Below are 96,742 nucleotides of genomic sequence, written 5' to 3' on the forward strand. Positions count from 1 at the left end.
TAGGCTCAACCGAGGCTCAACCAGCGCAGGGGGTACCGTCGGTTGATCCGGGCTCGGGGAGCGGTGGGGTGCGGTCGCGAAGGCTCGTTGCCTGGTTGGGTTCTTCGGCTCACCAGACCCCTCGTTACACCGAAGCTCGTGCCTCGCTTCGGCACTCGGGGAGCGGTGGGTGCGGTTACACCGAAGCTCGTGCCTCGCTTCGGCACTCGGGGAGCGGTGTGCGGTTACACCGAAGCTCGTTCCTCGCTTCGGCACTCGGGGAGCGGTGGGGTGATTCGGCTGTCAGAACGGTGCGTCCTGCACCTCCTCGACCTTGGGTCGGCGCGTGTTCCGGCTGCCGAGGGCGGCGTCGACCGCCTCGGCGAGATGGCTCACTCGGCGGATCGAGATCCCTTTGGGCACTTCGTCGTTCGGCGTCCCAGCGGGGATGACCGCGTGGTGGAAGCCCAGGCGCTTCGCCTCGGCCAGCCGTTTGCCGATTCCGGCGACCCGACGTACCTCGGCGGCGAGGCCCAGCTCGCCGATGATGACGGTGTGCGGGGAGATCATTCGCTTGCTGTGGTCGGATACGACGGCGAGGGCGATCGCCAGATCCGCCGCCGGCTCGGTGACTCGCATGCCGCCGACGGTCGACGTGTAGACCTCGTGCTGGCTCAGCTCCTTGACTTGCAGCCGCGCTTGGATGACCGCCAAAACCATCGCGACCCTTGATGAATCGAGACCCGACACCGCGCGGCGCGGGTTGTGCATATCGGTCTTGTTGACCAGCGCCTGCACCTCGCCGACGAGCGCGCGCTTGCCGTCCATCGTCACCAGGGTCGCCGATCCCTCGGCCGAACGGTCGCGGTGCTGCACGAAGATCCCCGACGGGTCGGCGACCTCGTGGATGCCGTCCTCGCGCTGCTCGAAACAGCCCACCTCGTCGGCAGCGCCGAATCGGTTCTTGATGCCGCGCACCATCCGCAGGCTCGAATGCTTATCACCCTCGAACGACAGCACGACGTCGACGAGATGCTCCAGCGACCGCGGCCCGGCGACGTTGCCGTCCTTGGTGACGTGTCCGACGAGGATCACCGCGATGCCGTTGTTCTTCGCGAGGGACACCAATGCCGTTGTGACGGCGCGGATCTGGGTCACGCCGCCGGTGACGCCGTCCACGTCGGCGGCGACCATCGTCTGCACGGAGTCGACGATGAGCAGCGTCGGCGACACTTCCAGGACGTGTCCGAGGACGGTGGACAGGTCGGATTCGGCTGCGAGAAAGACGTTTTCGTGTACCGCACCGGTACGCTCAGCGCGCAGCCGGACCTGCCCGGCAGACTCCTCACCGGTCACATATAGGGCCGTCTTGCCTTGCCGCGCCCACTGTTTGACCGCTTCGAGGAGCAGCGTCGACTTTCCGACGCCGGGCTCGCCCGCGAGCAGAATCACCGAACCGGGTACGACGCCGCGGCCGAGCACGCGGTCGAGTTCGCCGATTCCGGTCGGGAAGGCCGCCGAGGTCTGCGGATCGATCTCGGTGAGCCGTTTGGCCGGGCTCGACGGTGCGACGACGCCGGTCGAGCGGCCCTTGACCGCTGCGGTCGAGGCGACGACGCTCACCTCGTCGACGGTGCCCCATTCGCCGCACTCGGTGCAGCGGCCCACCCATTTGGGCGGTTGGTTGCCGCAGGCGGTGCAGCGAAAGGTCGTCCGGGGTTTGGCCATGTCCGACAGCGTAAGACGCCCCACCGACAAGACGTGTCGATGGGGCGTGACGACGCGGTGCGTCGGTTGCGCTAGTGGGTGTCCTCGGGCGCCTCGGCCTCTCGCGGAACGTCCTGACGTTCCAGGTAGGGACCGGCGTCGACGGGCGTGTCCACCGTGACGGTGTCGGTCAGCACACCGGCCACCTCGGCCTTGAAGGGGCCGAAGTCGTCCTTGTGGACCACCGAGGCCACCGAGAAGGTGAAGTGGAGCTTGGTCGTCAGGCCCGCGGCAACGGTCTTGCCCGCGTTGTCGAGGGTGACGACGAGGCGTTTGGGTGTGTTGGTGTCCTTGGTGCCGGTGGCCGTCTTGGCTTCGTCGGTGAGCAGTCCGACCGGAGAACCGGCCCGCAGCACGCCGTTCGGTGCGACGATGCGGTCACCGATCGGGTTCACGATCGTGACGTCACCTTTGGGCGCGGTGATCTTGTCGAGGCGGTAGTAATTGTCCGGGCTGTTATTGCTGATCACGAAGACGATCGTGAACGGACCGCCGTTGCCGAAGACCTCACCGGCCTTCTTCTCGGGGTAGAGGATCTGCACGTCGCGCAGAGCGAGCGCGCCGAAGTTCATCGCGGCGCCGTTGACGGCGGCGGCCTGGTTCGCGCTCTGAGAAACCTGCCCGGCGCCGCATCCGGTGCTGCTCAGCGCAACTCCGATACCAACGGCCGCGATCGCGAACGCCGACGTGAGCCGACGCTTGGAGTGAGTATGCACGGACACCGTTCCTCCCAGTGTGCGAAAAAAGTCTTGATGACAACCTGCACTACGCAGCGTAGTGGGCGGTCCGGGCGTATGTCTGCCCGGGTCGCAAGATTGGTGATGCCAGCGGTGCGGACATGGCGGCCGTGGTGGCCTGCGCCACAGACTACTACGATCCGTAGCAGTGCCCTGGCCAGCGGCGAAGCCCCCAACTAGTCCTGTGACCTGCACCGTTGGTTCAGGGGAGTCAGACGCCCGTGTTAGACTGGGTTTACTCGAAAGGGGCACGGAACATTGAATTTCAAAGTTGGCGACACCGTTGTCTACCCGCATCACGGTGCTGCTCGGGTTGAGGACATCGTCACCCGGACCATCAAGGGTGAAGCTGTCGAATACCTCGTCCTGAAGGTTCAGGACGGTGACATGACTGTTCAGATCCCTTCGTCGAAGCTTGAATACGTCGGTGTTCGCGACGTCGTGGGCGAAGAAGGACTCGACCAGGTCTTCCAGGTTCTGCGGGCTCCGCATACCGAAGAGCCGACCAACTGGGCGCGCCGGTTCAAGGCCAACCAGGAGAAGTTGATGTCCGGCGACATCATCAAGGTTGCCGAGATCGTTCGCGACCTTTGGCGCCGTGACCAGGACCGCGGCCTGTCCGCGGGCGAGAAGCGCATGCTGACCCACGCGCGTCGGGTGCTCGTGGACGAGCTGTCACTTGCTCAGAACACCGACGACGAGAAGGCGACCATCATTCTCGACGAGGTGCTCGCCGCGGCGTCCTGACGTCGGCGACAAACTTCACACGGCTTGCGGGCCTAGGGCTCTGGCCATCCCGCCCGGCGAAATAGGCGCATGCGCTCCTCGCCGGGCGGTCTGATGCAACGGGGGTTTTGCGCCGCGTGAACGTCCACTATCTGCCCGGTGTGCGGCGAGCTGATAACTCGGGCTCGACGGGAGCTCGTCCGTCGGGGGCTTTGAAGCCGACGGGACGTCCGTCGGGCCCCACCGCGGTCATCGTCGTCGCCGCGGGTTCCGGTCAACGACTCGGCGAGTCGGTGCCTAAGGCCTTCGTCAAGCTCGACGATCGCACAATTCTTCAACACGCTGTCGCGCGGACCGCGAAATTACCTGCTGTCGACGTCGTGGTGGTCGTGGTTCCCGCCGATCTGGTGGCGCGGGCGCGGCTGGATCTGATGTTCGCGCGGCCCCGCGTCTCGGTGACCGCGGGCGGCGCCGAGCGCACCGACTCGGTCCGGGCCGGCATCGACCACGTGCTCGCACTCGCCCCCGATGCCAAGGCCATACTCGTCCACGACGCCGCACGCCCACTCACTCCGGCGTCGGTATTCGATCGGATCATCGTGGCCGTATCCGGCGGCTGCGACGCCGTGGTGCCGGCGCTGCCGGTGGTCGACACCCTCAAGCGGGTCGCCACGGATGCCGGACAGACGACCGTCGAGGCGACCGTCGATCGAGAAACGCTGCGGGCAATCCAGACACCGCAGGGTTTCAGCGTCGACGCACTGACACGCGCCTATCACGCCGCGTCGGGCCTCGCCACCGACGATGCCGGGCTGGTCGAACGATGCGGCATCCCGGTGCACGTCGTCGACGGTGACGCTCTCGCATTCAAGATCACGACACCGTGGGATCTGCGGATCGCGCGCGGCGTCGTCGCCGAATCAGGACCCGAGGAGCTGCCGTGAGAGTCGGAATCGGAACCGATGCGCACCCGGTCGAAGCGGGTGCCGACTGCTGGATGGTCGGGCTCTACTTCCCCGACGACGACGGTTGTGCGGGCCACTCGGACGGCGACGTCGGGGCGCATGCGCTGTGCGACGCCGTGCTCTCGGCCGCCGGACTCGGCGACGTCGGGGCAGTGTTCGGCACGGGACGTCCGGAATGGGCGGGCGTATCCGGCGTGGCGATGCTTCAACACGTCGCAGCGCTGGTGGCCGCGAAGGGGCTGACGGTGGCCAACGGCGCGGTGCAGGTCATCGGCAACCGACCGAAGATCGGGCCGCGTCGTATCGAAGCCCAGGAGGCGTTGTCGAAGGCGCTGGGTGCTCCGGTGTCGGTGTCGGCGACGACTACCGACGGACTCGGCATGACCGGTCGGGGCGAGGGGATCGCGGCGGTCGCGACCGCGCTCGTCGTCGACGGCTGACTACCCGAATCGGTTCGACGCAAACGCGCCCAGTCGCCTGATCGGCGACCTCTGCCGGGTAACATGGCACGTCGTGACCCTTCGCCTGTATGACACCGCAGCCCGTGAGGTGCGTGACTTCTCCCCGTTGCGCCCCGGCCACGTCTCGGTGTACCTATGCGGCGCAACGGTTCAGGGTGTTCCGCATATCGGTCACGTCCGCAGCGGCATCGCCTTCGACGTGCTTCGACGCTGGCTGGCCTACCTCGGCAATGATGTGCTCTTCGTGCGCAACGTCACCGACATCGACGACAAGATCCTGCGCAAGGCGGCCGACGCCGGACGCCCCTGGTGGGAATGGGCGGCAACGCACGAGCGTGCGTTCAACTCCGCCTACGACGCGCTCGGCGTGCTGCCGCCGTCGGCGGAGCCCCGGGCCACCGGATTCGTCACGCAGATGGTCACCTACATGCAGCGGCTCATCGACCGTGGGCACGCCTACGCCGCCGACGGCAACGTCTACTTCGATGTGCTGAGCTTCCCCGACTACGGTCAACTGTCCGGGCACAAACTCGACGACGTCCACCAGGGCGAGAGCGCGGGTACCGGCAAGCGGGATCCGCGTGACTTCACCCTGTGGAAGGCGGCCAAACAAGGCGAGCCGTCCTGGCCGACGCCGTGGGGCGACGGTCGGCCCGGCTGGCATCTCGAATGCTCGGCGATGGCCACCGGCTTACTCGGTCCGGAGTTCGACATCCATTGCGGCGGAATGGATCTGGTGTTTCCGCACCATGAGAACGAGATCGCGCAGAGTGAAGCCGCCGGGGACCCGTTCGCGCGGTACTGGCTGCACAACGGCTGGGTCACCATGAGCGGCGAGAAGATGAGCAAATCGCTCGGCAACGTCGTGGCGATTCCGGAGATGCTCAAGCGGGTGCGGCCGGTCGAACTGCGGTACTACCTCGGCAGTGCGCACTACCGGTCGATGCTGGAGTATTCCGAAGCCGCCCTGCATGAAGCGGCCGCCGGCTATCGCCGCGTGGAATCCTTTGTGCAGCGAGTGAATTCGCGGGCCGGGGCGGTGATCGCCGGTGAGGTAACCGATGAGTTCGCCGCCGCCCTGAACGACGACCTCGGCGTGCCTGCCGCGCTCGCCGTCATCCATAACGTTGTGCGGCAAGGGAATTCGGCGCTGGAATCCGGGCAGGCCACCGAGGCCGTGCGCGCGGCGTCGGCGGTGCGGGCGATGATGGGAATCCTCGGCGTCGACCCCCTCGATCCACACTGGGGCGGCCACACCGCCCACGATGAAGCCGCGACGCATGCGCTCGACGTCCTCGTCGGCGCGGAACTCGACCGTCGGACGCGTGCGCGTGCCGACAAAGACTGGCCCACCGCGGACGCCGTGCGAGATCGCTTGGCGAACGCGGGTATTGAGGTCACCGATACCCCCGACGGCGCCCAATGGGCGCTGAAGGGCAAGGAGTAGACATGGCCGGAAATTCTCGGCGCAAGGGTGCGATCCGCAAGACGGGTACCAAGAAGGGACAGGTCGCCGGGTCCGGCGGCCAGCGTCGTCGCGGCCTCGAAGCACGCGGCGCGACACCGAAAGCCGTCGACCGCCCGTACCACGCCGCCCACAAGAAGGCGCGGGCGGCGGCGAAGTCCGCTGCCGGACGCCCGCAGCGGAACCGGCGCGACGACGACGCCTTCGAGTATGTGCTCGGACGCAACCCCGTCGTCGAGTGTCTGAGGGCGAAAGTGCCTGCGACAGCACTGTATCTGGTGACGACCATCGAGCCCGACGAGCGCGTCACCGAGGCGGTGAAGATCGCGGGTGACCGCGGCATCGCCATTCTCGAGGTGTCCAAACCCGAGCTGGACCGGCAGTCGACGAATGGAATGCACCAGGGCATCGCGCTGCAGGTGCCGCCGTACCAGTACGCACATCCCGAGGACGTGATGCGCGATGCCGTGGCGAGTGGCGAACCGCCGTTGCTCGTCGCGCTCGACAACATCACCGACCCCCGCAACCTGGGCGCGGTCATTCGCTCGGTCGCAGCGTTCGGCGGTCACGGCGTGCTGATCCCGCAGCGTCGAAGCGCGAGCGTCAGCGCCGTCGCTTGGCGGACCAGCGCGGGTGCCGCGGCCCGGCTGCCCGTCGCGCAGGCGCCGAATCTCACTCGGACACTGAAGGATTGGGCGGCCAACGGCACCCAGATCGTCGGTCTCGACGCCGGCGGCGACGTGACCCTCGACGACTACGACGGCACCGGTGGCACCGTGATCGTGGTCGGCTCGGAAGGTAAGGGACTATCGCGATTGGTCCGCGAGACCTGCGACTCGATCCTGTCGATTCCGATGGCGGGCGACTTCGAAAGCCTCAACGCATCGGTGGCCGCGGGTGTGGTGCTGGCGGAGTTCGCGCGGCAGCGGCGAGGCTGGGGAGCCTGAGAGGTGGCTGACCCGGAGACCGAATTCTGGGTGTGGTGGACGCAGCGCGGACAGGCGGCGTCGCAAACAGCCCTGGCGACAGGGGATTTCGATGATCTGCTGCCGGAGCTCACCGCGCGGATCGAGCGGATCGATCGCGACTTGGCATGGGAGTTCGGGCCGGGCGACGATGCTGAGCACCGGCTGACGGTCACCGGTGGCGGACGGCCGCGGCCGCGAGCCGCCGCGCAGCGCTGGTTCGATTGTGCGCCGGAGTCATCGGCTTTCGAGTTCGCCCCGGCCAAGAGTGCCGACCCGTCGGCATTCGGGCACGAGTTGGCGATCGACGGTATAGCGGTGTCGTTGTCGCAGAGTCGTTTTCGTATCTTCGTCGACGAGGAGCACTGGCTGATCCAGGTCGGCGTCTACCATCCCGCGTTCAGGCGGCTCGACGGTGAACACGTGAACTCGGTGACATTCTTGATGCTCGACTGGCTCCTCGGTGAGGACGGCGTCGAACGGTGGGTCGCGGGGGTGGAATCGTTGACCGACAACCCCACTGACGGCGTCGACGCCGCGTCGGTGGTCGAGATCGTGAACTCGCTGGCGGCTCGTGCCCCGGTGAATGAGTGGGTGCTGTTATCGGCTCAGACGCCGGACGGCCCGCTCGTGGTGAACGTGCGTCGACCGTTTTCGTGGTTGGACGACCCGTTGGCGACGCAGGCGGTCGTCGCCGTGCGTGACTACCCCGCGCGCGAGGACGGTCTGCCGGGCGACGGGGTATTCGAGCAGTTGGTCTCGGCTGAGGACGCATTGCAGGCACAGGTGCCGGATGACGCGTTTGTGGCATCGGTGACCGGGATGGCGCAACGGCGTCTGCACCTCTTTCTGCGGCCGGACGCCGACCTGTCGGCGATCGAGGCCTGGGCGCGTGCTTGCGGAGCACAGTTAGACATATTCGACGACCCCGGTTGGACGTGCGTGCGCGATTTCCGGTAGGAGACCGGGCACACTTCGATCGGCGGGGCCTTCGACACCGGAGACGAGGACTATCTGGAGATTGATCGGTGTTCAGCGATCATTTCTGCCGTGGCAACCGTCGCTGCGCTGGTGCCCGGTGGACCGCCGGTCGATGAGTCGTACGGGCCGCAGACGTTGGGCGACGGGAACCGAATGGTCGGATCTCTGGGACGAGGTCGACGGGCGCGTCGAGGCACTGACGACGTTGAAGCCGTTGATGCCAGCGCTGTCGGCGGAGTAGTCGCAGCTCGGCTGCTGCGGCCTGCGGTGATGAATCGCACCCTGCGGCCGATTTGTCGCACTGTGAACTCGGTATGCGGTCTAGTGGCCAGTCGGGTAACGCGTCCGCCGCGCGGTCGAAGTAGGAATGATGGCGTATATTACTGTGCGCGGGGGCGAGCGCCTTCGTGCTATATCTCGGGGAGGAACGAAGTTGACGGATCAATTACCGCAGACCGGAGTACCGCAGGGGAAAACGCAGCAGGCTCCCAGCGGCGAGCAGGGCAATCCCTTCGCCGGATTCTCTATCGGTGCCGTTATCGCGCTCGTGGGTGCGATTCTTGCGCTGGCATCGTATCCGCTGGTATGGTATATAGCCAAAGACGACAACGACGCAACGATCAACGGGTTCGGATCGACGCATAGCACGGCCAGTACTGAGGTGACATTCGAGTCGTCGAAGATTCACTGGGCGGTATTGGCCGCGGGCATCGGGATGCTGATCGTAGTTGTCGCACGATTTATTGGTAGATACAGCGCCGAGTGGGTACGTCCGACATTCATCATCCCGGTAATCGGTGTCGCAGGTGCAATTGTGAGTGCAGTGTTCGTTGACGGTGCTTTCAAGCTTGGTATTGGAGTGTATCTCGCAATCGTCGGCTCTCTTCTGATGCTGGCTGGCGGCGTCATTATCGCATCGTTGAAGAAGTGACGGTCGCATCATGAACTCATATCGTGCGAGGTCGTTGATCGCAGCGGGCGCCGTCGTTGCTTGTGCGCTGGGACTATCGGGCTGTGGGGGCGGTGGAGACTCGGCCAAGACATCGACCGCGGCAGCCGGACTCACCGGCTCCGACTGTGCAATTGCACTGGGCTCAGGGATGGAGATCGCCGAACGTCTCGGCAACTATGCTGCCACCGGAAACGAATCTGACTTGAAGATCCCTGCGGAAGATCTTGCAATGACAGTGACTCCGCATTACGGGAGTGCCGCCCTCGGGAAACTCGCCGCTGACTCCGAAACAGCAAATAAGGCCTGGAATTCGGCGATCGATTCGAAGAATTCTGCCGAGGAAAAGCGCTTGTTGGCGTCCCAGAAGACGACCTTCAAGTCGATGATCGACCTGTGCCGCGGTGTGGACAGCGGCACGCCGATAAGCACCTACGAATCCTACCTCTCGACGTTTGACAACGGCATAGTCAAACCCCAGAACCCGCTGGTCACTTCGTCGACCACACCCAAGGCGATTGTCCTGACACCGGTCGGCACAGTTCTGAAGGTCGGCGACGCCGCGACTCTGGAGTTCGCCAACGGTGGTGAGACGGGTAAATTCAAATATACGGTCACGGCAATCGATCAAGCGAGTGCTTCCGACTTGACGGAATTCAACTCGGACGACCTGAAAAAGATCGGTCGGGTATTCCTGGTGCGCGCCGAAGTTCAGCCGGAATACACGGACATCACCACCGACATCGACAAGTATCCGGCAGTCGACTACATCGATCCTCAATACTTGGCGACGTCATCCGACGGAAGTGCGGCGAGCCAACTGATCACCTTCGGCTCAGTCAAGGCCTGCGGCAATGAGCCTGGCGCTGCCGACAAGCCGCGGAAGCTGTGTGCGCTCATCGGAACGACCAGCAAGACGGCCGCGATTACCGAAGTCGGACTGCGTTCGCTCACCCCGGAGGGAACGCTCCCCGATACCGCGCTCTACTCCTGGAAGAAGTAGCGCCCCAGTAGGCCTGCGGCGCTGGGGTAGACGACCCCAGACACGACGCCCGCCCCGCGGTCACCCAACTCTGTGGCCGCGGGTGGCGTCGGTTGATCGTCGCCGTCGGATGTTTGTTCGCGGCGGACGGCTGCAGTCAAGGGTGTCGGCAACGACGGCGATCACCGTCGCAGTCTCGGTGGATATGGTGCGGGCACTCGGGCGTCAGGCCTGGGCCGGCGCGCGAACTTCGACACCCGCGTCAGCGAGCGCGCGCCGCACCGCGTGTGCGTGCGCGACGGCGCCCGGTGTGTCGCCGTGCAGGCAGATCGATTGTGCCGCAACGTCTATCGTCGATCCGTCGACGGCGACGACGGTGCCGGTGGTGACCATCTGCACCACTCGTGCGGCGACGTCGGTGCTGTCGGTGACCAAGGCTCCCGGTTCGGTGCGCGCAACCAGCGTGCCGTCCGGGCGGTACCCGCGATCGGCGAACGCCTCGGTGATCGTCGGCAGGCCGGCGGCGGCGGCGTCGTGCAGGACCTGCGAGCCCGGCAGCCCCATGACCGCCAACCCGGCGTCGACGCTGCGCACCGCCTCGACGACGGCGGCTGCCTGTCGCTCGTGGTGGACCACGGTGTTGTAGAGGGCACCGTGCGGTTTGACGTAGGTCACCGCAGACCCGGCGGCGTGAGCGAGCGCAGACAGCGCACCGATCTGGTAGACGACGTCGGCGACGAGGTCGTCGAAGGCCATGTCGATGAAGCGTCGGCCGAAACCGGAACGGTCGGGATAGGAGACCTGGGCGCCGATGCGCACGCCGTTGGCGGCCGCGGCCCGGCACGTGGCGGCCAACACAGTCGGGTTGCCGGCGTGGAAGCCGCAAGCAATGTTCGCGCTGGTCACGACGGCCAACATCGCCGCGTCGTCGCCGATCTCCTCACCGAGGTCGGCATTGAGATCGATTACAGACATGCCGTTCATCATAGTTCTGGGCACTACCGGTGAGTTATGTTGGTCGATATGACAGCCAACGATGTAAATGTCGTCACCAGCCAGGGCGTGGTGGCCGGCGTGCGCGGCAAACGGACCCGCGCGGGAAGCGTCAGCTGGAGGGGAATTCCGTTCGCCGCGCCGCCGGTGGCGCAGCGTCGATTCGGGGCTCCCGAGCCGGCCGCCAACTGGCCCGGAGTCCGGGCCGCCGACCGATACGGCAAAGCCGAGATTCAGCGCCGTGAGTTCACCGCCGTCGCGCCGGGAAAGTTCTGGCCGATGGGGGAAGACTGCCTGACTCTCAATGTGTTTGCGCCGCAACGCAGATCGTCGTCGCCACGACCGGTGATGCTGTTCATCCACGGTGGTGCCTATCTTCTCGGTACCGCTGCCACCCCGCTCTACGACGGTTCGCTGCTCGCCCGCGACGGCGACGTCATCGTCGTCACGGCGCAATACCGATTCGGGGCGTTCGGGTACCTCGATTTCAGCGCCTACTCGACGCCGGAACGCACGTTCACCAGCAACAACGGCCTCCGCGACCAGGTGGCCGCACTCGAATGGGTGCGCGACAACATCGCCGCCTTCGGTGGTGACCCGACGAATGTGACGGTGTTCGGCGAGAGCGCGGGCGGATCGGCGGTCACCGCGCTGCTGACGGCCCCGGCCGCCGAGGGACTGTTCGCAAGGGCGATCAGCGAGAGCCCGGCACTGGGGCTCGTCGTCGACGCCGAGGAAGCGGCGGTGTTCGCCGACGAATTCCTTCGTCTGTTGGCCGACCCCGACCGTAAGTCGCGGACCATGGAACGTACCGAGGACCCGATCAGCCCGGAAAAGGCGCAGCAGTTGCTCACGCAGGCGTCGGGCCGGGAGATCCACGAGGCCAGCGAACGACTCTCGCGGTTCGCGGTGCGGGCGGGCGCCGATGCGTTCATCCCGTTCGGTCCGGTCATCGACGGCGACTACCTGCCCAAGCGGCCGGTTCACGCGGCCCTCGCCGGGCAGACGCACCGGGTGCCCCTGATCATCGGCACGAACAAGGACGAGGCGAACTTGTTCGCCAAGATGATGAGTGTGCTGCCGGGCGCCGACGAGGCGCTGCTCGGCGTCAAGGATCCCGAGCAGCGGGCCGCACTGATCGCGGTCTACAACGACGGTCACCCGCGGGCGAACATCCGGATGGCAGGCGACGCGATCTTCTGGGGTGCGATGATGCCGTTCGCGGAGGGGCACATGCAGCACTCGCCGACATTCGTCTACCGCTACGACTACGACCCCAAGGTGCTGCGCTGGGTGGGCCTGGGCGCCACCCACGCGACCGAGCTCTTCGCGGTGTTCGGCGCGTTCCGGATGGCGCTCGGCGTCGGGCTGGCCGCCGGTGAGTGGCGCAACACCGCCCGCATCACGCGGCAGGTGCAGCGGCATTGGTCGGTCTTCGCGCGGACCGGTACCCCGGAGAAGCAGTGGCCGCAGTACGACGACGCGTCGCGCAGCGTGATGGTGCTCGACGTGCCACCGCACGTCGAGCGGAATCCGCAGTCGGTGCGTCGCGAAGCGTGGCACAAGTTGCATCAGCTCGTCGGGTAGGACGGTGCGCCGGACAGCTCCCCACGGCTCAACCTGGATCCGCCGGCCGAAGCGCCGCTCTGCTGGTTGAGCCGGTCCGAGCGCTGTGCTGAGCGAGGCGCTAGCCGAGTCGAAGTAGCGCTAGCCGAGTCCGTGTCGAAACCTCTCAGCCACAACGACTTTCGATGATGCGCGCCAATATCGGCGATGACACCCGGCAAGTGAGGCGTGTGCCCCCTACGGGTGCACGCGCCTCGATGTTTGATACCATCACAGTTCGACACGTGCGCCACCATCAAATGCATTGTGGTACAGAGGTTTCGACACGCTCGTCACTTCGACTCGGCTAGCGCCTCGCTCAGTACGGCGCGCTTACGCTCCTCGCTGCTCAACCAGCAGATGCAGTGCCCGGACCGGTGAAACCAGGCTCAACCGAGGCTCAACCAGCGGAGGTGCCCGCCGTCGATCGATCGAGGCTCAATGGGCGGGGCCTTCCTCGGCCCCGCCGGGATTGCACCGCGCGGCGATCATCTGATCGCTGGTGACCACCGGGCGTGACGGCTCCAGATTCCAACTCGCCTTCGTCGGGTCGACGAGGCGGGCGAAAGTCCAGTGGCAGTCGAACTGGGCCTTCATCGTCGGCGTGTTCGCGGTCGGGGCCAGGACGAGCACTTCATGCCACGCCTGCGCCATCGCGGTCTCCGCGCTCGCCTGGCGGCCCGCCGGGGTGGGATAGACCTGCAGGCTCGCGCCGACGTCGGTCTGGGCCCACTGCACATGGTCGATGTACGGCGGCGGCGGGTCCGGAGTGGTGGTCTCGGACGTCTCGGATGCCGGCGGCGTCTCGGGCGTCGGTGTGTCGGGGGACGTCGTCGAAGCCTGGCTGCCGGTCGTCGTGGGTGGCGACGTCGGGGACGTCGGCCCGGGGGAACCGCACGCGACTACCACGACGATCGTCGCGGCCAGGGCGAATGCGGCGCACGCGCGAGATGTTGTCTTTTCGAGTCGCAATCGTTCCCCTCAACCCGGTCGTCATTTGCGAGACTTGAGAACAGTATGGACGCGAACACTGAAGAGACCGTCGACGGCGGTACCTACCTGACCCTGGGACACCGCCGGATCTGGCACTACGACGGAGGTGATCCCGCGGGCAATCCGGTTGTTCTGCTTCACGGCGCGTTCGCCTCGGCGGCGACGTGGGGTGCACAATTCGCCGACTTCGGGGCTGCCGGACTGCGAGTGCTGGCGCCCGAGCGCAGCGGTCACGGCCACAGCCCCGACCACGTCGAACCCTTCAGCTACCTCGACATGGCAGCCGAGACCATCGACTACCTCGAAGCGGTATTGGACCGCCCCGCGCACCTCGTCGGCTGGAGCGACGGAGCCGTCGTCGGGCTGCTGGTCGCGATGACACGGCCGGAACTCGTCGGGCGGATGGTGCTCGTCGGGCAGTATTTCAACCGTTCCGGCGCCAAGGCGGACACGTGGTTCGACGCCGTGCTAGCCCGGGATCCGGCGACGATCAAGATGCTCCGCACCTACTACGACGTCGCGTCGCCCGACGGCCCGGAACATTTCGACACCGTTCTCGACAAGACGATGGCGTTGATCACCGCCGAGCCCGATCTGCCGCTCGACCAGCTCGCGCAGGTGCATAACCCGACGCTGGTGATCCAGGCGGACAACGACGTCGTCGAGCTTGCGCACACGATCGACGTCGTGAACGCGCTGCCGAACGGCCGGTTGGCGGTGCTGCCGGGAACACATATTCTGCCGCTGGAGGCGCCAGAGGTGTTCAATCCGCTGATATTGTCCTATCTTGCTGCGGAGCCGCCGGCGAAGTGGCCGTAGGGTTGTCGCAATGTGGCAGGCATCGACCGCCTATTCCGCAGACTTCTGGAAAGAACGCTGAGTTCGGGTGCGGGCGCGATTGCCGAAGCGGCACACCAGGTAGATCACGAATGAAATGGTCGTCACGAACACCGACACCGGAAGTCCCGGCGCCAACGACAACACCAACCCGCCGACGGCCGCGACTTCGGCGAAGACGATCGAAAGTCCGGTCACCACAGCCGGATTGGAGCTCAACCGGCCGGCCGCGGCGCCCGGCGTGATCATCAACGACATCACCAGCAGCGCCCCGATGATCTGCACGCCCTGAGCGCAGGCCAAACCCATCAGCACCGCGAAGATCATCGACAGCGTCCGCATCGGCACGCCCGCGGCCTGAGCCACCCGCGGGTCGGAACTGGCGAAGAGCAGGGGACGGTAGATGATCGCCATGCCGACCAGCACGACGGCGGCGGTGATGGCGATGGCGGTCAGTCCGCCGGTCCCGACGCTGACGACCTGACCGGTCAACAGTGCGAACCCCGTACCGGTGCGCCCGTATAGCGACATGAACAGCACCGCGAGGCCCAGCCCGAAGGCCATCACCACACCGATCACCGAATCACGTTCGCGCGCACGGTTTCCCAGGAATCCGAACACGACGGCGGCGATCACCGCACCGATCACGCCCCCGACGTTGACGCTCACCCCGACGAACAGCGCGGCCGCAGCACCGGTGATCGACAGTTCGCTGACGCCGTGCACCGCGAACGACATCTGCCGCGCGACGATGATCGGTCCCAGAATGCCGCCGAGCAGCCCGAGCAGCGCGAGCGCCAACATCGATTGCAGCACGAAATCCCGGGAGAGAAGATACGACGTCGCGTCGAGGTTGCCGAACTGACTGAAGTCGGCGGTTGCCAGAGTGGTCATCCGCGGCCGGCCCGATGTACGGCGCGCAGCAGCGTCGCCTGATTGTGCCCCGTCAACGGTTCGCCGGTCAGATCATCGCAGTGGTGCGAGTCTTCGCCGCCGATCACCAACAATCGGTCGCGCACTCGAACCACCTCGATCTCGCGCCCGTACAGCGCCGACAACGTCGCGCTCGTCATGACTTCGTCGGGCGGCCCGACGAGGAATCGCCCCGCCCCAGCGGCGGTGCCGCCGACGAGGTAGAGCACCCGATCGACGTAGGGGAGGATCGGATTGATCTCGTGTGTCACGAACACCACCGCGGTGTCGGCGGTCCGGCGTCGAGCATCGATCAACTCGACCACCAACTGCTGATTGGCGGGGTCCAGACTCGACAGCGGCTCGTCGCAGAGCAGAACTCGCGGATCGCGGGTCAACGCCTGCGCGACGCGCAGCCGCTGCTGCTCGCCGCCGGAGAGCAGGCCGAGCGGCGAGTCGGCGAAGTGTGCGGCCCCGACTTCGGCGAGTGCGGCGTCGACCAGTGTTCGACGCCGGGACCGTCCGCGCCAGCCGATACCCCAGGCGCCGCCGTCGACGCCGAAGCCGACGAGGTCGCGGCCGCGGATGGCCATCGGATCGGCGTCGTCGGCGTGTTGCTGCGGGATGTAGCCGACCGGCCCGACGATGTCGAGGTCACCCGCGGTGAGCGGAATCTGGCGCAGCAGCGCGCGCAGGAACGACGTCTTGCCGGACCCGTTGGGGCCGAGGACGGCGATGAACTCGCCCGGCGCGATGTCGAGGTCGAGCTGGTTCCAGAGCGTTCGGGCTCCGAAGGCCAACCGGCCGTTGCGAATTCTAACGGCTGGAGCGCCGGTCACGCTCCAACCGCTTTGGCGATGGCGTCGATCTGCGCACTCTGCCACGCGACATAGTCGGTGACTCCGTCGGGCAGGGTCTCGGTGAGTCTCACCACTGGCACATTAGCCTTCCCGGCGACGGCGAGGATCGCTTCGGTCACCGAATCGACGGCCTGGGTGTTGTAGAGCAGCGCATGTACGGTGTGGCTGGTCAGCAAGTCCTCGAAAGTCGCGCGGTCGGCGGCCGACGGCGACTGCCCCTCCTCGACGGCCGAGGTGAAGCCGGTGGGCGCGGCGTCGATCAGCCCGGCGTCGGTGAGCAGGTACAGGGCCAGCGGTTCGGTCTGTGCGACTTTGGTTCCGTTGTGGCTCTTCTTGATTCCGGCGAGCCTGCTGCTCAGCCCGTCCAGGGCGGTGGTGAACTTCTGCGCGTTGGCGTGGTAGGCGGCGGCGTTGGCGGCGTCCTTGGCGGCCAGTGCGTCGGCGAGTTTGTCCGCGACGGTCCGCACCACGGTCAAGTTGTAGAAGACGTGCTCGTTGGCGCCTTTGGCGGTACGCACCGCTGCCGGCAACTGTTCGAAGGCGTTGATGACGGTGGCGCCGTTGCCGGTCGGGGCCGTCTCCAGATATTGGTCGTAATGCCCGCCGTTGAGCAGCACGATGCCGGCGTCGGCCACCTTGGCGGTATCGGTCGGCGACGGCTCGAACTCATGCGGGTCCGCGCCCGCGCCGGTGAACAGGGCGGTGACCGTCGCATGGTCGCCCGCCACGGCATGCGCCACCGACCCCCACACATTCGTCGAGGTGACGACGGAGACCTTGCCGTCGTTCGACGCTGATTCGCCGCTGCAAGCGGTGAGGGCGACTGTCGTCGCAGCCAGCAGCCCGGTGATCGCCAAGAGTGTGCGCCGCACAAGTGCCTCCGTCGGTTGATGCTAATGATAATCGTTACCGACAACTCTAGAGGAACTCCGGGACGGCACAAATCGTCGCGGACTTATATGACCGGCAGCACGAATCTGCGCAGCAGCTGCTCCTCCACCTGTGGCGACTCCGCGGGTCGCGCGAGCAGTGACACGATCACCCGGACGAGCCATTGCGCGCGCAATGCGGCGGAGTCGTCGGGCGAGCTCGACGATCCACGCAGAAACTGCACGACGATCCGTTCGATCGTCGGCGACAACAACGCGAGGTCGGTGGCAGTGCCCGCGACGTCCGGGGTGAACCACGCCGACAGCGCGGGGTTGGCACGTACCCCGGCCAGGGCCGTGGTGATGCCGACCAGGATGGGATCGTCGGCGTCGCCGACGGCCGCGATCACCGCCCGCGCGACCTGTCCCGACGCACGCTCCACATACGCGGCGTGCAGCGCTTCGCGGCTCGGGAAATAGCGATACAGCGTCGCGCGCGAGCAGCCCGCCACGCCGGCGACCTGCCGCATCGTCACTGCGCCGACGCCGTCGCTGACGAAGAGTTGTTCGGCGACGTCGAGGATCCGGTTGGCGGCGAGTTCGGCACGCCCGCCGATCCAGTCGGGTGCGGTCATCGCGGATCGGGGACGGGGTAGAACGGGACGTGGGCGGGGCGTCGAACGTAGTTCCCGTCGGCCCACTCGATGCCGGCGGCGTCGACGGCGAAGTCGGGGTAGCGGGAGAGCAATTCGGTCAGCGCGACCCGCGCCTGCATGCGGGCGGCCGCGGCGCCGAGGCAGTGATGGTTGCCGTGGCTGAAGGTCATGATGTTGCGTGGACGCCGGGTGACGTCGAGGTGCGCGGCGTCGTCGCCGAACCACGCTTCGTCGCGGTTGGCCGAGCCGTAACAGAGCAATACTCTGCTGCCGGCGGGGATCGTCACGGTCCCGGCCGGGGTGTTGCGGTACTCGACGTCGCGGGTGGTGGTGCGCGCGAGGCCCTGAACGGGGGACGTCAGGCGCAGGAGTTCGTCGACGGCGTCGGGGATGAGGTCCGGGTCGTCGACCAATGCCCGACGCTGCTCGGGATGGGCGTGCAGCAATTCGACGCTGCCGCCGAGCATGCCGGTGGTGGTGTCGTTGCCGCCCGCGACCATGGTGAACGTGAACGCCAGGATCGACAGCAGTCCCGACGGGTCGGCGGGATCGTCGGCGAGGCCGGCGGAGACGAGCTGGGAGACGGTGTCGTCGCCGGGCTCGGTTTTGCGGAGACTGATGAGTTCGGTGAAGTAGGTCAGCAGCTGCATCGTCGCATCGCCGGCCGACGTGATGGCCGCGGCCATGCCACCGGTGCCCGACGTCGCGCCGACGATGGACTGCGTCCAGGCATCGAAGCGACCCCAATCTTGTTCTGGCACACCGAGGTAGTGTGCGACGACCATCGACGGCAGTGGCTTGAACAGTTCTCCGACGATGTCGACGGGGCCGTCGTGCGGCAGGGCGTCGAGGTGTTCGACGACGAAGGCTCGGACTTTCGGTTCGATCTCACCGACCTGCCGCGGGGTGAAGCCGCGGGCGACGAGTTTGCGGAACTGAGTGTGTCGGGGCGGGTCGAGCATCACCATCGGCGGGTTGTCGGCCATGCCGATCGCCTCGATCTCGCCGCGGGTGACGGTCAGACCCTGCGCGGAGGAGAAGGTCGCCGGGTCGTCAGCGGCGGCGAGGACGTCGGCGTGGCGGGTGAGGACCCAGAAATCGTCTTGCTCGGGGGTTGCTGCCACGTGATGTACCGGGTCGTGAGCTCGCAGTGCGGCGTACATCGGGTAGGGATCGCGCCACGTCTGCGCGGATCGGAGGGTGTATCCGACGTCGTGCAACAGATCAGAGGTCATGTATGGATAATGAGACACTTCTGTTGAAGTGTCAATGCTCGGTCGGATGCGGTCACCACGATGATCCGTTGCTGACTAATCTGGACTCATGTCCTTTCCCGCTCGGCCGCGTCGCGTCGCACTGATCTCGGTGCATACCTCTCCGCTGGCGCAGCCGGGCATCGGCGACGCGGGCGGGATGAACGTCTACGTGGCGCAGACCGCGCAACGTCTGGCGCGGCGCGGCATCGAAGTGGAGATCTTCACCCGCGCGACGTCGTCGGCCCAGCCGCAGATCGAACGTCCGCTGCCCGGGGTGACTGTGCGCAACATCGCGGCCGGCCCGTACGAGGGGCTGGACAAGCGTGATCTGCCCGCTCAATTGTGTGCGTTCACCGCGGGGGTGCAACGCGCCGAGGCCACGCAGCGCCCCGGCTACTACGACCTGGTGCATTCGCACTACTGGCTGTCGGGTCAGGTGGGGTGGCTGGTCAGCGACCGCTGGGGCGTTCCCCTGGTGCACACCGCGCACACTCTCGCGGCGGTGAAGAATGCGTCGCTCGCCGAAGGTGACACCGCGGAACCGATGCTGCGGGTGATCGGCGAGCAGCAGGTCATCGACGAGGCCGACCGGCTCGTCGCCAACACCGATACCGAAGCGGCGCAACTGGTTTCGATGTACAACGCCGACCCGGCCCGCATCGACGTGGTGACCCCCGGGGCCGACCTCGACTGCTATTCACCAGGATCGCGCGCGGCGGCCCGCGCCGAGCTGGGCGTCGCCGACGATGAGACGGTGGTGACCTTCGTCGGGCGCATTCAGCCGTTGAAGGCGCCCGACGTGCTGATCGCAGCCGCCGCGCCGATCATCGCCGCCGCCGACCGCGGCGAACGCTCCAAGGTACGCGTCCTCGTCGTCGGCGGACCGTCGGGCAGCGGCCTCGACCGACCGACCGCGCTGATAGATCTCGCGGCGCAGCTGGGTATCTCCGACGCCGTGACCTTCCTGCCGCCGCAGCCGCCGTCGAAGCTGACGCAGGTCTACCGGGCGTCGGACATCGTCGCCGTCCCGAGCTACTCGGAGAGTTTCGGGCTCGTCGCCATCGAGGCGCAGGCCTGCGGCATCCCGGTGATCGCCGCCGACGTCGGGGGGCTGGGGGTGGCCGTCGACAACGGGCGGACCGGTCTGTTGGTGGCGGGCCATGCGATCGGAGACTGGACCAACGCACTGGAGAAGCTGATCGATCAGCCCGCGGAGCGTGCGGGGATGGGTCGCGCGGCCAGCGCGCACGCCCAACAGTTCTCCTGGGAGCACACCGCGGACCAACTGCTGGAGAGTTACTCGCGGGCCCTGCGCAGCTTCACCGCGTCGGTAGGCTCGGGCGAGCGCGGGCATCGCAGGTGGCGACGACGTCGGCTCAGCCGGGCCGGCGTGTGACCATGGTCGACGAATCTGATTGGGAGACAAGGTGATATGACGTCGACGATTGAGACCGTGATCGCGATACTCGATGAGCGGGAGATCGAGTACACGCGCAAAGGATCGGGCGGCGGCAAGGCCGAGCACGTGGTGCTCGAATTGCCGGGCGAACGAAAACTGTCCACGACCGTGCTGCTGACCGGCGGCGCGCACGGGGTGCGCGTCGAGGCGTTCGTCTGCCGTCATCCCGACGAGAACTTCGAAGGCGTCTTCCGCTACCTGCTCAAACGCAACCGGCGGCTGTACGGGGTGGCCTACACCGTCGACAACATCGGCGACATCTACCTCGTCGGGCAGATCTCCGACGATACCCTGAGCGGCAACGAGCTCGACCGGGTGCTCGGACAGGTCCTCGAAGCCGCCGACGGCGACTTCAATCCGCTGCTGGAGTTGGGTTTTCACACCTCCATCCAACGCGAATGGGCGTGGCGCTCGTCGCGCGGCGAGCCGCTGCACAATCTGCTTGCCTTCGAGCACCTCATCGACAAGGAGTCGATGCCCGCTGAAGGTGAGCCGGTGCCCGAGCGGTACCGATCGTGACCGCTGGATGTGCCGGCCGTGGGGGCCGCGCCTCAGCGGAAATCTGCAGAATAGTGGGTTTTGAGAGCGGGCTGCTTTAACTGCAGACTTCTGCGAAACCGTGGATCACGGTGCCTGCTCGTATTCGACGACGGCGATCGGACTGTTCGCGCGCCGCTGCATCGCCCGCGCAACCGAACTGATCCACCGAGTTCGACTGTGCCGCAGTCGTGGCCGGGTCACCACCTGCAACGACGCGTCGGGCACGGCGTCGGCCAGTGTGCGATGCGGTTCGCCGGGGATGAGTTGCAGGGTGGTCGGGCAATCTGGATATCGCCTGCGCCACGGGGTGAGCAGGGCATCGGCGCGGGCATAGGTGGATTCGACGTCGGCGAGCGACAGGTCATCGGGTATCGCGCAGACCACCGCGACGGCGCGGTGGGTGAGTTCGGCGCGATCGAATGCCACCTCGAAGGCCCGCTGCGACGGCGCGTCGACGTCGATCGCCAATGCGATGGGACCGTGCGGTGTTACATGTCCGAACGGTACGGTCACCACTGGGCAGTGTGAGAGCCCCGACAGTGTGCAGCTGATCGAAGTGCTGGTCAGCCGCTCCGCCCAGCCGGGGCGGTGGTGGCCGAGGATCAGTGCATCGACTTCGGTGGAGACTTTGACGAGGAGCGGCACCGCGGGGTCTGACGAGAGCAGTGTCGAAAGATGCAGATCGGGGAAGGTGAGGCGCAAATCGTCGGCGAGCGATTCGACGCGGCGGCGGGCGACGTCGTGCGCGACGTCGAGACGGTAGCCGGGCAGGGAACCGACGAACAGCGGCGGCGCAAAACCGTGGACCAGGATCATCGGCCAGCCGTGGTGCTCGGCCATCGTCGCCGCCCAGCGTGCAGCCGCGGCGGATTCGTCGGAATAGTCGATTCCGACGGCGATAGTCAAAGGGCCAGAACGCATTTGATGTCCCCTTCGAGGTGGGGCGGGTCTCTTGTCGATTGTAAGCCGATATGTTGCGTTGTGCAACTAATGCGTGTATGGGCGAGTGCTGCTCGACGTCGGGGCCGATGGCAATGTGGCGAAGCTTCGTGGTGGGAGGGGGATGACTCGGTCCGATTGTGAAAGCCGCACGCCTGCAGGGTGTCTCGGGTCGAGTCCTGCAGGGTGTCTCGGGTTGAGTAGGGTTCTTCGTCTCGCCTAACCCCTCGTTACACCGAAGCTCGTGCCTCGCTTCGGCACTCGGGGAGCGGGGTGGAGTTCGTGCCTCGCTTTGGTATGTCGGGGAGCGGATGGTTACGTCGAGTCGCCTACACCTCGTCCGCGGCGAGTTTCTGGAGCAAGCGGGTCAGTGTTCGGATTTCGTCGGGATCCCATCGGGTCAGTCGATCGCGCCACTCGGCCAGCGCCGACGTCGCCACGGTCGCCATCCGTTCGTGGCCGTGGTCGGTCAGCGTGACCAGCCGCACCCGACCGTCGTCGGGGGCGATCTGCCGTTCGACCAGGCCGAGTCGGACCACGGCGTCGATCTGTCGGGTCAGCGTGGACTTCTCGATGTCGAGCTTGGCGACCATCTCCGACATCGACAGTTTGTCGTGGGTGGTCAGCACGATTAGGAGCGGGTAGCAGGCCGGATCGAGCTTGGGATCGATCGCGTGGGCACGATTGCGCATACGTGCGCGGCCGCGGCGCCAGATGTCGGCGAGTTCGGCTTCGAGTTCGGCGATCGGATCGTCCATGGATCCATTGTGGCCAAGCCCGGTGTCCGGGCGCGATGAGACCCGCCGTGTGAGAAACTCGTCCCCATGACCAACGGCACTTTGATCCTCATGCGGCACGGCGAAAGCGAATGGAATGCGTCGAATCAGTTCACCGGCTGGGTGGATGTCGCGCTGACCGACAAAGGTAAGGCCGAAGCGGTCCGGGCGGGCGAGTTGCTCGTCGAGCACGATCTGCTGCCCGACGTCCTCTACACCTCGCTGCTGCGGCGCGCGATCTCGACGGCTCAGATCGCGCTCGACACCGCTGACCGACACTGGATCCCGGTCGTCCGCGACTGGCGGCTCAACGAGCGTCACTACGGCGCGCTGCAGGGACTCAACAAGGCCGAGACCAAGCAGAAGTACGGCAACGAGCAGTTCATGTTGTGGCGCCGCAGCTACGACACTCCGCCGCCCCCAATCGATCCCGCCGGTGAGTACAGCCAGACCGACGACCCGCGCTATGCGGATCTGCCCGAGGTTCCGTTGACGGAATGTCTCAAAGACGTTGTGACGCGGCTCATTCCGTACTTCGAATCCGACATCGCCGCAGATCTGCGCGCTGGCAAGACGGTTCTCGTTGCGGCACATGGTAATTCGCTGCGTGCGTTAGTGAAGTACCTGGACGGGATCTCCGACGCCGACATCGCCGAACTCAATATCCCCACCGGAAACCCGTTGCGCTACGACCTCGACGACGATCTCAAGCCGCTCAATCCCGGCGGCACCTACCTCGACCCGGAAGCGGCGGCCGAGGGTGCGGCCGCGGTGGCAGCGCAGGGCGGGAAATAGTCTCGCCCGTTCTCGCCGGTACTTTTCGTGTGACGCGCGCTACTCTGAATACATGGCAGAGATCGGGACTTTGCACGTCAAGCATTCACCTGGGCAAGAGCGGTACGAGGCTTACTTCGTCGATGAAGACGGCCTGCCGACCGATGAGCGGGTCGGCTATGTCGACTATGTCGCCGAGGTCGAACAGGTGGTGTTGACCCACACTGTCGTTCCGGAGCGATACGCCGGTCGCGGCATTGCGGGGCAGCTCGTGAAATTCGTCCTCGACGACGTTCGGGCTTCCGGCAAGAAGGTTGTTCCGGTGTGTTCTTACGTACGTAACTACATCGCGCGGCATCCGGAGTACGCCGACCTCGCGGCGCCCGTTCCGCAGTGAAGCGGCTCGTCGTAGCTCGGTGACCTGGGGAAATGCTTACCAGGAATTCGCCGGGTCGACGTCGACGCCGGCGGAACAGTTTGTGAACACTCGCCGAACAACGCTGCGAGCGGCGCTTGCCGCGGTGAACGGGCCGTAAGCTGCACTAGTGACCGTTGCTTGGGTGATTGCGGCGATCGCACCGGCTTTGTTGTTTGGTGTGCTCATCGGGTGGATGTTGTTCGGCCGCTCGCGTGGTGTTTCGGAGGTTGGCGTCGACACGGTGTCCGTGGCGACGAGTCCAGAGTCCGAGGCCGGTTCGGAATCGCCGACCTCGGTTCGTCAGTCCGCTGACACGATCGTCACCGAAACGGCCGACGGCCGCATGACTCGCGCCGCGATGCTGAATCTGATCGTCGCCGAGTCCGAGACGGCCGTCGCCGTCGTCGACGAATTCCGCGACGTCGTATTGCACAACGACCGTGCCGGCGACCTGGGGCTCGTGACCGACCATCTGCTCGCCGACGCGGTGTGGGAGTACGCCGAGCAAGTGGTGCGCACCGGTGAGGACGCGCGGTTCGAGTTCACGCCGCCACTGCTCAGCGGTGGTTTCGTCGCGACCGGCCGCGCACCCGGACGTCCGGTGGAAGCCGTGCGCTGCCTGATTCGGCTCGTCGAACAGAACACCGAACGCTACGCGGTGGTCTACGGCGCCGACGACTCGGAGAATCTGCGGGTGGAGGCGACCCGACGGGATTTCGTCGCGAATGTGTCCCATGAACTCAAAACGCCGGTCGGTGCCATCGGGCTGCTGACCGAGGCGCTGTTGGAGTCGGCCGACGACCCCGAGACCGTCGTGCACTTCGGTCGGCGGGTGGGAGCCGAGGCCACGCGCCTGGGCAATATGGTCACCGAGCTCATCGCATTGTCGCGGCTGCAGGGCGGCGAGACGTCGGCGTTCGAGTCGGTCGACGTCGACACGCTCGTCTCCGACGCCCTGGCCAGCGCGCAGATCAGCGCCGAAGCCGTCGGCATCACCCTGAGCACCGACGGGCCGTCGGAGCTGAGTGTGATCGGCGACCGGATGCTGCTGTTGACCGCGCTGAACAATCTGATCGCCAATGCGATCGCCTACTCGTCGCCGAACACCACGGTGTCCGTCAGCAGGCGGGTGACCTCGACGAATGACCGTCCGATGGTGGCGATCGCGGTCACCGACCGCGGCATCGGCATCGCGCCGGCAGACCAGCAGCGAGTCTTCGAGCGGTTCTTCCGCGTCGACAAGGCCCGCTCCCGGGTTACCGGCGGCACCGGCCTGGGCCTGGCGATCGTCAAACATGTCGCGGCCAACCACAACGGATCCATCGCTCTGTGGAGCAAACCGGGCACAGGTTCGACATTCACCTTGTCGGTGCCCCAAGACCTCGCCGGAACCACCGGCGGCCCGGACCCCTCCGGTGCGGAGGTCGGCGTCGAACGCCGATACGTTTCGGGATCCTCGCACGCACAAACAAAGGAACTCACTCGGTGACCCACGTTCTGATCGTCGAAGATGAGGAATCACTGGCCGATCCGCTGGCCTTCCTGCTGCGCAAGGAAGGTTTCGAGGCGAGCATCGTCAACGACGGTGGCCAGGCGCTGACGGCTTTCGACCGCATCAACCCCGACATCGTGTTGCTCGACCTGATGCTGCCCGGGATGTCGGGCACCGAGGTGTGCAAAGCGCTGCGGCAGCGGTCGTCGGTACCGGTCATCATGGTGACCGCCCGCGACACCGAGATAGACAAGGTGGTCGGGCTCGAACTCGGCGCCGACGACTACGTCACCAAACCGTATTCGGCCCGCGAGCTGATCGCCCGCATCCGCGCGGTACTGCGTCGCGGGGCCGACGCCGGGTTCGACGAAGACCTGTCGATCGGCGTGCTCGACGCCGGGCCGGTGCGGATGGATGTGGAGCGGCATACCGTGGTCGTCAACGGTGAGTCGATCACGTTGCCGCTCAAGGAATTCGACCTGCTCGAGTACCTCATGCGCAATGCGGGACGAGTCCTCACGCGCGGCCAGTTGATCGACCGCGTGTGGGGTGCCGACTACGTCGGCGACACCAAGACGCTCGACGTGCACGTCAAACGGCTGCGGTCGAAGATCGAGCCCGACCCGGGCAATCCGAAGCACCTCGTCACGGTGCGCGGGCTGGGGTACAAGCTGGAGGGGTAGTCGGGTTGGGGCGAGTCGCACTCCATCTGCTGGTTGAGCCGTGAGGAGCGCTAGCGCGCGCTAGCGCGCCGTGCTGAGCGAGGCGCTAGCCGAGTCGAAGTGACGAGCGAGTCGAAACCCCTGTACCACAATGCATTTGATGGTAGCGCACTTGTCGAACTGTGATGCAATCGAACATCGAGGCGCGTGCATCCGAAGGGGCACACGCGTCACTTGCCGGGTGTCATCGTCGATGTTGGCGCGGACCGTCGAAAGTCGTTGTGGCTGAGAGGTTTCGACACGGACTCGGCTAGCGCTACTTCGACTCGGCTAGCGTCTCGCTCAGCACGGCGCTCGTCCGGCTCAACCAGCAGAGCGGCGCTTCGGCCGGTGGATCCAGGCGCAATCGACGCTCAATCAGCGGTCTGGGTTGCGAGCCCCTCGTTACACCGACGCTCGTGCCTCACGTCGGCACTCGGGGAGCGGGGTGGGGCGGTCAGTTCCGGCGTAATCAGCGCGGGGTGGGGCGCTTGGTCCGGCTCGATCAGCGGGGTGCGTGCCCCTCGTTGCACCGACGCTCGTGCCTCGCGTCGGCACTCGGGGAGCGGGGTGGGGCGGTGAGTTCCGGCGTAATCAGCGCGGGGTGGGGCGCTGAGTTCCAGCTCAACCAGCGGGTTGCGTGGCCCCTCGTTACACCGGCGCTCGTGCCTCGCGTCGGCACTCGGGGAGCGGGGTGGGGCGCTTGGTCCGGCTCGATCGGCGGGGTGGGCGCTGAGTTCCGGCGTAATCAGCGGTATGGGGTGCGTGGCCCCTCGTTACACCGACGCTCGTGCCTCGCGTCGGCACTCGGGGAGCGGGGTGGGGCGCTCGGTCCGGCGTAATCAGCGCGGGGTGGGCGCTGAGTTCCGGCGTAATCAGCGGTATGGGTTGCGTGCCCCTCGTTACACCGACGCTCGTGCCTCGCGTCGGCACTCGGGGAGCGGGGTGGGGCGCTGAGTTCCGGCTCGATCAGCGCGGGGTGGGGCGCTCGGTCCGGCGCAATCGGCGGTCTGGGTTGCGTGGCCCCTCGTTACACCGACGCTCGTGCCTCGCGTCGGCATTCGGGGAGCGGGGCCGGGATGGGGTTCTCGCGCCAGCACTCGGGGAGCGGGGTGGTCGCTGCGTCCTGACTCCTACAATGTTTTGCGAAACCACAACTCCGCGTAGGGGTTGTCGTTGTACGGCGTCGTCTCGGCGTATCCGCACGAGCGGTACAGGGCGATCGCCTCGACGAGGCTCGCGTGAGTGTCGAGCACCACCGCCGTTCGGCCCGACGTCGCGATGAAATCTTCTGCGACACCGAGCAATCGGCGGGCCAGGCCGAGACCGCGAGCGGTCGGGTCGACCCACATCCGTTTGATTTCGGCGGTGCCGGCGTCGAGGAACCGGACCCCGACGATCCCGCGGGCCACCGCGTCGACGTAGGCGACGAACAGTTGTCCGTGCGGCGGCGTCAGGTCGGTCGGTGACACATTGGTGTCGAATCCGCCTGGAAAGCGTTGGCGCAGTTCGGCGATATACGACGCCAGGCAGACGCGGGCGTCGGCGTCGTCGACACTGCGGACGTCGACGACGATCTGCGCGGCCATCAGTTGCCGTCCTCGGTGATCAACTCGTATTTGCCGTCGACGCTCGCGTGGCTGCCCGCGGCGGCGGTAGCCGGATGAACGGCGATGAGTCCCAAGCCGTTTCGGCGTCGGCATGCCTTCGCCAGGACGTCGTAGGCCTTCTTGCCGATCAGCTCGGTCAACTCGGGGCCGTAAGACTCCCACACCTGCTTCGCGCCGACGTGCGCGTCCGGCGAACCGGAGCAGTACCAGGTGAGGTCATGGCCGCCCTCACCCCAGCCGCGGCGGTCGTATTCGGTGATGGTGGTCTGCAATACCTCGGTGCCGTCGGGGCGTTCGATCCACGCCTGCTCGCGGCGGACCGGAAGTTGCCAGCACACATCGGGTTTCACCGTCAGCGGTTCGAGACCCTTCCGCAGCGCCATCGAATGCAATGAGCAGCCCGGGCCGCCGGCGAAACCGGGTCGGTTGAGAAAGATGCAGGCGCCCTTGTGTTTTCGCGTCTTCAGCGCGGGCTCGTCGTCGAGGGCATCCTCGGTGAGGTAACCGCGCTTGCCGACCGGGTCTGCGCCGCTGCCCTTTTCGAAGAACTGCCAGTCGTCGGGCGTCAGCTGCGCGACGGCCGCGGCGAGCCGTTCGCGGTCCTCGGCGTCGGAGAGATAGGCGCCGTGGCTGCAGCAGCCGTCGTCGGGGCGGTCGCCGAGAATGCCCTGGCATGCCGGCGTGCCGAACACGCATGTCCAATGCGATAGCAGCCACGTGAGATCGGCGCGGATGATGTGTTCGTCGTTCGTCGGATCGGTGAACTCATACCACTCGCGCGGAAAGTCGAGGGGCACTTCGGCGCTGGGGGCGGAGCGGGGCACATCGACAACGGTAGACCGGGCATGCTGGATCGGTGAATCGGCAGCCAATTTCCGATACCGCGTAACGTGAGATTGCCATCACGCACTAAGTTTGTATTCGTGCGAATTGGAGTGCTCGACGTGGGCAGCAACACCGTTCATCTGTTGGTCGTCGACGCTCATCGCGGCGGACACCCCACCCCGATGTCGTCGACCAAGTCGGTGCTCCGGCTGGCCGAACACATCGACGCCGACGGTCGGCTGTCCGACGCCGCGGCCGCGCGGCTCGTCGAATCGGTGGGGGAGTTCACCCACATCGCGCGTACGTCGGGCTGCGAAGAGGTGACCGCGTTCGCGACCTCGGCGGTGCGCGATGCGACCAATAGCGATGCGGTGCTGGCCGCCGTGGCCGCCGAGACCGGCGTCGACATCGAGGTCCTCACCGGAACCGACGAGGCACGACTGACCTCGCTGGCCGTGCGCCGGTGGTACGGGTGGAGCGCCGGGCGGATCCTCGCCCTCGACATCGGCGGCGGCTCGCTGGAGATGTCCAACGGCGTCGACGAAGAGCCCGACGTCGCGCTGAGCCTGCCGCTCGGCGCCGGTCGGTTGACCCGTGAATGGCTGCCCGGCGATCCGCCGGATCGTCGTCGGATCGCGGTCTTGCGCGACTGGCTCGACGCCGAGCTCAAACCCGCGGCCAAACAACTCTCCGACCCGGGCGTGCCGGACCTGGCCGTCGGGTCGTCGAAGACCTTCCGCAGCCTGGCCCGGCTGACCGGAGCGGCGCCGTCGAACGCCGGGCCGCGAGTCAAGCGCAAGCTGACCGCGAGCGGTCTGCGTCAGCTGATCGCGTTCATCTCCCGAATGACCCGGGCCGACCGCGCCGACCTCGAAGGCGTCAGCTCCGACCGCGCCGGGCAACTCGTGGCGGGCGCGCTGGTTGCGGAGGCGGCCATGCGGGCCCTCGATGTCGATACACTGGAGGTCTGCCCATGGGCGCTTCGGGAGGGCGTCATCCTCCGTCGACTCGACCAGCAGCCGGTACTCGCGAATGGAGACACAGCTTAATGGCCCAGGATCCAGAATCACGACCGATCTCCGTGTCCGAACTCTTGGCGCGCAGCCGCCAGGAATCGGGTGAGGACACCTCGACGGCGCCGGAGTCGAGTTCGTTCGCAGCGCAGGGGCGACGCCGCAGCGGCCGCGACGGATCCATGTCGGTGGCCGAGCTGACCGGCGAGATCCCCAAGGTGACCGGGGCGGAGCCGTCCCCCGCCGCGGCCACGTCGACGGACGGCACCACCGGCGGCGCGCCGCGTTCGTCGAATCCGAGCGTCACCCGCAGCGAGTCGGCGTTCCCGCGGTCGTCGTCGCCCGCTCCGTCGTCGAGCGGCTCGGGACGCACCGCGAGCGGCATGCCCGGGATGGTCTCGCGAGCGGAACCCGCACTGGTGTCCCGGGAGCCCGCCGACGTCGCCGACGCGCAGACCGAGACGACGCTGCCGACCGTCGATGCCCCGGCGACCGCCGACTTCAACTCCACCGCCATCACCGGCATCATCCCCGTCGTCGAAGACGCGCCCGACGACGATGACCTCGACTTCGAGGCGTACCGCAACTTCGCCGACTACGAGACCGATGAACCCGGCGCGGGCACGGCGAAGAAAGACAAGCCCCGCAAGGAGCGGCGCGGACTGTTCGGTCGTAAGAAGGCCGATCGCAGTCGTGCATCCGTGGGCAAGGGACTCGACGCCGCACCTGTACCGAACGAGATCACCGCGCCGGAACCCGTCGTCGACGATGCGCCGAGCGATCCGCCGCCCGCGATCGCGCCCAGCGTCGTCGCGACCGACCCGACTCCGGCGATCGTGCCGAGCGTGCGTCGATCGGCGATTCCGGCGTCGCCGCAGGCAGATGACGCGGACACCGGCCCGGCGATAACCCCGCACGTCGTCGCACGTACTCCCGACGTCGCGCCGCACCGCCCGGAATCGTCGATCGAGGACACCGCGGAGATCAGCGTCGTGACGTCGGAACCGATGGTCCGGCCCGCCGTCACGCCGTCGGCGCCGGTGGAGCCCGCGGTGCCCGAACACGTCGTCGAACACGACAACGACGATTTCCAGGTCATCGACGACGCGCCCGCTGCGCCCGAACCGTCGCACGGCGTTCGTACGACGCTGCGCAAGGCGATCGTCGACGACACCGAAGCAGGCGACGTCCCCGACGAAGCGCCGCTGGCCGCGAAGCACTCACCGGTGATGCAATGGCTGCTGCTGATCGGTCAGACGATCGTCGGGCTGGCGGTCGGAGCCGCGCTGTTCTGGGGCTTCACCGAGCTGTGGAAATGGAATGTGATCTTCGCGCTGGTGCTCGCCGCGGTTGTGATCTTCGGCATCGTGACGCTCGTTCACGTGGTCCGACGCAGGCACGATCTGATCAGCACGCTGCTGGCGCTGGGCGTCGGACTGATCGTGACGATCGGTCCGCTGGTCTTACTGGCATCATCTTCTTCGTGACGCCGCGCGCAGAGATCCCCATCGGGCTGTCCACGGCTTCGGTGTACCCGCAGAACACCGAAGCGGCCTTCGCTTATGCAGCCGAACTCGGCTACGACGGCGTCGAACTGATGGTCTGGGGAGAAGCCGTCAGTCAGGACATCGCCCACGTCGAATACTTGTCGCAGCGCTATCAGGTACCGGTCCTCTCGGTGCATGCGCCGTGTCTGCTGATCTCCCAGCGAGTGTGGGGCCGCGACCCGGTGGTCAAACTGGCGCGTGCGGTGGCCGCGGCGGAAGATCTCGGCGCGCCGACCGTCGTCGTGCATCCGCCGTTTCGTTGGCAGCGCAATTACGTCGCGGCGTTCGACGACCTGGTACGCGAGCTCGAATCCGACAGCGGCATCGCCGTCGCCGTCGAGAACATGTTCCCGATGCGCGCCGACCGGCTCTTCGGCGCAGGCGCCCAGTCGGTGAAACGGCTCAACGCGCGCGGCGGGGGGCCGGGTGCGAGTGCTTCGGCGTTCGGTAAGTCGATCGACCCGACCGACGAAGGCTACGACAACTACACGCTGGATCTGTCGCACACGGCGACCGCGGGCGCCGACGCACTCGCGATGCTCGGCCGGATGGGCAGCGGTATGCAGCACCTTCATCTCACCGACGGGCACGGCGCCGCCACCGACGAACATCTCATCCCCGGCGACGGCAGTCAGCCGGTCGCCGAGGTCTGCCGCCGTCTCGCCGAGAGCGATTTCGACGGTGCCGTGGTGCTCGAAGTGACCACCAGCTCGGCGCGAACCAAACCAGAACGCGCCGAAATGCTCGCCCGGGCACTCGACTATGCGCGCACCCACCTGCGCCGCGAGCCGGCCGCGCAAATTCTCTGAACTGATCCGAACCCCGAAAAGGCAGGACCCGATGGCAACGCTGTTGTCCGCAATGCTCGATCTGGCTCGAGTCGACGCCCCCGACGGCGACGACACGACCGTGTACCGCACGACCGTCGACCCCACCTTCACCATCGGTCCCAAGGTGCACGGCGGCACGTTGCAGATGATCTCCGGGCGGGCCGCCTACCAGGCGTTCGTCGACGGCGGCGGTGACGCCGAGGTGCATCCGCTCGCGATCACCAGCGACTACCTCTACGCACCGGATCCCGCCGACGTCGAGCTGGTCACCCGTATCCGCAAGCGCGGTCGTACGGTGTCGGTCGTCGACGTCGAAGTTCGGCAGAACGACCGGATCGTCGTCACCAACTCGGTGGTGCTCGGACGCCTCGACCACGGTGAACCACGCTATTCGACGCCGACCCTGCCGCTGCGTGATCTGCCCGTCGAACCACCGTCGACCGGGGTCGTCGTGGGGCAATCGCCGATGGCCGACATCGTGCACGTGGCGAATGCCATCGAGTTCGTCATCGATCCGTCGACCTTCGGTCCGGCCGGCGGCGACACCTCGCGCCCGGTGATCTCCGGGTGGGTCCGCCCGCTCGACGGCGACCCCGACCTCGACTTCCTCACCCTCGTCTGCGACGTGTCGCCGCCCGTCGTGTTCAACCTCGGGCTCTTCGGCTGGGCGCCGACGGTCCAGTTGAGTACCTACCTGCGACGTCGACCGGCGCCCGGCTGGGTTCGCTTCCAGTCGTCGTCGACCGAGGTGGGGCAGGGCATGTTCGAGGAGGATCACCTCGTCATCGACTCGACCGGGGTCGTCGTGGCGCAGTCGCGGCAACTGGCACTGATCCCCAACGGCTGAACCACAACACTCGAAGCACCTCACCGACCAACGAAAGGCCTACTGACATGACCGAACGCGTAGCGATCATCGGCGGAGGAAAGATCGGCGAGGCCCTGCTGGCCGGGCTGGTGTCCTCCGGCAAGCCGGTGAAAGATCTCGTCGTTTCCGAGCGCAACGCCAAACGCGGTGACGAGATCGCGCAGGAATACGGTGTGCTGGTCACCGATGTGCGCGCGGCCGCCGAGTCGGCCACCGTCGTCGTGATCGCGGTGAAGCCAGATGCCGTCGACGGCGTTCTGCGCGAGATCAGCCGCGCGAGCGACGACGGCGACAGCGAGCGAGTGACGGTGACCTTGGTCGCGGGTCTGCCGACCGCGGTGTACGAGGCCGCGCTGCCCGCGGGTTCACCGGTCATCCGGGTGATGCCGAACACCGCGATGCTGGTGAACGAGTCGATGTCGGTGCTGTCGCCGGGACGCTATGTCACCGACGAACAGGTCGAGAAGGTGAGTGACCTGCTGGGTGCCGTCGGCAAGGTGTCGGTGCTGCCGGAGAAGTTGATGGACGCCGTCACCGCGATCTCCGGTTCGGGGCCGGCATACGTGTTCTTGATGGCCGAGGCGATGATCGACGCCGGCGTCGGGCTGGGGCTGACTCGCGTACAGGCCGCCGAACTCGCCGTACAGACGATCCGTGGCGCGGGCATGCTGCTGTCGGAGTCCGGACTGTCGCCGGTCGACCTGCGAGCAGCGGTGACGTCGCCCGGTGGTACAACCGCCGAGGCGATCCGGGAATTCGAGGCGAACGGATTCCGGCATGCCTTCTACCAGGCAACTCGCGCGTGCGCGGCCGCCAGCGCCGTCCATAGCCGTCGAGTAGACCTTGAGGGTTCCTCACAACCGAACAATTAGACGTTGACAAGTTGACGGTCCGCGGCCCCTCGCTATCGTCGCAGGTAGGCGGGTAGATATCGGGCGAATCCCGCCACTTGCGGCAACGCCGCATCACAACTCACGTCGCTTTATTCACAACTGCCACGCTAAGCTCCAGGAAGCACGTGCGTGTCTAATGTTCGTAGGAGGGGAAGCCTACGGCCACGATGCGTGCTCGAAAGAGGTATCGATTTCATGGCTGCAGAGAAGTCTGGTGAGAGAAGCAGCACAGTGGGCAACGCGGCCAACGGCACGCAGTTCCTCACCGTCGCTGAAGTCGCATCGCTCATGCGTGTGTCGAAAATGACCGTGTACCGACTGGTGCACAGCGGCGAACTGCCCGCGGTGCGCGTCGGACGGTCGTTCCGCGTACACGCTAAGGCCGTGCACGACTACCTGGAGACGTCGTACTTCGACGTCGGGTAGTGATGACGTAGTCGTGCCCGACGGTGAGCATCACCGTCGGGCACTGAGACCGTTCTAACGCCGGTCAGTCGAGTACGGCCAGCGCGTCGATCTCGACGAGCATGACCTCATGCGGAAGGTCGGCGAAAATCGTGGTGCGGCAGGGGAGGGCGGCACCGTCGGCGACATTGGCTGCGATGAACTCGCCGTACACCTCGTTCATCGGGGCGAAGTCCTCCCGTTTGGTGAGGTAGACGCGGAACATCAGCACATCGCCCACGCCGGCGCCGCCGGCCTCCAGAATTGCTTTGACATTCTCCAACGTGCGTCGCGTCTGCTCTTTCACGTCTCCCGCGGCGATGTATTGGTTGGTGTAGGGGTCCATCGGACCTTGACCGGACACCTGCAGCAGGTTGCCGCGGCGCACGCCCTGGCTGAAGAAATGCGCGGGCGCGGGGGCGTCGGGGGTGGAAACGGCGGTAGCCGACATGAATTTTCTCTCCTCTATGTGGGGTGGGTTCTATGTGGGGTTTGGGTATGCGCGGGGTATGGGTCAGCGCGGCTCGTAGCCGCAGTCCGCGGAGATCGCCGCGCACACCGTGCGCAGCGGATCGAGCAGTTCGAGTAGTTGGTCGTAGGGCAATACGAACTCCGGCACCGAGACCGACACCGCTGCGATCACGTCGCCGCCTGCGGCGCGTACCGGTGCGCCGATGCAGTTGATCGACGGTTCGTTCTCCTCGCGGTCGGCCGCCCAATCCTGCTCGCGGATCTTTGCCAGCTCAGCCAGGTACGTCTTCGCGTCGGTGATGGTGTTGTCGGTTCGTCGGCTGAAGTCCATCTCGGCGACGATCGGTCGAAGTTCGACGTCGGGCAGGCTCGCGAGCAGCAGTTTTCCGACGGCCGACGAGTTCAGGTTGGCCTGCATGCCGACCCGCGAATACATCCGGATCAGATCGCGTGACTCGAGTTTGTCGATGTAGACCACCGCGTCGCCCTCGCGGGCCGCGAGATGCGTGGTGCGTCCGTATTCGCGATTGAACGCGATCAGATGTGGCGAGGCGATGTCTCGGATGCCGCGCTGCTCAGCGGCCCGGGCGGCGAGGTCGAACACGCGTGAGCCCAGATGGTAGCGGTGCTGCGGGTCCCGGTAGGCGTATCGCGCGTCGACCAGCGGGCGCAGCAGCCGCAACACCGTGGTCTTATGGACGGTCAACTCGTCGGCGAGGTCGTCGAGGGACGCGGGTCCCTCACCGAGCCGGGCCAGGATCTCCAGGGCGCGCGACAGGGACTGGCTCATGCGCCCTCCCGGATCTCCACTTCAACCGCTGCGGGGTAGTCGATGCCACCGACTCGGACGCCGTCGGGGCTGATCCGGGCCGCTGACCAGGTCTCATCGTCGGCGTCGAGCAACGCGGCGACGGCGTCGTCGGGCATGCGGGCGAGATCGCCGCGCACGGTGAGTGTCGCGGCGGCGCCGATGTGACCGCGCCGAAGGCAGGTGCGCACCGGTTCGCCGAGCGCGAGGCCGTGCAGGAATCCTGCCGCGAACGAATCGCCCGCACCGACCGGCTCGACGACGACTACCGATAGCGCATCGGCGCTGACCCGACTGCCGTCACGGCTGACCGCAATCGCTTTGACGGCTCCGTCTTTGATGATCAGCAACTCGGGGTCGGGGAGCAGTGCGCGCAGCTCGGCCGGGTCGTCGGTGCCGAAAACCCGCTCGGCTTCGTCGGCTCCGACGAGGGTGACGTCGGCGGCGTCGGCCAGCGGCAGCAGTGGCGCGGGGTCGGCGTCGGGCCACAGTTGCTCGCGCCAGTTCACGTCGAACGTCACCCGCCCGACGACGCCGGTGCGTCGGATCATCAACTCCGACAACAGGTCCGCGCAGGTCGTCGACAGTGGCGGGGTGATCCCCGACAGATGCACGATCCGAGCCCCGGCCAGCGCGGCGGCCACCGCCGGATCGCGCAGCATGTCCGTACCCATCGCCGACGCCGCGGATCCGGCCCGACGGTAGGTGCTGGAGGTGACCGGCTCGCCGCCATCGTCGACGCCCTCGGTCTTCGCATACCGACCGGTCGGCAGGTGTGCATCCACCTCGACCGCCCCGACGTCGACGCCGTAGGAGCGCAGATGGTTCAGCACGGCGGTGCCCTGCGGGTCGGCGCCGACACGGCTGATGTATCCGGTGGGGACGTCGAGCGCGGCCAGCGCGGTTGCGACATTGGCCTCCGCGCCGCCGACCTTCATCGCGGCGTCGGGGACGTCGAGGTCGTCGGCGGCGACGAGGGCAAGGGGTTCACCCAGGCAAACGACCAGCGGTCCGCTCAACTTTCGTGCCTCCGTTCTCCAGGTGGCGGCCCCGACGTCGGGTGTGGGAATTCGTTGCCGCAGTTGCGTATCGAATGTTAGCCTCTGTGAGACAAATCACGCAACGTGAATTGCATTATACGCAACCTTGCAGATAGAGGTGCCAATTGATCGACCGGATCGACGGCCGACCGGCTCTGCTGAGTGTGACCGATAAATCCGTTCCACCGTGGGCGAATCAGCTTTCGTCCACCGAATTCCTCGCGCGCGAACCTCGGCTGGCTGATCTGGGGACCCCGCTGCTGGTGCTCGACGAAGAGATCGTGGCCGCCAACCTCGCCGAATTCGCCCGGTGGACCGCAGCGCACGGGTTCGATCTGGAACCGCACGGCAAGACGACGATGGCGCCGATCCTGTGGCAACGACAGCTCGACGCGGGCGCTACTGCGATCACCGTCGCGAACTACCCGCAGCTGCGGGTCGCGGTGGCGGCCGGGGTGCCGCACGTGCACGTCGCCAACGTCGTCGCCGACCCCGCCGCCCTCGCGTGGCTGGCGGGAGCCCTGGCCGACGACGCCGACCTGCAGGTCACGCTGTGGGCCGACGGTCTCGGCGCCGTCGACGCCTACGAAGCGGGCCTCGCGGGCGCGAGCCGCGGTCCGAACGTTCTGGTCGAGCTGGGCGGGCCCGGTGGTCGCACCGGCGCGCGATCGATCGAGGACGCCGTCGTCGTCGGCGAGCGGATCGCGGCGTCGAGCGTTCTCCGACTGGGCGGCGTCACCGGGTATGAGGGCGCGTTCGCCCACCACGACGACCCGGCGTCGCTGGCCGTCGTCGACGGCTACCTGGAGAACCTGCTCGAGCTGCACCGACGCCTGCGCCCGCACTACGACGACGGTCGGATCGTCGTCTCGGCCGGTGGCAGCGCCTACTTCGATCGGGTCGCCGCGGTACTCGGCGGCGTCGACAATGCGCGGGTCGTCGTGCGCTCGGGCGCCTACATCATCCACGACGACGGGTTCTATCGCGGTATCACGCCGACCGGGCGGATGGCCGACGCACCCGCGCTGCGCTCCGCGATGCACGTGTGGGCGCGTGTCATCTCCCGCCCCGAACCCGGCTTGGTGCTGCTCGACGTCGGCAAGCGCGACGTCTCGTTCGACGAAGGACTGCCCGAACCGCAACTCGCCGCCCCGACGCTGGGCGGCCCGAGTCGCCCGCTGACCGGCGAGATCACCGCCGTCAACGACCAGCACGCGTTTCTGCGGATCGCCGACGACACACCGCTGGCCGTCGGCGACGTGGTGCGGCTGGGCCTCAGTCATCCGTGCACGGTTCTCGACAAATGGCGCACCGTGGTCACCGTCGCCGACGGCTCCGACAATCCGCGGGTCGTCGACCTGCTGGCCACCTACTTCTAGGGCCGTCGATGCACGACATCGCGATCCGCGACGCCACGGTGATCGACGGTACGGAGGGTCCGCGGCTGCACGCGGACGTGGCGATCGACGGTGACACGATCACCGCGATCGGAACCGACGTCGGACGCGCGCATCGTACGATCGACGCCGCCGGGCGAGTCCTGAGTCCCGGCTTCATCGACATGCATGCCCATTCCGACCTGCAGGTCTTCCTCAATCCGACGCATCCGTCACGGATCACCCAGGGCGTCACCTGCGAGGTGGTCGGACAGGACGGACTGAGCTACGCCCCCGTCGACGACGACACCCTGGCCGCGGTAAGGCCGCTGATCGCGGGCTGGAACAGCGACCCGGCCGACTTCCCGTTCCCGTGGCGCAGCGTCGGGGAATACCTCGACCACATCGACACCGGCGTCGCGACCAACCTCGCCTACCTGGTGCCGCACGGACTGCTGCGTGCGCTGGCACGCGGCTTCGACGAGGGGCCGGCCAGCCCCGCGGAGATCGCCCGCATGCAGGAGATCCTCGCCCAGGGCCTACGCGAGGGCGCCGTCGGGCTGTCCACCGGACTGACGTACACGCCGGCGATGTACGCCGACGACGCCGAGCTGAGCGCGTTGTGCCGGACAACCGGCGAGCTGGGCGGCTACTTCTCGCCGCACCATCACAGTTACGGCGCGGGCGCGATGGAGGCCTACGCGACCATGATCGAGCTGTGCCGGCGCACCCGCTGTCCGTTGCACCTGGCGCACGCCACCCTCAACTTCGCGCCCAACGAAGGTCGGGCGCCGGAGTTGCTGGCCATGCTCGACGCCGAGTTGGCGGCCGGCGGCGACATCTCCCTGGACACCTACCCGTATCTGCCGGGGGCGACGACGCTGCACGCGATCCTGCCGAGCTGGACGGCGTCGGGCGGCGCCGAGGCGACCCTGGCACGATTGCACGACCCCGATGACCTCGCGCGGATCCGCGAGCACCTCGAAGTGGCCGGATCCGACGGCTGCCACGGCGTGACCGCGGACTGGGCGACCGTGGAGATCAGCGGCGTCGGCAATCCCGCGTTGAGCGGCTACGTCGGGCGCACGATCGCGCAGATCGCCGCCGACACCGGGCGCGATCCGTTCGACGTGTGCGTCGGCATCCTCGTCGAGGACCGGCTCGCCACCGGGATCCTGCAGCACGTCGGGCACGAGGAGAACGTGCGAGCCATCATGGCCCACCGCGTGCACACCGCGGGCAGCGACGGCCTGCTCGTCGGAGGCAAGCCGCATCCGCGCGCCTGGGGGACATTCGCCCGCTACCTGGGCCACTACAGCCGCGACCTCGGGCTGATGAGCCTGGAGGAATGCGTCGGACACCTCAGCGGCCGCCCGGCGCGGCGTCTCAAGCTGCGCAACCGCGGGCTGGTCCGGGTGGGCTACGCCGCCGACCTGGTGCTCTTCGACCCCGACACCGTGATCGACCGTGCCACCTTCGACGCGCCGCGCACCCCGGCCGACGGCTTCTCCCACGTATTCGTGCGCGGCGTCGCGGCCCTCGACGACGGCGAGCTCACCGGAGCACTCGCCGGACGAGCCCTTCGACTGACCGACCAAGGAGTTCAGTAGCGCCATGACCGACAATCCCATTCTCGACGACCTGCGCGCCGACCGCGCGCTGACCGTGGTCCGCGCGCCGTCGCTGCCCGACTCTGCGGCGCTGTGCCGGGCCCTCGCCGAGGGCGGAATCCGCACCGTCGAACTCACGTTCACCACCCCCGATGTGCTAACCCATCTCGAGCGCGCCGCCGACGTCGAGGGCACGTGCCTCGGCGTCGGGACCGTCCGGACCGCCGCGCAGGCGCGCGACGCCGTGCGCGCGGGAGCGAAGTTCCTGGTCACCCCCGACGTCAACGAGGAGGTCGCCGATGCCGCGCGCGACGTCGGCGTGCCGGTCTTCCTCGGCGCCCTGACCCCGACCGAGGTCGCCCGCGCGGCGAGCCTCGGGTCGGCGGTGGTGAAGATCTTCCCGGCCAAGGCCTTCGGGCCGGGATACCTCAAAGACCTGCACGGTCCGTTCCCGGGCCTGCCGTTGCTGCCGTCGGGCGGGGTCAGTGAGGCGAATGCGGGCGAATTCCTCGCCGCCGGTGCCGTCGCGGTGTGCGCTGGTACCTCAGTCGTTCCGCCCGCCACCGTTGCCATCGGTGACTGGGCGGACATCACCAGCCGCGCCGCCCGCTTCGTGGCCGCGCTCGGATAGAAGGAATCCTCATGTCCATCCATTGGCTGCAGCACGAGACGGGCGGCCTGCTGACGCTGGCCGCCATCTCCATCGCGGTGCTGCTGTTCCTCATCATCAAGGTGAAACTGGAACCCTTCACGCCCTGATCGTGGTGTCGGTGGGCTTGGCCCTCGTCGCGGGAGTCTCGGTGGAGAAGCTCGTCGGCTCACCGCAGAAGGGGGCCGCGCAATCGATTCTGGAACTCGGTTTCGCGGGGATCCTCGGACATATCGCGCCGATCATCGGTCTCGGCACGGTGCTCGGCGCGATCCTGGAGCGCTCGGGTGGCGCGGACGTCCTGACGAGTTGGCTGCTGAAGGTCTTCGGACCTAAGGGCGCGCCGCTGGCGATGGGATGCACCGGCCTGATCCTGGGTATCCCGGTGTTCTTCGACATCGGCATCTTCATCCTCGCGCCGCTGGTCTACGTCACCGCGAAGCGCGGCGGCAAATCGCTCGTCATGTACGCGCTGCCGCTGCTCGCGGGCCTGTCGATGACCCACGCGTTCCTTCCGCCGCACCCCGGTCCGGTCACCGCGGCCGGCCTGCTGCACACCTCGCTCGGCTGGCTGATCGTGATGGGCCTCGCCTGCGGCATCCCCGCCTGGTTCGCCTCCGGTGTGCTGTGGGGCACGTGGATCGGCAAACGCGTGTGGGTCGACGTGCCCGAGGACTTCATCCCCGAGGAAGAATTCGCCAGCAAGAACCCGCCGGGGCTCGGACTGATCGCGTTCATCATCCTGGTGCCGATGATTCTGATCCTGGGCGCCACGTTCGGATCGATCACGCTGACGGTCGGCTCGAAGCCGTACTCGGTGCTGGTCTTCCTCGGCACCCCGGTGGTCGCATTGACGATCGCGGTGCTGTTCGCGTTCTATCTGCTGGGTATCCGACGCGGTATCACCGCGAAGGAGCTGGGCGAGATGACCGGCGCGGCACTCAAGCCCATCGGCATGATCCTGCTGGTGGTCGGCGCGGGTGCACTGTTCGGCCTGGTGCTGCAGAAGACCGGCGTCGCCACCGCGCTGAGCGACTCGATGAAGAGCATGGGCCTGCCGCTGATCCTGTCGGTGTACCTGGTGTCCGCCGCGCTGCGAATCGCGCAGGGCTCGGCGACCGTGGCGATCACGACCACGGCCAGCATCTTCGGTGAGGCGGTCGCCAAGGGCGGCTTCTCGCAGCCGCAGATCGCGTTGCTGGTCATCGCAGTGTCGGCCGGCTCGATCATCCTCAGCCACGTCAACGACGGCGGGTTCTGGATCGTGTCGAAGTACTTCAACATGACGGTCAAGCAGACACTGATGACCTGGACGGTGCTGGAGACCATCCTGTCCCTGGTCGGTTTCGCGATGGTGCTCATCCTGTGGGCGTTCGTCTGACCCGTCGTCGGCAAGGGAGGTCGTCGGACCCGATTTCGTCGTCTGACGTCCTGCCCGGTAGGCTGGTCGGGTTAGCCTCGACCGGTGGGGTCTGTCCGCCGGTCACATTGAGTCTTTAGCAACAAGTGGTTAGGAAGCACCCCAATGGGTTCAGTGATCAAGAAGCGTCGCAAGCGCATGTCGAAGAAGAAGCACCGCAAACTGCTTCGTCGTACCCGAGTGCAGCGTCGCAAACTCGGCAAATAGGCATGTCGTCTCGCGCGTATCGGTCGCTGTAGAGACGAACACAGAACCCGCTCGGGTCACCGGATGCGTTCGGCGGCGTCGGGCGGGTTCTCGCTTTTCTCGTTACCGTTAGAGCCGTGAGTGAGTTGAATCATGACTGAGCAGTCGACTACGCCTTCGATGCCGCGTTCGGTGCTGGTGACCGGCGCGTCGACGTTCCTCGGTGGATACCTCGTCGCCCGGCTGGCCGCCAATCCGGCGATCGAGACCATCGTCGCCGTCGATTCGCGTGTCCCGACCAAGGCGCTGTTGCGCCGGATGGGCCGCGCGGAGTTCGTGCGGCTCGACATCCGACGCCCGACGATCGCCAAGACCATCGCGAACTACGACGTCGACACCGTCGTGCACGCGGCGACGTCGATCATGGACGACGCCCCGCACTCGGCGGCGATCAAGGAGTTCAACGTCGTCGGAGCGATGCAGGTGGTCGCGGCGTGTCAGCGCAGTCCGTCGGTCAAGCGGCTCATCTTGCGTTCGACCGCGATGGTCTACGGTGCGAGCAGCAAAGATCCGTCGCATTTCACCGAGGGCGACGCCCCGCGCCGCGAACCGTCGGGGTACGGTCGCGACCTGCTCGACATCGAGGGCTACTGCCGTGGGCTGTCGCGGCGACGCTCCGACGTCGACGTGACGATCCTGCGCTACCAGGCGATGCTGGGGCCGCGGATCCGGACGCGTATGGGGTCGTATCTGTCGCTGCCGGTGGTCCCGACGGCGCTCGGGTTCTCCGCGCGTATGCAGTTCCTGCACGAGGAAGACGCACTGTCGGCGCTCGAACACGCGACGCTCGCGGGCAAGGCCGGGACGTTCAACATCGCCGGTGACGGGGTGATCAGTCTGTCGCAGGCGATTCGCCGGGCGGGCCATCTGGAGATGCCGGTTCCGAAGGGGCTGTTGGCTCCGGTGTCGGCGGCGCTGCAGGACGTGCGGTCGGTGAAGCTGCGCTCGAGCCAGACCGACTGGCTGACCTACGGTCGGGTCCTCGACACCACCCGGATGCGCGTCGACCTCGGGTTCGTCCCGCGGTACACCACCGCGGCGACCGTCGACGACTTCATCGAGCGTGGTGGCAGCAAGCCGGTGATCTCGCCGGACAAGTGGCACGACATCGAACGTTCGGTGGTCTCGGCAGCTCATCAACTGGTGTGACGTGTGTTGCGTGAGTCACGAGTAACCGAGTTTCGCCGAATGTAAGAGATTCGTGAATATAACGGCTATGATGCTGCGCACCTATAGGTGCCATCGTAGGATTGATAGACAGATGTAATCAGTTCGTATCGAAGCCGATACGACATCACAACCTGGGAATTTGGGGGTGTACACCATGGCTGGTAGCGGCGCATCGGATGCACGCACGGCTAAGGTGATCCAGCTCTACGCGACGCCCGGATCAGGACCCGCCGGATACTCGGCGAATCGTGAGCTGGGTCGGGACAAGGGCAAGCGGCGGCATCCGTCGCAGCAGCCCGGACTCACTCGAGAACCGCCGCGCGGCGTGCAGGTCCGCGACGGAGTGCTCGGGCATCCCAACACCGATGGTTTCGGCAAGCCGCCGGCCGAGGTGACCCCGATCAACGACGACGTTCAGCTCGATCACGCGCCGCTCGGCGTCGAACACACCGGACCGGCCAAGTCGAGTCCGCTGTTCAGTCTCGGTGGTCTGCGCGGCGCAGTCGCCGATTCGCTGACCGCGACCGCCAGTTACATCCGCGAGCGGATGACCGGCGAATACGACGTCGACGACTTCGGTTTCGACCCGCACTTCACCGAATCGGTGTGGTTCCCGGCGATCCGTCAGGTGTATGAGAAGTGGTTCCGCGTCGAGGTGACCGGTATCGAGAATCTCCCGCGCGAAGGCGGCGCGCTGCTCGTCGCCAACCATGCCGGCGCGATTCCCATCGATGCGCTGATGACGTCGGTGGCCGTTCACGACAATCACCCCGACGGGCGCTATCTGCGATTGCTCGCCGCTGACATGGCGTTCGAGACGCCCGCCGTCGGCGAGTTGGCCCGCAAGGTCGGCGCGACGCTGGCGTGCAACAGCGACGCCGAGCGACTGCTGCGTGCGGGTGAACTGACCGCCGTGTGGCCGGAGGGCTACAAGGGGATCGGCAAGCTGTACAAGGATCGCTACAAGCTGCAGCGGTTCGGCCGCGGCGGCTTCGTGACGACGGCGCTGCGCACCGCGGCGCCGATCATTCCGGTGTCGATCGTCGGGTCAGAGGAGATCTACCCGATGATCAGCGACCTCAAGCCGGTCGCGAAAGTCCTTGGGCTGCCATATGTTCCGATCACGCCGCTGTTCCCGTGGCTCGGCCCGCTCGGCCTGATCCCGCTCCCGTCGAAGTGGCACATCCACTTCGGCAAGCCCATCGAGACCGACTCCTACGACGAGTCGGCCGCCGACGATCCGATGGTCGTATTCGACCTCACCGACCATGTGCGCGAAGAGATTCAGCAGACCTTGTTCCGGATGCTGAGTCGTCGCGGGAGTGTGTACTTCGGGTAGTCGGTCGGCGGTCCGCGGGTGATCGGCGTCGTTGCCGAGGTCGTTGGCGGCGTTGGGTCAACGGGGTCGGCGTTGGGTTCTGCCTGCGCTGGTCTTCTCACTGCGGTAGTTGTGTCGCACTTAATGGCATTGCCATCTTGCGCGCACCCGCTTCGCCGCATCCTGCTGGTTGAGCGAGGCGAAGCCGAGTCGAAACCACTGTGACGCTGCGGATTTCGTCATTGCCCAGCCGGTGGGGTTTCGACTCGCGCCGCCCGGCTCAACCTGGATCCACCGATGGCAGGCCCTCCGCTGGTTGAGCCTGAATTCACCGACGGTAGGCCCCATCTGCTGGTTGAGCCGCGAGGAGCGCTAGCGACGAGCGTGTCGAAACCTCTGTACCACAATGCATTTGATGGCAGCGTACTTGTCGAACTGTGATGGAATCGAACATCGAGGCTGTGCACCCGTAGGGTGCACACGCGACACTTGCCGGGTGACATCGCGATATTGGCGCGGACCGTCGAAAGTCGTTGTGGCTAAGAGGTTTCGACACGTACTCGGCTAGCGCTACTTCGACTCGGTAGCGCCTCGCTCAGCACGGCGCTCGTCCGGCTCAACCAGCAGAGCGGCGCTTCTAGCACAGCGGGAGTTCGGTTAGTGACCCTGGCTACCTTCGAAACCCGCCGCCTCCTTACCGCCCAGGCCTTTCGGAACTCGAGTTCTCCGTACGTAGCGTGAAAGACGTTGGGTGCGTGAGGCTTTCAGGTCGAAAAGTAGCGGTTGCGTCGACGAGTGCGGGTCACCGGCCCCTCGTTACACCGACGCCTCGCAAGCTCGTCGTCGGCACTCGGGGACCGGGGATGCGAGCCCCCGCCGATGCTGAGTGAGTGCGATCGCCGCACCCAGCACCCAGCACCCAGCACCCAGCACCCAGCACCCCGGGAAGCGACCTACTTCCGGAAGTGCCGGACGGTCGCCACCGCGCCGCTGGTCGCGGCACCGGCGGCGCCGAGCACGATCGCTGTGCGCAGGCTGTATTTCGCGGCCTTGCGCGCGGTGCGGAAGTCGTAGATCTCCCAGCCGCGGACTTTGGCGACGTCCTTGAGGTCGGAGTCGGGGTTGATCGCAACAGCGGTGCCCACGAGCGACAGCATCGGGACGTCGTTGTGGGAGTCGGAGTATGCGGTGCAGCGTTTGAGGTTCAGGCCTTCGCGAATGGCCAGCGACCGTACCGCGTGCGCCTTGCCGGGACCGTGCAAGATGTCGCCGACGAGGCGCCCGGTGAACACGCCGTCGACGCTCTCGGCGACGGTACCCAAAGCGCCGGTCAAGCCGAGACGAGTGGCGATGGTCTGCGCCAGCTCGACCGGCGTCGCGGTCACCAGCCACACTTGCTGCCCGGCGTCGAGGTGCTTCTGGGTGAGCGCCCGGGTGCCGGCCCACAGCTTGTCGGCGATGAACTCGTCGTAGATCTCCTCGCCGAGTTCGACGAGCTCGCTGGTTTCCCGTCCGGCGATGAAGGACAGTGCCTTCTCGCGGCCCTCGGCGACGTCGTCGGCGTTCTCCCGGCCGGTGATGCGGAACTTGGCTTGGCTCCACGCGAACTGCATGATGTCGCCGTAGGAGAAGTATTTGCGGGCGGCCAGCCCCCGCGCGAAGTGCACGATCGACGCACCCTGCACCAGGGTGTTGTCGACGTCGAAGAACGCCGCCGCGGTCAGGTCGACGGGGATCGGGGGTGCGTCGTCGACGTCGAGCAGCTTGTCGACGGCACGCTGCTCGGGTGTGCGCGCCTCCGCGAGGGCGGCGGCCACCCGGCGTCGTTCGCGAAGCGTCTCGAATGCCTGCCGCGCACTGGCCTCACCGGCGAGCGACTGACGCAACTCGGCGGCTGTCTGGCGGAAGCGACCGCCCGCGGCCGAGGCGCGCGACGCCAGCCAGGCGGCGACGCGGTTCGGGTCGTCGAGGTCGAGCTGATCGACGGGGATCCCGGAAACAGTTGTGGGGGAAGATGTTTCGTCGCCAACCGTATCGTCGAGGTCTGCGTCGTCGTCGACGTCACCACCGTGCACCGCACTCGGCGTGACCGCCGCGGCGTGTGCCTCCCAGTCAGAACCCTCATCGTCGACGGCCTCGACTTCCGGTGTGACCGGGGCGGCCGCGTCGTCGGTGGACTCGTCCTGCGGCGAGCGAGGATCGTCAGACACGTGGGTGACCTCCAATGGCGGCGCCGTGGCGCCGGGAAAAAGCGAGCGGATCGAGCTACCCCAGCCTAATGGCAAATGGCAGAGTATAAACGTGACGATCGTCCTGTTGACCCGCTCCGGCTGTGCGGCGTGCCTCACCGCGCGCACGACGTTGGCCAGGATTTGCGCCGACGTCAACCTGGAATTCACCGAAACCGACGTCGACGACGCCGCGCGGTCCGGCGACAAGACACTGCGGGCCGAGTACGGTGACCGGCTGCCGGTGGTTCTGCTCGACGACGTCGAGCACAGCTACTGGGAAGTAGACGAACCGCGACTGCGCGACGACCTCGCGAGACGTCAGGGGCGCAAGTGAACGAATTCACAAGCTCCGTTATCCTCTCTTGACAATGACAGCCTTGCCCGACGACAGCGCACCGACCCGAATTCCAGGGCCGGCGGTGGCCCGTCTGGCGCTATACCTGCACGTTCTGCGCAACTACAGCCTTCGTGGAATCGCCGTCGTGTCGAGCCCGCAGCTGGCGACGGCGGCCGGGGTCAATCCCGCGATTCTGCGCAAAGACCTCTCCTACGTCGGCGCCAACGGCGTGCGCGGCGTCGGCTACGACGTCGCCAAGCTCATCGGCCGCGTCTCGATGGCGCTGCACACCGACGACACTCACACCGTCGCGCTCGCGGGCACCGGCCGGTTGGGGCAGGCGCTGCTGGCGCATACCGGGATCGGGCGTGGCTTCACCGTCGCCGCGCTCTTCGACGACGACCCGACCCTGATCGGCACCACCCTGTCCGACGGTGGGCCGGTGGTCGCTCCGCTCGACGCCATCGCCGTCGCCGGGCACTGGGACATCGGAGTGATCGCGACCGGCGACGAGCGGGCCCAGCAGGCCTGCGACGCGTTCGTCGCGGCGGGCGTGCGGCAACTGCTCAACGTGACGGCGACAACTCTGCACATCCCCGATCAGACACCGGGCGTGGTGATCCGACAGGTTGATCTAGCCTTGGAGCTGCAGGTGTTGTCGTTCCAGGCCATGCACGCCCCCGATCGATTGGGCGTCGGGAACGATGCCGGCACCGGAAGCGAAGTGAATGGGTCGAAGCCGCCGCGCCGGGCGGCGGCGACCCGGTACAGGGAGACGATGACGTCGTGAGTGTTTTGTTGTTCGGTGTGTCGCACCGCAGTGCGCCGGTTGACGTGCTCGAACGCCTGGCCGTATCCGACCACGATCGCCCGAAGATCGTGGACAAACTGCTCGCCGGGCGGGCGGTGTCGGAGGCGATGGTCGTGTCGACCTGCAACCGTGTCGAGGTGTACGCGGTGGTCGACGCCTTCCACCCGGCCCTGGAGGCGGTGGGCGAAGTACTCGGGCAGCATTCCGGCATGACGATCAACGAGATGACCACCTACGCCTACGTGCGCTATTCCGAGGCCGCCGCCGAGCATCTGTTCAGCGTCGCGGCGGGGCTGGATTCGATGGTGGTCGGCGAACAGCAGATCCTCGGCCAGATCCGCAACGCCTACAGCAGCGCCGACGCCAACAAGAGTGCCGGGCGCGTGCTGCACGAGCTCGCCCAGCAGGCGCTGCGGGTCGGCAAACGCGTGCATTCGGAGACCGGCATCGACCGCGCCGGCGCCTCGGTGGTCTCGGTCGCCCTGCATCGCGGGCGGGCGATCGCCGGTCTCGACTACTCCTCGGCGGTCGTGCTCGGCGCGGGCGCGATGGGCGGGCTCGCGGCGGCCAACCTCGCCCGGGAGGGCATCGGAGATCTCACCGTCGTCAACCGCACCGTCGAAAAGGCGTCGCATCTCGCCGACAACGTGCGCACCAACCACGGCGTGCAAGCACGTGGGGTCGGCCTCGACGGACTCACCGAGGCGATGTCCGACGCCGACGTCGTGGTCACCTGCTCCGGATCGATCGGCGCTGTCGTCGGCGTCGGCGACGTGCACAAGGCGCTGGCGCGGCGCACCAAGTCGACGCCGCTGATCCTGTGCGATCTCGGCCTGCCGCGCAACATCGACCCGGCCGCCGCGCGACTGCCCGGCGTGCACGTCGTCGACATCGAGTCGCTGCGCGGCGACACCGAGACCCAGGCCGCCGAGAAGGACACCGAGGCGGCGCGGACCATCGTCGCGACCGAACTCGCCGACTACCTCACGAGCCAGCGTCAGGCCGAGGTGACGCCGACCGTCGCGGCCTTGCGCCAGCGCGCGGCCGACGTCGTCGAGGCGGAGATTCTGCGCCTCAATTCACGCCTGCCCGACCTCGACGACCCGCAGCGCGACGAGGTCGCAAAAGCTGTGCGGCGCGTCGTCGACAAGCTGCTGCATGCGCCGACGGTACGTGTCAAACAACTCGCCTCGACGCCGAACGGTGACCACTACGCAGAAGCGCTGCGTGAACTTTTTGAACTGAAACCCGGTGCGGCAGAATCGGTTTCGACCGCACCGACGACGACGCGGGAGCGGGCTCAATCGAGCGCCGCAGGGAGCAACGAGTAGTGATTCGGATTGGAACGCGCGGGTCGCTGTTGGCGACCACGCAGGCGGGGACCATCGCCAAGGCACTGACCGACGCCGGGCATCCGGCCGAGTTGGTGATCATCAAAACCGACGGCGACGCATCGGCCGCGCCGGTCGCCGAGATCGGCGTCGGAGTGTTCACGACGGCCATCCGCGTCGCGCTGCGCAACCGCGAAGTCGACGTCGCGGTGCACTCTTACAAAGACCTCCCGACGGCACCCGAACCGGACCTGGTGATCGCCGCCGTACCGCCGCGCGCCGACTCCCGGGATGCGCTGGTCAGCCGGGGCAACAAGGTCCTCGGCGAGCTGCCGCCGGGCTCGACCGTCGGAACCTCGGCGCCCCGGCGGATCGCACAGCTTAAAGCATTGGGTCTCGGTTTGGAAATCCGCCCCCTAAGAGGCAACCTAGATTCCAGGTTAGGCAAAGTCGCCAGCGGTGAACTCGACGCAGTCGTGGTTGCCAGGGCCGGTTTGGAGCGAATCGGGCGGACCGACGAGGTCGCCGAGGCGTTCGACCCGGTAGTTCTGCTACCGGCGCCGGCGCAGGGAGCTCTGGCCGTGGAGTGCCGCGGAGACGATGCCGAACTGGTGAGCATTCTCGCCACGTTGGACGACCCGTCCACCAGGGCGGCGATCGACGCCGAACGTGCAGTGCTGTCAGCCCTCGAGGCCGGCTGTACCGCACCCATCGGAGCGATCGCCGAGGTGGTCGAGTCACTCGACGACGATGGACGCATCTTCACCGAATTGTCGCTGATAGCGGCAGTCGCGGCGGAGGACGGGTCAGATGTGATCCGTCAGTCGCGGGTGGGGCCCGTCGATCAGCCGAGGCAACTGGGTGAGGCGCTCGCCGCGGAATTACTTGAGCTGGGAGCTGGAGAGCTCATCGGCGACAGGTAGCGGAACAGGGCTCGGCGGCGATGCCGGGCGAGCCCGAATACGGTAGCCCCGCGCGGGGCAGGAGAGTGCGACTCATGAGCCGGACGAAGAAGGCCACACCGGGACGGATTCTGTTCGTTGGTGCCGGGCCGGGGGATCCCGAGTTGCTGACCGTGCGTGCACGCGACGTCATCGCACACGCGACTGTGGCATTCATCGACCCCGATGTACCAGCGCCCGTCGTCGATCTGATCGGATCGGCCTACCGGCCGGATCCGGCGGAGAACCGTCGTGGCACCCGCAGGACCGATACCCGCAAGGGCGACGCCGCCGACGAGGCGACCGAATCCGACGTCGAGGAACCCGCATACACCGTGCACCCGGCGCTGGGGGACCCCGCCGAGGTCGCCAAGACCCTGGTCACCGCGGCCCGCAACGGCGACGACGTGGTGCGAGTGGTCGCCGGTGACCCGCTGACCACCAACTCGGTCCTCGCCGAGGTCACCGCGGTGACCCGGACGTCGGTCGTCTTCGAAGTCCTGCCCGGACTGCCCGCCGGATCGGTCGTCCCGAGCTATGCGGGCATGCCGCTGGGATCGGGCTACACCGTCGCCGACGTCCGCGGCGAGGTCGACTGGGCCGCTCTGGCAGCTGCTCCCGGCCCGCTGGTGCTGCACGCGACGTCGGGGCATCTTGCCGAGACCGCGAGCGCGCTGACCGAGCACGGCCTCGCTCCGCAGACGCCGGTCGCCATCACCATCAACGGCACCACCTGCGCACAACGCACCATCGAGGCGACGCTGGCCACCCTCAACGAGCAGGGCAACGCGATCTCCGGCCCGATGGTGCTCACCATCGGCAAGGTCGTCGGGCAGCGCGGAAAGATGTCGTGGTGGGAGTCGCGCGCCCTGTACGGCTGGACGGTGCTGGTGCCGCGCACCAAGGATCAGGCCGCCGACATGAGCGAACGCCTGGTGACCCACGGCGCGATTCCGAAGGAAGTCCCCACCATCGCCGTCGAGCCGCCGCGCTCGCCCGCACAGATGGAACGCGCCGTCAAGGGACTCGTCGACGGCCGCTACCAGTGGGTCGTGTTCACCTCGACCAACGCGGTGCGCGCCGTGTGGGAGAAGTTCGCCGAGTTCGGCCTCGACGCCCGCGCGTTCTCCGGCGTGAAGATCGCCTGCGTCGGTGAAGCCACGGCGGACAAGGTGCGCTCGTTCGGCATCAACCCCGAACTGGTCCCGTCCGGCGAACAGTCGTCGCTCGGCCTGCTGGAAGACTTCCCGCCCTACGACGAGGTCTTCGACCCGGTCAACCGAGTCCTGTTGCCGCGCGCCGACATCGCCACCGAAACGCTGTCGGAGGGCCTGCGCGACCGCGGCTGGGAGATCGACGACGTCACCGCCTACCGCACCGTGCGGGCGGCCCCGCCACCGGCCGAGACCCGCGAGATGATCAAGACCGGCGGATTCGACGCCGTCTGCTTCACCTCGTCGTCGACGGTCCGCAACCTCGTCGGTATCGCCGGAAAGCCGCACGCGCGCACCATCGTTGCGTGTATCGGCCCGAAGACCGCGGAAACCGCAACGGAATTCGGGCTGCGCGTCGACGTGCGCCCGGAGACCGCGTCGGTCCCCGACCTCGTGGAAGCCCTTGCGGCACATGCGGCCCGGCTCCGCGCCGAGGGAGCACTGCCTCCTCCGCGCAAGAAGTCGCGTCGGTCGCGGTCGTAGTCGTGGCCCCGGTGATCCGCCCGCGGCGGTTGCGCTCCACCGCGGCTGTTCGACGCCTCGTCGCCGAAACCCGGCTGGCGCCAAGTGAATTGGTGCTGCCGATGTTCGTCGCCGACGGCCTCGACGAGCCGCGGGAGATCTCCTCGATGCCCGGCGTCGTGCAGCACACCGAAGACTCGCTGCGTCGGGCCGCCGCGGCGGCCGTCGAGGCCGGTGTCGGCGGGCTGATGCTGTTCGGTGTGCCGTCGCCCGACGCCAAGGACGCGACCGGCTCGCAGGCCGACGCGGCCGACGGCGTGCTCAACCGCGCATTGTCGTTGTTGCGCAACGACTTAGGCGAGCGCACCGTGCTGATGGCCGACACCTGCCTGGACGAGTTCACCGATCACGGACACTGTGGCGTGCTCGACGCGCGGGGTCGGGTGGACAACGACGCCACTCTCGACCGGTACGTCGCGATGTCGTTGGCGCAGGCGCGTGCCGGAGCGCACATGTTGGGCCCCAGCGGCATGATGGACGGGCAGGTCGGCGTGATCCGCGCGGCGCTCGACGCCGAAGGATTCACCGACACAGCGATTCTCGCCTACACGGCCAAGTACGCGTCGGCGTTCTACGGTCCGTTCCGCGAAGCCGTCGGATCGTCGTTACAGGGGGATCGTCGGACCTACCAACAGGATTCGGCTAATCGCACCGAGGCACTGCGGGAACTGTCCCTCGACCTCGCCGAGGGCGCCGACATCGTCATGGTCAAGCCGGCGATGAGCTACCTCGACATCGTGCGCGACGTCGCCGAGATCGCCGACGTCCCCGTCGCCGCCTACCAGATCAGCGGCGAGTACTCGATGATCACCGCGGCCGCCGAGCGAGGCTGGATCGACCGTGACGCCGCCATCCTGGAATCGCTGACCTCGATCCGCCGCGCCGGCGCATCGATCATCCTGACCTACTGGGCGACCGAAGTCGCGGGCTGGCTGAGTTCGCCCGCCGCTGGTTGAGCTGGGCCACCCGCGCGCCGACGTCGCCCGCCACGCACCGACGTCAGCCTGCGTTCGTTGTGTAACCCACCGCGAGCCGAATAGGACCAAACGGGAACTCTCTCGTCCCGCAGCACCATCGACAGATCGTTAAAAATTTTCTCGACGAATTGCCGAAATGTCGATCACGCGACGTGGTGTCCTGGGTCACAATGCGTGAATGACATCGGACCACATCACGCCTAGCGACGTCGTCAGCGCGCCCGCCGACGGTTCTCCAACGGTTACCCAGCCCCATCTCAAGCGCGTTCTCACGCTCCCGTCGCTCGTCCTCTTCGGCATCGTGTACATGGTTCCGTTGACGGTGTTCAGCACCTACGGCATCGTCACGCAGGAGACCGGCGGCCGGCTGCCGCTGGCGTATCTCGTGACGCTGGTGGTCATGTCGTTCACCGCGTGGTCCTACGGTGCGATGTCGCGCGAGTACCCGGTCGCCGGCTCCGCATACGCGTACGCGACCAACACCTTCGGCGGCAACGTCGGATTCGCGTCCGGGTGGTCGCTGCTGATGGACTACATGTTCCTGCCGATGATCAACTACCTGATCATCGGCATCTATTTGCACGCCGAGTTCGAAGCGATTCCCGCCTGGGTCTTCGTCCTCGTATCGATCGCGCTGGTCACCGTCCTCAACGTGGTCGGCATCACCAGCGTCGACCGCGTGAGCAAACTGATAGTCCTGGTCCAGTCGGTGTTCATTGTCGTCTTCGTGGTGATGTCGGTCAAAACCATCGCCGGCGGCCCTGCCCCGAATGTCATGGCGCCGTTCACCGGCGACCACGGCGGCATCGCGCCGATCCTCGCGGGCTCCGCCGTACTGTGTCTGTCCTTCCTCGGATTCGACGCCGTGTCTACGCTCTCCGAGGAGGCCAAACACCCCAAGCGCGACGTCCCGCGCGCAATCGTGCTCACGACACTCGCCGCGGGCATCATCTTCATCGGACTGTCTTACCTCGCGCACCTCGACTTCCCGAGCCACAAGTTCGCCGACCCCGATTCCGGTGCACTCGACGTCATGACCGCGGCCGGCGGCAACTTCCTCGCCAACTTCTTCACCGCCGCCGCCATCGCCGGGGCACTCGGCTCGGCGCTCACTTCTCAAGCATCGGTCTCCCGCATCCTCTACTCCATGGGCCGCGACAACGTGTTGCCACGCAAGGTCTTCGGCATGCTGTCGCCGCGATTCCTGACACCCGTCAACGCCGTCCTCATCGTCTCCGTGGTGTCGCTGCTCGCCGTCGTACTGGATCTGACGACCCTGGCGTCGATGATCAGCTTCGGGGCGCTGGTCGCCTTCTCCGTAGTCAACCTGGCGGTCATCAAGCACTACATCTTCGACAGCGGGCGCCGCGACCCGATGTCGATGGTGGTCTACGGGCTCGTACCGCTCATCGGCTTCGGCCTGACCATCTGGCTGTGGACCAGCCTGTCGCCGACGGCACTCATCGTCGGACTGGTGTGGCTCGGCGTCGGAATCACCTACCTCGCCGTTCTGACCCGCGGCTTCCGTCGTCCGCCGCCGAGCATGGAGGTCGATCACTAGGGATTGTCGCGGCTAACGGTATTGATATCTTGCGCGCACCCTGCTTCGCCGCATCCTACTGGTTGAGCGAGGCGAAGCCGAGTCGAAGCCACTGTGACGCTGCGGGTTGCGTCATTGCCGGCCGGTGGGGTTTCGACTCGCTCCGCTCGCTCAACCTGGATTCACCGATGGAGAACTCATCTCGCTGGTTGAGCCGGACGAGCGCCGTGCTGAGCGAGGCGCTAGCCGAGTCCGTGTCGAAACCTCTCAGCCACAACGACTTTCGACGGTCCGCGCCAATATCGCGATGTCACCCGGCAAGTGTCGCGTGTGCACCCTTCGGATGCACACGCCTCGATGTTCGATTCCATCGCAGTTCGACAAGTGCGCTGCAATCAAATGCATTGTGGTACAGGGGTTTCGACGCGCTCGTCGCTAGCGCTCCTCGCGGCTCAACCAGCGGAGAGGGCCCACCATCGGCGGATCAAGGCTCAACCGGCAGAGGAACGCAACGTCGTATCGGGGCACCGTTGGCGGTCTTGCCAGGGCAAGGTTGATGGACTCGTGTCTCTTGCGCACCAGTGGTATCAACGAATCGTTCTACCCCCGGACCAGGGTGTCGACTCGCGTCTGGGGCCGCGCCACGGCCGAGTTCGCGCTGCGGTAGTGCGTTCACGCTGCGGTAGTCGAACTGCCGCTGTGGTAACTCGTTTCCGCGGACGTAACCACCGCAGCGGGAGGAGATTACGGTGGCGCGAATTCGGTTACCGCAGTGTGAATTTGCTACCGCAGTGGGAACGACTCGCCCACGAACAATCCTGCTGCGGTGCCCCAGCAGCGTCGCGGCGGCAGTGTCCGACGCAAGCCGGGCCGCCGAGGTCCCCAATCACCCCCCCGGTTCCAGGGACTTTGCAACTGACACCGCGCGGTCGGCGCGACGCCGACTCCCGCGCCGAACACTCACATGACAACCCCGACTTGCAGCAGTCACACAACCCCCATCCGACCCAGCAGCGGCATCTTAGCTACGCGCACAATCCGTTCGGAGCATTGTGAAGCAGCTCGATTCTGCCCTTGGTGATCTGCTATTTCTGCAGACTTCTGACGCCGGTTATGGGTGTGGTGCGCTGGCATCGTCGGGTTGCGTTGGTTTCGACACGGGGCTTCGCTAGCGCTCCGACCCGGCTCAACCAGCGGAGTGCACGACCCGCACTCGCTCACCTCGCTCGACGACCCACCAGCCCCGCCCGACCAACCGACCCGGCAACCCGGCGCGGCGACCCACTACCCTGGTCACTATGTCTTCACCGCTCTACCCGGCGTCGCCGCCGCCGGGGTTCGTTCCGGCGCCCGCACAACCGCCGAAACGGCCCAAGTTGGTCGAGTCGATGGCCATCGCCACCGAGCTGTGGTTGGTGGTGATCGTCGCGCGGGTCGTGGCCGAAATCGGCCAGGTATCGGCGGTCAAGGCGATGTTCGCCGACCAGATCGCCAACGCACCGAAGGACACTCCAAAGGAAACTCTGGATGTGTGGCAGACGATGTCGAGCACGGGCTTCGTCGTCGCGATGCTCATCGTGGGTGCGGTGATCGTCGGTACCCTCACCCTGCTGCTGATGTGGTTCGCGCGCAAGGGCTACAACATCGCACGACTGCTGTTGGCCGGTGCCAGCATGTACGTCGTCGTGTCGATGATCTGGGAGCTGTTGATCCTCGGCGTGCAACCGCGGTGGGTAGCAGTGCCGCTGATCGTCGCGGGAGTCGCCGGCGGTGGGGCGCTCGTCGCGTTGATGCGCCGCGACACCGAGACCTGGTGCGCGGATATGGCGTTGTTCCGTCGACAGTCCAAAGTGATCGCGGCGATGCCCGCCGCGCCGATGTGGCCGCCGATGCCCGCCACACCGCCCGCCCGCAACGAACAGGAGTACGACCAACGTGACCGGTGAACAAGAGTCGACGCGCCCGACGCAGGTGCTCTGGGCACTACGACTATGGGTCACGTCGGGGACGGTCCTCGCCGCGCTCGGCCTGGTGACGCTGGTGGCCGGGGCGATCAAGGTGTTCGGTGAGACGATCGCCATCGGCGTGATCCTCACCCTCATCGGGGCGGGATACTGCGTGGCCGCGCGCAAACTCGCGATCGCGCACGACCTACGCGTTCGGTCGTCGCTGGCGGTCACCTCGCTGGTGGTCGTCGTCCTGCTGCTGATGGCATCGCTGCTGATCCACGGTGCCGCGTTGTTCCCCATCGCGCTGGTCGTCGCACTGATCGGCCTATTCGGCTCACTGCTGGCCTATCGACCCGAATCCGAGGCATGGTTCGCGCAGGAGGACGGCAAATGACCGCGGGGGAGGAGCGCGACGACGCCGACGTCGACTCGACGACGAGCCAGCCCGACGTCGACTCGACGACGAGCCGGCCCGACGTCGAGCAGTCGTCGGACGAGAACGACGCCGACGTCGAGGCCGCAGCAGTGCCCGACGAACCCGTCGACCCGGGCGAGACCCTCTTCCACGAATCCGGGGGAAGCTGGCTGGCCGTGCTGGTCGGCCCGGTGCTCGTGATCGTGGTGCTGATCTTGGAGATCACCGGTCCCGGGCAGGTGCACTGGCCGATCCTGGCGATCTTCTTCGTGATCCTCGGCGGATTCGGCTGGATCCAGCGGTTCGCCGCGCAGCAGCACACCAGTGTGACGCTCACCGAGCGGACGCTGCGACAGGGCACCCAGACCATCGACCTCGCCGACATCGCGAAGATCTACCCGGCCAACAACTCCGCCGAGCCCAAGGATTGGGAATCGGCGCCGGCGCTGGGTGAGCTGTCCGGCGTCCCCCGACGCCGCAAGGGCATCGGCGTGAAGCTGGCGGACGGGCGGCTCAAACAGGCGTGGGCGCGCAACGACGAGGTGTTCCGCTCAGAACTGACCCAGGCGTGGCAGGCGGTGAAGATGGGGCTGTGACGCGCCCCATCTCCCCATCCGTGCTGCAGCCTCTATCCGCTCTCCAGCCCTATCCGTGCTCCAGCATCGGGGCCGTCAACAGCGCTTCGGGAATGCCGAACGCGTCCACCAGCGTCTGTGCGTGTGGCCGCAGATCGGCGCACAGCTCGTTGACGCCGCGTCGAATCGCCTTGGCCCGCTCCGTGGACACATGCCGGTGCATCAAGAACCACGACAGATCCTCTTCCAGCGCCGAGTAGACGAACAGATCGCAGACCTTGTCGAGCAGCTCGGCGGCCGAGCGGGAATCGCATTCGGCGATGGCGCCGATGAACGACTCCAGCACGATCCGCTCGACATGCGCCTGCCCGACTTTGAGCAGGTGATCCTGGGCGTTGTTGAACACGTCGAACGGGTCGGACTCATCGTCGTTCGCCCGGCGCAGCCGTTGGGCGCAGGTCCGCACGAGGTGGTCCTCGCGGTTGCGGAACAGCCGCAGCTGCGTGCCGCGATGACTCAGCGCGGAGTCTTCGGGGTCCTCGTCGGAGTCGTCGAGGATGGTCTGAATCACTTGTCGCGCAGCGGTTTTCTCCGCGACGACGTCGCGCGCCATGCCCGCGACGAAGCGTACCCAGCCGGTCGCCGACAGACCGCGCACGTCGTCGCCGTACGACGTCAACAGTTCCTTGCCGACGAGTTGGGTGAGGACGGTGTTGTCGCCCTCGAAGGTGGTGAAGACGTCGATGTCGCCGCGCATCAACGACAGCTGGTTCTCGTCGAGATAGCCTGCGCCGCCGCATGCTTCGCGGCTGACGTTGATGGCGTGACTGGCGTGCCAGGTGGAGTACGCCTTGAGTCCGGCGGCCCAACTCTCCAGGCGCCGTTGACGTTTGGCGTCTTTGCGGTTCGGCTCGCCGCTGCCCAGGTTGAGCGACCCGACGTCGTGCAGTTCTGCCGTGAGGTCGTTCTGGGCGAAGGCGATCGCATACGACTTCGCGATCAGCGGCAGCAGCTTGCGCTGATGTGCTCGGTAGTCCATGATCGTCACCTCCTCCTGCTCACCGGGGGCGTCGAACTGCTTGCGCAGCAACGCATACCGCGTCGCCAGGGTCAGTGCCTTGCGGGCGGTCGCGCCGCCCGTCGCGCCCACGCTCACCCGCCCGCGGATCAGCGTGCCCAGCATCGTGAAGAAGCGTCGATTGGTGTTCTCGATCGGCGACGAATACGTTCCGTCGGCTGCGACGTCGCCGTACTTGTTGAGCAGATTCTCCGCGGGGATGCGGACCGAATCGAACATGATGCGACCGTTGTCGACGGCGCGCAGTCCGCCTTTGTAGCCGCAATCGCCGGTGGTGATACCCGGTAGGTCGGCGCCGGCGTCGTCGCGGATCGGCACGATGAAGCAGTGCACGCCGCGCCCGGTCGGCTCCTCACCCGGGCCGCCGGTGATCAGCTGCGCGAAAACCGCTGCGACGCGGGCATGTTCGGCCGCACCGCCGATATAGTCTTTGCGCGCCGACGGCGTGGGCGAGTGGATGACGAACTCGCCGGTCGCCGCGTCATAGGTCGCGGTGGTCTCCAGTGCCTGCACGTTGGAGCCGTGACCGGTCTCGGTCATGGCGAAACAGCCCAGCAGGTCCAGGTTGATCAGGTCGGCGACGTAGCGGTCGTGATGGCGTTTGGTGCCCAGATTCTCGACGGCCCCGCCGAACAGACCCCACTGCACCCCCGACTTCACCATCAACGACAGATCCGCGTACCCGATCATCTCGATCGCCGAGATCGACGCCCCGACGTCGCCGGTACCGCCGTGCTCGGTGCGAAACCCCGCCGCCGCGAAGTTCAACGACGACAGTTCACGCATCTCCCGAAGGATGTTCGCCCTCGCCTCTTCGAGCGTCCGCGACGGGTCGGGCAGCAGATCGGCCCGGTCGAGCCCGGCGCGCAGCTCATCGCGGGTGGCTCGCCAGCGGCCGTCGAGCGCGGCCCGCAGACCCTCGCCGACGACGCCGGACTCGGCGGCCGGACTGGTGGTGGAAGTGATGGTCGACGATCCTGCGGAGTCTGCGGAAGCCATGGCTGTAACCGTACGCAACGTCGGCGTCGAGAGGGTGCACCCCGCGAAATGGGGAAGTCGAAAATCACCTGGAACCGAATCGACCCCCGCTGCGTCCAATAGTGGTCGGAACTGACTCCGACGCCTAGAGATGACCCTGACGGTCGGGACGGGCACGTGCCAATAGAGGGGTTGGCATGAGCCCGCTCCGATCGTCGGTACCGTGCAAGGCATGCGCAGACTTCTGATCGCGGCGGTGGCGGTCGCCGCCCTGACGATCGGTGGGTGCGCGCCCGGCACCGGGCCGGGCCCGTCGTCGAGCAGGCAGACAGCGCCGACAACCTCGGCGCAGACAACGCCGGCCGAGCCCACGTCCGCCGCCTACGTCCACCTCGGCGACAGTTACGCCGCGGGATCGGGGGTCACCCCGCTCGTCGAAGACTCCGACCTGCTGTGCCTGCGGTCACAACGAAACTTCGGGGAAATCATTGCGGCACAACGTCACTCGCAGTACCCGACGTTCCGCGACGTCGCCTGCGCGGGTGCGACGACGGCCGATCTGTCCGCGTCGCAGCATCCCGGCGTCGCGCCGCAACTCGACGCCCTCGGCCCCGACACGCGACTCGTCACGCTGATGCTCGGCGGCAACGACGGCGGCACCTTCGGCTCCGCGGTCGCCGACTGTTCGGGCGTCGTCGCCGACGACCCCGCCGGATCGCCCTGCCGCAGCCGATACGGCTCGCGGTTCGCCGACTACGTCACGACGACGACCCGTCCCGCCCTGGTGCGAGCGCTCGCGGCCATCCGGGGCAGGGCGCCGTCGGCGCGGGTGGTGATCGTCGGCTACCCGTGGCTGCTCCCGCCGACGTCGGGCTGCTACCCGACGATGCGGATCGCGACGGGCGACGTCGGCTACCTGCGGACGCTGCAGGCCACGCTCGACGACGCCGCGCGTGCCGCGGCCGCGCAGACCGGCGCGACCTTCGTGAGCATGGCGACGGTATCGGAAGGCCACGATGCCTGCGCCGGCGCGCAGCGCCGCTGGGTGGAGCCGATGGTCGGAGCCACCACGACGGTGACGCTGCACCCCAATGCGGCGGGTCAGCGGGCGCTAGCAGCTGCGACGCTCGCGGCGCTGGGGTCCTGACCAGGTCGAATTGGGTGTTCCGGCGTCGATTTGGAACACTGGAGGCCGTGACTCAACCCCCCGCTGCCACCGAGCGTTCCGCCGAACTCTTCTCTCGCGCCGCAGCGGCGATTCCCGGTGGGGTGAATTCTCCGGTTCGGGCGTTCTCCGCGGTCGGCGGGACTCCGCGGTTCATCAGCTCCGCCAGCGGCTGCCGACTCGTCGACGCCGACGGCAACTCCTATGTCGACCTCGTCAGTTCTTGGGGGCCGATGATCCTCGGCCACGCCCATCCCGCCGTCGTCGACGCCGTGCAGCGTGCTGCGACCACCGGGCTGTCCTTCGGGGCGCCGACCGAGGCCGAGGTGGAGCTCGCCGAAGAGATCATCGCCCGCGTCGACCCGGTCGAACGCGTCCGGCTGGTCAACTCCGGTACTGAAGCCACCATGTCGGCGGTGCGGCTGGCCCGCGGATTCACCGGCCGTTCCAAGATCATCAAGTTCTCCGGCTGCTATCACGGGCACGTCGACGCACTGCTCGCCGACGCCGGGTCGGGCGTCGCGACGCTGGGCCTGCCGACGTCGCCGGGCGTGACCGGCGCGGCCGCGCACGACACGATCGTGTTGCCCTACAACGACATTCAAGCCGTCACCGCGGCCTTCGCCGAGCACGGCGACGAGATCGCCGCGGTCATCACCGAGGCGGCGGCGGGCAACATGGGCGCCATCGCCCCGGTGAGGGGCTTCAACGCGGCACTGCGCGGACTCACCGCCCGCCACGGTGCATTGCTGATCATCGACGAGGTGATGACCGGCTTCCGAGTCAGCCCGGCCGGCTGGTTCGGCCTCGAAGGCGTCAGCGGCGACCTCTACACCTTCGGCAAGGTGATGAGCGGTGGCCTGCCCGCCGCGGCATTCGGTGGCCGGGCCGAGATCATGGCCTCCCTCGCGCCCACCGGCCCGGTCTATCAGGCCGGCACCCTGTCGGGAAACCCCGTCGCCGTCGCGGCCGGCCTCGCGACGCTGCGCCACGCCGACGCCGACACCTACCTGACCCTCGACCGGAATGCTGAACGCATCGGCACGATGATCGGTGACGCGCTCACCGCCGCGGGTGTCAGCCACCGCGTCCAGTACGCGGGCAACCTGTTCAGCGTCTTCTTCACCGACGACCCGGACACCGCCATCGTCGACTACGCCGGCGTCAAGGCCACCCAGACCTGGCGGTTCGCGCCGTTCTTCCACGCACTGCTCGACGCCGGGGTGTACCCGCCGCCGAGTGCTTTCGAAGCATGGTTCGTCAACGCGGCACTCGACGACGCCGCGTTCGACGCCATCGCCGCAGCACTGCCACGCGCTGCGCAAGCCGCAGCGGCCGCAACCGGAGGGGAACCGAAGTGACGAAAACCATCGTGCACATGATGCGACACGGTGAGGTGTTCAATCCCGACGGCATCCTCTACGGGCGCCTGCCGGGATTCCGTCTGTCCGACAAGGGCCGCGCGCAGGCGAAGCTGGTCGCCGATTCGCTCGCCGACCATGACATCGCCGCCGTCTTCGCCTCGCCGCTGCAGCGCGCGCAGGAGACCGCCACCCCGATCGCGGCCGCGCACGGCCTCGACATCATCACCAACGACGATCTCATCGAAGCCGACAACGTCTTCGAGGGACTCAAGGTGTCCGTCGGCGACGGCGCGCTGTCCAAGCCCCGACACTGGCCCAAACTGCGCGACCCGTTCACGCCGTCGTGGGGCGAGCCCTATATCCAGCTCGCGCACCGCATGCTCGCCGCGGCCAGCAAGGCCCGCGACACCGCACGCGGCCACGAAGTGGTGTGCGTCAGCCATCAGCTGCCGGTGTACACCCTGCGTCGCTTCCTCGAAGGACAGCGGCTCTGGCACGACCCACGGCGTCGGCAATGCTCGCTGGCCTCGCTGACCAGCCTGATCTACGACGACGACGCCCTGATCGACATCATCTACTCGGAGCCGGCCGGCACGTCTGACCCGCTGGTCATGGGAGCGTGAGCGGTTCTCGTGGTCTGGCCTAAACCTCTGGTGACACGTGCGGTGGTGCTCGCGTTGCTCGCCGCCGCGGTGCTGCTGCTAGCCACCACCGGCTGCTCGACCGGCAAAGACGCCGTGGCGCAGGGCGATACCTTCCAGTTCGTGTCGCCGGGTGGCAAGACCGTGATCGACTACGCCGCCGCCGACCGCAAGACCATCGCCCCACTGTCCGGCCGCGACCTGGTCACCGACAAGAAGATCTCGCTGACCGACTTCGCGGGCAAAGTGGTCGTGATCAACGTGTGGGGTTCCTGGTGCGGGCCATGCCGCGGCGAGGCCGACGGACTGCAGCGGGTGTACTCGCAGACGAAAGACTCCGGCGTCGCGTTCCTGGGCATCAACTTCCGCGACGACCGCTCGTCGGCGCAGGATTTCGTCACCGACCGGCACATCACCTATCCGTCGATCTTCGACTACGGCGGCGCGACGCTGGCGTCGTTGACCACTCCGACGTCGGTGGTCCCGACCACGATCGTGCTCGACCGCAAGCATCGTCCGGCCGTCGTCTATCTCACCTCGATATCCGGTGAGGAACTGCGGGCGACGGTGAATCGACTTGTCGCCGAACCGGTTTCGCAATGAGCGGCCTCGGGCAGACATTCGCCGACACGGTGACCTCCGGGCCACTGCTGCTGGCGCTCGCCGCGTGCGCGCTGGCCGGCTTCGTGTCGTTCGCGTCGCCCTGCGTCGTGCCGCTGGTGCCCGGCTATCTGTCGTACCTGGCCGGTGTCGTCGGGGCCGAGGCGCCCGCGGTGACACCCGACGAACCGAAGAGCAAGGGACGCACGCGGGTTGCCGGCGCCGCGCTGCTGTTCGTGCTGGGGTTCACCGTCGTATTCGTGCTGGCGACCGCCACCGTGCTCGGTATCACCAGTACGTTCATCGTGAATCGTGAACTGCTGCAACGTATCGGTGGCGTCGTCACCATCCTGATGGGTCTGGTGTTCGTCGGGTTGGTGCCGGTCATGCAGCGTGAGCACCGCTTCGCGCCGCGGCGGATCTCCAACATCGTCGGGGCGCCGCTGCTCGGCGCCGTATTCGCGCTGGGCTGGACGCCGTGCCTCGGGCCGACCCTGGCCGCCGTCATCGCGACGGCCAGCGGGACCCAGGGGGCAACCGCCGCCAAGGGCATCCTGCTGATCACCGCCTACTGCCTGGGGTTGGGCATTCCCTTTGTGGTGCTTGCCTTCTCATCGGCGTGGGCGCTGCGCTCGCTGGGCTGGATCCGGCGCCACGCGCGCTCAATTCAGGTCTTCGGCGGGGTCATGTTGGTCGCCGTCGGCATCGCGCTGGTGACCGGCGCGTGGGATCAATTCATCATGTGGGTGCGCGAGGCGTTCATCACCGACACGGAGTTACCGGTTTGAGTTCGGGTACAGCACAGAGCAGTTCGGGTACAGCAGCGGCAGCGTCGGACACGATGCCGTCGGGACCCGTCGGCCCGCACTGGGCGAAGCGCTACGTGCTGTGGCCCGCGCGTAATCTCTGGCGGTCGCTGACGTCGATGCGGACCGCGCTGGCACTGTTGTTCCTGCTCGCGCTCGCAGCCATTCCGGGCGCGCTGCTGCCACAGCGGCCGCTCAACGAGCAGAAGACCCAGGCCTACATCGACAACCACGGCTGGCTGGGTCGCGCGATGGATCGGCTGCAACTGTTCGACGTCTTCGCGAGTGCCTGGTTCACCGCGATCTACGTGCTGTTGTTCGTGTCGCTGGTCGGCTGCCTCACGCCGCGCCTCATCGAGCATTTCCATGCGTTGCGGGCCAAACCCGTTGCGGCGCCCCGCAATCTGGCCCGGCTGCCGCGCCGCGAGGTCTTCGAGGTCGACGGTACTCCGGAGGAGATCGCCGCCCGGATCGACGGCAACCTGCGTGGCTGGCGCCGCGAAGTGGTGGTGCGTGAACCGAGCAAGGCCTATCCCGACGGGGTCGTCGAGGTGTCGGCGGAGAAGGGCTACCTGCGTGAATTCGGCAACCTCGTCTTCCACTTCGCCTTGTTGGCGCTGCTGATCTCCATCGCCGTCGGCAAGCTCTACGGCTACGAGGGAACCCGGTCGCTGGTCGCCGACGGTCAGCAGGAACTGTGCAACACCTCGACGGCCGTGTACGACTCGTTCCGCGGCGGCAACATGGTCGACGGAACGGACTTGGCGCCGTTCTGCATTCGCATCGACGACTTCTCGGCGACCTTCCTGCCCAACGGGCAGCCGGACATGTACAACGCGAAAGTCCAATACTCCACGGATGTGACGGCCGACCCGGCGTCGTGGCCGACGACGTCGGTGCGGGTGAACGAGCCGCTGCGGCTGTCCGGGGACCGGGTCTACGTGCTGGGCAACGGTTTCGCCCCGATCTTCACCGTGACCTTCCCCAACGGTGAGAAGCGCACGCAGACGGTGCCGTTCATCCCCGACGAGATGGCGACGATGCTGTCGTCGGGCGCCGCGCGGTTCGACACCCCCGGCGGCATGTACCCCGATCAGAAGATTCGCAGCCAGAATCAGATCGCCCTGGAAGGACTGTTCGCGCCGACCGCGACCTTCGACGGCACCCTGTTGTCGTCGGGGTCGCCGGTCCCGAAACGTCCGTACGTCGCGATCCGCATCTACAAGGGCAACACCGGCCTCGACAGCGGCGCACCGCAGAACGCCTATGCCCTCGATCCGGTGTCGTTGCACAACGGGGCACTCGTCCGGCAGGCGCAGGCGAATCTCGGCGTCGGCCAGTCGTCGAAGCTGCCCGACGGCACCACGGTGACGTTCGACGGATACAAGCGCTGGGTGTCGGTGCAGATCTCGCATGATCCCGCGCAGGATTTCGTGCTGGTGTCTGCGATCGCGATGCTCGCCGGGCTGTTGGTGTCGCTGCTGATTCGACGCCGACGCGTGTGGGCCCGATTGGTGCCGGTGGCCGCTTCCGCAGCCGACGGTCAACGACGTACTGTAGTAGAGATCGCCGGGTTGGCCCGCACAGATCAGGCCGGCTGGGGCGAGGGCTTCGAGAAACAGGCGGCCGGCCTGGTGCGCGAGCGCGCGGAGCGACGGGACATGGCAGGAGCACAAGACGAATGACCACACTGATCACCGCCTCGGGCGAGGTGACCGTGCACATCGACGAGAACCTGTCGCGATACTCCGATCTGCTCTATTCGACCGCGATCACCGTCTACGTGCTCGCGATGCTGATGTTCCTGGTGTCGTTGGCGACGCGGCAGAGCCGTAGGGTCGTCGACGCCAAGGTGTCGGTGAACAAGCTGGTGGGCGTCGGAGCGGCGCCGGGCGCCGACCGAATGGGTGCGGGTGCGGGATCGTCGCTCGACGACCGCGCGCCCGGTCGCGTCGAGCAGGCGCCGCCGCGGACTTTCGGCGACCGGCTGGGGGACATGGCATTCCCGGTGGTCATCGTCGGGGCGGTGGCGCATCTCGCGTCGATCGTGCTGCGCGGCGTCGCTACCGACCGTGCGCCGTGGGGCAACATGTACGAGTTCATCTCGCTGACCTGCGCGGCATGCGTAGTCGCGGGCATCGTCGTGCTGCGTAAGCGCGTCAACCGTCCGCTGCTGTCGTTCGTGTTGCTGCCCGTCGTGCTGTTGATGTTCATCGGCGGCCGTTGGCTGTACACGCAGGCTGCCCCGGTGGTACCCGCACTGAAGTCGTACTGGCTGGCCATTCACGTCTCGATCATCTCGATCAGTTCGGGTGTGCTGCTGGTGTCGGGTGTGGCCAGCCTGCTCTACCTGGTCAAGATGCGCTGGGGAGGCGACGCCGCGGCGTCGTCGCGCAACGCGCTGCAGCGGATCGTCGACGCGATTCCGTCGGCGCAGGCCCTCGACCGCGTCGCCTACAAGTCGGTGGTGTTCGGCTTCCCACTCTTCGGATTGGGTGTCATCTGCGGTGCGATCTGGGCCGAATCGGCCTGGGGCCGATTCTGGGGCTGGGATCCCAAGGAGACGGTGTCGTTCATCGCCTGGGTGATCTATGCCGCCTACCTGCACGCCCGTGCCACCGCCGGATGGCGCAACCGTGCCGCGGCCTGGATCAACGTCGCAGGCTTCGCCACGCTGGTCTTCAACCTGTTCGCCATCAACCTGGTGGTCTCCGGCCTGCATTCGTACGCCGGGCTGTGATCCGTTTGAGGTCGGGTCGGGGGCGCGGGTCGTCCCGGGTCAGGGCTAGTGGTGTGTCGCGGCTAATGGTATTTGTATCTTGCGCGCACCCTGCGTCGCTGCATCCTGCTGGTTGAGCGATGCGAAGCCGAGTCGAAACCACTGTGACGCTGCGGGTTGCGTCATTGCCCGGCCGGTGGGGGTTTCGACTCGCGCCGTTCGCTCAACCTGGTTTCACCGGTCGGGGCGTCCCTCTGCTGGTTGAGCCGGACGAGCGCTAGCGACGAGCGTGTCGAAACCACCACACACGTCGGCCGAGCCGGGCCCGCCGCTCCACCCGCCGGTTGAGCCGCGAGGAGCGCTAGCGACGAGCGTGTCGAAACCTCTGTACCACAATGCATTTGATGGTAGGGCACTCGTCGAGTTGTGATCGTATCGAATATCGAGGCGTGTGCACCCGTAGGGTGCACACGCGTCACTTGCCGGGTGTCATCGCCGGAATTGGCGCGGACCGTCGAAAGTCGTTGTGGCTGAGAGGTTTCGACACGGACTCGGCTAGCGCTACTTCGACTCGGCTAGCGCCTCGCTCAGCACGGCGCTCGTCCGGCTCAACCAGCAGAGGGGCGCTTCGGCCGGTGGATCCAGGCTCAACCAGCAGGCTCAACCGGCAGAGGAACGCATCGTCATACAACTCTTCGACTGCGACACACCACTAGGCTCTGAGGCGTCGTCGACGCTGCTTTCCGCGGCGGTGTTCGCTTGGTACTGCGTTCGTCGTATTCGTACGGCGCTGTTTGCTTCTTACGGCAGTGATTAGTGCCGTGTTTGGGGATTGCTGCCGTGGCTGTTCGGGGATGCAGTGGGAGTGGATGGACGGCTGGCCCACGGCGCTAGTCGACTCCAACTGCACTGATTCCGGATTACTGAAGCGTCAGAGAGTCACCGCAGTGATTGCCCGCGGAGCGCGGTGGGAAGCGATCAGCGGCGAAGTTGCGTCGACGAAACTCCCAAATACTGCCGACCCGTCGGAATCGGAGCATTGGGTGAGTTCTGGTCGCGACAACGCGTCGAACTCTCAGTAACGCTGCCTACCTAGGAATCGTCGCCGCGCTTCTCTCGGCGGTCCAGTTCGAAGAGGAACTCTGGATCGTCGTCGGGGCCGATGGGGCCGCGGGTGCGGGGAGTACCCGGCGTCGAATCATGGTCGCCGACGGGGCCGAAAGCGCGCCACAGCAGGTAGAAGATGGCGCAGAGGCCGACGAACGTCAGTGCAAAGTACACAGCAACCTCCTGATGGACGCATCGAATCTGCCGGGGGAGGTCTGGGGACTCACGGGTCGAACAGATCGAGGACCTCCGGTAACACCCACGATACGTGAGTGTGAACCGGAAGCGGTGCGACGGCAGGTGGAGGGCCGATCGAACGGTGGAACCGCTCAGTTGACCCGACGATTGAGCAGTTCGACGACGTCGGCCTCGCGGAAGCGGCGATGACCGCCGGGGGTGCGGATTGAGCCGAGCAGACCGGAGCTGGCCCACCGCGCGACGGTCTTCGGGTTCACGTTGAACATCGAAGCGACCTGTCCGGGGGTCAGCGTGTGCTGGCTGGCCAGCTTAGGGGTGATGGTGGGAGGCACTGGCACGGCGGCGGCGTCGGCGATAGTCACGATGGCGACCCTTCGTTAGTGGTGTTACCGGTTCGGGCGGAGATCGTCCCGGATGCAAGTATCGCTTCCGAATCGACTGATATAAGCAATACACGCCCGACCCGTGGTTACTCGAACAGTCAGGAACCAGTAAAGGAACGGTAAAAATCGGACGATACGCACTTATCCTCGCGAGGGATGTGGAGTTTGCCCCAAATGTCGCGACGTCAACTCGACGTTGAGGCCAGACGAGTTCGCGTGATCGACGGGTACTCCCGGCACCGACCGGCTGACGTGGGCGAACACGTAGACTCAGATCCGTGAGTAGCGAAGAGACCGTCACCGAACCAACCGCCCCGAAGATGGGCACGATGATCGGCTCGCTGGTCCTCTACACCCTGGCCCGCCTCGTGTTGGTGATCGTCCTCGCCGTCGCCATCTACTTCATCGGTGGACTGTTCGTCCAGATTCCGGCCATCGTCGCGGCGATGTTCGGCGTTCTCATCGCACTGCCGTTGGGCATGTTCCTGTTCAAACCGCTGCGCCTGCGCGTCAATAGCCAGGTCGCCGCGATCGACGCCGAGCGACGCAAGAGCCGCGACGACCTGCAGTCCCGCCTGCGCGGCAGCAAATGAAGACTGTCGACGTCGACCGGCGCGCCGACCGCGGCTGGTCGGAGAACGCGGTTCGGTTGATCGACGCCGACACTCGACGCAGCGCCGACACCCATCTCCTCCGTTTCCCATTGCCCGCCTGGTCGCGCTGGCTCCACGACGACGGGCAGCGCGCAGGCGTCGACCTCTATCTCAAGGACGAATCGACGCATCCGACCGGATCGCTGAAGCATCGTCTCGCACGGTCATTGTTTCTCTACGCACTCTGCAACGGGTGGATCACCGAGGGGACCACGGTGATCGAGGCGTCGTCGGGCTCGACGGCGGTCTCCGAAGCGTATTTCGCGAAGCTGATCGGGGTGCCGTTCGTCGCGGTGATGGCCCGCAGCACCTCGCCGGCGAAGACCGCGCTGATCGAAAGACAAGGTGGCCGTTGCCATTTCGTAGATAACCCGGCCGACGTCTATGCCGTCGCCGCGGATCTGGCGGAACAGACGAACGGGCATTTCATCGACCAGTTCACCATGGCCGAGCGCGCCACCGACTGGCGCGGAAACAACAACATCGCCGAGTCGATCTTCGCGCAGATGAGCGACGAACAGTATCGCGTCCCGACGTGGATCGTCGTCGGCGCGGGCACCGGCGGAACGTCGGCGACGCTCGGGCGGTACCTGCGCTACCGGCGCCACCCCACGTGGCTGTGCGTCGTCGACCCGGAGAACTCGGTGTTCCTGCCCGCGTACTCCTCGGGTGACGGCGACGTCGTCGGAACGGTGGGGTCGCGGATCGAGGGAATCGGGCGCCCTCGCGTGGAGCCGTCTTTCGTCTCGCAGGTCATCGACCGGATGATCGGAGTCCCCGACGCCGCGTCGATCGCAGCGATGCGCGCGACGTCGGAGCAGTTGGGCCGCCGGGTCGGCGCGTCGACCGGAACCAACATGTGGGGCGCGCTCACCGTCGTCGCAGAGATGGTCGCACAGCGCCGGGCGGGCAGCGTAGTGAGTCTGCTGTGCGATTCGGGGGATCGCTACGCGGAGACCTATTACAACGACGCCTGGCTGGCCGAGTCGGGGCTGGACCTCGCCGAACCGACGGCCGAGTTGGACACGCTGTTCGCGACGGGCGCCTTTGCGTCACGTTGAGTCAAACCGATGTCCGGCACCGGTGTGGCGTATTAGTGTCGCGCGGAGTCGATATGACCGTCACGACAGGAGCGCCACGCACAGATGAGTTCGACGACCGCCGGTAGCAATGTCCTCCTGGTCCACTGGCATGACCTGGGCAGGCACCTCGAACTGTACGGGGCGTCGGGAGCGTTGAGTCCGTCGCTGGAAAAGCTTGCCGCACAAGGGTTTCTCTTCGCCAATGCGCATGCCGCGGCACCGCTGTGTTCGCCGTCGCGCGGCGCGCTGCTGACCGGACGCTACCCGCACGACAACGGAATCGTCGGGCTGGCGCACCACGGCTTCGCCTACCGGGAGGGAGTGCAGACGCTGCCCGCGATCCTGCGCGACGCAGGGTGGCGCACCGCCCTGATCGGGATGCAGCACGAGTCGACGGCGCCGCGCAGCCTCGGCTACGACGACGTCGATGTTGCCGACTCCGACTGCGACTACGTCGTCGACCGCGCAGTCGAATGGCTCGACGCCCGGTCGGCGGAGCGGCTCGCGGGAGATTCGACGCCGTTCTTGCTCAACGCCGGCTTCTTCGAAGTGCACCGCCCGTACCCGGCCGACCGGTACCCGCCGGTCGATCCCAATTCCTTCGACGTCCCGTCGTATCTGCCCGACACTCCGCAGGTCCGCGGCGACCTGGCGTCGTTCCACAGTTCGATCAGCATCGCCGACGCCGCCACCGGCCGCCTCGTCGAGCACCTCGACGCCAGCGGGCTCGGCGAGGACACCTGGGTGGTGTTCTTCACCGACCACGGCGAGGCCTTCCCGGGGGCCAAGTCGACGTTGTATGCGCGCGGGACCGGCATCTCCTTCATCGTGCGGCCACCGCAGTCGGTACGCGCGGCGTCGCGCGTCTACGACGGGCTGTTCGCCGGCGTCGACCTGGTCCCGACCCTGCTCGACGCGCTCGGTGTCGCGATCCCCGAAGCGGTGCAAGGGGTTTCGCACGCAGCGGCGCTGCTCGACGGCGCAGGCGAGCCGGTCCGCGACGAAGTGTTCACCGAGAAGGACTACCACGACTCGTACGATCCGATCCGCGCCATCCGCACCCGGCACTACAGCTACATCGAGAACTTCGCGCCCCGCGCGGCACTCGAGCTGCCCCTCGACATCGCCGACAGCGACTCGGGGCGGGCCCTCGACGACGCGCACACCCGGCCGCGCCCGGCCGTCGAACTGTATGCGCTGGACCTAGATCCAGACGAGCGCGTGAACCTCGCCGACGACCCGACCTACGCGCAGGTGCGGGCCGAGTTGGCGCGCAGGCTGCAGCGCTGGCGGGAGACGACCGGCGACGTCGTGGTGCCCGACGAACAGGGCAGTGCCGTGGCCGCCGACTTCATGACACGCTATCTCGCGACGCTGTCCGAGCGGGAGGCGCCGATCCCACGTTCGCCGCGTGGCGCCGACCGCAGTTACGTCGACGAGGTGACCGCACAGTAAGCTCGACCCCGGCAATTACCCGAGGTTGTGGAGACGATTGTGAAGCTGATCGGAGTGGTCGGTGGCGGCACCATGGGTGCGGGCATCGCCGAGGTATGTGCAAAGGCCGGCAGTGAGGTGCTGGTCCTGGAGACCAAGCAGGAGTTCGCCGGCGCCGCGTCGGAGCGGATCGCCAAGTCGATCGCTCGGGGTGTGGCTAAGGGCAAGATCTCGCAGGACGACGCCGACGCTGCCATCGCACGCGTACGGGTGACCCTCGACATCGAAGAATTCGCCGACCGCGACCTGGTCATCGAGGCCGCACCGGAAATCGAGTCGCTCAAGGCGGAGATCTTCGGCAAGCTCGACACCATCGTCAAGCCCGAGGCCATCCTGGCCACCAACACGTCGTCGATCCCGGTCATCAAGGTGGCCACCGCGACGCAGAACCCCGGTCGCGTCGTGGGTGTGCACTTCTTCAACCCGGTCCCGGTGATGTCGCTCGTCGAGATCATCTCGACGCTGCTGACCGCGCCGGAGACCACGCAAGCGGTCACCGAGTATGTCTCGGCGACGCTGGGCAAGACGCCGGTGCAGGCCGGCGATCAATCCGGCTTCATCGCCAATGCGCTGCTGATTCCGTATCTGTGCCAGGCGATCCGGATGCTCGACTCCGGCTACGCCACCCGCGAAGACATCGACGCCGCGATGACGGGCGGCTGCGGCCACCCGATGGGTCCGCTCACATTGTGCGACACCATCGGTCTCGACATCTGCCTGGCCGCGGCACAGTCGTTGTACGACGAGTTCGCCGAGCCACATTACGCGCCACCACCGCGCCTGCGCCGGATGGTCGAGGCGGGCCTGCTGGGCCGCAAGACCGGCCGCGGGTTCTACGAGTACAACTGAGCCGGGCCCGACGAGCGAAAGCGAGACGCGCCTCCCTGCTGGTTGAGCCGGGGCCGACGCGCTTAAACCGCTGGTTGAGGCGGGGCCGACGCGCCTCCCCCGCTGGTTGAGCCGTGAGGAGCGCTAGCGACGAGCGTGTCGAAACCACCGTGACACAACAGATTTCGGTGATTCGTGGCTGACCATGCCTGCGACATGAGCGCGACCGTCGGATGCACCTGTTGGGTGCCCAGCTGGAGATGATCTCCAGGATCGGACCGCGAGATGAACGCTCGCGCGACGCCTGTTGTGTCACCGTGGTTTCGACACGGGCCTTCGCTAGCGCTTCGGCCCGGCTCAACCGGCCGAGTGAGCCTTCGCTAGCGCTTCGGCCCGGCTCAACCAGCGGAGTGAGCCTTCGCTAACTAACGCTCCTCGCGGCTCAACCAGCGGGAATGGGCCCCAGCACCCTTGCTGGGCTGATTCGTGACTACCCAACATCGCAACCGGTGTCAACGTATTGGCGATGTGTGATTTCCAGGGGCGGTTGAACTGGGCGGCCGATGCTTGGCGCGCTTACGATTTCGCGCATGTCAGCATCGTCGCGAGCGTCGTCTCCGCGCTCCTATCTCGTGTGCGCCTCGCAGCGCAGCGGTTCCACACTGCTGGTGGAGACCCTGCGCTCGAGCGGTGTCGCGGGGCATCCGCAAGAGTTCTTTCAATACCTTTCGCAGACTTCGCTCGCGCCGCAGCCCAGTGATTGGTTCGTCGGTGTCGACGACCGATCCATCCTGACCCTGCTGGCTCCGGACAAACCGGGGGTCGAGTCGACCGAGACCGCCGACGACTGGCGCGCCCGGATCCTGCGGGAGGGTTCCACCGACAACGGTGTGTGGGGCGGCAAGTTGATGTGGAATCAGACACCGTTGGTTCTTGAGCGGGCGGCCGGGCTGACCGGGCGAACCGGAACCGACCTGCATTCCGCACTGGGCGACATCCTCGGTGACGTCCTGTACATCAAAGTGACACGGCAAGACGTTGTCTCCCAAGCGGTTTCCTTCTGGCGGGCCGTACAGACGAATACCTGGCGAGGCCGGCCCGCCGCAGGCGACGACGTCGCGCAGTACCACCAAGGCGCCATCGCGCACCTGGTGAAGGTCCTGCAGGAGCAGGAACTCGGCTGGCGTACCTACTTCGCCGATCACGGCATCGAGCCGGTCGAGGTGGCTTACGCCGACCTCGCGAACAACACCGCGGAGGTCCTGGGTCGGGTCATCGACGCGATCGGCCTGAACATCGAGGTGCCGCCGCCCGCCCTGAAGCGTCAGGCGGACAAACGGTCCGACGAGTGGGTCGACCGATTCCGGGACAGTGCGCCAGGACAGGAGTTGCCGGTATGAGCGTGACGACCGACCCCTATCACGTCGACGAGCTGCGCATCCTCGAGGCGGAGGCCGTGCACATCATCCGTGAAGTGGTGGCCGAACTGGAGCGCCCGGTGCTGTTGTTCTCCGCGGGCAAAGACTCCATCGTGTTGCTTCGCCTGGCGGAGAAGGCATTCGGTGTGTCGGCCGACGGCTCGGGCGGCCAGCGACTGCCGTTTCCGGTGCTGCATGTGGACACCGGTCACAACTTCGCCGAGGTGATCGACTTCCGTGACCGGCGCACCACCGCGCACGGGCATCAGTTGATCGTCGCCAAGGTGCAAGACGCCATCGACGATGGACGCGTCGTCGAAACCGGCGGCCCCAACGCGTCCCGAAACCGTTTGCAGACAAGGACTTTGCTCGACGCCCTCGATGCGGGCGGTTTCGACGCGGCATTCGGCGGTGCCCGCCGCGACGAGGAACGGGCCCGGGCGAAGGAACGGGTGCTGAGCTTCCGCGACGAGTTCGGGCAGTGGGACCCGCGCGCGCAGCGCCCGGAACCGTGGTCGCTCTACAACGGCCGGATCCGCCGTGGCGAACAGGTGCGCGTGTTCCCGTTGTCGAACTGGACCGAACTCGATATCTGGCGCTACATCGAACTCGAAGATCTCCAACTGCCGTCGATCTACTTCGCGCATCAGCGCGAGGTGTTCGAGCGAGACGGAATCCTGCTCACCCCTTCGGAATTCACCGCCGCGGGTCCCGACGAGACGGTCAGCCGCGAGTGGGTCCGCTACCGCACCGTCGGCGACCTGACGATCACCGGAGCGGTCCGCTCCCGCGCGAGGGATCTGGCAGGCGTCATCGAAGAGGTAGCTGCCGCAACGGTTTCCGAGCGCGGCGCTACCCGCGCCGACGACCGCACGTCGGCCGCAGCCATGGAAGACCGCAAACGAGAAGGATACTTCTGATGCCTCGACAGTTACTGCGCCTGGCGACGGCCGGTTCCGTCGACGACGGCAAAAGCACCCTCATCGGCCGGCTGCTCTTCGACACCGACAGCCTGCCAACCGATCACCTCGAATCGGTGGTCGACGACGCCACCGGTGTCCCCGACCTGGCCGCGCTGTCCGACGGACTGCGCGCCGAACGGGAACAGGGCATCACCATCGACGTCGCCTACCGATTCTTTTCGACGCCGACGCGCAGCTACATCTTGGCCGACACACCTGGCCATGAGCGCTACACCCGCAACATGTTCACTGGGGCGTCGAACGCGCATGTGGCGGTGCTGCTGGTCGACGCGCGGGCCGGAGTAGTCCGCCAGACTCGACGGCACGCCCGTATCGCGACCCTGCTGGGCGTGAAACACCTTGTGGCAGCGGTCAACAAGATCGACCTCGTCGACTACGAAGAAGTGCGGCTGCGTGAAGTCGAGCAGGAATTGGTGGTGTTGGCGCAGCGGCTCGGCGTCGACGACCTCACCGTGGTTCCGCTGGCTGCCAAGGACGGCGACAATGTGGTCAACCGGTCGACCAATACGCCCTGGTACACCGGACCGACCCTGTTGGAGTACCTCGAAAACGTCGAATTGACTGCTCCCGCAGCCACTCCCGAGGATCTGCGGCTGCCGATCCAATGGGTGTCGCGGCCCGACGCGTCGACCCGACGCCGCTATGCGGGCCGCTTGTCCGCGGGCACATTGCGGGTCGGCGACACCGTGACGGCCCTGCCGTCGGGCTCGACGTCGACGATCAGTGCCCTCGACACCTTGGATCCGGATCGCGACGAAGCCGTTGCGCCACTGTCGGTTTCGGTGGAGCTGGCCGACGACATCGACGTCGCGCGCGGTGATGTGCTGGTGAGCGGCGCGGTGCCGGACGGGGAGTCGGCCGCCGATCACCATCCGGTGCTCGCCCGGGAGCTCGACGCGACGGTCTGCTGGTTCGCCGACACGCCGCTGCGGGCAGGCGATCGGATCGCGGTGAAGCACACCACGCGAACCGTTCGCGGCACCGTGCAGGGGTTGGCGTCGAAGTTGGATCCCGAGACGCTGAACTCCGACGAGTATCCAGTCGAGTTGGCGCTCAACGACATCGGTGTGGTGACGCTGCGGACCAGCTCCGTCGTCGTCGCAGATGCGTACGGGGACAACCGCGATGGCGGCTCGTTCATTCTCATCGATGAGAACTCGAATGAAACCGTCGGCGCGGGAACGATTCTCGAGGCCCGTGAGGTGAAGGCCGGCGAACGGGTGCGGACTGACATCCGGTGGCATCCGTCGTCGTTGGATCGCGGACACCGGTGGGCGTCGGTGGGTCAGCGCGGCGCGACCGTGTGGTTGACGGGTCTGCCCGCGTCGGGGAAGTCGACGGTGGCGGTCGCCCTGGAGCGGGCGCTCGTCGAAGCGGGCCGTGCCGCATACCTGCTCGACGGCGACAACGTCCGGCACGGCCTGTCCGACGACCTCGGCTTCTCGCCGGGGGACCGGGCCGAGAATGTGCGTCGCGTCGGGCATCTGACGCGGCTGTTCGCCGACGCCGGAGTGATCGCCATCGCGTCACTCGTCTCGCCATTGGTCTCCGACCGAGAAATCGCCCGTACCTTGAACAAGGCCGCCGACCTTCCGTTCATCGAGATCCATGTATCGACGCCGGTCGAGGAATGCGCACGGCGAGATCCCAAGGGGCTCTACGCAAAAGCCAAGGCGGGCGAGCTCACCGGACTCACCGGCTGGGACGCGCCCTACGAGGTGCCGGAGAATCCCGACCTCTCGGTGGATACCACCGGCGCCGATATCGATAAGATCGTCGATAGAATTCTCGCGCTTTTGTGACAATTCGGCTATTTATGACAAATGCAAAGACGGAATGTCGCATTTGGTTGAGTAGTCAGCGCGTGGCTGGATTACGGGAAGCCCTGGAGGGCGGGCTCGTCATCACGACCCTGCTCGCTGCTGTCCGCCGTGGTTCGAGAGACCGCCGTGAGGTGGGGCGATCTGGGTCGGAGTCGTTGCGGCGGTGAGCCTGTCGATCAGTGCCGCCGTGGTGCTGACGGACAGCCTGGCGGCGTTGCCCGCCGTCGGACAGTCGATCGTGAGTGGACTGCTGGGCCTGGCCGCCGTCGTGTTGGTCACTCGGATGATCTTCACGATGCGCCGCAACGCGCGGACCGAGAAGGTGACGCTGACCGGAAAGGTCGAGGCCGGTGTCGCGGTGGGTCGGCTGCGCTGATGCTCACCGCATTCGCCGCGGTGGCCCGCGTAAGACAGGAGGCGACGCTGTTCCTGTGGACCGCGTCGAAGTCCGAAGACGACACCACCGGGGCGATCATCGGTGCCATTGTCGGAATCGCGCTCGGCCTGGGCCTGCAGCCGTTCGGCGGCGGGTACTTCCTGTTCCTGCCCGGAATCAAAGACGGGTCGGACTTGCTGGGCGCGACCATGTTCGGGTAGGCGACTCCCGGCGAAAATTCGGTTGCGGGCACGACGGGTGCCCGCTAGTTTGGCACCGTTGCCCGCGACTCGCGTGGTGCGTGACCTGTGAACGGAGGTGTGTGAACGATGGCTGTCATGGTGTCCGACCGTGTCCTCATTTCCCTTGCCCTCCTTCCCGTCGCCTTCGATTCCGGAGCCTCACTTGTCACGCAAATCGAACTATTCCGAAACCTTTCAATCCACTCGGCGTCGTAAGTCCCGTACCGCCGGCGCATACTCGCGCGCCGACATCGAGCGCTTTGAGTCGATGCGCACCGTCTTCGACGCCGTGCCCGACGACGACCGCCCACCGGTGGGCGACCGCTGGTCCATCTGGTGGGACTCCGAACCGTTGCAGCGCGGTCCCGAACCCTGGCCCGAGTGGGTCATCACCGACCACGGCGCCGTCGACTACGAACTGGGTGCGTTGAAGTCGGGCAAAGAGGCCGACGTATTCCTCGTCGAGCGGGCCGTCCCGCAGCAACAACGCGCGGTGACCCTGGTGTCCAAGCGGTATCGCACCGCCGAGCACACGCAGTTCAACCGGGCCGGTGACTACACCGCTGGGCGTGGTTCGCGGAACACTCGCGATGTGCGGGCCATGGCCAAGCGCACGACATTCGGTATGGAGCAGGCCGCAAGTCGTTGGGCCGCAGCCGAATTCGATGCGCTGAAACGGTTCTTCCAAGCGGGCGTCGCGGTGCCCTATCCGGTGCAGGTGCATGGGACCGAGGTGCTGATGGAGTTCATCGGCGACGGGCGCGTCGCCGCGCCGCGGTTGGCGGAGTGCCGGCCGGGCGACGTCGGCGTCGTCGAATTGTGGGAACAGGCCGCCGACGCCCTGCGGCGGATCACCGAGCTCGGGTGTGCCCACGGGGACCTGTCCGCGTACAACACGGTGGTCCGCGACGGCCGGCTCGTCGTACTCGACCTTCCGCAGGTCGTCGACCTCTATGCCAATCCGCTCGGGATGACCTTCTTGGCGCGCGACGTCGAGAATCTGGGCGGCTGGTTCGTGCGGGGTGGCATCGCGCAACGGGCGGTGACCGACCTCCGAGATGAGTTGCTTTCGATGGCAGGAAAAGTTGGTCGTCAATAAATATTGACAGCGCGATGCGCGTCAAGTTAACCTGACACAGTGCATGAGACCGAGAACGCAGCCGCCAGTCAAGATCCCGCCGAGGGATTGGCCGCGGTTCGCGCCCTGCGAACACTTGCCGACCGACTCGAAGACGTCCACGTAGCCAATGCTCGTAGCTCCGGATGGAGTTGGCAGGCGATCGCCGACGTGCTGCAAGTCAGCCGCCAGGCCGTGCACCAAAAACATTCACAACGCGATGTCCGGGAATAGACCTGGACGGAAAAGGAGATCGACCATGTTTGGGCGATTCACTCGCGAAGGCCGGATGATCATGGCCTTCGCAACTCAGGAAGCCGCCGATATGTCGCACCCGCGACTCGGCGCAGACCATCTTGTGCTGGGCATGCTCTGCAATGCCCGCAGTCCGCTGTTCACCCTGCTGGGTGAGCACGGAATCACGCTCGCCGATGCTCGCGAAGTGGTTCGTGGCTACCACGACGAACATCCCGACGATTCGGCCGACAAGACCGCCGAGGAACGGTACGAGGAAGACCGAGATGCGTTGCGCAGCATCGGCATCGACCTCGACAAGATCCGCGAGGCGGTGGGCAGCCGTTTCGGCGACGACCTGGCCGACGGCTGGGGAGAGCGCGCCGAGCGCGGTCACCGCGGCGGTCGTGGCCGGGGACGAGGTCGCGGTGGACGCGACTGCGACCCGCGGGGCGACGGTGAGTGGGGAGCCGGTTGGGGTCCTCGCGGACACGGCCACGGCCACGGACATGGACGCGGTCGTCGCGGTCCGGGTCCGTTCGGTCCCGGCCAGTTCGGCGCAGATCAGTTCGGCCCGGAGCGGTTCGGTCCGTTCGGCCCCCGTGGTCCGTTCGGACCGCAGGGGCCCGGTGCGCCCGATGATGCCGACGACGCCGAGTCTCCGCAGGCCGGTGGTCGACGCGGCCCGTTCGGACCGGAAGGTCCGTTCGGTCCCGGTGGTCCGTTCGGTCAGGACGGTCCGTTCGGACCCGGTGGTCCCTTCGGCCAAGACGGTCCGTTCGGCCCCGATGGTCCGTTCGGCCCGGACGGACCATGGGCCGGTGGCCGGGGACGTCGTGGCCCGCGGGGCCGTCGCAACCGGCCGCGGTTCGCGGTGTCGGCCCGCGACTCGCTCGCGGCCGCGGTGCAGATCGCGCGGGACGCGGGCGACGATCGGCTACGCCCTGAGCACCTGCTGCTCGGCATCATCGCCGTCGGCGACCCGGCGTCGACCGCGGTCCTGACGTCGGGCACGGCGACCCTCGATGAACTCAAGACCGCCGTCGAGGCGACGCTGCCGCAGACGGCGTAGGTCCTGCCTGATCTGCGCTAGAGCGTAGACCCGACACTAATGGCTGAACCCGAACGGAAAATCCGTTCGGGTTCAGCTGTTCATGTTGGGTTTACGCTCTCGCGCGTCGGTTCCCGTCTTTCCTAGCCGATCGTCAAACCCACCGCCGTCAGCACCGACCAGGCCAGCATCGCTTTTCCGGTTCCGCCGAGCGTCGGGATCAGTGCCATCCCTACCGCTTTTGCGAGCACCGGCTTATTGGCGATGAAAACCAATGGCGCGGCCAGCAAACCGAGTAGCGCCCACGGGGTGGCCGCGATCAGCGCCAGCGTCACGACGAACGGCACCACGGTCAGCGCGGTGAACAGCTTTCGAGTCGCGGCGTCGCCCAGTCGCACCGCGACGGTGATCTTGCCCGACTCGGTGTCGGTGGGGATGTCGCGCAGGTTGTTCACCACCAGCACCGCCGACGACAGCGAACCGACGGCGACGGCGGTCACCACGCCGACCCAGTCGACGCGGTCGACGAGCACGAACTGCGTGCCGCATACCGCGACCAGACCGAAGAAGACGAATACCGCGACCTCACCGAACCCGAGGTACCCGTAGGGCTTCTTGCCGCCGGTGTAGAACCACGCCCCGGCGATGCAGATCGCGCCGATCAGCACCAGCCACCACGCGGTCACCAGCGCCAAGACGAGCCCGCACACCGCACCGATCCCGAGGCAGGTGAAGGCCGCCGCCTTGACCGATTGCGGACTCGCCACCCCGGAGCCGACCAGACGCATCGGTCCGACGCGATCGTCGTCGGTGCCCCGCACGCCGTCGGAATAGTCGTTCGCGTAGTTCACGCCGATGATCAACGACAGCGAGACAGCAAGTGCCAGAGCAGCTTTCCACCATTCGATGCCGCTGAATCGGTCGCCGATGCTCGCCCCGGCGACATGCAGGGCAGCGCCGGTACCGGCGATCACCGGTGCGATTGCGTTTGGAAAGGTGCGGGGTCGGGCACCCTCGATCCACTGTTTCACCGAAGCCACGTTTCGATCCTTCCATGCCGGGATCGGCGACCCGACACTGCCATCAGGCGCCGTCGGCGTAGTACCGCGTCACGCGTTGTCCGGCAGCGTCGTCCTGCTCGGCATCGACCCAGAAGGGTGTCGCAGTTGAAGAGTTGTACGACGTTGCGTTCCTCTGTCGGTTGAGCGAGCGGAGCGAGTCGAACCCCCGCCGGCCGGGCAATGACGAAGCCCGCAGCGTCGCAGTGGTTTCGACTCGGCTTCGCCTCGCTCAACCAGCAGGATGCGGCGAAGCAGGGTGTCGCAGTTGAAGAGTTCTACGACGTTGCGTTCCTATGCCGGTTGAGCGAGCGGAGCGAGTCGAAACCCCGCCGGCCGGGTAATGACGCAACCCCCAGCGTCACGGTGGTTTCGACTCGGCTTCGCCTCGCTCAACCAGCAGGATGCGGCGAAGCGGGGTGCGCGCAAGATATCAATACCATTAGGTGCGACACACGCGCTATCCGCCCAGCATCGTCCGCAGTGCCCGACGATCGATCTTGCCCGGACCGCGCGTCGGCAACTCGTCGACGATCACCAATTCGCGGGGCGCGGCATACCGGTCCAGGCGCTCGGCGACCCGACCGGCCACGACGTCGAGCGTCGGCCGCACGTCGCCCGCGGTGACCACGACGGCCACCACCCGCTGTCCGAGCCGTTCGTCGTCGACGCCGACGACGGCGCATTGCGCGATCGACGGGTCGTCGAGCACCACCGCTTCGACGACCTGAGGCACGATGGTCAGTCCGCCGGTGGTGATCGCCTCGTCGGCCCGTCCGACGATCGACAGCACGCCGTCGACGACGTGCCCGAGGTCGTCGGTGCGGAACCAGCCGGGCGCGGCGAATGCGGGGTGGTCGGGCAGATTGCGATAGCCGTGTGCGACCGTCGCACCGCCGAGGATCACCCGCCCGACGCCGTGTTCGTCGGGGTCGACGATCCGGATCGACACTCCGGGCAACGGCACACCGTCGTAGACGCAGCCGCCCGCGGTCTCGCTCATCCCGTACGTGCGGACGATACGCACACCGGCGTCGACGGCGCGCTCGTGCAATGCGGCCGGCGTGGCCGCGCCGCCGACGAGCACGGCATCGAATCCGCGGAGAACCTTTGTGGCAGAAGAAGATTCGAGAACCTTGAGTAACTGGGTCGGCACCAGCGAGGTGTAGCGCCGGTCCGCGTCGAAGGACTGCGCGGCAGTTATGAATTCCTCGACGTCGAATCTGGCGGACACGTCGAGGACGCTCGGCGTGAATCCGGCGGCCAGGGCGCGCAGCAGTACCTGCAGGCCGGCGATGTGATGCGCGGGCAGAGCGAGCAGCCAGTTGCCGGGGCCGCCGAGGTGCGACGCCGTGGCCCGCGCCGAGGCTCCCAGCGTCCGGGCGGTATGGACCGCGCCCTTGGGAGTGCCCGTCGTGCCCGACGTCGCGACGACCAGTGCGGCGTCGTCGGCGATGGGGCGATCGGCGCCGAGGGCGTCGCGCAGCAGCGTCGACGTCGGGTCGTCGGGGTCGGCGGGGACGGGCAGATACGTCGCGTCGCCGGCGAGCAACTCGTGCAGACGGGGGACGACGTCGAGGACCGCTGGGCCGACGGGCATCGGCAGTGCGGTGAGCAGGCGAGACTGCGCGGTGTTCACTCGTCGGTCGTCGTCGGCGGTCCGAGTGGATGATCGTCGAACGGCCAGCCGGCGCCTTCGAGAACGGTCCGGACTCGTGCGACGTCGGACTCGGCGGGCAACTCCTCGGTGACCTTGGTGATCGCGACACCGGCGTCGATCTTGGAGATCTGTTCGGCGGGCGGTCGGGCTTCGTTGATCAGGGTGATGGCGACGTCGTGCACTTCTTCCTCGGACAGTTGCCGACGCAGAAGGGCGACGAGCGGAATGTAGTCGCCTTGTGGCACGCCATTGGGGTAGCCGGCTCGCAGCCAGTTGAGGACACTTTTCAAAAACGTCGGGCGATCCATACGGCACCTCCTTCATTCAACGCAAGAATAGTAAAACGAAGGCTCCCGCAGCATTATTGCTACGGGAGCCCTGGTCAGGGAGCCGACTGCCCTATCTGGCGGAGACCTCGGACGTCAGCGGCCAACCGGCGGCGGCCAAGCGGCTGGCGACCTGGTTGATCTCCTCGGCGTTCGGCGTCTTCTCGGTGACCTGTGCGATCGCGTTGTGGATGCGCTCTTCGGTCAGCGGGGTGTCGGCGCCGTGTTCGCGGGCGAGGGTCAGCGCCACCTGGGTGACCTGGGTTTCGTCGAGAACACGGGTGAGCAGAGCGAGCAGCGGGGGAAACTCGGTCGGATCGATGCCCTCGGGGTATCCCTTGCGAACCCACGAGATGATGGATTCGAACGGTGTCTGGGTCATTGGATGCGTCTCGCTTTCGGTTCAGCCGAACGGGAAGATCTTGACGTGGAAGTAGTAGTTGATCGTTCCGCGGGTGATCCACAGGATGCCGGTCACAATTACCAGTGCGACGATCGCGAACAACACGATGCCGAGATACTTGAGGATCGGATTGGGTGCCGAGACCGTGCCGTCGTCGTGAACGGTGCCGGATCCGTCGGCGTACCAGCGCAGTCCCACCGCGAACAGTGCGGGCAGACCCGCGCCGAGCAGGAGGCCAACTGCGAGTACTTTGGCGATCGCTTCAACGATGTCCATGAGTTCTTCTCAGTCCTTTAGTCAGTCTCTGGTCAGGCGACAGTCGTCGACTTGGGGGTGTCTGCCGTATCGGCCGGGATGAGGCCGTTCTCGTCGGTCCACTCGGCGTTGACGTTGCCCGCGTCGACCTTGTTCTGCTGTGCGCGCCAGTACATGTAGCTCGCCAGGGCGATGAGGACCACGAAGATCGCGATGGCGCCGGGTAGGTCGCCGATGGCCGAGGCCAGGAAGTAGCAGAGTGCGCCGACGACGCCCGCGGCGGGCAGGGTGGTGACCCAGGCGACCACCATGCGGCCGGCGACCGCCCAGCGAACTTCGGCGCCCTTCTTGCCGACACCCGAACCGAGGATCGAGCCGGTGGCGACGTGCGTGGTCGACAGTGCCATGCCAGCGGCCGACGAGGTCAGGATGATCGCCGCCGAGCTGGCCTCAGCGGCCAGACCCTGCGGGGGAGCGATCTCGACGAGGCCCTTGCCGAGGGTGCGGATGATGCGCCAGCCGCCCAGGTAGGTGCCCAGGGCGATAGCGGCGGCACAGCTGAAGACCACCCAGAACGGCAGACCGTGCTTGACCGAGCCCGCATCGAGGTGACCCGAGGCGATCAGGGCCATGGCGATGACGCCCATCGTCTTCTGCGCGTCGCCGGTGCCGTGAGCGAGCGAGACCAGCGATGCGGTTGCGATCTGGCCGTAGCGGAAGCCGTTGTCCTTCTGGCGATCGGCGAGCTTGTTGGTGATCGCGTAGATCAGCCAGGTTCCGGTGGCGGCCACGACGCAGGCGATCACCGGTGCGAGCAGCGCGGGGATGATGATCTTGCCGAGGATGCCGTGCCAGTTGATGCTGACGGCGGCGGCGATGCCCGCGCCGATCAGGCCGCCGAACAGGGCGTGCGAGGAGCTCGACGGCAGGCCGAACAGCCAGGTGAAGAGGTTCCAGAGGATGCCGCCGACAAGGCCGGCGAAGATGATCAGCAGTGCGGTTTCGGCGTTCAGTCCGCTGGCGAGGCCGCCGTTCTTGGACTGGATGTTCAGCACATCCTTGGTGATGGTCGCTGCGACCTCTACTGAGAGGAACGCGCCGACGAGGTTCAGGATGGCCGAGATGCCAACCGCGACCTTGGGTTTGAGGGCTCCGGTTGCGATGGAGGTTGCCATGGCATTGCCGGTGTCGTGGAATCCGTTGGTGAAGTCGAATCCGAGTGCTGTGATGATCAGCAGTACAAGGATAAGCATCTCTGCGCTCATGGCTTAAATGATGCTGTGTGCGCGCCCGATTCACCTAACTAACGCGGAGATTCGCAGGGGCGCTGACCAGCGTCTTTGCCTTAAGAATCGCTGAGTTCACCAACTGTTCATCTTTTCGTCTGCGCGATGCAACCCAAGCGGGTGCGAGTCAGTCGACGACCGTGCCGTGCCACCCGTGACACAATCGGCAACTATGACCTCAATCAAGCTGGGTATGCCCATCAATTACGCGGGCGACTTCCGTGAGACCATCGCCAATCTGGCCGACTTCGAGAGCGTCGGCGTGAGTCGCATCGCGGTTCCCGAGGCGTACAGCTTCGACGCCGTGAGCCAACTCGGTTACATCGCGGCGAAGACCGAGACGATGGAACTGCAGACCGCGATTCTGCCGATGTACTCGCGCACCCCCACCAATTTGGCGATGACCGCGGCCGGGCTCGACTACATCTCCGGCGGGCGCGCAGTGCTGGGCATCGGGGCATCCGGGCCGCAAGTCATCGAAGGCTTTCACGGCGTCAAATACGACTTCCCGCTCGGTCGTGCACGGGAGAACGCTGACATCTGTCGCAAGGTGTGGCGCCGCGAGAAGGTCGAGTACGCGGGCAAGTACTACACCCTTCCGCTCGACGCCGAACACGGCGGCAGCGGACTGGGCAAGGCGCTCAAGATCATCAATCATCCCGTGCGCGAACGTATTCCGATGCTTCTGGCGGCAATCGGGCCGAAGAACGTCGAGCTGGCCGCGGAATTGTTCGAGGAGTTCCAGCCGTTCCTCTTCCACCCCGAGTACGTCGACGCCGCCTTCGGTGAACCGCTCGCGGCGGGTAAGGCCAAGCGTGACCGGGCACTGGGCGATCTCGGCATCGTCGTGCAGGCGGCCGCGCTGGTGACCGAGGACCAGGACGCGATCGCCGCGGCGTTGGAGACCGTCCGCCACCATGCCGCGCTCTACATCGGCGGCATGGGTGCCCGTGGCAAGAACTTCTACAATTCGCTCGTCGTCCGCTACGGCTACGCCGACGAGGCCAAGCTCATCCAGGACCTCTACCTCGACGGCAAGAAGGCCGAGGCAGCGGCGGCGGTCCCCGACGAACTGGTCCGCGCGATGTCGCTCATCGGGCCGAAATCCTATGTCGCCGAGCGCGTAGCGGCGTTCAAGGCGGCGGGTGTGACCGTCATCCTCGCCTCAGCATCGGCCGGGACCCACCCCGAACGCGTGGAGACCATGGCCGCGCTGCGCGAGTACTTCGACTAGCGACCTACTGAAATCTGGAAAATAGCAGGTCACCGACGGCAGAATGCCCTCGGTGACCTGCTATTTGCCGGTTTTCAGTAGGCCCCGGCCCGACCTCAGCACCCGAGCACGGCGGCCTTCGCCAGACCAGCGAACTGGTAGGCGTAGGTGAAGGCCACCACCGGCGGCAGCGTGGAATAGGTGCGGGGGACGGCGCGCATCACCAGCTCGCCGCTGAAGCACTGGCCGAACACGTAACGTGCGCGCACCAGGTGGTAGCGCCAGCTGATCACCATGAGTGACCGCCAATGGTACTGTGTGGCAAGGGTTTTCACGTACATGGCCTCGCCTCGCGTCGTCTCGGGGTCGGGGATGAAACAGCGCACGGTGACGCCGGTGATACGCGTGGAGCACGCTGCGGTCATCACCTCGGTGTCGGAGTCATTGCGCGGATGGTAGGGATCGGAGATCAGGACCGTCGACGCATAGCCCTGCCGCGCGAGGTTCAATCCGTAGAACTCGCGGCCGTCATGGTCGCCGCCGAGCACGACGATGGCGTCGACGTGGCGCAGCCGATCGCTGTGGTCGACGGTGAACAGCCGATACCCGGTTACCGAAAAGGCAATGGCCACAACGACAATCGTCGCCAACGCGGCTTTGAGCCGGCGTCGGCGACGAGAGGTCTTCGGTTCAGGCATGGCGTAGCACACCGTACGCCGGCAACCTGCTAACCGACTGAGCGAACCTTCCAGACGCGGTCGGTGCCGCGGTTGAGCTTGTACCCGCCGTCGAGCGCGGCGCTGGATTTGTCGATGACCAGGAAGGTGTCGCGCTTCCAGGCGAGCAGCTGGTTGGGCAGCAGACCGGTGGTGAGCAGCCGGCTGACCCCCAGGGTGCGTTGATCGATCACCGAGATGTAGCCGCCGAAGTAGTTCGCCACGTACACCTCCCCGCCGAAGATCAGCAGGGAGTTGGCGCCCGGTCCGCTCAGGACGTTGGCGATGTGCGCGCCGGTGCGCAGGTTGTGGACGCTGACGTACCCCTTGTACAGGTCGTTCACGTACACGCGGTTGGTGCGGACGTCGACGGCGATGCTGCCGTGGCCCTGCGTGTCGTCGAGCGTCGCGTTCCACCGCACGCTGGCGTGCACCGCGGCGCCGCCGGGGCGGGTGATCCGGAACTGGGTCAGACTCGTGTAGTACGACGGCGTCGTGACGGTCGCGCCGGCCGCGGTGTCGTCGGTGATGGCGATCCCCGTGCCCATCTGCTTGCCACCGCCCGGGATCACCGCCTGGCCGAGTGGCTGCAGCGTCCTCATGTCGAAGAACATCAGTCCGCCCGGGCGCGCCGTCGTGACGATAGCCACGCCGATTCCCTCGGCGAATACGATGCCGTGCGCGTGGGAGATGCCGGTGAACGTCTTAAGCAGCTTGCCGGTGTTCTTGTTCCAGACGTTGACCTCGTTCGACGGTGCGCCGGTTGTCCACAGGGTGTCGCCGGTCTTGGGGATGCCGATCTCGTATGCACCGGCGATGGTGCCGTGTCCGCCGGTGTCGGCCTTGCGGGTGATGCGGATGCGCTTGAGCAGGCGCATGGTGTTCGGGTCGACTTTCAAGATCGACGACTCCGACGCACCCTCGAGGGGTGAGACATTCGTCAGCCACAGGCTGCCGGTCTGCGGGTCGATCGCGCCGCGGTAGTTGCCCTTGCCGACGTTGTAGCCGGTGATCTGGTAGCCGGGTACCTGCGGTGCGGTCGGGGGAGGCAGTGCTTCCCAGCTGCGGGCCATCGGATCCTGTTGTGGGGCGGCCGACGCCGTGGTCGGCGCCGCGATCGCGGTACCGACCACGGCTGCAACGGCGACGGCAAGCAAGTGTGCGCGGCGAAACGTCGAGGTCATGCCGAGTAGCTTAGGCTATCCACACCTCGGGTGGACGGTCGGTGCCGCAGCGGCGCAGCGGTCCGGCACCTGACTCAATCCCGCGTACATCACCCGCCCCACCGGTAACATCGGATCGATGTTGCATGCACCTCGGGCGCTGACGCGCTCCTGGTGTGACGCGCGCCTGGTGTTGAGGTTGTGGCGCTCCTGGCGTTGAGGTGGTGGAGAGTGTGATCCGCCGGGCCGAGTGCACTGAGGCTGAAATCTGCTTGCTCAGCGGTGGCGGGGTGACTGTTCCCCCGGCGCCGGTGACGGGACAGAGTGCAATCGGCCGCTCGGGGTCAGAGGGCCGCACGACCACACCGTCAGCTGTGACACCCAATTAGTAGTAATACGGGAAGGCGTCCCAATTGGGATCGCGCTTCTCCAGGAACGCGTCGCGTCCCTCGACGGCCTCGTCGGTCATGTAGGCCAGCCGCGTGGCCTCACCGGCGAACACCTGCTGGCCCATCAGTCCGTCGTCGGTCAGGTTGAACGCGAACTTCAGCATCCGCTGCGCCGTCGGCGACTTACCGTTGATCTTGCGCGCCCACTCGATCGCAGTCTTTTCCAATTCGGCATGCGGCACAACACGATTCACTGCGCCCATGTGATACATCGTCGCGGCGTCGTAGGCCTCGCCGAGGAAGAAGATCTCGCGGGCGAACTTCTGCCCGACCTGCTTGGCGAGATAAGCACTGCCGTAACCGGCGTCGAACGACCCGACGTCGGCGTCGGTCTGCTTGAACCGCGCGTGTTCGGCGGAGGCGAGGGTGAGGTCGGCGACCGAGTGTAGCGAGTGGCCGCCGCCGGCCGCCCACCCGTTGACGACGGCGATGACGACCTTGGGCATGGTGCGGATCAGGCGTTGGACTTCGAGGATGTGCAGGCGCCCGCCCTCGGCCTTCACTCGGGCTTCGTCGACGCTCGCGGAGTCGGCCGCGGCCACATCGGAGTCGTGCGACGTCGCGTATTGATACCCCGACCGTCCGCGGATCCGCTGATCGCCACCGGAACAGAATGCCCAACCGCCGTCCTTGGGGCTCGGGCCGTTGCCGGTCAGCAGAATGGTCCCGACGTCGGGGGAGCGGCGGGCATGGTCAAGGGTGCGATAGAGCTCGTCGACGGTGTGCGGGCGGAAGGCGTTGCGCACCTCGGGCCGGTTGAAGGCGATCCGCACGATTCCGTTGGCCCGGCCCTCACCGACGTGGCGGTGATAGGTGATATCGGTGAGATCGTCGAACCCGTCGACGGTTCTCCACTGCGAAGGATCGAAGGGGGTGGCTGCCGGTGATGCGCTCATGCGGTCAACCCTAGTGACCGCGCTCGGCGTGGTCGGGCGCTGGGCGCTCGACGTCGACGACACATTTGGTTAGGCATGCCTATACGAGTGTGATTCAATCGTGACCATGAATCTGACCCGTCGTTGCGCGAGCATCGCGCTCGCCGTGGTGGCCACCGTCGTCGTCGCGTTGCCGACGTCGACCGCGGTCGTCGCCCAGGCTGCCCCCGCTCCCGTGCCCGCTACGACGCCGGTGAAGCAGAACGTGAAGATCCCGTTGATCTACGTGGCCAGCGCGATCGAGACCGCGACGCTCGCGGAGTCGTTCGCGACCCCGATGCGGCTGCGCGGCTACGACGTTCACGTCTTTACGACCAAGGACGACAACGACCCCGCCAACAACCCCTTCTATACGATCCGCGGCAACTCGGCCAAGCTCGGTCGGTTCGTCACCGCGTTGTCGCGAAAGACCGGGCAGAAGCGATTCGACGTCGTCGGGGCGTCGCAGACCGGTCTGGTGATCCGGTACTGGCTCAAGTACTACGGCGGTCAGCAGATGGCGCGCAACGTAGTGCTGCTGTCCGGAATCGTCAAGGGGTCGCCGTACCAGGCGCAATGGCTCCGACAGGGCAAGTGCCCTCCCCCCGATCGGCTGCAGTACCTTCCGCCGCAGTACCGCAAGGTCAACCCGACGCCGGCGTGTGCCGAAGAGGCGATGGGCAGCAAGGTGGTCAACGCGCTGAACACCCCACGCGAAGCGTTGCCGGGGATCCGCTACACCAACATCACCACGCTGCAGGAAGAAGAGGCCGCACCGTATTGGATCAACCTGATGTCGGGGCCGGGTGACTACCGAAACGTCATCACGCAGAACCTGTGCCCCAACGATCCGGTGGTGCACATCAACATGACCCTGCTGCCGTCGATGCAGTCGCTCGTCGACAGCGCGTTGCGTGGCGGGCGGTTGACGATGGACTGCATGGTGCCGGTGGTCCCCGGCGTGCCCACCCTCCGGGACACCATCAAGCCGCTCAAGTCGCCGCCGGGCATCAGCCTTCCCTCGGGGTACCCGGTCCCGCGAGGCTATTGACACTTGCCCGTCCAGCGGGAGTTGGTCACGCCGATGCAGGGGCGTCGAGCAGGGTCTTATACGTTGGATTGATGAGTGCACAGCCTGATGTCGAGTCCAGCTCGGCCAGTGACGCCCACGAGGGCGGTTTCCGACCGACGTTCGACGTCAGCACCGAACGCGGTGGCCCGAATTACGGCAAGTTCGTCGGGCAGGTACGCGAGTTCATGGATCGCGTCCGCGCCGCGCTGCCCAGCGCCGAGCTCACCGACGAGCTGCTCGCCGACCTCAAATCGATGAACGCCAAGCTGGTCGATTTCGAGACCGACGAGTGGACCTCGCCGTCGGGAACTCGCATCGACCTTCCCGCGCGCGGGAACATCACCCTGCCGCCGTACGACATCGTCGACGCCGGACCCGACGGCGTCGACGCCACCATCACCTTCACCCGGTTCAATCTCGGCGGCAATGGCGCGGCGCACGGTGGCTTCGTCGCGTTGCTGTTCGACGATCTCGGCGGCATGGCGGCGGCGTTGAACATCGAAGGCATCTGTCGCACAGCCTATTTGAAGATCGACTACCGGTCCCTGACGCCGCTGAACAGCGAGCTGGCCGTACGTTGCTGGGTGGATCGCGTGGAAGGGCGCAAGGTGTACGTGCGGGGAACCCTGCACGAAGGCGACCGCCTGTGCGCCGAGATGGACGCCTTGTTCATCAAGCTCAAGCCGGGTCAGCCGTAAGTCGGGAACCGTGTGGGTGTCTGGGGTGAGCGTCGCTGGTGAATCCAAGTTTGCGCGAGGTCGAGCCGAGACCCTCCCGTCCGCTGGTTGTGCGAGGCGTAGCCGAGTCGGAACCGGACGACTTGTTGGCGAGTCTGACGGGCGACGTGGGTGCGAAATCGGTTGTGCCACCATGGTTTCGACGCGTTCGTCACTTCGACTCGGCTAGCGCCGCGCTCAGTACGGCGGCTAACGCTCCGCACGGCTCAACCTGGTTTCACCGGTCGTGGCCACTCCATCTGCTGGTTGAGCCGCGAGGAGCGCTAGCTGTAAGACCCGGGGAGGTTGTGAACGCGTAGGCGTTCGATCGGGGTGAGTCCGCCGATGCCGCTGTGGGGTCGGTGGTGATTGTAGTGGTGTAGCCAGTCGGGGTAGGTCGCTGCGCGTTGCTGTTCGCTGGTGTAGAGCTGTGCGTAGGCCCATTCGTGGCCGAGGGTGCGGTTGAAGCGTTCGGCTTTGCCGTTGGTTTGCGGCCGGTAGGGGCGTGTGCGTTTGTGTGTGATGTCGCCGAGCGCTTCGGCGAAAAGCTTTGAGCGGTAACAGGATCCGTTGTCGGTGAGCACGCGCTGCACGGTGACGCCGAGGTCGTTGAAGAATGCGTTGGCGCGCGTCCAGAATGCTGCGGCGGTTTCCTTTCGTTCATCGCTGAGGATCTCGGAGTAGGCGACCCGCGAGTGGTCGTCGACTGCGTGGTGCAGGTAGGCGTACCCGGGCCGTTGTTGGTGGTTGCGACGATTGCCCAGCGTGCGCCCGACTTTGCGGTGTCCACCTCCATCGGGAATCCGCCCGAGCTTCTTGATGTCGACATGGATCAGGTCACTGGGTTTGTCGTGTTCGTAGCGGCGTGGTCGCGGTCGTTGTACGGGCAGTCCGGTGGCCTCATCGAGATGGCGCAGCAGTGGCATCCGGTAGCGGCGTAACACCGCCTCGACGGTGGATCGGGCGATGTTTAGGTGCGCGGCGATACGTGCAGCGCCCCACCGATTCAGGAAGCGTAGCTTGATGATTCGCCGTTCGCGGCGCTGCGGGAGTCGGTGGGGTGAATGGTGCGGGCGGCTGGACATGTCGGCCATGCCGGGCTCTCCGCGGACACGGTAGCGGTCCGCCCATTTCTTGGCCGTGGCCGGTGAGCAGTTGAAGCGCTGCGCAGCGCGTCGCAGCGGCCAGCCGTCGTCAACGACGCACTGCGCCAGGGCCAGACGGCCACGTTCGGTCAGGAAGGCATTACGGTGGGTCATGAGGGCCTTTCGGTACTCGGCGTGTGTGTGGTAACCACACCGATACCGGAGGCCCTCACCTGTCTCGAGTCGCCACGCCGTTCACAACCTCCCCGGGTCTTACAGCTAGCGACGAGCGTGTCGAAACCTCTGTACCACAATGCATTTGATGGTGGCGCACGTGTCGAACTGTGACGGAATCGAACATCGAGGCGTGTGCACCCGTAGAGTGCACACGCGTCACTTGCCGGGTGTCATCGTCGATGTTGGTGCGCATCGTCGAAAGTCGTTGTGGCTGAGAGGTTTCGACACGGACTCGGCTAGTACCACTTCGACTCGGCTAGCGCCTCCCTCAGCACGGTGCTCGGTCCGGCTCAACGCTTCGGTCGGTGGATCCAGGCTCAACCTAGGCTCAACCAGGCCTCAACCAGCGGATGGGGCCTACCGTCGGTGAATTCAGGCCTCAGCCAGCGGTGAAGGCCACCGGCGCCGCATCGCGGCCGAACTTCGCTAGCCGGTTATCCCAGCTTCTGCACATCCAATGACAGTCCTGCGGCGCGCAGTCGGTCGGCCAGGGCGTCGCCCATCGCCACCGCCGGGGTCAGTACGCCGGCTCGTGCGGGTAGCTTGTCGCGGTCGAGGGCGAGAGTGAGCGCGCTCTCCCCGAGCATGACGGCGGTGGCCTTGTAGCCCGGGTCGCCGCTGGCGCGGATCTGTGAGCGATAACGCGCACCCGTCGTGGTGCGGGTGAATGTCTGCGTGACGAAGTAGCCCTTGTCGCGGGCCTTCTCGCTGGGCCCGTCACCGGGCGCGGGCAGCACCCTGTCGAGCACCTTGCGGACCGGTGGGATCGACAGACCGCCGAAGAACGCGCCGAGGCTGACGGCGACCGCGCTCGCCGCGATCGTCGACACGACCGGCGTCGAACCGACCGCCATCGCTTCGCCGTAGTGGAAGTAGGGACCGTACGCATCGTGGAGCAACGCGTTGCTGCGCCGGACGATTCGGGTGTTGGCCGACGCCATGAAGAACGGCGCCAGCGTGCCCCGCAACGACGGATCCACCGCCTTCGCCCGGACCAGTGAGATGTCCGACGGCTCGGAGCTGCGTCGCGCCGCAACCGTCTCGGCCGGCCCCGACGACAGCGCCTGCGGATTTAGCAGCACCCGACGCACGGCGGGATCTTTCGCCTGGTCGCTGATGACGCGCATCGAGTCGATGGTGCCGCCGGATACGCCGCCGCGCATCGCCTTGACGATCATCGTGGTGTCGGTGAGATGCCCGGCGTCGTCGTCGGAGATCCTGCGGTACAGCAGGTAGACGCCCAAATCGGAAGGGATGGAATCGAATCCACAGGCGTGGACGATGCGTGCGCCGGTGGCGACGGCGGTCTCGTGTGCCTTGTCGATGGAGTAGCGGACGAACGGAACCTCGCCGGTCAGATCGACGTAGTCGGTGCCGGCGCTCGCGGCCGCGGTCACCAGTGCCTGGCCGTAGCGCAGGTACGGCCCGACGGTCGTGCAGATCACCTGGGTGCGGACCACCATGGCGTCGAGGCTCGACGGGGTGTCGGAATCGGCGACCACCAACGGCCAGTTCGCGGCCGCGGCCGGCAACTTGGCGCGGATGGCGGCCAGTTTGGTCTCCGACCTTCCGGCCAGAGCGATCTTGGTGTCGGCCGGCGCATGCTCGGCCAGGTAGCGGGCGGTCAGCTCACCGACGAAACCGGTGGCGCCATAGACGATGACATCGAACTCGCGACTCATGGGCGCAACCATAGCGTGGCGCGGTGAACCGAACATCCACCCACGGTCGGAATGTCTCACCCACTACGGTGAGCCGATGGGCTTCTACTCCGACCGCATCCTCCCGCACGTGATCGAGGCGACCTGCGGCATGCCCGCGATGCGCAAGCCCCGGCGTCGGGCATGTGCCGGACTGGCAGGCAGCGTCGTCGAGATCGGCTTCGGGTCGGGCACCAACGTCGGGTGCTACCCCGACGACGTCACCGAGGTCACCGCCGTCGAACCGTCGGACAAGGCATGGGAGATGGCCGCTGAGCGGGTCGCGGCGTCGACGGTGCCGATCACTCGCGGCGGGCTCGACGGTCAACGACTTCCCTTCGCCGACAACACTTTCGACGCCGCGTTATCGACGTACACGATGTGCACCATCCCCGACCTGCCGGCCGCCCTGGCCGAACTGCGGCGCGTCGTGAAACCCGGCGGCACGCTGCACGTCCTGGAACACGGCCGCGCCCCCGACGCCGACGTCCGGCGCTGGCAGCACCGCCTCGACCCGATTCAGTACCGCATCGGCGGCGGCTGCTCGCTCTCGCGCGACATCCCGAAGTTCCTCGTCGACGCCGGCTGGGACGTCGTCGAACTCGATCAGTACTACGCGAAGAAGACGCCGCGGCTGTTCGGTGCGACGTCGCTGGGCGTTTTCCGAAGCGCCTGACTTCTGCGGCGCGCGTGACGACAGTGCATGTGGTGTGCGCGATGCCACGTTCGACGCCGTGCCCGCGGCGCATACGCTGGAACCCATGAATCCGTCCACCCTGCAGGCTCGCGTCATCGTCGACGAATTGATTCGCGGCGGCGTGACCGACGCTGTGCTGTGTCCCGGATCGCGTAACGCGCCGCTGGCGTTCGCCCTGCATGCGGCCGATCAGCAGGGCCGACTGAGGCTGCACGTCCGCATCGACGAGCGGTCGGCGGGATACCTGGCACTCGGGCTGGCCGTCGCGCAGCGCCGACCCGTGCCGATCGTCATGACCAGCGGAACCGCCGTCGCCAACATGAGTCCGGCGGTCTTCGAGGCCAACTACGCGCGCGTCCCGCTGGTGGTCATCAGCGCCAACCGGCCGTACGAATTGCTGGGGTCCGGGGCCAATCAGACCGTCGAACAGTTCGGCATCTTCGGCACGCAGGTCCGCGCGACGATCAGCCTCGGACTCGCTGAGCAGGATCTCGACACCAACAGCCAGTGGCGCTCGGCCGTCGGGCGCGTGCTCGCCGCCGCGCGCGGTGCCCGCACCGGCAACGCCGGACCCGTCCAGTTCGACATTCCGCTGCGCGAACCGCTCGTCCCCGACGCCGACTCCGATCCCGACGACGATCTCGGCGCCTTCGCCGGTCGCGCCGCCGGAGCGCCATGGACGCTGGCGCCGGTCGGCAAGCTCGACGTTCCCATTCCGATCGATCTGAGCCTGGACACCGTCGTCGTAGCCGGTCACGGTGCGGGAGTGTCGCCCGAGCTGGCTGGTATCCCGACCGTCGCCGAACCGACTGCACCGCAACCGGATTCGGCTCTGCATCCGCTCGCGCTGGGATTGATCAAACCGCAGCAGGCCATCATCTGCGGCCGCCCGACGCTGCACCGCGGCGTGTCCCGGCTGCTCGCCGACCCGAACGTGCGCGTCTACGCGATCACCACCGGACCGCGCTGGCCCGACGTGTCCGGCAACGTCGTCGCAACCGGAACACGCGTCGAAGCGTCGGGTGCGCCGCGCGAAGAATGGCTCAAGGAATGTGCGCAAGCGCAGCAGCGCGCGGTCGGGGCGGTCGACGCCGTGCTCGACGAACCAGGCCCGACGACGGGCCTGCACATCGCCCGGATCGTCAGCGGCGCGGTGCGATCCGGCGATCAGCTGGTCGTCGGGTCGAGCAATCCGATCCGCGACATCGCACTGGCCGGGCACGTCGTCGACGGGGTGACGGTGCTGTCGAACCGGGGTGTCGCCGGCATTGACGGCAACACCTCGACGGCCATCGGAGCTGCTCTGGCGCAACAGGTTTCGTCGCCGGACGCGCAGACCATCGCGCTCTTCGGTGACCTGACCTTCATCCACGACGCCACCGGGCTGGTCATCGGGCCGGGCGAGCCGCGACCGTCGGCGCTGCGGATCGTCGTCGCCAACGACGACGGCGGCGGTATCTTCGGTCTGCTCGAACAGGGCGATCCTCGGTTCAACAGCGGTCGCTATTCGGGTGCCTACGAGCGGGTCTTCGGGACGCCGCACCGCACCGACTTGGCGTCGTTGTGCGCGGGCTTTCACGTGCCGCATCGTCGGGCGACGATCGAGGACTTGCCCGCCCAGCTGACCGGTCCGCGGCCCGACGGCGGGATCGAGGTCATCGAGGTGACCACCGACCGCACGCGGTTGCGCGAGGTTCACGCCGCGATCGCTGCGCGGCTATAGGGATGCGGATCGCACGTGGTTGGGCCTCTAAACTGAGCCTCATGAATCCGACGGTGCAGCGCAACACCCAGATCGTGCTGCTCTGCATCGGGGCCGTCGTGACGTTGATGGCGGTCGTGCTGGTCGCCGGGTGCTATCTCAACGATTCACGCATCAACGCCAACAAGGGCACGGTGATCGCCGACGTCGTGTCTGCCGACACCCTGCACGCCGCGGTGACGATGCAGACCCCGGACGGGCAGATCTACAGTCCTCGGCTGGGCTTGCTGTATCCCACGGAGCTCGCCGTCGGTGAACGCATCAGCGTCGACTACGACATCACCAACCCTGACCTGGCCCGTCCCACCGGCCGGGACTGGACGTTGTCGCTGTTGCCGGCGGTGTCGATCGCGGTCATCGGGTGGATTGCAGTCGCCGTCGTGATGGTGCTGGTGGCAGAGGTGAGCCGGAGATTGCGGAGGCGTTCGTCGCCGGGACGTTGACTCCGGACAGGGGCTGGGCCGAGTCTCGAGGAGTGTCGCCTCGGTCGGATCTGTTCGCTGATGTGAATCTGTGGTGTTGAGATTGGGCGTCGCCGGCTGATGAGCGGTCGGCGTTGAGTGGAAACTGCCTTGTTCAGCGGCGGCCGGTGGTTGGCGTGGTGTGTCGGCTGGGAGAAATTCGTCCGAATAGTGGGCCGGCGAGGGCATTT

At 66.7% G+C, this 96,742-nt stretch carries 95 protein-coding genes and 1 pseudogene; 65 read left to right on the forward strand and 31 right to left on the reverse strand.

Features of this window, described 5'->3' with window-relative positions; translation table 11 throughout:
- Positions 1 to 282 precede the first annotated feature (282 nt).
- Together radA and HH308_RS21815 are read right to left on the reverse strand one after the other, a co-directional pair.
- The gene (gene radA, locus HH308_RS21810; protein ID WP_170196362.1) at positions 283 to 1,707 is read right to left on the reverse strand and encodes a DNA repair protein RadA; all 1,425 of its coding nucleotides are present in this window, start codon (positions 1,705 to 1,707) and stop codon (positions 283 to 285) included.
- Between the two features lie 71 nt (positions 1,708 to 1,778).
- Positions 1,779 to 2,468, reverse strand: coding sequence for a hypothetical protein (locus tag HH308_RS21815; RefSeq protein WP_312870791.1), 690 nt, complete (start codon positions 2,466 to 2,468; stop codon positions 1,779 to 1,781).
- A gap of 273 nt (positions 2,469 to 2,741) precedes the next feature.
- Here HH308_RS21815 and HH308_RS21820 point away from each other — a divergent pair, with 273 nt between their 5' ends.
- The 9 genes from HH308_RS21820 (at position 2,742) to HH308_RS21860 (ending at position 9,998) form a co-directional block, all read left to right on the forward strand.
- Entirely contained in the window at positions 2,742 to 3,230 is a 489-nt protein-coding gene (locus HH308_RS21820) for a CarD family transcriptional regulator (RefSeq protein WP_170196363.1), read from the forward strand.
- Between the two features lie 191 nt (positions 3,231 to 3,421).
- On the forward strand, positions 3,422 to 4,153 hold the full coding sequence (ispD, locus tag HH308_RS21825; RefSeq protein ID WP_170196364.1) for a 2-C-methyl-D-erythritol 4-phosphate cytidylyltransferase: 732 nt from the start codon (positions 3,422 to 3,424) through the stop codon (positions 4,151 to 4,153).
- Positions 4,150 to 4,614: a 2-C-methyl-D-erythritol 2,4-cyclodiphosphate synthase gene (gene ispF / locus HH308_RS21830; protein ID WP_170196365.1), complete on the forward strand. Its 465-nt coding sequence runs from the start codon at positions 4,150 to 4,152 to the stop codon at positions 4,612 to 4,614. The genes ispD and ispF overlap by 4 nt, the downstream gene beginning before the upstream one ends.
- Before the next feature lie 73 nt (positions 4,615 to 4,687).
- Positions 4,688 to 6,082: a cysteine--tRNA ligase gene (gene cysS, locus HH308_RS21835; RefSeq protein ID WP_170196366.1), complete on the forward strand. Its 1,395-nt coding sequence runs from the start codon at positions 4,688 to 4,690 to the stop codon at positions 6,080 to 6,082.
- 2 nt (positions 6,083 to 6,084) lie between these two features.
- Positions 6,085 to 7,047, forward strand: a complete 963-nt coding sequence (gene rlmB / locus HH308_RS21840; protein ID WP_170196367.1) for a 23S rRNA (guanosine(2251)-2'-O)-methyltransferase RlmB — start codon at positions 6,085 to 6,087, stop codon at positions 7,045 to 7,047.
- A 3-nt stretch (positions 7,048 to 7,050) separates the two neighbouring features.
- On the forward strand, positions 7,051 to 8,025 hold the full coding sequence (locus HH308_RS30520) for a DUF695 domain-containing protein (RefSeq protein WP_170196368.1): 975 nt from the start codon (positions 7,051 to 7,053) through the stop codon (positions 8,023 to 8,025).
- A gap of 133 nt (positions 8,026 to 8,158) precedes the next feature.
- Positions 8,159 to 8,287 carry a hypothetical protein gene (locus HH308_RS30265; RefSeq protein ID WP_281363005.1) on the forward strand — a complete coding sequence of 43 codons (129 nt, stop codon included), beginning with the start codon at positions 8,159 to 8,161 and terminating at the stop codon, positions 8,285 to 8,287.
- A gap of 192 nt (positions 8,288 to 8,479) precedes the next feature.
- Complete coding sequence (locus HH308_RS21855; RefSeq protein WP_170196370.1) at positions 8,480 to 8,977, forward strand: hypothetical protein; 498 nt, start codon at positions 8,480 to 8,482, stop codon at positions 8,975 to 8,977.
- A 169-nt stretch (positions 8,978 to 9,146) separates the two neighbouring features.
- The gene (locus HH308_RS21860; RefSeq protein ID WP_170196371.1) at positions 9,147 to 9,998 is read left to right on the forward strand and encodes a hypothetical protein; all 852 of its coding nucleotides are present in this window, start codon (positions 9,147 to 9,149) and stop codon (positions 9,996 to 9,998) included.
- A gap of 204 nt (positions 9,999 to 10,202) precedes the next feature.
- On the opposite strand, the gene HH308_RS21865 is transcribed toward HH308_RS21860, so the two are convergent.
- Entirely contained in the window at positions 10,203 to 10,952 is a 750-nt protein-coding gene (locus HH308_RS21865) for a LamB/YcsF family protein (RefSeq protein ID WP_246284767.1), read from the reverse strand.
- A 48-nt stretch (positions 10,953 to 11,000) separates the two neighbouring features.
- Here HH308_RS21865 and HH308_RS21870 point away from each other — a divergent pair, with 48 nt between their 5' ends.
- Positions 11,001 to 12,557, forward strand: coding sequence for a carboxylesterase/lipase family protein (locus HH308_RS21870; RefSeq protein ID WP_246284768.1), 1,557 nt, complete (start codon positions 11,001 to 11,003; stop codon positions 12,555 to 12,557).
- 456 nt (positions 12,558 to 13,013) lie between these two features.
- Here the strand turns inward: HH308_RS21870 and HH308_RS21875 are convergent, their stop codons facing one another.
- Positions 13,014 to 13,547: a DUF2599 domain-containing protein gene (locus tag HH308_RS21875; RefSeq protein WP_246284769.1), complete on the reverse strand. Its 534-nt coding sequence runs from the start codon at positions 13,545 to 13,547 to the stop codon at positions 13,014 to 13,016.
- 45 nt (positions 13,548 to 13,592) lie between these two features.
- Here HH308_RS21875 and HH308_RS21880 point away from each other — a divergent pair, with 45 nt between their 5' ends.
- Entirely contained in the window at positions 13,593 to 14,387 is a 795-nt protein-coding gene (locus tag HH308_RS21880; protein WP_170196373.1) for an alpha/beta fold hydrolase, read from the forward strand.
- 30 nt (positions 14,388 to 14,417) lie between these two features.
- Here HH308_RS21880 and HH308_RS21885 read toward each other — a convergent pair whose 3' ends face one another.
- The 5 genes from HH308_RS21885 to HH308_RS21905 all read right to left on the reverse strand — a co-directional run bounded on the left by HH308_RS21885 (position 14,418) and on the right by HH308_RS21905 (position 18,937).
- On the reverse strand, positions 14,418 to 15,299 hold the full coding sequence (locus tag HH308_RS21885) for a metal ABC transporter permease (protein ID WP_170196374.1): 882 nt from the start codon (positions 15,297 to 15,299) through the stop codon (positions 14,418 to 14,420).
- The gene (locus HH308_RS21890; RefSeq protein ID WP_170196375.1) at positions 15,296 to 16,156 is read right to left on the reverse strand and encodes a metal ABC transporter ATP-binding protein; all 861 of its coding nucleotides are present in this window, start codon (positions 16,154 to 16,156) and stop codon (positions 15,296 to 15,298) included. Before HH308_RS21890 ends, HH308_RS21885 begins: the two co-directional genes overlap by 4 nt.
- Positions 16,153 to 17,049, reverse strand: a complete 897-nt coding sequence (locus tag HH308_RS21895) for a metal ABC transporter solute-binding protein, Zn/Mn family (RefSeq protein ID WP_170196376.1) — start codon at positions 17,047 to 17,049, stop codon at positions 16,153 to 16,155. The genes HH308_RS21890 and HH308_RS21895 overlap by 4 nt, the downstream gene beginning before the upstream one ends.
- A gap of 83 nt (positions 17,050 to 17,132) precedes the next feature.
- Entirely contained in the window at positions 17,133 to 17,681 is a 549-nt protein-coding gene (locus HH308_RS21900; protein ID WP_170196377.1) for a TetR/AcrR family transcriptional regulator, read from the reverse strand.
- Positions 17,678 to 18,937 (reverse strand): cytochrome P450, encoded by a 1,260-nt coding sequence (locus HH308_RS21905; protein WP_170196378.1) that lies wholly within the window; start codon positions 18,935 to 18,937, stop codon positions 17,678 to 17,680. The genes HH308_RS21900 and HH308_RS21905 overlap by 4 nt, the downstream gene beginning before the upstream one ends.
- Positions 18,938 to 19,025: 88 nt before the next feature.
- Here HH308_RS21905 and mshA point away from each other — a divergent pair, with 88 nt between their 5' ends.
- Both mshA and HH308_RS21915 read left to right on the forward strand, forming a co-directional pair.
- A complete protein-coding gene (gene mshA / locus HH308_RS21910; RefSeq protein WP_170196379.1) occupies positions 19,026 to 20,354 on the forward strand; it encodes a D-inositol-3-phosphate glycosyltransferase in 1,329 nt (442 codons plus the stop codon).
- Positions 20,355 to 20,390: 36 nt separating this feature from the next.
- Positions 20,391 to 20,936, forward strand: a complete 546-nt coding sequence (locus tag HH308_RS21915; RefSeq protein ID WP_170196380.1) for a type III secretion system chaperone family protein — start codon at positions 20,391 to 20,393, stop codon at positions 20,934 to 20,936.
- A 105-nt stretch (positions 20,937 to 21,041) separates the two neighbouring features.
- On the opposite strand, the gene HH308_RS21920 is transcribed toward HH308_RS21915, so the two are convergent.
- Both HH308_RS21920 and HH308_RS21925 read right to left on the reverse strand, forming a co-directional pair.
- Entirely contained in the window at positions 21,042 to 21,878 is an 837-nt protein-coding gene (locus HH308_RS21920; RefSeq protein WP_170196381.1) for a universal stress protein, read from the reverse strand.
- A gap of 347 nt (positions 21,879 to 22,225) precedes the next feature.
- Positions 22,226 to 22,654 carry a MarR family winged helix-turn-helix transcriptional regulator gene (locus tag HH308_RS21925; protein ID WP_170196382.1) on the reverse strand — a complete coding sequence of 143 codons (429 nt, stop codon included), beginning with the start codon at positions 22,652 to 22,654 and terminating at the stop codon, positions 22,226 to 22,228.
- A 66-nt stretch (positions 22,655 to 22,720) separates the two neighbouring features.
- On the opposite strand from HH308_RS21925, the gene HH308_RS21930 reads away from it, so the two are divergent.
- From HH308_RS21930 to HH308_RS21945, 4 genes are all read left to right on the forward strand, one after another.
- Positions 22,721 to 23,467, forward strand: coding sequence for a phosphoglyceromutase (locus HH308_RS21930; protein ID WP_170196383.1), 747 nt, complete (start codon positions 22,721 to 22,723; stop codon positions 23,465 to 23,467).
- Positions 23,468 to 23,519: 52 nt separating this feature from the next.
- Positions 23,520 to 23,843: a GNAT family N-acetyltransferase gene (locus tag HH308_RS21935; RefSeq protein ID WP_170196384.1), complete on the forward strand. Its 324-nt coding sequence runs from the start codon at positions 23,520 to 23,522 to the stop codon at positions 23,841 to 23,843.
- Positions 23,844 to 23,991: 148 nt separating this feature from the next.
- Entirely contained in the window at positions 23,992 to 25,353 is a 1,362-nt protein-coding gene (locus HH308_RS21940; protein ID WP_170196385.1) for a sensor histidine kinase, read from the forward strand.
- Positions 25,350 to 26,039: a winged helix-turn-helix domain-containing protein gene (locus HH308_RS21945; RefSeq protein ID WP_170196386.1), complete on the forward strand. Its 690-nt coding sequence runs from the start codon at positions 25,350 to 25,352 to the stop codon at positions 26,037 to 26,039. Before HH308_RS21940 ends, HH308_RS21945 begins: the two co-directional genes overlap by 4 nt.
- Positions 26,040 to 27,190: 1,151 nt before the next feature.
- On the opposite strand, the gene HH308_RS21950 is transcribed toward HH308_RS21945, so the two are convergent.
- Both HH308_RS21950 and HH308_RS21955 read right to left on the reverse strand, forming a co-directional pair.
- Entirely contained in the window at positions 27,191 to 27,646 is a 456-nt protein-coding gene (locus HH308_RS21950) for a GNAT family N-acetyltransferase (protein WP_170196387.1), read from the reverse strand.
- Complete coding sequence (locus HH308_RS21955) at positions 27,646 to 28,491, reverse strand: DUF3109 family protein (protein WP_170196388.1); 846 nt, start codon at positions 28,489 to 28,491, stop codon at positions 27,646 to 27,648. The genes HH308_RS21950 and HH308_RS21955 overlap by 1 nt, the downstream gene beginning before the upstream one ends.
- A gap of 99 nt (positions 28,492 to 28,590) precedes the next feature.
- Between HH308_RS21955 and HH308_RS21960 the strand changes: the two genes are divergently transcribed.
- From HH308_RS21960 to HH308_RS21985, 6 genes are all read left to right on the forward strand, one after another.
- Positions 28,591 to 29,541 (forward strand): Ppx/GppA phosphatase family protein, encoded by a 951-nt coding sequence (locus HH308_RS21960; protein ID WP_312870796.1) that lies wholly within the window; start codon positions 28,591 to 28,593, stop codon positions 29,539 to 29,541.
- Positions 29,541 to 30,992 carry an Rv0497 family membrane protein gene (locus HH308_RS21965; RefSeq protein ID WP_170196389.1) on the forward strand — a complete coding sequence of 484 codons (1,452 nt, stop codon included), beginning with the start codon at positions 29,541 to 29,543 and terminating at the stop codon, positions 30,990 to 30,992. The genes HH308_RS21960 and HH308_RS21965 overlap by 1 nt, the downstream gene beginning before the upstream one ends.
- Complete coding sequence (locus HH308_RS21970; protein ID WP_170196390.1) at positions 30,989 to 31,861, forward strand: sugar phosphate isomerase/epimerase family protein; 873 nt, start codon at positions 30,989 to 30,991, stop codon at positions 31,859 to 31,861. The genes HH308_RS21965 and HH308_RS21970 overlap by 4 nt, the downstream gene beginning before the upstream one ends.
- 31 nt (positions 31,862 to 31,892) lie before the next feature.
- The gene (locus HH308_RS21975) at positions 31,893 to 32,729 is read left to right on the forward strand and encodes a thioesterase family protein (RefSeq protein WP_170196391.1); all 837 of its coding nucleotides are present in this window, start codon (positions 31,893 to 31,895) and stop codon (positions 32,727 to 32,729) included.
- Between the two features lie 47 nt (positions 32,730 to 32,776).
- A complete protein-coding gene (proC, locus tag HH308_RS21980; RefSeq protein WP_170196392.1) occupies positions 32,777 to 33,622 on the forward strand; it encodes a pyrroline-5-carboxylate reductase in 846 nt (281 codons plus the stop codon).
- Between the two features lie 216 nt (positions 33,623 to 33,838).
- Positions 33,839 to 34,069 (forward strand): helix-turn-helix domain-containing protein, encoded by a 231-nt coding sequence (locus tag HH308_RS21985; RefSeq protein WP_170196393.1) that lies wholly within the window; start codon positions 33,839 to 33,841, stop codon positions 34,067 to 34,069.
- A gap of 64 nt (positions 34,070 to 34,133) precedes the next feature.
- Here the strand turns inward: HH308_RS21985 and HH308_RS21990 are convergent, their stop codons facing one another.
- The 3 genes from HH308_RS21990 to HH308_RS22000 all read right to left on the reverse strand — a co-directional run bounded on the left by HH308_RS21990 (position 34,134) and on the right by HH308_RS22000 (position 36,385).
- Positions 34,134 to 34,538 (reverse strand): RidA family protein, encoded by a 405-nt coding sequence (locus HH308_RS21990; protein WP_170196394.1) that lies wholly within the window; start codon positions 34,536 to 34,538, stop codon positions 34,134 to 34,136.
- Between the two features lie 63 nt (positions 34,539 to 34,601).
- Positions 34,602 to 35,348, reverse strand: coding sequence for an IclR family transcriptional regulator (locus HH308_RS21995; protein WP_170196395.1), 747 nt, complete (start codon positions 35,346 to 35,348; stop codon positions 34,602 to 34,604).
- A complete protein-coding gene (locus HH308_RS22000) occupies positions 35,345 to 36,385 on the reverse strand; it encodes a sugar kinase (protein WP_170196396.1) in 1,041 nt (346 codons plus the stop codon). The genes HH308_RS21995 and HH308_RS22000 overlap by 4 nt, the downstream gene beginning before the upstream one ends.
- 185 nt (positions 36,386 to 36,570) lie before the next feature.
- Between HH308_RS22000 and HH308_RS22005 the strand changes: the two genes are divergently transcribed.
- The 7 genes and pseudogenes from HH308_RS22005 (at position 36,571) to HH308_RS22035 (ending at position 44,216) form a co-directional block, all read left to right on the forward strand.
- Complete coding sequence (locus HH308_RS22005) at positions 36,571 to 37,785, forward strand: type III PLP-dependent enzyme domain-containing protein (protein WP_312870797.1); 1,215 nt, start codon at positions 36,571 to 36,573, stop codon at positions 37,783 to 37,785.
- Positions 37,786 to 37,793: 8 nt separating this feature from the next.
- Positions 37,794 to 39,392: an N-acyl-D-amino-acid deacylase family protein gene (locus tag HH308_RS22010; RefSeq protein WP_170196397.1), complete on the forward strand. Its 1,599-nt coding sequence runs from the start codon at positions 37,794 to 37,796 to the stop codon at positions 39,390 to 39,392.
- A 4-nt stretch (positions 39,393 to 39,396) separates the two neighbouring features.
- On the forward strand, positions 39,397 to 40,023 hold the full coding sequence (locus HH308_RS22015) for a bifunctional 4-hydroxy-2-oxoglutarate aldolase/2-dehydro-3-deoxy-phosphogluconate aldolase (protein WP_170196398.1): 627 nt from the start codon (positions 39,397 to 39,399) through the stop codon (positions 40,021 to 40,023).
- Between the two features lie 11 nt (positions 40,024 to 40,034).
- Positions 40,035 to 41,422 (forward strand): annotated as a pseudogene (locus HH308_RS22020) (GntP family permease).
- A 144-nt stretch (positions 41,423 to 41,566) separates the two neighbouring features.
- On the forward strand, positions 41,567 to 41,668 hold the full coding sequence (locus tag HH308_RS22025) for a 30S ribosomal protein bS22 (RefSeq protein ID WP_003402602.1): 102 nt from the start codon (positions 41,567 to 41,569) through the stop codon (positions 41,666 to 41,668).
- A 132-nt stretch (positions 41,669 to 41,800) separates the two neighbouring features.
- A complete protein-coding gene (locus HH308_RS22030) occupies positions 41,801 to 42,856 on the forward strand; it encodes an NAD-dependent epimerase/dehydratase family protein (RefSeq protein ID WP_170196399.1) in 1,056 nt (351 codons plus the stop codon).
- 175 nt (positions 42,857 to 43,031) lie between these two features.
- Positions 43,032 to 44,216, forward strand: coding sequence for a lysophospholipid acyltransferase family protein (locus tag HH308_RS22035; RefSeq protein WP_170196400.1), 1,185 nt, complete (start codon positions 43,032 to 43,034; stop codon positions 44,214 to 44,216).
- A 932-nt stretch (positions 44,217 to 45,148) separates the two neighbouring features.
- Here the strand turns inward: HH308_RS22035 and HH308_RS22040 are convergent.
- Positions 45,149 to 46,405: an HAD-IB family hydrolase gene (locus tag HH308_RS22040; RefSeq protein ID WP_170196401.1), complete on the reverse strand. Its 1,257-nt coding sequence runs from the start codon at positions 46,403 to 46,405 to the stop codon at positions 45,149 to 45,151.
- Positions 46,406 to 46,496: 91 nt separating this feature from the next.
- Between HH308_RS22040 and HH308_RS22045 the strand changes: the two genes are divergently transcribed.
- The 10 genes from HH308_RS22045 (at position 46,497) to mce1N (ending at position 57,059) form a co-directional block, all read left to right on the forward strand.
- A complete protein-coding gene (locus HH308_RS22045) occupies positions 46,497 to 46,760 on the forward strand; it encodes a glutaredoxin family protein (RefSeq protein ID WP_170196402.1) in 264 nt (87 codons plus the stop codon).
- A 34-nt stretch (positions 46,761 to 46,794) separates the two neighbouring features.
- Positions 46,795 to 47,553, forward strand: a complete 759-nt coding sequence (locus tag HH308_RS22050; protein ID WP_170196403.1) for a redox-sensing transcriptional repressor Rex — start codon at positions 46,795 to 46,797, stop codon at positions 47,551 to 47,553.
- Complete coding sequence (locus HH308_RS22055; RefSeq protein WP_170196404.1) at positions 47,550 to 48,905, forward strand: glutamyl-tRNA reductase; 1,356 nt, start codon at positions 47,550 to 47,552, stop codon at positions 48,903 to 48,905. The genes HH308_RS22050 and HH308_RS22055 overlap by 4 nt, the downstream gene beginning before the upstream one ends.
- A complete protein-coding gene (gene hemC, locus HH308_RS22060; protein WP_312870799.1) occupies positions 48,905 to 49,828 on the forward strand; it encodes a hydroxymethylbilane synthase in 924 nt (307 codons plus the stop codon). Before HH308_RS22055 ends, hemC begins: the two co-directional genes overlap by 1 nt.
- Before the next feature lie 74 nt (positions 49,829 to 49,902).
- Positions 49,903 to 51,543: a bifunctional uroporphyrinogen-III C-methyltransferase/uroporphyrinogen-III synthase gene (locus HH308_RS22065; RefSeq protein ID WP_170196405.1), complete on the forward strand. Its 1,641-nt coding sequence runs from the start codon at positions 49,903 to 49,905 to the stop codon at positions 51,541 to 51,543.
- A gap of 2 nt (positions 51,544 to 51,545) precedes the next feature.
- Positions 51,546 to 52,538, forward strand: a complete 993-nt coding sequence (gene hemB, locus HH308_RS22070) for a porphobilinogen synthase (RefSeq protein ID WP_170196406.1) — start codon at positions 51,546 to 51,548, stop codon at positions 52,536 to 52,538.
- A 199-nt stretch (positions 52,539 to 52,737) separates the two neighbouring features.
- Positions 52,738 to 54,120, forward strand: a complete 1,383-nt coding sequence (locus HH308_RS22075; protein WP_170196407.1) for an APC family permease — start codon at positions 52,738 to 52,740, stop codon at positions 54,118 to 54,120.
- Between the two features lie 1,277 nt (positions 54,121 to 55,397).
- Positions 55,398 to 56,045 (forward strand): hypothetical protein, encoded by a 648-nt coding sequence (locus HH308_RS22080; RefSeq protein ID WP_170196408.1) that lies wholly within the window; start codon positions 55,398 to 55,400, stop codon positions 56,043 to 56,045.
- A complete protein-coding gene (locus tag HH308_RS22085) occupies positions 56,035 to 56,442 on the forward strand; it encodes a hypothetical protein (protein ID WP_170196409.1) in 408 nt (135 codons plus the stop codon). Before HH308_RS22080 ends, HH308_RS22085 begins: the two co-directional genes overlap by 11 nt.
- Positions 56,439 to 57,059, forward strand: a complete 621-nt coding sequence (gene mce1N / locus HH308_RS22090) for a transport-regulating membrane protein Mce1N (RefSeq protein WP_170196410.1) — start codon at positions 56,439 to 56,441, stop codon at positions 57,057 to 57,059. The genes HH308_RS22085 and mce1N overlap by 4 nt, the downstream gene beginning before the upstream one ends.
- A gap of 49 nt (positions 57,060 to 57,108) precedes the next feature.
- On the opposite strand, the gene HH308_RS22095 is transcribed toward mce1N, so the two are convergent.
- A complete protein-coding gene (locus tag HH308_RS22095; RefSeq protein WP_170196411.1) occupies positions 57,109 to 59,115 on the reverse strand; it encodes an acyl-CoA dehydrogenase family protein in 2,007 nt (668 codons plus the stop codon).
- Positions 59,116 to 59,326: 211 nt separating this feature from the next.
- Here HH308_RS22095 and HH308_RS22100 point away from each other — a divergent pair, with 211 nt between their 5' ends.
- The 7 genes from HH308_RS22100 to ccsB are packed head-to-tail and all read left to right on the forward strand — an operon-like array spanning position 59,327 to position 66,410.
- Positions 59,327 to 60,241 (forward strand): SGNH/GDSL hydrolase family protein, encoded by a 915-nt coding sequence (locus HH308_RS22100; RefSeq protein ID WP_170196412.1) that lies wholly within the window; start codon positions 59,327 to 59,329, stop codon positions 60,239 to 60,241.
- Positions 60,242 to 60,288: 47 nt separating this feature from the next.
- On the forward strand, positions 60,289 to 61,620 hold the full coding sequence (hemL, locus tag HH308_RS22105) for a glutamate-1-semialdehyde 2,1-aminomutase (protein ID WP_170196413.1): 1,332 nt from the start codon (positions 60,289 to 60,291) through the stop codon (positions 61,618 to 61,620).
- Between the two features lie 17 nt (positions 61,621 to 61,637).
- Positions 61,638 to 62,246 (forward strand): histidine phosphatase family protein, encoded by a 609-nt coding sequence (locus HH308_RS22110; protein WP_170196451.1) that lies wholly within the window; start codon positions 61,638 to 61,640, stop codon positions 62,244 to 62,246.
- Positions 62,247 to 62,276: 30 nt separating this feature from the next.
- On the forward strand, positions 62,277 to 62,867 hold the full coding sequence (locus HH308_RS22115; RefSeq protein ID WP_170196414.1) for a TlpA family protein disulfide reductase: 591 nt from the start codon (positions 62,277 to 62,279) through the stop codon (positions 62,865 to 62,867).
- Complete coding sequence (locus tag HH308_RS22120) at positions 62,864 to 63,652, forward strand: cytochrome c biogenesis CcdA family protein (protein WP_170196415.1); 789 nt, start codon at positions 62,864 to 62,866, stop codon at positions 63,650 to 63,652. The genes HH308_RS22115 and HH308_RS22120 overlap by 4 nt, the downstream gene beginning before the upstream one ends.
- A 53-nt stretch (positions 63,653 to 63,705) precedes the next feature.
- A complete protein-coding gene (gene resB / locus HH308_RS22125; RefSeq protein ID WP_170196416.1) occupies positions 63,706 to 65,355 on the forward strand; it encodes a cytochrome c biogenesis protein ResB in 1,650 nt (549 codons plus the stop codon).
- Entirely contained in the window at positions 65,352 to 66,410 is a 1,059-nt protein-coding gene (gene ccsB / locus HH308_RS22130; RefSeq protein ID WP_170196417.1) for a c-type cytochrome biogenesis protein CcsB, read from the forward strand. Before resB ends, ccsB begins: the two co-directional genes overlap by 4 nt.
- Before the next feature lie 1,071 nt (positions 66,411 to 67,481).
- On the opposite strand, the gene HH308_RS22135 is transcribed toward ccsB, so the two are convergent.
- On the reverse strand, positions 67,482 to 67,670 hold the full coding sequence (locus tag HH308_RS22135) for a hypothetical protein (protein ID WP_170196418.1): 189 nt from the start codon (positions 67,668 to 67,670) through the stop codon (positions 67,482 to 67,484).
- Positions 67,671 to 67,825: 155 nt separating this feature from the next.
- Positions 67,826 to 68,056: a BldC family transcriptional regulator gene (locus HH308_RS22140; RefSeq protein ID WP_312870801.1), complete on the reverse strand. Its 231-nt coding sequence runs from the start codon at positions 68,054 to 68,056 to the stop codon at positions 67,826 to 67,828.
- Between the two features lie 299 nt (positions 68,057 to 68,355).
- On the opposite strand from HH308_RS22140, the gene HH308_RS22145 reads away from it, so the two are divergent.
- The 12 genes from HH308_RS22145 to HH308_RS22200 all read left to right on the forward strand — a co-directional run bounded on the left by HH308_RS22145 (position 68,356) and on the right by HH308_RS22200 (position 79,399).
- Entirely contained in the window at positions 68,356 to 68,670 is a 315-nt protein-coding gene (locus HH308_RS22145; protein WP_312870802.1) for a DUF4229 domain-containing protein, read from the forward strand.
- Positions 68,667 to 69,791, forward strand: coding sequence for an L-cysteine desulfhydrase Cds1 (gene cds1, locus HH308_RS22150; protein ID WP_170196419.1), 1,125 nt, complete (start codon positions 68,667 to 68,669; stop codon positions 69,789 to 69,791). Before HH308_RS22145 ends, cds1 begins: the two co-directional genes overlap by 4 nt.
- Before the next feature lie 84 nt (positions 69,792 to 69,875).
- Complete coding sequence (locus HH308_RS22155) at positions 69,876 to 71,267, forward strand: sulfatase family protein (protein WP_170196420.1); 1,392 nt, start codon at positions 69,876 to 69,878, stop codon at positions 71,265 to 71,267.
- Positions 71,268 to 71,306: 39 nt separating this feature from the next.
- Entirely contained in the window at positions 71,307 to 72,155 is an 849-nt protein-coding gene (locus HH308_RS22160) for a 3-hydroxybutyryl-CoA dehydrogenase (protein ID WP_170196421.1), read from the forward strand.
- A gap of 569 nt (positions 72,156 to 72,724) precedes the next feature.
- A complete protein-coding gene (locus HH308_RS22165; protein ID WP_170196422.1) occupies positions 72,725 to 73,534 on the forward strand; it encodes a Stf0 family sulfotransferase in 810 nt (269 codons plus the stop codon).
- A complete protein-coding gene (gene cysD / locus HH308_RS22170; RefSeq protein WP_170196423.1) occupies positions 73,531 to 74,472 on the forward strand; it encodes a sulfate adenylyltransferase subunit CysD in 942 nt (313 codons plus the stop codon). The genes HH308_RS22165 and cysD overlap by 4 nt, the downstream gene beginning before the upstream one ends.
- Complete coding sequence (gene cysC / locus HH308_RS22175; protein WP_170196424.1) at positions 74,472 to 76,337, forward strand: adenylyl-sulfate kinase; 1,866 nt, start codon at positions 74,472 to 74,474, stop codon at positions 76,335 to 76,337. Before cysD ends, cysC begins: the two co-directional genes overlap by 1 nt.
- A 160-nt stretch (positions 76,338 to 76,497) precedes the next feature.
- Positions 76,498 to 76,734, forward strand: a complete 237-nt coding sequence (locus HH308_RS22180) for an FTR1 family protein (RefSeq protein WP_312870803.1) — start codon at positions 76,498 to 76,500, stop codon at positions 76,732 to 76,734.
- Complete coding sequence (locus tag HH308_RS22185; protein ID WP_170196426.1) at positions 76,734 to 76,955, forward strand: hypothetical protein; 222 nt, start codon at positions 76,734 to 76,736, stop codon at positions 76,953 to 76,955. The genes HH308_RS22180 and HH308_RS22185 overlap by 1 nt, the downstream gene beginning before the upstream one ends.
- Before the next feature lie 184 nt (positions 76,956 to 77,139).
- Positions 77,140 to 78,075, forward strand: a complete 936-nt coding sequence (locus HH308_RS22190; protein WP_211188719.1) for a serine protein kinase RIO — start codon at positions 77,140 to 77,142, stop codon at positions 78,073 to 78,075.
- Between the two features lie 39 nt (positions 78,076 to 78,114).
- Positions 78,115 to 78,327 (forward strand): helix-turn-helix domain-containing protein, encoded by a 213-nt coding sequence (locus tag HH308_RS22195; RefSeq protein WP_170196427.1) that lies wholly within the window; start codon positions 78,115 to 78,117, stop codon positions 78,325 to 78,327.
- Positions 78,328 to 78,352: 25 nt separating this feature from the next.
- Positions 78,353 to 79,399, forward strand: coding sequence for a Clp protease N-terminal domain-containing protein (locus tag HH308_RS22200; protein ID WP_170196428.1), 1,047 nt, complete (start codon positions 78,353 to 78,355; stop codon positions 79,397 to 79,399).
- Between the two features lie 122 nt (positions 79,400 to 79,521).
- Here the strand turns inward: HH308_RS22200 and HH308_RS22205 are convergent, their stop codons facing one another.
- The 6 genes from HH308_RS22205 to HH308_RS22230 all read right to left on the reverse strand — a co-directional run bounded on the left by HH308_RS22205 (position 79,522) and on the right by HH308_RS22230 (position 84,345).
- Positions 79,522 to 80,418: a 1,4-dihydroxy-2-naphthoate polyprenyltransferase gene (locus HH308_RS22205; RefSeq protein WP_170196429.1), complete on the reverse strand. Its 897-nt coding sequence runs from the start codon at positions 80,416 to 80,418 to the stop codon at positions 79,522 to 79,524.
- A gap of 478 nt (positions 80,419 to 80,896) precedes the next feature.
- A complete protein-coding gene (gene menE, locus HH308_RS22210) occupies positions 80,897 to 82,036 on the reverse strand; it encodes an o-succinylbenzoate--CoA ligase (RefSeq protein WP_170196455.1) in 1,140 nt (379 codons plus the stop codon).
- Positions 82,037 to 82,071: 35 nt separating this feature from the next.
- Positions 82,072 to 82,404: a DUF3349 domain-containing protein gene (locus HH308_RS22215; protein ID WP_170196430.1), complete on the reverse strand. Its 333-nt coding sequence runs from the start codon at positions 82,402 to 82,404 to the stop codon at positions 82,072 to 82,074.
- Between the two features lie 91 nt (positions 82,405 to 82,495).
- Positions 82,496 to 82,804 carry a DUF3349 domain-containing protein gene (locus HH308_RS22220; RefSeq protein WP_170196431.1) on the reverse strand — a complete coding sequence of 103 codons (309 nt, stop codon included), beginning with the start codon at positions 82,802 to 82,804 and terminating at the stop codon, positions 82,496 to 82,498.
- 21 nt (positions 82,805 to 82,825) lie between these two features.
- Positions 82,826 to 83,101 carry a hypothetical protein gene (locus HH308_RS22225; protein WP_170196432.1) on the reverse strand — a complete coding sequence of 92 codons (276 nt, stop codon included), beginning with the start codon at positions 83,099 to 83,101 and terminating at the stop codon, positions 82,826 to 82,828.
- Between the two features lie 32 nt (positions 83,102 to 83,133).
- On the reverse strand, positions 83,134 to 84,345 hold the full coding sequence (locus HH308_RS22230) for an inorganic phosphate transporter (RefSeq protein ID WP_170196433.1): 1,212 nt from the start codon (positions 84,343 to 84,345) through the stop codon (positions 83,134 to 83,136).
- Positions 84,346 to 84,538: 193 nt separating this feature from the next.
- Here HH308_RS22230 and HH308_RS22235 point away from each other — a divergent pair, with 193 nt between their 5' ends.
- Positions 84,539 to 85,600 (forward strand): LLM class F420-dependent oxidoreductase, encoded by a 1,062-nt coding sequence (locus HH308_RS22235; RefSeq protein WP_170196434.1) that lies wholly within the window; start codon positions 84,539 to 84,541, stop codon positions 85,598 to 85,600.
- Positions 85,601 to 85,695: 95 nt separating this feature from the next.
- Here HH308_RS22235 and HH308_RS22240 read toward each other — a convergent pair whose 3' ends face one another.
- The 3 genes from HH308_RS22240 to HH308_RS22250 form a co-directional block, all read right to left on the reverse strand.
- Positions 85,696 to 86,277, reverse strand: coding sequence for a YdcF family protein (locus HH308_RS22240; RefSeq protein ID WP_170196435.1), 582 nt, complete (start codon positions 86,275 to 86,277; stop codon positions 85,696 to 85,698).
- A gap of 29 nt (positions 86,278 to 86,306) precedes the next feature.
- Positions 86,307 to 87,479, reverse strand: a complete 1,173-nt coding sequence (locus tag HH308_RS22245) for a YncE family protein (RefSeq protein ID WP_170196436.1) — start codon at positions 87,477 to 87,479, stop codon at positions 86,307 to 86,309.
- Positions 87,480 to 87,843: 364 nt separating this feature from the next.
- On the reverse strand, positions 87,844 to 88,803 hold the full coding sequence (locus HH308_RS22250) for a 1,4-dihydroxy-2-naphthoyl-CoA synthase (protein WP_170196437.1): 960 nt from the start codon (positions 88,801 to 88,803) through the stop codon (positions 87,844 to 87,846).
- A gap of 106 nt (positions 88,804 to 88,909) precedes the next feature.
- Between HH308_RS22250 and HH308_RS22255 the strand changes: the two genes are divergently transcribed.
- Both HH308_RS22255 and HH308_RS22260 read left to right on the forward strand, forming a co-directional pair.
- Positions 88,910 to 89,872, forward strand: a complete 963-nt coding sequence (locus HH308_RS22255) for an esterase/lipase family protein (RefSeq protein ID WP_170196438.1) — start codon at positions 88,910 to 88,912, stop codon at positions 89,870 to 89,872.
- Between the two features lie 71 nt (positions 89,873 to 89,943).
- A complete protein-coding gene (locus tag HH308_RS22260) occupies positions 89,944 to 90,591 on the forward strand; it encodes a PaaI family thioesterase (RefSeq protein ID WP_170196439.1) in 648 nt (215 codons plus the stop codon).
- A 302-nt stretch (positions 90,592 to 90,893) separates the two neighbouring features.
- On the opposite strand, the gene HH308_RS22265 is transcribed toward HH308_RS22260, so the two are convergent.
- Together HH308_RS22265 and HH308_RS22270 are read right to left on the reverse strand one after the other, a co-directional pair.
- Positions 90,894 to 91,868 carry an IS481 family transposase gene (locus HH308_RS22265; protein WP_170196440.1) on the reverse strand — a complete coding sequence of 325 codons (975 nt, stop codon included), beginning with the start codon at positions 91,866 to 91,868 and terminating at the stop codon, positions 90,894 to 90,896.
- Positions 91,869 to 92,365: 497 nt separating this feature from the next.
- Positions 92,366 to 93,613, reverse strand: a complete 1,248-nt coding sequence (locus tag HH308_RS22270) for a saccharopine dehydrogenase family protein (protein WP_211188720.1) — start codon at positions 93,611 to 93,613, stop codon at positions 92,366 to 92,368.
- Between the two features lie 76 nt (positions 93,614 to 93,689).
- On the opposite strand from HH308_RS22270, the gene HH308_RS22275 reads away from it, so the two are divergent.
- The 3 genes from HH308_RS22275 to HH308_RS22285 all read left to right on the forward strand — a co-directional run bounded on the left by HH308_RS22275 (position 93,690) and on the right by HH308_RS22285 (position 96,533).
- Complete coding sequence (locus HH308_RS22275; RefSeq protein WP_170196442.1) at positions 93,690 to 94,307, forward strand: class I SAM-dependent methyltransferase; 618 nt, start codon at positions 93,690 to 93,692, stop codon at positions 94,305 to 94,307.
- Positions 94,308 to 94,392: 85 nt separating this feature from the next.
- Positions 94,393 to 96,051, forward strand: coding sequence for a 2-succinyl-5-enolpyruvyl-6-hydroxy-3-cyclohexene-1-carboxylic-acid synthase (menD, locus tag HH308_RS22280; RefSeq protein ID WP_170196443.1), 1,659 nt, complete (start codon positions 94,393 to 94,395; stop codon positions 96,049 to 96,051).
- A gap of 41 nt (positions 96,052 to 96,092) precedes the next feature.
- Positions 96,093 to 96,533: a DUF3592 domain-containing protein gene (locus tag HH308_RS22285; protein ID WP_170196444.1), complete on the forward strand. Its 441-nt coding sequence runs from the start codon at positions 96,093 to 96,095 to the stop codon at positions 96,531 to 96,533.
- The last annotated feature ends 209 nt before the right edge of the window (positions 96,534 to 96,742 follow it).

The organism is Gordonia asplenii, assembly GCF_012933505.1.
Lineage (GTDB): Bacteria > Actinomycetota > Actinomycetes > Mycobacteriales > Mycobacteriaceae > Gordonia > Gordonia asplenii.

What these genes read in the sequence shown, in the direction of transcription:
- HH308_RS21930 (WP_170196383.1), top strand. Translation starts at nt 22,721, where the DNA reads ATGACCAACGGCACTTTGATCCTCATGCGGCACGGCGAAAGCGAATGG.
- HH308_RS22080 (WP_170196408.1), top strand. Translation starts at nt 55,398, where the DNA reads ATGTCTTCACCGCTCTACCCGGCGTCGCCGCCGCCGGGGTTCGTTCCG.
- HH308_RS22025 (WP_003402602.1), top strand. Translation starts at nt 41,567, where the DNA reads ATGGGTTCAGTGATCAAGAAGCGTCGCAAGCGCATGTCGAAGAAGAAG.
- HH308_RS22075 (WP_170196407.1), top strand. Translation starts at nt 52,738, where the DNA reads ATGACATCGGACCACATCACGCCTAGCGACGTCGTCAGCGCGCCCGCC.
- HH308_RS22265 (WP_170196440.1), bottom strand. Translation starts at nt 91,868, where the DNA reads ATGACCCACCGTAATGCCTTCCTGACCGAACGTGGCCGTCTGGCCCTG.
- mce1N (WP_170196410.1), top strand. Translation starts at nt 56,439, where the DNA reads ATGACCGCGGGGGAGGAGCGCGACGACGCCGACGTCGACTCGACGACG.
- HH308_RS22250 (WP_170196437.1), bottom strand. Translation starts at nt 88,803, where the DNA reads ATGAGCGCATCACCGGCAGCCACCCCCTTCGATCCTTCGCAGTGGAGA.
- HH308_RS22275 (WP_170196442.1), top strand. Translation starts at nt 93,690, where the DNA reads ATGGGCTTCTACTCCGACCGCATCCTCCCGCACGTGATCGAGGCGACC.
- HH308_RS21920 (WP_170196381.1), bottom strand. Translation starts at nt 21,878, where the DNA reads ATGCGTTCTGGCCCTTTGACTATCGCCGTCGGAATCGACTATTCCGAC.
- HH308_RS22155 (WP_170196420.1), top strand. Translation starts at nt 69,876, where the DNA reads ATGAGTTCGACGACCGCCGGTAGCAATGTCCTCCTGGTCCACTGGCAT.
- cysD (WP_170196423.1), top strand. Translation starts at nt 73,531, where the DNA reads ATGAGCGTGACGACCGACCCCTATCACGTCGACGAGCTGCGCATCCTC.
- radA (WP_170196362.1), bottom strand. Translation starts at nt 1,707, where the DNA reads ATGGCCAAACCCCGGACGACCTTTCGCTGCACCGCCTGCGGCAACCAA.
- HH308_RS22030 (WP_170196399.1), top strand. Translation starts at nt 41,801, where the DNA reads ATGACTGAGCAGTCGACTACGCCTTCGATGCCGCGTTCGGTGCTGGTG.
- cds1 (WP_170196419.1), top strand. Translation starts at nt 68,667, where the DNA reads ATGAAGACTGTCGACGTCGACCGGCGCGCCGACCGCGGCTGGTCGGAG.
- HH308_RS22240 (WP_170196435.1), bottom strand. Translation starts at nt 86,277, where the DNA reads ATGCCTGAACCGAAGACCTCTCGTCGCCGACGCCGGCTCAAAGCCGCG.
- rlmB (WP_170196367.1), top strand. Translation starts at nt 6,085, where the DNA reads ATGGCCGGAAATTCTCGGCGCAAGGGTGCGATCCGCAAGACGGGTACC.
- HH308_RS22235 (WP_170196434.1), top strand. Translation starts at nt 84,539, where the DNA reads ATGACCTCAATCAAGCTGGGTATGCCCATCAATTACGCGGGCGACTTC.
- HH308_RS21865 (WP_246284767.1), bottom strand. Translation starts at nt 10,952, where the DNA reads ATGTCTGTAATCGATCTCAATGCCGACCTCGGTGAGGAGATCGGCGAC.
- HH308_RS21985 (WP_170196393.1), top strand. Translation starts at nt 33,839, where the DNA reads ATGGCTGCAGAGAAGTCTGGTGAGAGAAGCAGCACAGTGGGCAACGCG.
- HH308_RS22220 (WP_170196431.1), bottom strand. Translation starts at nt 82,804, where the DNA reads ATGACCCAGACACCGTTCGAATCCATCATCTCGTGGGTTCGCAAGGGA.
- HH308_RS21870 (WP_246284768.1), top strand. Translation starts at nt 11,001, where the DNA reads ATGACAGCCAACGATGTAAATGTCGTCACCAGCCAGGGCGTGGTGGCC.
- cysC (WP_170196424.1), top strand. Translation starts at nt 74,472, where the DNA reads ATGCCTCGACAGTTACTGCGCCTGGCGACGGCCGGTTCCGTCGACGAC.
- HH308_RS21905 (WP_170196378.1), bottom strand. Translation starts at nt 18,937, where the DNA reads ATGACCTCTGATCTGTTGCACGACGTCGGATACACCCTCCGATCCGCG.
- HH308_RS22260 (WP_170196439.1), top strand. Translation starts at nt 89,944, where the DNA reads ATGAGTGCACAGCCTGATGTCGAGTCCAGCTCGGCCAGTGACGCCCAC.
- HH308_RS22065 (WP_170196405.1), top strand. Translation starts at nt 49,903, where the DNA reads ATGAGCCGGACGAAGAAGGCCACACCGGGACGGATTCTGTTCGTTGGT.
- HH308_RS22215 (WP_170196430.1), bottom strand. Translation starts at nt 82,404, where the DNA reads ATGGATCGCCCGACGTTTTTGAAAAGTGTCCTCAACTGGCTGCGAGCC.
- menD (WP_170196443.1), top strand. Translation starts at nt 94,393, where the DNA reads ATGAATCCGTCCACCCTGCAGGCTCGCGTCATCGTCGACGAATTGATT.
- HH308_RS21950 (WP_170196387.1), bottom strand. Translation starts at nt 27,646, where the DNA reads ATGGCCGCGCAGATCGTCGTCGACGTCCGCAGTGTCGACGACGCCGAC.
- HH308_RS21935 (WP_170196384.1), top strand. Translation starts at nt 23,520, where the DNA reads ATGGCAGAGATCGGGACTTTGCACGTCAAGCATTCACCTGGGCAAGAG.
- HH308_RS21995 (WP_170196395.1), bottom strand. Translation starts at nt 35,348, where the DNA reads ATGAGCCAGTCCCTGTCGCGCGCCCTGGAGATCCTGGCCCGGCTCGGT.
- HH308_RS22230 (WP_170196433.1), bottom strand. Translation starts at nt 84,345, where the DNA reads ATGAGCGCAGAGATGCTTATCCTTGTACTGCTGATCATCACAGCACTC.
- HH308_RS21925 (WP_170196382.1), bottom strand. Translation starts at nt 22,654, where the DNA reads ATGGACGATCCGATCGCCGAACTCGAAGCCGAACTCGCCGACATCTGG.
- HH308_RS22095 (WP_170196411.1), bottom strand. Translation starts at nt 59,115, where the DNA reads ATGGCTTCCGCAGACTCCGCAGGATCGTCGACCATCACTTCCACCACC.
- HH308_RS22015 (WP_170196398.1), top strand. Translation starts at nt 39,397, where the DNA reads ATGACCGACAATCCCATTCTCGACGACCTGCGCGCCGACCGCGCGCTG.
- HH308_RS21880 (WP_170196373.1), top strand. Translation starts at nt 13,593, where the DNA reads ATGGACGCGAACACTGAAGAGACCGTCGACGGCGGTACCTACCTGACC.
- HH308_RS22270 (WP_211188720.1), bottom strand. Translation starts at nt 93,613, where the DNA reads ATGAGTCGCGAGTTCGATGTCATCGTCTATGGCGCCACCGGTTTCGTC.
- resB (WP_170196416.1), top strand. Translation starts at nt 63,706, where the DNA reads ATGCCGTCGGGACCCGTCGGCCCGCACTGGGCGAAGCGCTACGTGCTG.
- ccsB (WP_170196417.1), top strand. Translation starts at nt 65,352, where the DNA reads ATGACCACACTGATCACCGCCTCGGGCGAGGTGACCGTGCACATCGAC.
- HH308_RS22285 (WP_170196444.1), top strand. Translation starts at nt 96,093, where the DNA reads ATGAATCCGACGGTGCAGCGCAACACCCAGATCGTGCTGCTCTGCATC.
- HH308_RS22050 (WP_170196403.1), top strand. Translation starts at nt 46,795, where the DNA reads ATGACAGCCTTGCCCGACGACAGCGCACCGACCCGAATTCCAGGGCCG.
- HH308_RS21915 (WP_170196380.1), top strand. Translation starts at nt 20,391, where the DNA reads ATGACGTCGACGATTGAGACCGTGATCGCGATACTCGATGAGCGGGAG.
- HH308_RS22100 (WP_170196412.1), top strand. Translation starts at nt 59,327, where the DNA reads ATGCGCAGACTTCTGATCGCGGCGGTGGCGGTCGCCGCCCTGACGATC.
- HH308_RS21965 (WP_170196389.1), top strand. Translation starts at nt 29,541, where the DNA reads ATGGCCCAGGATCCAGAATCACGACCGATCTCCGTGTCCGAACTCTTG.
- HH308_RS21975 (WP_170196391.1), top strand. Translation starts at nt 31,893, where the DNA reads ATGGCAACGCTGTTGTCCGCAATGCTCGATCTGGCTCGAGTCGACGCC.
- HH308_RS22035 (WP_170196400.1), top strand. Translation starts at nt 43,032, where the DNA reads ATGGCTGGTAGCGGCGCATCGGATGCACGCACGGCTAAGGTGATCCAG.
- HH308_RS22010 (WP_170196397.1), top strand. Translation starts at nt 37,794, where the DNA reads ATGCACGACATCGCGATCCGCGACGCCACGGTGATCGACGGTACGGAG.
- HH308_RS22165 (WP_170196422.1), top strand. Translation starts at nt 72,725, where the DNA reads ATGTCAGCATCGTCGCGAGCGTCGTCTCCGCGCTCCTATCTCGTGTGC.
- HH308_RS30265 (WP_281363005.1), top strand. Translation starts at nt 8,159, where the DNA reads ATGAGTCGTACGGGCCGCAGACGTTGGGCGACGGGAACCGAATGGTCG.
- HH308_RS21860 (WP_170196371.1), top strand. Translation starts at nt 9,147, where the DNA reads ATGGAGATCGCCGAACGTCTCGGCAACTATGCTGCCACCGGAAACGAA.
- HH308_RS21990 (WP_170196394.1), bottom strand. Translation starts at nt 34,538, where the DNA reads ATGTCGGCTACCGCCGTTTCCACCCCCGACGCCCCCGCGCCCGCGCAT.
- menE (WP_170196455.1), bottom strand. Translation starts at nt 82,036, where the DNA reads ATGCCCGTCGGCCCAGCGGTCCTCGACGTCGTCCCCCGTCTGCACGAG.
- HH308_RS21900 (WP_170196377.1), bottom strand. Translation starts at nt 17,681, where the DNA reads ATGACCGCACCCGACTGGATCGGCGGGCGTGCCGAACTCGCCGCCAAC.
- HH308_RS22225 (WP_170196432.1), bottom strand. Translation starts at nt 83,101, where the DNA reads ATGGACATCGTTGAAGCGATCGCCAAAGTACTCGCAGTTGGCCTCCTG.
- mshA (WP_170196379.1), top strand. Translation starts at nt 19,026, where the DNA reads ATGTCCTTTCCCGCTCGGCCGCGTCGCGTCGCACTGATCTCGGTGCAT.
- HH308_RS22185 (WP_170196426.1), top strand. Translation starts at nt 76,734, where the DNA reads ATGCTCACCGCATTCGCCGCGGTGGCCCGCGTAAGACAGGAGGCGACG.
- HH308_RS22245 (WP_170196436.1), bottom strand. Translation starts at nt 87,479, where the DNA reads ATGACCTCGACGTTTCGCCGCGCACACTTGCTTGCCGTCGCCGTTGCA.
- HH308_RS22200 (WP_170196428.1), top strand. Translation starts at nt 78,353, where the DNA reads ATGTTTGGGCGATTCACTCGCGAAGGCCGGATGATCATGGCCTTCGCA.
- proC (WP_170196392.1), top strand. Translation starts at nt 32,777, where the DNA reads ATGACCGAACGCGTAGCGATCATCGGCGGAGGAAAGATCGGCGAGGCC.
- HH308_RS22120 (WP_170196415.1), top strand. Translation starts at nt 62,864, where the DNA reads ATGAGCGGCCTCGGGCAGACATTCGCCGACACGGTGACCTCCGGGCCA.
- HH308_RS22110 (WP_170196451.1), top strand. Translation starts at nt 61,638, where the DNA reads ATGATGCGACACGGTGAGGTGTTCAATCCCGACGGCATCCTCTACGGG.
- HH308_RS21885 (WP_170196374.1), bottom strand. Translation starts at nt 15,299, where the DNA reads ATGACCACTCTGGCAACCGCCGACTTCAGTCAGTTCGGCAACCTCGAC.
- HH308_RS22255 (WP_170196438.1), top strand. Translation starts at nt 88,910, where the DNA reads ATGAATCTGACCCGTCGTTGCGCGAGCATCGCGCTCGCCGTGGTGGCC.